This window comes from Tessaracoccus luoxuelianae, assembly GCF_054483915.1.
On the sequence record NZ_CM137013.1, the window covers coordinates 2,284,434 to 2,397,636 of the forward strand.

A 113,203-nucleotide genomic window follows, 5' to 3' on the forward strand; every position below is an offset into this window, starting at 1 on the left:
ACTTTGGACGAGGCCCGACGGGCGCTGGTGGCCGGGTCCGTGGCCAACGACGCCCAGCTCACGCACCTGGAGGGCTCGTGGCAGATCCAGGGCGACCCGACGGAGGCCGCGTTCCTCGTCGGCGCCCGGAAGCTCGACGGCGCCGCAGAGCTCATCTCGGGCCACGCGCGCGCCGGCGAGGTGCCCTTCACCTCCGAGCGCAAGATGATGTCGGTGCTCAGCACGCACCCCTCGCGGGGCCACGTGCTCTACGCCAAGGGGGCCCCGGACGTGCTGCTGGAACGCTGCACCGACGAACAGGTGGGGGACGACACCACCCCGCTCACGCCGGCCCGGCGCGACGAGCTGGCCCACACCATCGAGGAGCTCGGGGCCGAGGGCTATCGCACCCTGGGCGTGGCGTGGCGCGGCGCCACCGCCGCCGAGTCGCACACCTTCGGCGAGTCCGCCGAGCGCAACCTCACCTTCCTCGGCGTCGTCGCACTGCTGGACCCACCGCGCGAGGAGGCCGCCGCGGCCATCGCCGAGGCTCACCGGGCCGGCATCCGCACGGTGATGATCACCGGGGATCACCCCGTCACCGCGGCCCGGATCGCGGCGGACCTGGGCATCTCGGGCACCGACAGCCCCGTCGTGGTCACCGGTCGCCAGGTCGACGAATCCGACGACGAGGAGCTGGCCCGCGCCGCCGTCGACGCCCGCGTGTACGCGCGGGTGGCCCCCGAACACAAGTTGCGGGTGGTCGACGCGCTGCAGGCCGGACGGCACATCGTGGCGATGACCGGCGACGGCGTCAACGACGCGCCGGCGCTGAAGTCCGCGGACATCGGCGTGGCGATGGGCATCACCGGCACCGCCGTCACGAAGGAAGCCGGGCAGATGATCCTGGGCGACGACAACTACGCCACGATCGTGGCCGCGGTCCGCCAGGGACGGGTCATCTTCGACAACATCCGCAAGTTCATGCGCTACCTGCTGAGCTCCAACATGGGCGAGATCGCCACCGTGTTCCTGGGCGTGACGCTGGGTGGCGTCATCGGCCTGGCGGACCCGTCGGCACCCGGCGCCGCGGTAGTTCCTCTGCTGGCCACGCAGATCCTGTGGATCAACCTGGTCACGGACTCGGGTCCGGCGTTGGCGATGGGGGTGGATCCGGAGATCGACGACGTAATGGGCCGCCCGCCGCGGCGGTTCGACGAACGCATCATCGACCGCCACATGTGGCAGCGCATCCTCGTCATCGGTGCCCTCATGGGCCTGCTCAGCCTGGTGGCCTACGACCTCACCCTGCCCGGGGGGCTGATCGGCGGCCTCGAGCACCTGGCGCCCGCCGGAGGCGAGCTCGACCTGGCCCGGACCACCGTGTTCACGTCGTTGGTGGTGATGCAGCTGGCCAACGCGCTCAACAGCCGCTCGGACAAGGCGAGCATCGTCGATCACCTCTTCACCAACGCCTGGCTGTGGCTCTCGCTGGCCGGCGCGCTCCTGGCGCAGGTTGCGGTGGTCTACCTTCCGGTGCTGCAGAACGCCTTCGGCACGGCGTCGCTCGGTTGGGCGCACTGGGGTGTCGCGGCCGGGGCCGGGCTGGTGGTGATCCTCGTCGAGGAGGCGGTCAAGGCGGTGCGCAGGACGCGCGGCTGATCGACTCCGGCGGCGTGGCCTTCTAGTCTGGGGGTGTGACAGCCACCCCAGCCTCCACGTACAGACTCCAACTGAACGCGTCCTTCACGTTCGACGACGCCGCGGCGCAGGTGCCGTACCTGGCCTCACTGGGGGTGACCCACCTGTTCTGCTCCCCCATCCTGCAGGCGGCCCCCGGGTCGGTGCACGGCTACGACGTCGTCGACCACGCCCACGTCTCCACGGAGACCGGCGGCGAGGAGGGCTTCCGGCGCCTCGCCGCTGCCGCGCGCGAACACGGGTTGGGCATCGTCGTCGACGTGGTACCCAACCACATGGCGGTGCCCACCCCGCTGTGGCTGAACCGGGCGCTGTGGGACGTGCTGCGCACGGGGCCGGAGTCCGAGTTCGCCGGCTGGTTCGACATCGACGTGAGCCGCTCCCGGGCCATCCTGATGCCGATGCTGGGTCGCCGGATCGGCGACGAGCTGGCCGAGGGCACCATCGAGGTGGTGGAGCGGGAGATCGACGGCGGCACGGAGACCGTGGTGGCCTACCACGATCACGTCTTCCCCATCCGGCCCGGCACCGAGCATCTGCCCCTGGACGAGCTGCTGGATCAGCAGTGGTACCGGCTCGCGTACTGGAAGGTGGGCAACGAGGAGCTGAACTACCGACGCTTCTTCGACGTGGACACCCTGGCCGCCATCCGGGTGGAGGACCAGTCCGTCTTCGACGCCAGCCACGCCCTGCTGCTACGCCTCTACGACGAGGGCCTGATCGACGGCTTCCGGATCGACCACCCCGACGGGCTGGCCACGCCGCGCGGCTACCTGCAGAAGCTGCACCGCGCCACCGGCGGCTGCTGGGTGGTGGTGGAGAAGATCCTGGAGCCACACGAGACCCTGCCCGCCGGCTCCCGCTGCGCCGGCACCACGGGCTACGACGCGCTGCTGCGGGTGGACGGCCTGTTCCACGATCCGGCGCAGCTGCCCCGCCTCAACGACCTGTGGGAGCGGGTGGCCGGCAACGAGGGCTGGTTCGGGGCCATGCTGCTGCGCGCCAAGGACGAGGTGGTGCGCACCATGCTGTTCGCCGAGGTGAACCGGCTGGTCTCCATCGCGGTGGCCGTGTGCGAGGCCGACGTCCGGCTGCGCGACCACACCCGCCGCCAGCTGGACCGCGCCATCCGGGCGCTGCTGGTGTCGATGGACCGCTACCGGGCCTACGTGGAGCCGGGCCTCCCCGCGCCACCCGAGGAGCGTGCGGTCATCCTGGAGGCGGCGGACCGCGCCCGTCCCCAGCTCGACGACGACGAGCAGGCCACCCTGGACCTCATCGTCGCGCTGGCCTGCGGCGACACCAGGCCGGGCGTGCCGGGTGGCGCCGAGGACCTGCCCACCGTCGGCTCCGGGGCCGTGACCACGGAGCTGCCGGCCGAGGGGCACGGGGTCGCGGAGCTGCGCGCCGAGTTCATGGTCCGCTTCGCCCAGACCTGCGGGCCGGTGATGGCCAAGTCCAAGGAGGACACCGCCTTCTACCGCTGGAACCGGTTCGTCGGCGTCAACGAGGTGGGCAGCGAGCCCACGCTGGTGGGCGTCTCCGTCGACGCGTTCCACAGCTTCTGCGAGGACCTGAGCGGCACCTGGCCCTCCACCATGACCACCCTGTCCACCCACGACACCAAGCGGTCGGAGGACGTCCGCGCCCGCCTGGCCGCGCTCCTGGAGCACGCGAAGGAATGGGATGCGTGCGTCGCGGAGCTGCGGTCGGCCACCGAAACGCAGCGCTCGGGTGTCGACGGCGCCACCGAGCTGCTGCTCTGGCAGACCCTGGCCGCCACCTGGCGGCTGCCCGGCACCACCGCCGGCGCGGCGCCCATCACGGCCGAACGGCTCGATGGCTACCTCACCAAGGCGATGCGCGAGGCGAAGCTGCACACCACCTGGTCGTCCCCGGATCCCGCCTACGAGCAGGCGGTGCTCGGGCTGGCGCACGCCGTGCTCGCCGACGAGCGCTGCGGCGCCGCCCTGGATGCCTTCACCGCCACCGTCGCCGAGTCGGTGCGCTGCGTGGTGCTCGGTGCCAAGCTGATCCAGCTCGCCATGCCGGGCGTCCCGGACGTCTACCAGGGGTGCGAGGTCGTGGACCTCTCGCTCGTGGACCCGGACAACCGCCGCGCCGTGGACTACGTCGCGCGCGCAGACCTGCTCGCCGCCGTCGACGGCTCCGCGCAGCAGAGCCTCGACGCGGAGAAGCTGCTCGTCACAAGCCGGGCGCTGCGGCTGCGCCGGGACCTCCCGGACGCGTTCCGCGGCGAGTCCGCCACCTACTCGCCGGTGCCCAGCACCAGCGGCCACGCCGTCGCGTTCGCCCGGGGGGTGCGCGACGGTGGTGTCGCGGCGGTCGCGGTGGCCACGCGCCTCCCGGCGCTGCTGGCGGAGCGGGGCGGATGGGGCGAGCATCAGGTGATCCTGCCTGAGGCGCCGTTCGTGGATGCGCTGACCGGGCGCGAGTTCCCGGGCGGCTCCACCTCCCTGGCCGAGGTGCTGGCCACCCTCCCCGTCGCGCTGCTGGTGGCCCGATGAGGCCGGAGGTGTGGGCCCCGCTGGCCCGCGAGGTGGCGATGGTGACGACGTCCGGCGAGCACCAGATGGTGCGTCGCAGCGACGGCTGGTTCGCCGCGGAGGTCGATCTTGCCCCCGGGGAGCGCTACGCGTTCCGCCTCGACGGCGGCCCGCCGCTCCCGGACCCGCGGGCCCTGTGGCTGCCCGACGGCGTCCACGCCCCCTCAGCCGTGGTGGACCCGTCGCTGCTCCAGCGCGCCACGACGTGGACGGGGCTGGACCTGCGCGGCGCCGTGCTCTACGAGCTGCACGCGGGCACCTTCACCGAGGCCGGCACCTTCGACGCGGCGATCGAACGGCTTGATCACCTCGTGGGGCTGGGCATCGAGGCCGTGGAGCTGATGCCGGTGGCGGCGGCCCCCGGGGGTCGCGGCTGGGGCTACGACGGGGTGGCGTTGTACGCTGCCGACGAGAACTACGGCGGCCTCGCCGGGCTGGTGCGGCTGGTCGACGCCTGCCACGATCGCGGGCTCGGCGTGGTGTTGGACGTGGTGCACAACCACTTCGGCCCCGAGGGCAACTACCTCAGCCTCTTCGGGCCCTACTTCACGGACCGGCACACCACCCCCTGGGGCGACGCGGTCAACCTGGACGGGGAGGGCAGCGCGGAGGTCCGCCGGTTCCTCCTGGACTCGGCCCGGCACTGGCTGGTCGACGTCGGCGTGGACGGGCTGCGGCTGGACGCGGTGCACGCGCTGGAGGACAACTCCGAGGAGCACTTCCTCGCGGAGCTGTCCCTCAACGTGGCCAGGTGGGCGGATGAGACCGGTCGGCCGCTGAGCCTGATCGCCGAGTCGGACCTCAATCAGCCCTCCATGATGGCCCCTGCCGGGTCCGGTACCTGGGCGGCAGGCATGGACGCGCAGTGGGCAGATGACGTGCATCACGCGCTGCACAGCTTCTTCTCCGGCGAGCAGCAGGGCTACTACGTGGACTTCGGGTCCGCCCAGGTCCTCGCCAAGGCGCTCACCCGGGTCTTCGTCCACGACGGCGCCCTGTCCACCTACCGCGGCCAGGAGTGGGGCGCGCCGGTGGATCCGGACAGCCCCCACTACGACGGGCACTCCTTCGTGGTGTTCCTGCAGAACCACGACCAGGTGGGCAACCGGGCGGTGGGCGACCGATTCGCCCAGCACGCCTCGGCGGACCTGCAGGCGGCCGCCGCGGCCCTGTACCTCCTCGGACCGTTCACGCCGATGCTGTTCATGGGCGAGGAATGGGCCGCCTCCACCCCCTTCCCCTACTTCAGCCACCTCGGCCCGGAGCTGGGCCCCTTCGTGACGGAGGGCCGGGCCCGCGAGTTCGAGGCCACGGGGTGGTCGGTGCCCACGCCGGACCCGCAGGCCGAGGAGACCTGGCGCTCGGCGGTGCTCCGCTGGGATGAGCGGAGCGAGCCCGCGCACGCGAGGATGCGGCGCTGGTACCGGCGGCTCCTGCAGCTGCGCCGCACCGAGCCCGGCGTCGGCTCCCCGGACCTCAGCGCCACGCGGGTGGAGATCATCGACGACGACACCGTGGTCCTGCACCGCGGCGACGTGCGGGTGGCTGCCACCCGGGGCGCCGGCCGCGACGTGGAACTCGGCGGGCGCCTGCTCGCCTCGTGGGACGACGGCGCGGACCTGGGCGGGGGCCGGTACCGGCTGCGCGGACCTGGCGCGGTGATCGCCGTCAGTTGAACGAGGCCGGGTGTGCGGCCAAGATGGGGGCCATGACTGATGCCAACTTCTCGCGCCCCGGCGCCGTGGACCTCTCCGCCCTCTCCCAGCCCGCGCGCCCCAGCAGCAGCGGCGGCGGCTACGTCACCCAGGTGTCGGAGGCGGACTTCCAGGGCCTGGCGGCGATGTCGGCCCAGCATCCGGTCATCCTCGAGTTCCACTCCCCGCGAGACCCCAACGGCCAGGCGGTCTCCGCCGCGCTGGCAGAGCTGGTCAACGCCGCAGGCGGCCGATTCCTGCTGGGACGCGTGGACGTTGACGCCGAGCCTCGCCTGGCGCAGGCGCTGCAGATCCAGGCCGTGCCCACCGTCGTGGCGGTCATCGGCGGCCAGATGGCGCCCCTGTTCCAGGGCACCAAGTCCCGCGAGGAGATCTCGGCGGTGCTGGACCAGATCGCCCAGCTCGCCGTGGCCAACGGGATGACGGGACGCGCCCAGCCCGTGTCAGGTTCCCCCGTCGCCGAGGGTGCGCCGGCCGAGCCGGCCGCGAACCCGCGCTTCGCGAAGGCCGACGCCGCCCTGGAGGCCGGGGACTACGCGGCCGCCGTGCGCGAGTTCGACGTCCTGCTGAAGGAGACCCCGGGCGATGCCGAGGTGATCGCCGGGCGCGCCCAGTCCGCCCTGCTGGAGCGCAGCGCCTCGTTCGACCCGGCCGCCATCGTGGACCGCGCTAACGCCAACCCCGAGGACCTCGCCGCCCAACTCGACGCGGCCGATCTCGAGATCATCAGCGGCCGCTACGCGGAGGCCTTCGAGCGGCTGCTCGGGCTGGCCTCGCAGTCCGGCCCCGAGGACCGCGACACCATCCGCGTGCGGCTCCTGGAGCTCTTCGAGGTGGTGGGCCGCACCGATCCCGCCGTCCTCAAGGCGCGGCGCAGGCTGGCCACGGTCCTGTTCTGACCTGACTCAGCGCCAGGCGATGCCGGGCGAGCGGTGCCACGGCCAGCCCACCAGGACCCACCCCAGGGCAACCGCATGCAACCCGGCCTTCGGGGTGGAAGGATGGGCCCATGGCACATGAGCGAGCCGGCCAGCCGGCCCAGGAACAGGACCTCATCAACGTCGACGAGCTACTCGCCGCGTATTACGACCGCACCCCGGACCCCACCAACCCAGACCAGATGGTGGTCTTCGGCACCTCCGGGCACCGCGGATCGTCGCTGGACACCGCCTTCCAGGACCTCCACATCGCGGCCACCACGCAGGCCATCGTCGAATACCGCGCCGAACAGGGCACCACCGGCCCCCTGTTCATCGGGAAGGACACCCACGCCCTCTCACTGCCCGCGTGGAAGACGGCCATCGAGGTGCTTGGCGCCAACGGCGTCGAGATCTGCGCCGAGCGCGAGGACGAGTACACGCCCACGCCCGCGGTGTCGCGGGCGATCATCCGCTACAACCGCCTCAACTCGGCCAAGGCCGACGGCATCGTCGTCACCCCCTCGCACAACCCGCCTCGCGACGGCGGCTTCAAGTACAACCCGCCCACCGGGGGCCCCGCGGACTCGGACGCCACCTCGGTGATCGCCGCCCGCGCCAACGAGCTGATGGGCGATCCCTCCGGCATCCGCCGGGGAAGCTACGGGTCCACGGAGGTCAACCGGTACGACTACCGGACCCCCTACTGCCAGGAGTTGTCCACCGCCATCGACTTCGACGCCATCAAGGCCTCCGGGCTGGTGCACGGGGCAGACCCCATGGGCGGGGCGTCGGTGCAGTACTGGGAGCACCTCGCCGAGATGGGCCTGCCCATCACGGTGGTCAACCCGCGGGTGGATCCCCGGTGGAGCTTCATGACGCTGGACACCGACGGCAAGATCCGGATGGACTGCTCCTCCCCCAACGCGATGGCCTCGCTGGTGGCGCAGCGCGACTCGTTCAGCGTCGCCACGGGCAACGACGCGGACTCCGACCGCCACGGCATCGTCACCCCGGACCACGGACTGATGAACCCCAACGCCTTCCTGGCGGTGGCGATCAACTACCTGTTCGCACATCGCCCGGGGTGGGCGGCCGACGCCGGCATCGGCAAGACCCTGGTGTCGTCGTCGATCATCGACAAGGTGGCAGCCAAGCTCGGCCGCCGCCTCGTGGAAGTGCCGGTGGGCTTCAAGTGGTTCGTGCCCGGCCTGATGGACGGCTCGATCGGCTTCGGTGGCGAAGAGTCGGCCGGGGCGTCGTTCCTGGCCATGGACGGCTCCACGTGGACCACGGACAAGGACGGTCTGCTGCTGGCGTTGCTGGCCTCCGAAATCATCGCGGTCACCGGCAAGACCCCCTCGCAGCACTACGCCGAGCTGGAGGCCGAGTTCGGCCGCTCGTACTACGCCCGCGTGGACGCCGACGCCAGCCGCGAGCAGAAGGCGCGGCTGGGCCACCTCGGCGCTTCGGACGTCACGGTCACCGAGCTGGCCGGTGAGCAGATCACCGCGGTGCTCTCCCACGCACCGGGCAACGGCGCGGCCATCGGCGGCATCAAGGTGACCACGGACAGCGCCTGGTTCGCCGCGCGCCCGTCCGGCACGGAGGACAAGTACAAGATCTACGCCGAATCCCTCAAGAGCGCAGACCACCTGATCGAGGTCCAGCAGGCCGCCAAGGCGCTGGTGGACCAGGCTCTGGCAGGCTGAGACGGGCGGACCCGGTCAGACGCCGTCGGCCTCGTTGGGGCTGTCGAGGCTGACCGGGTCCATGTTCAGCACGGCGGTGTCCATCCGCATGGTCTGCCGCAGCCCCGAGCGCTGGATGACCCGCTGGATGGTGAGGTCGCGGCTGTCCGGGTCCCCCACATAGCGGATCTCGCGCAAGCCCTGGCCCTGGGCGGCGGACTCGAACACGAAGTGGCCGTAGCCGAGCAGCTGCCCCACCAGGGAGCGGTACATCGAGATGTCGAGGATGCGGGTCATCGGCATCGTGGCCAGGGACCTGTCGAACACGCCGTGCACTCGGAACACCCGCATGTTGGTGATGACGAATCGGTCCATGTGCGCCACATGCACCTTCCACAGCCCGGTGCTGAGGGTGCCCAACGCGAGTATCACTGGCACCCAGTAGAGGCTGCCGGCGCCGATCGCCGAGATGAACAACGGGATGCTGAGGCTGGCGAGCGCGTACCACCAGATCGTCGCGGCCCAGTGCTTGCGCACCTCGTCGATGATCACCTCTCCCTCGTCCACCAGAAGGTGGCCCTGGACGTCCGGCTCAACCAGGCTGCGGAAGAAGTTCACCTCATGCGGCCAGCGAGGTGAAGAAGACTCCGATCGCCTCGAATGCACCGAAGAACGACTTGACCGCCTCTGCGGCGGCCTCAGGGCGGGTGAACAGGTAGAACAGCACGAAGGCGGCCACCAATACCAACAGGGCCTTCTTCAGCCAACCAAGCACGGCGTCCTCCTCGCGTCGTCAGCTGCCAGTGTGCCGCACGCACCGAAGGGCCCCGTCGCGACGCGCCGAAGCAGCCGAGTCTTCCCCGACCCCCACCGCCCGCGGCGGCCGCCGGTGTGAAAAACTGGCGGCATGGACAACACTGACCTCTTCATCTGCATCGATCACGTCGGCCTGGCCGTCCCGGACCTCGACGAGGCCGTCAAGTTCCACACCGAGACCTTCGGGTGGCGCGAGCTGCACCGCGAGGTCAACGAGGAGCAGGGCGTGGCCGAGGCCATGATGGGCACCGGCGAGCAGGGCGAGGAGAACGGCAAGATCCAGCTGTTGGCCCCCCTCAACGAGAACTCGACCATCGCCAAGTACCTGGCCAAGAACGGCCCCGGCATGCAGCAGCTGGCCTACCGCGTGGCGGACCTGGACCACGTCTCCGAGGTTCTCAAGGAGCGCGGCATGCGCCTCCTGTTCCCGGAGGCCAAGCGCGGGACCGGCGGGTCGCGGATCAACTTCGTGCACCCCAAGGACGCCCGCGGGGTGCTGCTCGAGCTCGTCGAGCTGCCCAAGGAACCGGCCGCGCACTGAGTTCGCGCGGATTGAATGACGAGGGCCGGGTGAGCGCACCCGGCCCTCGCCCGTCTTCCGGAGCGACTAGGCTCGGACGTGACGATCCCCCGTCGAGGAGAGGAGTGCCGGTGTCCACACCGAGAAGCGACTTCGAGAGCGAAGAGACCGGTCTCAACCTGTTCGACGACCGGGCCACCGCGGCGGGGAGCTTCCCCCACTCGATGCTCGGCTACGACAAGCATGCGGTGGACACCTACGTGCGCGAAGTGGAGACCTCGGTCAGCCAGCTGAAGATGCAGGTGCGCGAACGCACCCGCGAAATCGCGTTCATCAAGGCTGAGCAGGGCACCACGGACTTCACCCGCCTCGGCGCGCACGCCACCGGGCTCCTGCGCTCGGCGGAGGCGCAGGCCGGAGACATCGTCAACTCCGCGCAGCAGGAGGCCGAACGGATCAAGACCGAGGCCCGCCGGACGGCCGCGGCGCTGCGCGAGTCAGCGCAGCAGGAGGCCGACGACGTGCGCCTCACCGGCCTGGCCGGACTCCGTGAACTGCGCCAGCAGCAGGCCGACGCCGGCAAGTCCACCTTGGAGATGGCGCGCCGCGACGCGGACATGATGATCGCCGACGCCCGGCTGAAGGCCAAGGCCATCCTCGACGCGGCCTCACTGCAGGCCGCCACACAGCTGGAAGCTGCCACCATCGAGGGCGCGCGCCGCGCCCAGGACGCCTCACGCGCCGCCACCGAAATCAAGCTGGCCGCCGAGAAGGCCGCCGAGGAGACCCTGGCGGCTGCGTCGCGCACCGCTCGCGAGGCCGAAGAGTCGGTCACGGACCGGCTCGCGCAGGCGGACGCGGAGACGGCAGCCGCGGACAACCGGGTGACCGAAGCACGCGAGGAGGCCCAGCGGATCCGCGCCGAGGCGGTCGCGTCGGCGGAGTCCATCCGCCTGGGTGCAACGCGGCAGAGCGAGGAGACGTTGGCCACCATGCGCGCCCGCGCTCTCGACGCCGAAACCGCCCTGGAGGAGAAGCTGGCCTGGCGCAAGGAGCAACTGGAGCGCGACATCGCCACCCTGGAAAGCCGCCGCGCCACCGCACTGGCCCAGCTCAGCAACCTGAGGGCGCTGGCGGAGGAGTCCGCCCGCTTCGACGATGAGCTCACCGCCGTGATCCAGAAGGACAGCCCACCCCAGTGACCGAACCACCCGCAGGCGGGGAGGAGCAGCCGATCGAGGTCGCCGCCCCGGCTCCCGCACCCGCGGCCAGACGGCGCAGCCTCCTGGGGCGAGGAGTGCGCCTCGTCGCGCGCGGCACCCGTACGCTGCTCACCCCAACCCCGGAGCCCGTGGTGGTCCCGGTCCCGCCGGCGCCCGTGGACCCGCTGGCCCGCTCCCCGTGGCCCTCGCCGTTCGTGTTCGGGTTCATGGGAGCCCTCGGCGTCCTCGTGGCGGTGGCACTGGCCCAAGCGGTCATCACCGTGCAGAGCGTCCTGATCCTCGTGGTGATGGCGCTCTTCCTGGCGCTCGGGCTGAGCCCCGCCGTCGAGTTCCTCACCAGGCGGCGGATCCCCAGACCCTTCGCGGTGACCATCGTGACCATCGCGCTGCTGGCCGTCATAGCGCTGGGCGTGACCGCCCTGGTTCCGGTGCTCACCCAGCAGACCGCCGCCCTGACGAGGAACCTGCCCACGCTGCTGCAGAACCTGGCCCGACACCCTCAGATCGCGCAGTGGGAGGAGCAGTACGACATCACCCAGACGATCACGGACTTCTTCTCCTCGGGTGCGCTCATCAACAACCTCTTCGGCGGGCTGTGGGGGGCGGGGCGGCTGGTGGCCAACCTCGTCTTCTCGGTCATCGTCACGCTGGTGCTGACCATCTACTTCCTCGCCTCCCTCCCCACCATCAAGGAGACGCTCTACACCTTCTCCCCGGGGAGCCGTCGCGCCCGCACCCGGTATCTCGCCGACGAGATCTTCAGGGGCGTCTCCGGCTACATCACGGGGATGTTCGTCATCGTCTCAGTGGCCTCCGTCTGCGCCTTTGTGTTCATGAACTTCGCCGGCCTCGGCAGCTACTCGCTGGCCCTCGCGTTCGTGGTGGCACTGTTCTGCTTCATCCCCCTGGTGGGCTCGTCGCTGGCGATGGCATCCGTGGCCATCGTGGCGTTCGCTGTGGACCCCACCATCGGCATCGCCACCATCATCTACTTCCTCATCTACCAGCAGTTCGACGCCTACGTCCTCTACCCCAACGTGCTGAAGCGCACCGTCCGGATTCCGGGCGCGCTGGTGGTCCTGTCCGCCATCATCGGCGGCATGCTGTTCGGGGTGATTGGGGCGGTGATCGCCATCCCGACCACGGCCGCGATGCTGCTGCTCTACCGCGAGATCGTGCAGCCGGCACTGGACGCTGCCTGAGTTCACGCTATGTTGGCCCCGTGCGTTTGGTGGTAGCGAAGTGTCAGGTGGACTACGTCGGAAGGTTGACGGCCCACCTCCCCATGGCGACCCGGCTGATCCTCGTCAAGGCGGACGGCTCGGTGTCGGTCCATGCAGATGACCGCGCCTACAAGCCCCTCAACTGGATGAGCCCACCCTGCACGCTCGTCGTCGATGAGCCGGACGTGGAGTCCGCGGCCTCGCTCGGCGTCACGCAGGTGTGGCAGGTCCGCGCCAAGGACGGAGACACCCTGCGCATCGCGCTCGCCGAGGTGTTCCACGACTCGGCCCACGAGCTCGGGATCGACCCAGGCCTGCAGAAGGACGGCGTCGAGGCACACCTGCAGGCGTTGCTGGCCGAGCATCCCGCCACCCTGGGGGACGGGCTGCAGCTCATCCAGCGGGAGTACCTCACCCCCATAGGCCCGGTGGACCTGCTGCTGCGCGACGAGCGGGGAGGCTACGTGGCGGTGGAGGTGAAGCGGCGCGGCGAGATCGACGGCGTCGAGCAGCTCACCCGCTACCTCGAGCTGATGAACCGGGACCCCCACCTCGCGCCGGTGCGCGGGATCTTCGCCGGGCAGCAGATCAAGCCGCAGGCGCGCACCCTGGCGGCGGACCGCAACATCGAGTGGCGCCTCATCGACTACGACGTGCTCCGCGGCCTGGACAACGCCGACGAGCGGCTGTTCTGATGGCCCGGCGCCCGTCGAAGCACCTCCGCGCGCCGCGGCCCCTGCTGTCGGGTGGCGCGCAGCGCCGCGAGCGACGACGTGGCACGGACTACATCGTCCGCGACGTGCCCGCGCACCGCGCGGGCAAGGAGTACCGCTGCCCCGGCTGTGAGCAGCGGATCCAGCCCAGCACGGCGCACGTGGTGGCCTGGCCGGACACCCCGCCACTGGGCGCAGATTCAGGGCTGGAGGTCCGTCGCCATTGGCACACGCACTGCTGGGGGCTGAACAGGTGACCCTGCACGAGATGGTCGTCGGCTCGGGGCCTGTGGAGGCCGTGTTCCTGCACGGCCTGTTCGGTCAGGGCAAGAACTTCGGCACCGTCGCCGCCCGGTTGGGCGACATCGCCACCTGCCACCTCGTCGATCTACCCAACCACGGGCGCTCCGCGTGGACCGAGGAGTTCACCCTGGACGGACAGGCCGAGGTGGTCGCGGACTGGCTGGCGCACCGGTTCGACGGCCCGGTGGCGCTGATCGGGCACTCCCTCGGCGGGAAGGTGGCGATGCGGCTGGCGCTGACCCGCGGCGAGCTGGTGGACCGCCTCATGGTGCTGGACATCTCGCCGGCCCGCAATGTCGCGGCGGCCACCTTCGTCAACCTGGTGGCAGCCCTGCGCACGCTGGACATGGACTCCCTGACCAGCCGCGCCCAGGCCGACGAGGAGCTGGCCGAACTCATCCCGGACGTCGTGGTGCGTCGATTCCTCCTGCAGAACCTGCGGCACAAGGGCGCGCACTGGTCGTGGCAGGCCAACCTGGACCTGCTGGGCGATTCCCTGCACACCGTGGGAGGGTGGCCGGCCATCGACGCCACGTTCGACGGCCCGGTGCTGTGGGTCAACGGAGGCCGCTCCCCCTACGTGCTGCCCGAGCACCTGGAACCGATGCGCCGCCTGTTCCCCCGCGTCCTGCAGCTCACGCTCAAGCGCGCCGGGCACTGGGTGCACTCGGACGACCCGGACGGCTTCGTGACGGTGGTGCGGCACTTCCTCACCGACTACGGTGACGCGGCCTCAGCCCAGCGTGACTGACTCGATCCTCGCCTCGGCGTTGGGCGAAGTCTGATCCGTGCCGTCGACGCCCTGCGCCGCGATCCCCGCCACCACGTCGAGGCCTTCCTGGTCCATGGTGCCGAAGACGGTGTACTCGGGCGGCAGCGGCGTGTCCGCCCACACCAGGAAGAACTGGGAGCCGCCGGTGTCCGGCGGCTGACGCTTGGCCATCGCGACGGTGCCCGCCGGATAGGTGGGCGCCGGGTCCAGCTCGTCCGGGATCGTGTAGCCCGGGCCGCCGGTGCCCGTGGCGGTGGGATCCCCGCACTGGAGGATGAAGATGCCGTAGTCGACGAGCCGATGACACTGGGTCTCGTCGAAGTAGCCCTGCTCTGCCAGCGACACGAACGAGTTGACGGTGCAGGGGGCCTTCGCGCGGTCCAGAGTCAGGTCCACGTCGCCGGCGGTGAGGTGCAGCGTGAGGCCGACGGTGCCCTGATCCGGGACGTTCTCACCTACCGGCGGATCGACGGGGCGCGCCGGCTCACCGTCCGAGGGGTACTCGCAGGTCACTCCGGTGGCTGCCTGCACTGATCCTGGGTTGGACTCGTTGGCGTTCTGGCAGGCGCTGAGAGACAGCAGCGCCGCAACGGTCAGCAGCGGGAGGGGTGGGATGCGCACGGATGACAGCTTGGCATAGATTGGGGGCATGGTCACCCTCTCGAAGATCTACACCCGCACCGGCGATGCCGGCACCACCCGACTCTCCGACAACTCCGAGGTGTCCAAGACGGACCTTCGCGTGGAGGCGTACGGACACGTCGACGAGGCCAACTCCGCCATCGGTGTCGCGGTGGCCACCGGCGGCCTGTCGGCGCGGCTCCAGGAGATGCTGGCGTTGATCAGCAACGAGCTGTTCGACGTGGGAGCGGACCTGTCGACGCCGCTCAACCCTGCCCCGGCCTGGCCTCCGCTGCGGATCGAGCAGTCCTCGGTGGACAGGCTGGAGGCGTTCTGCGACGAACTGCAGGAGGGCCTGCCCGTGCTGCGCAGCTTCATCCTCCCGGGCGGGAACCCGGCCGGCGCCCAACTGCACGTGGCCCGTACGGTGGCCAGGAGGGCCGAGCGCGCCGCCTGGCGGTGCGTGGAGCGCTACGGGATGGCCGCCGACGGCGGAGTGAACCTGCTGGCCATCACGTACCTCAACCGGCTCTCGGACCTGCTGTTCATCATGTCCCGCGCGGCCAACGGCACGGCCGGTGAGATCCTGTGGGTGCCCGGAACGGACCGCGTCAAGCCGGCAGACACAGCCAGCTAAAAGGGCGAATCCGCGCTCGCGGGGAAGTAGTGGCTCCCTGGCGGTGCGGACTCCAGCCAGCTCATCAGCGCGAGCACCTCGTCGCTGGCCATGGCCAGGGTGTGCACATGGGAGGAACTGCGGTCCTTCACCGTCACGATCACGGAGTTGTCGAACAGCGCGATCAGCTCGATACCCTCCGGTGTGCGCTGGTGCAGGTAGGCCGTGCCCGCGCGCTGGAGGACGAGCTTGGGGTGCAGGCTGAACGAGAAGGACCTGAACCACTCCAGGCTCTCGCCCCGGAAACGGGCCATCCCCAGCACCCAACCCACGCCGGGAGCATCGTCGCGGACCCGATGCGCACAGTCAAAGAGGCCGCCCTGGCCCGTGAGCCAGCGGCGGCGGAGGTAGAGCAGCACGAAGGGCAGCAGTACGACGGCCACGACGATCACAGTCGTCATGACGAACTGCCACACCATCGGTGCCTCCCTCTCCTCCCAGGTTCTGACCCCGGTATGCGCTCAGGGCAGCTCCCCTGGCGCGGAGAGCCGCCCTGAGCGGTTCGACTACGTGGGCTACGTGGTTGCCCTTTCACCGGCACGGATCTGCGCCTGCAGGATGCGCAGGTGATGCAGCTCGTCTTCGTCGGCTTCGCCCTGCATCGCCTTGGCCTCCAGGGTGGACGCCTCTCGGCGCGCCTCCTCCAGGCCCACCTCATGTCCGAGCCTCGCCATCTGGCTGAGCACCGAGACCCGGCCATTGGCGACGGAGATGAATCCGCCGTCGACGGCGAGCGACTCGCTCCTGCCGTCTGCCGTGACGATCTCCACCACGCATGGCACCAACACCGCCAGGAACGGCTCGTGGCCAGGCAGGATACCGACGTCACCCTCGACGGTGCGCGCGATGATGTTCACCGCCTCGCCGGACCAGACCAGGCGGTCGGCCGCGACGACCTCGACGTGGAGCGGGGGTCGGGACACGATCAGTCTTCCTTCTGCATCTTCGACCAGTTGGCCATGACGTCGTCCATGCCGCCGACGTTGAAGAACGCCTGCTCCGAGATGTGATCCACGTCGCCGCGGGTGATCATCTGGAACGCCTCGATGGTGTCGGCCAGCGGCACCGTGGAGCCTGGGATGTTGGTGAACTTCTCCGCCATGTAGGTGTTCTGCGAGAGGAACTGCTGGAGACGACGGGCGCGGTTCACCATGATCTTGTCCTCTTCGGACAGCTCGTCGATGCCGAGGATGGCGATGATGTCCTGGAGTTCCTTGTTGCGCTGCAGGATCTGCTTCACGCGCACCGCGGTGTCGTAGTGCTCCTGCCCGATGTACTGCGGGGAGAGGATGCGGCTCGACGAGGTCAGCGGGTCCACGGCCGGGTAGAGGCCGCGCGAGGCGATCTCACGCGACAGCTCCGTCGTGGCGTCAAGGTGCGCGAACGTGGTGGCGGGCGCCGGGTCGGTGTAGTCGTCCGCCGGCACGTAGATGGCCTGCATCGACGTGATGGAGTGCCCCTTCGTGGAGGTGATCCGCTCCTGGAGCTGACCCATCTCGTCTGCCAGGGTGGGCTGGTAGCCCACGGCGGACGGCATGCGGCCGAGCAGCGTGGAGACCTCGGAACCCGCCTGGGTGAACCGGAAGATGTTGTCGATGAACAACAGCACGTCCTGGTTCTGGACGTCACGGAAGTACTCGGCCATGGTCAGCGCCGAGAGGGCGACCCGGAGGCGGGTGCCCGGCGGCTCATCCATCTGGCCGAAGACGAGCGCGGTGTCCTTGAGGACGCCGGCCTCCTCCATCTCGTTGATGAGGTCGTTGCCCTCACGGGTGCGTTCGCCCACGCCCGCGAACACCGAGGTGCCGCCGAAGTTGTGGGCGATGCGGTAGATCATCTCCTGAATGAGGACCGTCTTGCCCACGCCGGCGCCGCCGAAGAGGCCGATCTTGCCGCCCTTCACATACGGGGTGAGGAGGTCCAGCACCTTGATGCCGGTCTCCAGCATCTCGGTGCGGGGCTCCAGCGCGTCGAACTTCGGGGCGGAGCGGTGGATGGGCCACCGCTCGGTGATCTCGATGGTCGACGGGTCCACGTTGAGCACGTCACCGGTCACGTTCCACACGTGCCCCTTGGTGACGTCCCCGACGGGGACCGTGATGGGAGCGCCCGTGTCACGCACCTCGGCGCCGCGCCGCATGCCGTCGGTGGGCTTCAGCGCGATGGCGCGCACCAGGTTGTCACCGATGTGCAGGGCGGTCTCCATGGTCATGGTGCGCTTCTCGCCCATGACCTCCGTCTCGACCAGCAGCGCGTTGCCGATCGGGGGGATCTGGTCGGCCGCGAACTCGACGTCCACGACGGGGCCGATGACGCGGGCAACTCGACCGACGCCACCTGTGGTGGCCGGCTGCGTCTCGCTAACAGTGGCAGTCATTAGTTCCTCATTCGTTCGGCTACTCGGACAGCGCCGAGGCGCCACCGACGATTTCAGTGATTTCTTGGGTGATCTCGGCCTGGCGGGCCTGGTTCGCCTCACGGGTCAACTGCTCGATGAGCGACTGGGCGTTGTCGGTCGCGGACTTCATCGCCCGCTGACGGCTTGCCAGCTCCGAGGCAGCGGACTGGAGAAGGGCGCTGTGGATGCGCTCGGCCACGAACAGCGGCAGCAAAGAGTCCAGCACGGTGGCGATGTCCGGCTCGAAGTGGAAGAACGGATTGAGCTCCTCCGGATCCGGGTCCGGATCCGTCGGGGCATCCTCGACGACGAGCGGCAGCAGCCTGCGGGCCACGGCGGTCTGGGTGAGCATGGACACGAACCGGGTGTTGACGACGTGGAGCTGGTCCACCCCGCCCTCCTCCGTGGGCTGCATGAACTTCTTCAGCAGCACCCCGGCGATCTCCCGAGCCTCGGCGTAGCTGGGGCGGTCGGAGAATCCGGTCCAACTCTGTTCGATGGAGCGGTGACGGAAGTCGTAGTACGCCACGCCCTTCTGGCCCGCGATGTACATCGCCACGTCCTGGCCCTCGCCCTTGAGCTTCGCGTACAGCTGCTCGGCCGCCTTGATGACGTTGGCCGAGTAGGCGCCGGCGAGGCCGCGATCAGAGGTGATCAGCAGGATGGCCGACCGCTGCGGCTGCTCGACGTCCACCAGGAGCGGATGCTCCAGGTCGTGGGCGCTGGCCAGGGCGGAGACGGCCCTGGTCAGCTCCCGCGCGTAGGGCAGGGCGGACCGGGCCGCGTTCTGCGCCTTGATGATGCGCGACGCGGCGATGAGCTCCATGGCACGGGTGATCTTCTTCGTCGTGCTCACCGACTTCCGGCGCTCGCGAAGCTCCCGCAGACTGCTAGCCATCGATCAGCTCCGCTTCTGACGGACGATCGTCTCCTGGCCGATCTCCTCGTCCTCGAGCGGCTTGTGCTCCTCGCGTCCGACGAGCAGCTTGCCCTCGGACGTGCGGAACACGCGCTTGAAATCGGCCAAGGCGGTGATCGTCGCAGCCTTCAGCTCGTCGCCGAACAGGAAGGTGTCCGCGATCGACTGCAGGACGGTGGTGTTGTGGCGGAGGTAGTCCAGGAACTCACCCTCGAAGCGCAGCACGTCGTCGACGGGCACGTCATCGAAGTGCCCCTCGATGCCGGACCACACCGACACGATCTGATCCTCGACCGGGTAGGGGGCGTACTGACCCTGCCGAAGGAGCTCGGTGAGGCGCTCGCCCCGGGCCAGCTGGCGGCGGCTCGCCGCGTCCAGATCGGAGGCGAACATGGCGAACGCCTGCATGTCGCGGTACTGCGCCAGATTGATCTTCAGCGAGCCCGATACCGCCTTCATCGCCTTGACCTGCGCGGCGCCACCCACGCGGGAGACGGACACGCCGACGTCGACCGCCGGGCGCTGGTTGGCGTTGAACAGGTCCGACTGCAGGAAGATCTGGCCGTCGGTGATGGAGATCACGTTGGTGGGGATGTAGGCCGACACGTCGTTGGCCTTGGTCTCGATGATCGGAAGGCCGGTCATCGAACCCCCGCCGAGCTCGTCGGAGAGCTTGGCGCAGCGCTCCAGCAGGCGGGAGTGGAGGTAGAAGACGTCTCCGGGGTAGGCCTCACGGCCCGGGGGCCGGCGAAGCAGCAGCGACATGGCGCGGTAGGCCTCGGCCTGCTTCGTGAGGTCGTCGAACACGATGAGGACGTGGTTGCCCTGGTACATCCAGTGCTGGCCGATGGCCGAGCCGGAGTAGGGGGCGATGTACTTGAAGCCGGCCGGGTCTGAGGCCGGCGAGTGCACGATGGTGGTGTACTCCAGGGCGCCCGCTGCCTCGAGGGTGCTGCGCACCTCGGCGATGGTCGAGCCCTTCTGGCCGATCGCCACGTAGATGCAGCGCACCTGCTTCTTCTTGTCGCCAGAGGCCCAGTTGGCCTTCTGATTGATGATCGTGTCCAGCGCGATGGCCGTCTTGCCGGTCTTGCGGTCGCCGATGATCAGCTGACGCTGGCCGCGGCCGATCGGGATCATGGCGTCGATGGCCTTCAGGCCCGTCTGCAGTGGCTCCCGGACCTCCTGCCGGTCCATCACACCGGCAGCCTGAAGCTCGAGCGCACGACGGCCGTCGATGCCGTCGATTTCGCCGAGTCCGTCGATGGGGTTGCCCATGGCGTCCACGACGCGTCCGAGGTAGCCGTCGCCAACGGGCACCGAGAGCACGTCGCCGGTGCCGTGCACGACGGAGCCCTCATCGATGCCCTCGGAGTCTCCGAGGACGACGACGCCGATCTCGCGTTCGTCGAGGTTCAGGGCGATGCCCAGGGTTCCGTTCTCGAACCGCAACAGCTCATTGGCCATCGCCGAGGGCAGGCCCTCGACCCGGGCGATGCCGTCGCCGGAGGTCACGACGGTGCCGACCTCGGTCCGGGACGCGGCCTGGGGCTGGTATGCCTGGACGAAGTCGTCCAGCGCGCTGCGGATCTCGTCCGGACTGATGGTGAGTTCAGCCATTGCGTTTCTACTTTCGTCTACAGAGTGGTGAGTTGCCGGTGGGCCTGGTCTAGCCGCGCAGCAACTGTTGATTCGATGACGTCATCGTCGATGGCCACGTTCATGCCACCGAGGACCGAGGGGTCCACCTCGATCTGGAGCGACACCGTGGTGCCCAGCTGGGCCTCCAACGCCGCCTTGAGGCGGGCGATGCGACCCTCGTCCAGCGGACGGGCCACTGTGACCCGGGCGATCTTCTCTCCGGACAGGTCCGCAGCCATCTCAAGGATGGCGGAGAAGATCTGCGCGATGTTGCGACGGCGGGCCTTGACCGCGCGAGCCGCCAGCGTGCGGGTGACGGGATGGACGCGACCCTCGATCAGCCCATCGACGAGAGCCTGCTTGGCCTCGACGGGATAGGTCTGGTTGCGCAGGGTGGCCGCCAACTCCGGGCTACCGACGATGGTGGAGGACAGAGCGTGCAGCTCGTCGGAGACCTGGTCGATCTGTCCGGCCCGATGGGCCGATGCCAGCGCCACGCGGATGCCCTGGCGCTCCAATCCGGACACCAGGTCCACGCCGCTGCCCCAGGACGCCCGGAGGGCCTCCGACAGGACGGACATCGTCGCGGCCGAGACGCGGCCGCCGAGAAGTCGCCTCGCCAGGCCCGCGCGGTCGTCGAAGGACGACGACGGGTCCGACAGCGAACGACGCAGCACCGGCTGGCCGTCGATCAGATCGACGACGGCGAACAGCTCGGAGGCCGTGGACGCATCGGTGAGGATGCCGTCGACGGACGCATCGAGTCCAGCGGGTGCGGCGCCGCGGGCCATCATCGGGCCTGACCCGCGGACTCGAGTTCGGCCAGGAACCGGTCAACGGTGCGCATGGCCAACTCGTCGTCGCTCAGCGACTCGCCCACGATCTTGCCGGCCAGGACGGTGGCCATGCCGCCGACCTCGCCTCGCAGGTCCTTGACCAGCTGTGCGCGCTCCGCTTGAAGCTGGACGCGTCCGGACTCCAGAATCCGCTGGGATTCCTTGGCCGCCTTGTCCCGGGCTTCGGCCACGATGGTGGCCGACTGGTTCTTGGCATCCTCACGGATCCGCGCGGCCTCCTCGCGGGCAGCCGTCAGCTGGTCGTTGTATTCGGCGAGTGCAGCCTCAGCCTTGGCTTCCGCCGCCGCCGCACGCTGCATGCCGCCCTCGATCTTGTTCGAGCGCTCCTCGTACATCTTCTCGAAGGCCGGTACAACGGCCTTACGCATCAGAGCGTAGATCAGCAGCATCAGGACGATGCCGACGACGATCTCCGAGAGATAGTGGGGCAACAGCGGCCCCAGATCGATCTCGAGAAGCGCCCCGGTGAAGGGGAACATGACGCTGCTCAGAGGACGAAGGCGAGAGCGATGGCGATGATGGCGAGCGCCTCAACCACGGCGAAGCCGATGAAGGCCGTGCCCATCATGGCGCCACGGGCCTCGGGCTGACGGGCGGTGCCGTTGATGACCGACGCGAAGATCCAGGCGACACCCAGGGCCGGGGCGATCGTGGCGATCGCGTAGCCGATCATGTTCAGCGAGCCGGTGATTTCGAGGAGGGACATTACTTTCCTTTCGGATGGCTTCTGAGAACGGGCTTGTTTCTCAGGAGTCGGATTGACTTTAGTGCGCCTCGGCGATCGAGGTGGACACGTACTGGGCGGTGAGAACCGTGAAGATGTAGGCCTGCAGCGCGCCGATGAACAGCTCGAGGCAGAGGATGAGCAGGCTGAACGCCAACGACACTCCGCCGGCGACGTTGAAGAACAGGTTGTCCTGCACCGTGAGGAGGTACCCGCCGCCCACCACGAACACGAGCACCACGAGGTGACCGGCGAACAGGTTGGCGAAGAGACGCAGGGCCAGCGTGATGGGGCGCGTGATGAAGGTGGCCAGGAACTCCAGCGGGATCACCAGTACGAGCAGGTAGCCCGGCACGCCGTCCGGGATCAGCGACTTCTTGAGGAACCCGCCGAACCCCCACTTCCTGAACCCGGCGCCCACGTAGATCAGCCACGACAGGATCGCCAGGCCGTAGGCGTAGCCGACGTTGGAGAACGTGGGGTACATGAAGAGGAAGAACTCGCCGAACCAGTTGTTGACCAGGATGAACGAGAACAGGCCCAACAGATAGGGAAGAAACTTCTTGAAGTCGTGGTGGAGGATGTCACGCGCGATGCCGTTGCGGACGAACTCGTAGACGTATTCGGCGAAGAACTGCGTCTTCGTGGGCTTGACCTTGAGGTTGCGGGAGGCCAGCCACCAGAGGATCATCACGATGGCCGCGCCGATGAGGGCCTGGAAGAACGGCCTGTTCATCCAGTCGGGCAGCACGCCCGGCCAGACCGAGTACCAGAGGAAATCGTCTGTGCCAGGAGGGTGGTATCCGCCTCCGTCGCCGGTCTCCATCGGAAGTAGCCCCAGTGTCACGTACCGCTCCCGTATCGCTTGATGATGAGGTAGATGCTGGTCACCAGGCCAAGAATGAGGCCCAGCGGCAGTAACCACGAGGTGTGCAACAGGTAGTCCCCGACCCACCCGAGTCCACCGTAGAAGATGATCCCGCTGAGCAGGTAGCTGAGCACGAGCATGCCGTCATCGGTGCGCGAAGGTCCTTCTGGCGCGTTCTCTGACGGTGAGTTGCCCATGTCGTGTGTGAGCCTAGCGGAAACGGGTCCGTGAATCATATTTCTCCCGGTCATTGATCGGACGGGGGCCGGTACTCGGTGTCGTAGACCGGAACCCTCTGCCGGGAGGCCACCAGAACCACCCCGGTCACCCACGCCAACACTGTGCCCACGACGCTCAGCAGCAGCCAGCCGTCGCGCACCTGCGGCGCCACCGCAGGATGCCCGAGGATGAACCACAGCCCGGCGGCGATCCCCACCACCCGCACCGCGTAGCTGACCAGCACCAGCGCCATGCCCTGCATGTCGCCGAACTCCGAGGCCACCACCTCCAGCGCCTGCCCGACGGAGTAGAAGATGACGACGGCGGCGAAGCCGAGCACGGTGGTGAGGACGGCGCCGGGACCTCCGACGAGAACGGCCAGCAGGAGGATGAGCACGCCGGCCGCGTGAGCACCGACCAGTCCCCCGATCATCATCTGCCGGGAGCGCCTGGTCGCGTCGGTGATCCGCGATTCAGCCACCCTCCACCTCCCGACTGGCAGGGCGCAGGGTGAGCACCAGCACCACCAGCAGCGCGAGAATGACCACCCAGACGGTGTGGGGCCACTGCGACAGGGCCACCACCACCAGACCCACCGACACCACAGCCGTCCACCCGTACATCAGCAGCACCGCTCCCCAATGCGAGTGTCCGTGCTCGAGCAGGCGATGGTGCAGGTGCTGCTTGTCGGCATGGAAGACGTGCTGCCCCTTCCAGGTGCGCCGCGCCCAGGCGAGGATCAGGTCGAGGATGGGGAGGGCGAGGGCCGCGAGCGGCAGCAGGATGGGCAGCAGCGCCGGGAGGAGGCTGCCGTCCTGCTCAGTGGCCCCCGGATCCAGTTGACCGGTGAACGAGATCGCGCTCATGGCCATCAGCAGACCGAGCAGCATGGCGCCGGAATCGCCCATGAACATTTTCGCGGGGTGGAAGTTGTGCAGGAGGAAGCCGATCGCGATCCCGCAGGTGGCCACCGTGATCAGGCTCGCCGTGGTGGCGCGAACGAGTTCCTGCTCGTAGGCCAGGACGTAGGTGTAGCTGAAGAAGGCACCGGAGCCGATGGCCACGACCCCGGCGGCCAGCCCGTCGAGCCCGTCGACAAAGTTGACCGCGTTGACGCACAGCGCGATGAAGAACACGGTGATCAGGATGCTGGTCGCGTCGTCGAGGGCCACGATCCGGTTGGGTAGCGGGATCCAGTAGATCCGCACCCCCTGCAGCACCGCGACCCCTGCAGCGAGCACCTGGCCACCCAGCTTGACCAGCGCCGGCATGTCGTACTTGTCGTCCAGCACCCCGATGACGGTGATGACCAGCCCGGCCCAGAGAACGGCCCACGCGTCGTGCTCGACGGTGGTGTAGCGGCCGAGGAACGGCATCTGGAGCGCGAGCAGGAACGCCACCGCGAGCCCGCCGAACATGGCCAACCCGCCGAAGTAGGGGATGGGCTGGGTGTGCACGTCGCGGCTGCGGACCGTGGCCAGCGCGCCGGTGCGCACCGCGAGGCTGCGGGCCAGCCCCGACAGCAGATAGGTGGTGCCGGCCGCTACCAGCAGCACAAGGAGGTACTCGCGCACAGGGGCCTAGCCCTGCGACTCGATGTCCGGGGCAACCTCGCGGAGCGCCTCGAGTGACAGCGCACCCGCCCTGAGCACCCGCCCCTCAGGAATCGAGGCGAAGTCCACGATGGTGGAGGCCACTCCCCCACTCACAGGTCCGCCGTCGAGGTACACCGCGACACTCTCGCCGAGCTGCTCCCTGGCCTCGTCACAGGTCAACGCCGCGGGCCGGCCCGAGAGGTTGGCCGAGCTGACGGCCAGGGGCCCGGTCCGGCGCAGCAGGGCGCGGGCGGCGTCGTGGTCCGGCACGCGCACCGCGACGGTGCCCTTGGTCTCCCCCAGCGACATGCCGGAACGGGTCTGGGCCTTGAGGATGAGCGTCAACGCGCCGGGCCAGAAGGCCTTGGCCAATGCCGTCGCACCGGCGGGGACCACGTCGGCGATGGCACGCAGCATCGACGGCTCGGCGATCAGCACCGGCGGCGGCATGTCGCGGCCGCGGCCCTTGGCATCCAGCAGCCCTTGGACCGCGGCGGCCTCGAACGCGTTGGCTCCGATGCCGTAGACGGTGTCGGTGGGTAGGACGATGCACCGTCCCTCGCGGACGGCCGCCACCGCCTCCGCGAGGCCCGTCTCGGGACCGGTGCTGAGGTCGAACACTGTGCTCACGGGGTCATCCTGCCATGTGCGGGAAGCCGCACGGCGGTGACGAACCGCGGGCGACCTGTCAGGTCCTGGTGGCTGAGCACCTCGCCGAACCCGGCCGCGGCCACCAGATCGACGACGGCGTCGGCGTGGCTGTCGTCGTGCTCGGTGGCCAGCAGCCCTCCGGGGCGGAGCAGCCGCTCGGCGACGGAGACCACGACGCGGAGGGCGTCCAGCCCGTCGGGGCCCGAGAAGAGGGCCATAACGGGGTCGTGGTCCACCACATCGGCGGGCAGGAGCCCCCGGTGGTTCTCCGGGATGTAGGGCGGGTTGGCGATGACGAGATCCACCGCGCCGTCCAGGTGCGGAAAGGCTTCGACCATGTCGCCGTGCACCACTTCGACGTCCAGCCCGGCAAGGTTCCGGCTCAGGTAGGCCATGGCCTCGGCGGACAGCTCGACGGCATGCAGGCGCACCCCTGGCAGCTCACGCGCGAGCGCGGACGCGATGGCGCCCGACCCCGCGCACAGTTCGACGACGCGACGCTCCTCGACGGGGCGGCCGTCCAGCTGCCGCAGCGCCCAGCCCACCATCTCCTCGGTCTCCGGCCTGGGGATGAACACCCCGGGACCCACCGCCAGCGTCTCGTAGCGGAAGTACGCCACGCCGGTGAGGTGCTGGAGCGGGACCCCGGCGGCGCGGCGCGTGACGAGCTCGTCGATGGCCGACCGCTGCTCGTCGGTGACGGCGTCGACGCGGACCAGCTGGGACGGCTCCACGCCCAGCACGTGGGCCACCAACAGCCGCGCCTCGGGCCCCGGGCTGGGCGAGCCGGCCTTGGAAAGCCGCTGGGCGACCCGGTGGGCGACCTCGGTCACCCACCCACTCCTGCGAGCCGCTCGGCGAGGTCCTGCTCCGCCAGCGCGTCGAGCAGCGGCGTCAGCGCCCCCTCCAGCACCTGGTCCAGGTTGTGGGCCTTGTAGCCGATCCGGTGATCCGTGATCCGGTTCTCCGGGTAGTTGTAGGTGCGGATGCGCTCCGACCTGTCGACGGTGCGCACCTGTGACTTCCTGACCGCCGACGCCGCTGTCGCGGCCTCCGCCTCGGCCAGGGCGATGAGCCGCGCGCGGAGGATCCGCATGGCGGACTCGCGGTTCTGCAACTGGGATCGTTCGTTCTGGCAGGACACCACGGTGCCGGTGGGCAGGTGGGTGATCCGCACCGCCGAGTCGGTGGTGTTGACGCCCTGGCCGCCCGGGCCCGAGGAGCGGTAGACGTCGATGCGTAGATCGTCGTCGTTGATCTCCACCTCGTCGGCCTCCACGTCCGGCGACACGAGCACGCCGGCAGCCGAGGTGTGGATGCGGCCCTGGGATTCGGTGACGGGAACGCGCTGGACGCGATGCACGCCGCCCTCGAACTTGAGCCGGCCGTAGGGCCCGAACTCGGTGCCGGTGCCCGCCTTGACCGCCACCGTGACCGACTTGTAGCCCCCGAGATCGGTCTCCTGGGAGTCCAGCACCTCGATCTTCCAGCCCACCTGTTCGGCGTACTTGGAGTACATCTTGAGCAGGTCGCCGGCGAACAGCGCGGACTCGTCTCCGCCCTCGCCGGACTTGATCTCCATCAGAGCGTCGGTGTCGTCGTTGGGGTCCCGCGGAGCGAGAAGCTTGGTGAGGCGCTGCGTGGCCACCTCCAGCTGGGCGTCCAGGTCCGCCACCTCGTCAGCGAAGGAGGCGTCGTCGGCGGCGAGCTCGGCCGCGGCGCCGCGGTCCTCCGAGAGCCTCCGGAACGCCTCGATTCCCTCGACGATGGGGCGCAGCGCCGCGTAGCGCCTGCCCACCTTGCGGGAGCGCGCCATGTCCGAGTGGAGTTCCGGCTCCCCGAGCTGCCGCTCCAGGTCTCGGAACTCGTCCACCAGGGGCTGGGCGTTGTCGAACATGACGGCTCCTTCCGGGGCGGCAAACGAAACGGGCGCCGGGCGGGTATTACCCTCCCGACGCCCGAGCGTGGAACTACTTCTTGGCGTAGCGCTTCTCGAAGCGGGCCACGCGGCCACCGGTGTCGAGGATCTTCTGCTTGCCGGTGTAGAACGGGTGGCACTCGGCGCACACGTCAGCGCTCAACGGCTTCTTGCTGGTGCTGCGCGTGGTGAACGCGTTACCGCAGGTGCAGTGAACCTGGGTCTCGACGTAGTCAGGGTGGATTCCCTGCTTCATGATGGACTCCTTGTTATCCGGTGGCCGGGTCGCTGGCCCGATGGGCCTGGAGGATGCGTGAACCGGCGCGACCCCCAATTGTGCCTCGCCGGTCCAGCATTTCCAAGTCGGCCGATCAGCCGTCGGCAGCGGGAGTGGTCTTGAGGACGCTCAGCAGGAACTCGTGGTTGCTGGCCGTCTTGATCATCCGGGACTTGAGGGTCTCCAGCGCCTGCTGATCGTCGAGGCCCGAGAGCGCCCGCCGCAGCTTCCAGATGATGTTGAGCTCGTCGCGGCCGAGGAGCAGGTCCTCGCGCCGTGTGCCGGAGGCGTCAACGTCGATGGCCGGGAAGATGCGCTTGTCCGCCAGTTCGCGGCGCAGCCGCAGCTCCATGTTGCCGGTGCCCTTGAACTCCTCGAAGATGACCTCGTCCATCCTGGAGCCAGTCTCGATGAGAGCGGTGGCGAGGATGGTGAGCGAGCCGCCGTTCTCGATGTTGCGGGCCGCGCCGAAGAACTTCTTCGGCGGGTACAGCGCCGCGGAGTCCACGCCACCGGACAGGATCCGACCAGAGGCCGGGGCCGCCAGGTTGTACGCGCGGCCAAGGCGGGTGATGCCGTCGAGGAGCACGACGACGTCGTGGCCCAGCTCGACGAGTCGCTTCGCCCGCTCGATGGCCAGCTCGGCGACCATGGTGTGGTCTTCCGCGGGCCTGTCGAACGTGGAGGCGATGACCTCGCCGGAGACTGTCCGCTGGAAGTCCGTGACCTCCTCGGGACGTTCGTCGACGAGAACCACCATGAGGTGGACCTCCGGGTTGTTGGCCGCGATCGCGTTGGCGATCGCCTGCATCACCATCGTCTTGCCGGCCTTGGGCGGCGAGACGATCAGCCCACGCTGGCCCTTGCCGATGGGGGCGATCAGGTCGATGATCCGCCCGGCGATGTTGGTCTGGACCGTCTCCAGGCGCAGCCGTTCCTGCGGGTAGAGGGGTGTCAGCTTGGCGAACTCGGGGCGGGCCTTGGCCTTCTCCGGGTCGTCGCCGTTGATGGTGTCCAGGCGCACGAGGGGATTGAACTTCTCCTTGCGTTCACCCTCGCGCGTGGTCTTGATGGCGCCGGTGATCACGTCACCGCGGCGCAGCCCGTAGCGTCGCAGGGTGGAGGTCGAGAGGTAGGCGTCGCTGGGTCCCGGCAGGTAGCCGGTGGTGCGGACGAAGGCGTAGTTGTCCAGGATGTCGACGATGCCGGAGATGTTGGCCAGGACGTCGCCCTCCCCCACCGTCGGCTCGGCCTCCATGCGCTCCATGCCCTGGGATCCGCGTGCGGGGCGGCGGTTGGTGGGGCGCTCGCGGTTGCGGCGACGGCGGCTGCTGCGGCGCGATCCGCCCTGATCCTCGTCGTAGCCACCTGGCTCGATGGTGACCGAGGTCGACGCAGGGGCCGGGGCCTGCTGCTGGGGCGCGGTGGCCGGCTTTCCGCCCCCCATGGCGGCCTCCAACAGCTCGCCCACCTCGTTGAGGGTCTCCTGCTGGGGCCCTCGTTCGCGGTTACGACGACGGCGGTTCCGTCCGCCCTCCTGCTGCTCGCCCTGCTGACTGGACGCCTCGACGGGCGCCTGGGTCTGGGCTTGGGGCTCGCGCTGCTGGGGCGCGGCCTCCGGCTGCTCGGCCGGCTTCTCGTTGCGGGGGCGACGTTGACTGGGCGCGGCTGGCGCGTCCGAGGGGGCGCCCTGGGCGGCGGGAGCACCCTGTCCGCCGGCGGTCTGGATGGCGTTGACAAGGTCCCCCTTCCGCATGGCGGAGACGCCCTTGATCCCCAGGCCTGCGGCGACGGATTTGAGCTCGACCAGCTTCAAAGCGGCAAGGTCATTGGATTCGCTCAACGAATGGTTCCTTCCATGGAGCCGTGGGGGCACCTGAGGAGGCGCGCCGACAGCGTCAAAGTGGTGGAGTACTGGGCGCCAACGAGCCGGTGTGAAAAGAAGTCCACGGCGGCGCCTTCGGGTAAACCGTTCCTCAGCCTAGCAACTGCGAGGGCCACAACCAAAGAAACCCGGGATCTGCGGCGTGCGGCCTCACCCGGTGGTGAGCTCGACGCCGCCCGCCGGCACCAGTCGACGAACCTCGAACCCGTCCGCCGCGACCCCCGTGATGCCCGCCAACTGTTCGGGCAGACCCACGGCGATGACGGTGGGCCCCGCCCCGGAGATGGCCGCCGGCACTCCGGCGGCGCGCAACCGGAGCATCAGCTCGTGGGCGGGGCGCATCAGATCGGCCCGGTACTGCTGATGCAACAGGTCCGCGGTGGCGTCCAGCAGCAGGTCCGGCCGGAGGGTGAGCGCCAGCGGCAGCGCCGCCGCCGCGATGGCCTGGGCGACGGCGTCCGCCCGGGCCACGGTCTCGGGCAGGACCCGGCGCGCGTCGTCGGTGCGGCACTCGAAGTCTGGCACGAAGGCCACCGCCTCGAACCCCTCCGGCAGCGGAAGCTGCACCAGCGACACCCGACCCTCCCGCGCCCAGGCCAGGATCGCCCCGCCCCACACGGCGGCCCCGGCGTTGTCCGGGTGCCCCTCCGCGAAGGTGGCCAGCCTGGTGATCGCCGCGCGGTCCACCGGCTCGCCCGGACGGGCGATCCCCCACGCCAGGGTGAGCCCGGCCACGATCGCAGCGGCGGAGGAACCGAGCCCGCGCGAATGGGGGATGGTGTTGCGGCAGGTCAGGCGCATCCCCGCGGGGCGCTCGACACCGAACTCCGCCAACCCGTCGAGCAGGGAGCTGATCACCAGGTGGCCGTCGTCCAGGGGCACGCCGTCGGCGCCCTCACCGGTGACGACCACCTCCAGGACCGGGCTCTCCACCAGGTCGAGCGTGAGCTCGTCGAACCAGTCGAAGGCCATGCCGACGCAGTCGAACCCCGAGCCGAGGTTCGCGGTGGTGGCCGGGACCCGGACGGTGAGCCGTGTCATGGATCAGAAGCCCTCGACGCGCATCACGCGCACGTCCGAGCCGACGAAGTCCGCCCTCCGCAGCTCGTCGGTGACGACGGCGAGGTCGCTCTCCCTGGTGAGGTGCGTCATCACCCCGAGGCTCGCCGCGAAGCCGGCCTCGTGGTCTCCCCCCTCGCGGTAGCTCTGCTGCACGATGCGCAGCGACACGTCGTGCTCGCCGAAGATGGCGGCGCACCGGGCGAGGACCCCGGGCCGGTCCACCACGTCGAAGCTGACGTAGAACTGTGCCTGGGACTCGCCGATCGGCGCGACGGGGCGGCGGGCGTACCTGGAGCCTCCGTGGGCGGCGGTGCCGCGGTGCCGGTTGCGGGCCGCGGTGACCACGTCGCCCATGACGGCGCTGGCGGTGGGGGCGCCGCCGGCGCCCTGGCCGAGGAACATCAACTCGCCCGCCTCGCGTGACTTGACGAAGATGGCGTTGTAGGCGCCGGACACGCTGGCGAGGGGGTGCTTGTTGGCCACCATCGCGGGATGGACCTTGACGATCACGCGATCGTCGTCGGTGAGCTTGGCGATGGCGAGCAGCTTGATGGTGCAGCCCATCTGCTCCGCTGCCGCGATGTCAGCCTCGGTGACGTCCGCGATCCCCTCGCAGAACACCTCGTCGCGCTTGACCTCCGTGTGGAAGGCGAGCCCGGCCAGGATCGCCGCTTTGGCCGCGGCGTCGTGGCCCTCCACGTCCGCCGTCGGGTCCGCCTCCGCGTATCCGAGCGCCTGGGCCTCCGCGAGCGCCGCCTCGAAGCTGCTGCCGTCGGTGACCATCTTGTCCAGGATGAAGTTGGTGGTGCCGTTGACGATCCCCATCACGGCCGTGATGTCGTCCCCCACGAGCGACTCACGCAGCGGCCGCACGATCGGGATGGCCCCGGCGACAGCGGCCTCGTAGTACAGGTCCACGCCCTTGGCCTCGGCCGCGCGGGAGAGCTCCCCCAGGTCGTCGGCGAGCAGCGCCTTGTTGGCCGAGACCACCGAGGCTCCGTTGGAGATCGCGGTCAGCAGCAGGGAGCGGGCGGGCTCGATCCCGCCGATCAACTCGATGACGATGTCGAGATCCGTGCGCGCAACCAGCGACTCGAGGTCTGTGGTGAGCAGCGCGGGGTCGATGCCGGGACGCTCCGCGTCCAGCCGCCGCACGCCGATGCCGACCAGTTCCAGCCGACGCCCGATCCGGGACTCCAACGTGGCGCCCTCGCTGAGGATGATGCGGGCCACCTGGGACCCCACCACGCCGGCGCCCAACAGCGCCACCTTGAGCGGCTTGCTCACTCTCCCACGTCCAATCTCATCAGGTCCTCAAGTGTCTCGCGACGCAGCATCACCCGGGTGACGCCGTCCAGTGCCGAGACGACGGGGGGCTTCGGGATCTGATTGTAGTTACTGGCCATGCTGCGCGCGTAGGCGCCCGAGCCCGGGACCGCGATGAGGTCGCCGATGGAGACATCTGAGGGAAGGAAGACGTCGCGGATCAGGATGTCGCCGCCCTCGCAGTGCTTCCCGACCACCCGGCTCAGCACCGGCCCCGCGCTGGAGGTGCGGTTGGCGATCGCCGCGGAGTATTCGGCCGCGTAGAGGGCCGGGCGGATGTTGTCGCTCATCCCGCCGTCGACGCTGACGTAGACGCGGGACCGGCCGCCCTCCAGATCCACCACCTTGACGGTGCCGACACGGTAGACCGCCACCCCTGCCGGGCCGCAGATCGCGCGCCCCGGCTCGATGGACAGGTGGGGGCGCTTCAGCCCGAACCCCCGGCATTCGAGGTCGATCATCTCTTCGAATCCGGCGGCGATGTCCGCCGTCGCCGCGGGGGTGTCGGCGGAGGTGTAGGCGATGCCGAACCCGCCACCCAGGTCCAGCTCGGCCAGTTCGACGCCGGTGGCGGTGCGGAACTGGGAGGCGAGCCGCATGGTGCGGCGGATCGCCACCTCGAAGCCGTGGGTGTCGAAGATCTGCGACCCGATGTGGCTGTGGATGCCGGCCAGATCCAGGTACTGCGAGCTGTGGCAGCGCACCAGCGCGGTGAGGGCCTGGCCCCCGGTGATCGAGAGGCCGAACTTCTGGTCCTCGTGGGCGGTGGCGATGTACTCGTGCGTGTGTGCCTCCACGCCCGTGGTGACCCGGACCATCACCTTCGCCCGGTGACCACCGTCGGCGCAGGCGCGTTCCAGGCGGGCGATCTCGTCGAAGGAGTCCACGATGATGCGGCCCACGCCTTGGGCGAGGGCGAACACGATCTCCTCGTCGGACTTGTTGTTGCCGTGCAGGCCCAGGCGGGCCGCCGGCATGCCGCCGGCCAGCGCGATGCGCATCTCGCCCATCGTCGTGACGTCCAGGTTGAGGCCCTCCTCGGCCGCCCAGCGCGCCACCGTGCGGGTGAGCAGGGCCTTGCCCGCGTAGTAGACGTCCCACCCTGGGAACGCGGTGCGGAAGTCCGCGGCGCGGGAGCGGAAGTCCGCCTCGTCGATGACGTAGACGGGCGTGCCGTGCTCCTCGGCCACCTCCGTCAGGGCCACGCCGGCGACGACGATGCGGCCCCGGTCGTCGCGGTGGGTCCCGCGCGGCCAGAGCTTGGTCTCCAACGCGTTGAGATCCGCGGGCACGTCGAGCCATTGCGGCCCCCCGTGCGCGGCGTCCGCGTGGATGGACCCGGCGATGTGCATGTGCGTCATGGCGCCAAGCCTGCCAGAGCGCCGCGCCCCGCCGCCATCCGCGCGCCTCAGGCCGTGACTGAGACGCTCGTGAGGCCGCGGAGCACCAGCTCCGCGGGGGCCTCCACCCGGCGACCGTCCGCGGTCACCATGAGGTCTCCGCACGCGGCGCCCAGGCACTCGTCGTCGAACCGCACCCCCCAGAGCGTGAAGAACTCCCCCAGCGTGATGTCGCGGTTGCCGTCGCCTTCGAGCCACACCTCGCCGCCGGGGTCGTGGGTGTGGACGGGCGCCTGGACCGCGCGCAGCCGGTCGGCTCCGATGAAGGCCGGGATGTCCACCGGCTCGCCGTCCACGGTGACCGTGAGGTCGAGCACCCACGGGTCTGTGTCAGTGCCCAACGGTTGTTCCGGGAGGCCGGCCGCACGGATGTAGGAGACGGCGTCACGCGGGGCGTCCCACGGCGGAGCCGTCTCCCGGAGCACCGCCGGGGCAGGGTCTGGGCGCGCCACGCACGCGGTCAGGATCAGGACCGTCAAGGATACGGAGAGGATCGTGCGCACCCGGCCACCGTAGCCGGAACTTACAGCCCCACTGAGGAGGTGCTAACCTTTCGTGGTCCAGCCCCCGTAGCTCAGGGGATAGAGCACCGCCCTCCGGAGGCGGGAGCCGAGGTTCGAATCCTCGCGGGGGCGCTCAGCGCCGGCTGGCAGGAGTTCCGAGATGACCCACACGCGGTCGCCGGCACCCGCCGGCCCGTTCACCAGGTGGCCGGTGGCCCTCGCGCTCATCGCGACGTTCATCCTCACCCGCTTCGTTTCACACCTCCTGCTGGGCCTGGACGCTGTTGCTTTCGTCGCCAACGACGTCTCCTACTACGGCTATCACCTCTTCCGCCTGGATGAGGGCGAGTCGGGGGTGATGACCGAGTACCCCGTGCCCGCGGTGTGGATACTGCAGGCCGTCTACCGCCTGGGCGGAGGGTGGCAGACCTGGACGGCGGTCTACGTGGGTGTGTTCGTCCTGCTGGACGCCGCCGTCGCGCTGACGCTGTACCGCCGCGACAACGCTGCCGGAGCGCTCTTCTGGATCCTGTTCACCGGCATCCAGGGACCCATCGTGTGGTTCCGTTTCGACCTGATCCCAGCGGCGCTGGTGGCCTGGGCGTGCGTCTTCGTGACCCGGTTCCCGAGGCTGGCCGGCGGCCTCGTGGGTCTGGGGGCGGCGATCAAGCTGTGGCCGGCGCTCCTCATCGGACCGATGCTGGCCCCGCACCCCTGGCGGTCGGCCCGGGCGCGCGGCAGGGTGGTCGGCTTCGCCGTCGTGGGCTTCGGGCTTGCGCTGGCGTCGTTGATCACCAGCGGGTGGGCCCGCTCCGCCTCCCCTGTCACGTGGCAGGGCGAGCGCGGTCTGCAGATCGAGTCGGTGCCCGCCTCGCCGCTGATGTTCCTCAGAACCTTCACCGACAACCCGTCGTGGAACATCTTCCTGTCCCCCTACAACGCCCTTGAGCTCCAGGGTCCATACGTGGGGGGCCTCCTCACCGTGTCCACGGTGTTGACCGCACTGTCGTTGATCCTCGCCGGCTACCTGAGCTACCGGTTGATGCGTCATATGCACGACGACGACGAGCGCCTGCATGAGGCCATCCTGCTGGCCATCCTCACCATCGTGCTCGCCACGATCGTGGCCAACAAGACGCTCTCTCCGCAGTACATCCTGTGGCTGGGCGGTCCGGTGGCCGCGCTCCTGGTGGCCCGGACGAGTCACTGGCTGCGTCGTCCCCTCATTGTGCTGGCCGTCTCGTTGGTGATCGTGGGCCTGCTCACCCAGCTGACGTACCCGTGGGGCGCCTACGGGATCATGGCGATCCCCCTGGGGTCAGGGCCGGAGACCTCCATCCTGCTGCTGCGCAACCTCGCCCTTGTGGTGTTGACCGGGTACTCGTTCGCCCTCACCATCATGGCCAGCCGGCCTGCTCCGGACGTCTCCGAAGCACCGGGCGCGTCCATCCTCCCCGCTGGTCAGAGATCCGCAACGCCCCTCTGATGTGGGTAAGCTGCCCGTAAGCAGCAGCCGCAGACGTCTGCGGCCACCAGGACTCACAGAGGGGATCGTGGCCACGGCCACTCACACATGTCAGCACCTGACTCACTGGACGCTTTCGGGGCAAATTCTTGGCTGATCGACGAGATGCGGGAGGCCTACGAGGCTGATCCCCACTCGGTGGCCGCCGAATGGCGCGAGCTCTTCGCCGCAGACGAGGCTCCCGCACCTCAGGCGCCCCCCTCAACACCGCCGGACCCCACCCCCAAGCCGGCCCCGGCCCCGGCACCGGCAACGACGCCCGCTCCCCCCGCTCCAGCGACGCCGGTCGCCGCCCCCGCGCCGTCGAAGTCCTCCAAGAGTCAGGTCGAACAGGTCCGCAAGGGCACCGGCTCCCCCGCGAATCCGGGTACCGGCTCCACGCTGTCTGCCAACGCGCCCAACCCGGCGCTGCGCCCGGCGCCGTCGGTGGTGGAGCCCAAGTACACGGTGCTGCGCGGGGCGCCCATGCGCACCGCCAAGAATATGGAGTCGTCGCTGGCCGTCCCCACGGCCACGTCGGTGCGTTCGGTGCCGATGAAGCTGGTCATCGACCAGCGCACCGTCATCAACAACTTCCTGCGCACCTCCAAGGGCGGGAAGGTCTCCTTCACCCATCTCGTCGGCTACGCCATGATCAAGGCCCTGCGCGCGCTGCCGGACATGAACAACGCCTACGACGTGGTCGACGGCAAGCCCACGCTGATCGAGAATCCCGGGATCAACCTGGGCATCGCCATCGACGTCAGGAAGGGCGAGACCCGCCAACTCCTGGTGCCCAACATCAAGGGCTGCGAGAACCTCAACTTCTTCCAGTTCTGGTCCGCCTACGAGCAGGTGGTGCAGAAGACCCGCGCCGGTGACCTTCAGGTCAGCGACTTCGCCGGGACCACCGCCTCCTTGACCAACCCCGGAGGCATCGGCACCAACCACTCCGTGCCGCGCCTGATGAGCGGGCAGGGCGTGATCCTGGGTGTCGGCAACATCGACTACCCGGCCGAGTTCCAGGGGATGAGCCCCTCCCGGCTGACGGACCTGGGCGTGTCCAAGGTGACCACCCTCACCAGCACCTACGACCACCGTGTCATCCAGGGCGCCACCTCGGGCGAGTTCCTCAAGAAGATGCACGAGCTGCTGCTGGGGCAGGACCGCTTCTACGACGAGATCTTCGAGGCCCTGCGCATCCCCTACGAGCCGCTGCGCTGGTCACCGGATGTGTCGGCGCACCGCGACTCTCAGGTCAGCAAGACCGCCCGCGTGCTGGAGCTGGTCAACGCCTACCGCACCTTCGGCCACCTCGTGGCAGACACCGACCCCCTGGAGTACCGGCAGCGCTCCCACGAGGACCTGCGTCTCGAGACCCACGGCCTCTCCATCTGGGACCTGGATCGGGAGTTCGCCGTCGGGGTGTTCGGCGGTCAGGACCGTGCGTACCTCCCGCTGCGCGACATCATCGGAATCCTGCAGGACTCCTACTGCCGCACGATCGGCGTGGAGTACATGCACATCGCCGATCCTCGCCAGCGGGCATGGTTCCAGCAACGCACCGAGCGGCCGCACACGCCGCTGGCGCACGAGGAGCACATGCACGCCCTGGACAAGCTGAACGAGGCCGAGGTCTTCGAGACGTTCCTCCAGACGAAGTTCGTGGGCCAGAAGCGCTTCTCGCTGGAGGGCGGCGAGTCGCTGATCGTGCTGCTCGACGAGATCGCCCAGCAGGCCGCCAACGACTCGCTGGACGAAGTCTGCATCGGCATGCCCCACCGCGGGCGGCTCAACGTGCTGGCCAACGTCGTGGGCAAGAAGTACGCGTCGATCTTCAAGGAGTTCGACGGCCAGGTGGACCGCAGCGGCACGGGCGACGTGAAGTACCACCTAGGCGCCGAGGGCACGTTCGTCGCGGCCAACGGCGCCACCATCAAGGCCTCCGTCGCCGCCAACCCGTCTCACCTGGAGGCGGTCAATCCCGTGCTGCAGGGCATCGCCCGCGCGAAGCAGGACACCCTGGACGCCGACGACTACCCGGTGCTCCCGTTGACCCTGCACGGCGACGCGTCGTTCGCGGGCCAAGGGGTGGTGTTCGAGACCCTGCAGATGAGCCAGCTGCGCGGCTACAAGACCGGCGGCACCATTCACGTGGTGGTCAACAACCAGGTCGGGTTCACCACCGCACCCACGGAATCCCGCAGCTCCACGTACTGCACGGATGTCGCCAAGTCCATCTCGGCGCCCGTGCTGCACGTCAACGGCGACGATCCGGACTCCTGTATCCGGGCTGCCCGGGTGGCGTTCGACTATCGCCAGAAGTTCCACCGTGACGTGGTCATCGACCTCGTGTCCTACCGTCGGCGCGGCCACAACGAGGGCGACGACCCCAGCTTCACGCAGCCCAACATGTACGACCTGATCGAGCAGAAGCGCTCCACCAGGCGCCTCTACACCGAGTCGCTGATCGGCCGTGGCGACATCTCGCTCGCCGACGCCGAGGACGTCATGAACCGGTTCCGCTCCCGGTTGGAGAACGTGTTCCGCGAGGTGCGCGAGAGCACCGAGACCGACGACGACTACCGCAAGGTGCCCTACTACCCCACCAAGCCCGATGCCCGGCTCACGGAGATCACCGCCGAGATGCTGCGGACCATCGCCGACGTGCACACCCAGTTCCCGGACGGGTTCATGGTGCACCCGAAGGTGATGCCCCAGCTGGAGCGGAGGGCGCAGGCCATCCTGGAGGGCCCCATCGACTGGGCCACCGCGGAGATGATCGCCATCGGCTCGCTCCTGATGGAGCGCCGACCCGTTCGGTTGGCTGGCCAGGACTCGCGGCGTGGCACGTTCTCGCAGCGGTTCGCCGCCATCGTGGACCGGGTCACCAACGAGGCATGGGTGCCCCTGAAGCACCTCACCGGGGACCAGGGCACCTTCGATGTGTTCGATTCCCTGCTCAGCGAGTACGCCGCGCTCGGTTTCGAGTACGGCTATTCGGTGGCGCGCCCGGATGCGCTGGTCCTGTGGGAGGCGCAGTTCGGTGATTTCGTCAACGGCGCGCAGATCATCTCGGACGAGTTCGTCGCCTCCGGCAACGCGAAGTGGACCCAGAAGTCCGGCGTCGTGCTCCTGCTCCCCCACGGCTTCGAGGGCCAGGGACCGGATCACAGCTCGGCGCGGCTCGAGAGGTGGCTCCAGCTCTGCGCCGAGAACGCGCTTGCCGTGTGTCAGCCGTCGACGCCCGCCAGCTACTTCCATCTGCTGCGCCAGCACGCCTACGTCAACTTCCACCGGCCCGTGGTGATCGCCACGCCGAAGTCCATGCTGCGCAGCAAGCTGGCCACCTCGATGCCGGAGGACTTCACCTCGGGGGCCTGGCACCCGGTCCTCGACGACCCCACCGTCGAGGATCCCGCCGGCGTGGAACGCGTCGTCCTCTGCTCCGGCAAGGTCCGCTGGGACCTCGTGGCTCGTCGCGACAAGATGGGCCTCCAGGGGAAGGTGGCCATCGTCGCGCTGGAGCGGCTCTACCCGCTGCCCAGCGAAGAGCTGGCGGCCGTGCTGCAGCGCTACCGGCATGTGGAGGACGTCCGCTTCGTGCAGGACGAGCCGGAGAACCAGGGCGGCTGGCCGTTCCTGTCCGCGCACCTCCCGAGGGGCGTCAAACGGCACCTGCCGGACTACGAGCTGCGGATGCAGCTGGTGTCGCGGGAGTGGTCATCGGCACCGTCGGTGGGGTCGCTGAAGGTCCACAAGGCCCAGGAGGAAATACTCCTGGACGCGGCGCTAGGCTGATCCGGTGTACTTCACCGACCGCGGGCTCGAGGAGCTCGCTCATCGGCGCGGCCACGAGGAGTTCACCTTCGAGTGGCTCGCGGACCAGCTGCGCACATTCGTGGATCTGAACCCGGAGTTCGAGACTCCGGTTGAGCGCCTGGCCTCCTGGCTGGCAAGGCTGGACGACGAGGAGGACGACTGATGTTGAACCTGGAAGCGCTCATCGCGCGCTACCGCACCGTGGCCGGGGCGGATCCCGAGGGCCTGTGGTTCGCCCCGGGCAGGGTGAACCTGATCGGCGAGCACACCGACTACAACGACGGATTCGTGCTGCCGTTCGCCCTGGAGCGCAAAGCCGTCATCGCCGGCGGACGCCGCGACGACGACCGCCTGGTGATGGTCTCCCTCGAGCTCGACGACGAGGTGGGTGTCGCGCTCGCTGACCTGGCCCCCGGCACCGAAGGGTGGGCCTCCTACCTGGCCGGCGTGGCGTGGGCCCTTCGCGAGGCGGGCCACGACGTGGGCGGGGCCACCCTGGTGATGACCTCGGACGTGCCCCTGGGTGCGGGCCTCTCCAGCTCTGCCGCCATCGAGTGCGCCACCGTCGCCACCCTGGCGGACCTGTACGGGCTCGACATCCCCAAGATGGACCGGGCCAAGCTCGCCCGGGTGGCGGAGAACGCCTACGTCGGCGCCCCCACCGGCCTGCTGGATCAGGCGGCCAGCACCTTGTGCGAGGCGGATTCCGGCCTGTTCCTGGACTGCCGGACGCTGGAGACCCAGCACGTTCCACTGCCGATGGCAGAGCAGGGCTACGAGATCCTCGTGTTGGACACCAAGACCCCGCACAGCCACGTCGACGGCGAGTACGGGTCCCGTCGTGCCTCCTGCGAGGAGGCCTCGGCCATCCTCGGGGTCCCCGCCCTGCGGGACGTGACGGACCTTGAGGAGGCCCTGTCCCAGCTGGAGGACGAGACGCTGCGCAAGCGCGTCCGCCACGTCGTCACGGAGAACGAGCGGGTGCTGCAGGCCTTCGAGCTGGCCAAGCGCGGAGACCTGCCCGGCCTCGCGCCCCTCCTGGACGCCTCCCACGCCTCGATGCGCGACGACTACGAGATCACGGTGCCCACCGTCGACCTCGCCGTGGAGGCGGCACGGGCCGCCGGCGCCCTCGGAGCCCGGATGACCGGTGGCGGCTTCGGTGGCTGCATCATCGCCCTGACGCACGCGGGCGAGGCCGATGGGATCGGCAGGGCTGTCGCGGGGGCCTTCGCCGAGGCCGGCTACGGGACCCCGGAGTGGTTCTCAGCCACCCCGGCGCCCGGAGCCGGGCGGCTCCCGGGCCACTGACAGGGGCCTCACACCAGGTCAGGGGCGCCGTTCAAGCTCTCGACGGCCCACGGCGAGCACCGCTGTGACGGCCGTCGCGAGCACGAGCGGGGCCACGATCAGGCTGCCGACGAACTGGGCCCGGTCCGCGGTGGTGAGGAAGCTGCCCACCACCATCAGGTGCAGCAGCGACGAGGCCACGATCAGTCCGAGCGCCCACGGAACACGCTTGACCACCAGCCAGGCGATCAGCAGCAGCCCCGCCCCGTAGGCGATCAGCACCGCCGCGATCCCGACGCCGAACAGCCTCGCGTTGGCCGCCACGGTGGCCACCCCGATGCCGATGGTGGCCACCCCCGCAGCGGCGGTCAGGATCACGCAGATCGCGAGCAGGGGGCTTCGGAAGACGGAGTTCACGCCCCGAGCCTGCCCGACGCGGTCGAAATACCACAAGTTGCCCGGCCATTGGGTGTGGATCACCGCGTGGCCAGCAGCTATTGCCTATCGTAGGTCGCGGGGGTAGCCTGCTTGAGCTTGACGGCTATCCTTGCCCTCGATCATCCCCAACACGAAGGAGCCCCCACTATGGATTGGCGCCACAAGGCCGCCTGCCTCACGGAGGATCCGGAGTTGTTCTTTCCCGTCGGAAACACGGGCCCGGCGCTCCAGCAGATCGAGGAAGCCAAGAAGATCTGCATGCGTTGCGTCGTCCGGGAACAGTGCCTCTCATGGGCGCTGGAGGCGGGTCAGGATCACGGGGTGTGGGGCGGTCTGAGCGAGGACGAGCGTCGAGCCATCAAGCGGCGCGCCGCACGCTCGCGGTTGCGCAACTCCTGAGCCGTCGCTGCGCGGCACACTTGTGGGATGACCGACAGGCTTCAGAAAGCCTTCGACGCAGCCCCTCGGAGGCAGTTCCTCCCTGCGGATCAGCGCCACCTCAGTGACCTCGACGCCCCGCTGGCCATCGGCCACGGAGCCACCAACTCGCAGCCGTCCACAGTGCGCTTCATGCTCGAACTCCTGGACGCGCAGCCCGGGCAACGCGTGCTTGACGTCGGCAGCGGTTCCGGGTGGACCACCGCGCTGCTCGCGGAGCTCGTGGGCGCCGATGGGCTGGTGATCGGCGTCGACATTACCCCTGAGCTGGTGTCGATGGGCCGCACGAACCTGGGCGGCGGGCGGCCGTGGGCCCGCGTCGAGCTGGCGCAACCAAGTGTGCTGGGGTGGCCCGCTGAGGCGCCGTTCGACCGGATCCTGGTGTCGGCCGATGGGGGCCGGGTCCCCGCCGAACTCGAGGACCAGCTCGCGCCCGGCGGGCGCATGGTCCTCCCGGCGGACCGGGAGATGGTGGTGGTGCACAGGCGCCCCGACGGGGCCGTCCGTCGGCGTCGGGCCAAGGGCCTGTTCAGCTTCGTTCCTCTGCGCTGACCGGTCAGGCGACGACGGCGGGCACCTGAAGGGCGATCGTGGCCACCGCCCCCTGCGTGTCGTGCCGGTTCTCGATGGTCAGCGTGCCGTGCAGGTCCTTGATCAGGGTGGAGATGATCGCCAACCCGAGCGACGTCTGATTGCCCAGGATGAAGCCCTCAGGCAGTCCATGGCCCGCATCGACGATCCGGATCGTCAGAGCACCACCGACCCGCTCGGGGAGCACCTCGACGTAACCGGAAGCGCCGTCCAGGCCGTGCTCGACGGCATTCTGGCAGAGCTCGGTCACCACCATGGACAGCGAGGTGGCCATCTCCGCCGGGATCACCCCGAACGATCCACGCCGCACGGCCTTGACGATGCCGTGGGAGGCCGCCAGGTCCCCCACCATGTCCAGGATCTTGTCGCACACCTCGTCGAAGGCCACCGCCTCGCCCAGGCTGTAGCTCAGCGTCTCGTGCACCATCGCGATGGAGGAGACCCTCCGCATCGCGTCGCGCAGCGCCTCCTTGCCCTCAGGTGACGACAGCCGGCGCGACTGCATTCGCAGCAGCGCGGCCACAGTCTGCAGGTTGTTCTTCACGCGGTGGTGGATCTCGCGGATGGTGGCGTCCTTGGTGACCAGCATCCGGTCGCGACGGCGGAGGTCTGTCGTGTCACGGCAGAGCACCAGCATGCCGGCGGAGGTGTATTCGAGCCACAGCGGGAGCAGCACGAAGCGCATCGAGGCGCCCCGCGACTCGACGTCGAACTCCAGCGTGAGCCGGCCGTCGAGGTCGGCGTCCACGGTCTGCCCCATCGATTCGACGCGGTCGCGCAGCTGGCGCGTCAGGTCGCGGAAGTGCTCACCCTCGATGTCGCCGACGGCACCGAGGCGACGGAAGCCGGTCACGGCGTTGGGGCTGGCGTACGAGATCACGCCGTCCGGCATCACCCTGAGGACGCCGTCGGCGGCGCGCGGCGCCAACGCCTTGTCCGACGGCGTGACCAGCGGGAACTCGCCGCGCATCAGCATCTGGGTGAGGATCTCGGCCGCCTCGATGAAGTTCTCCTCCAGGGCGCCGGTGGCGCGCATCCCCATCTGGTTGGTGTGGCGTTCGATGACCGCGATGGGGCGGTCGTGCCGCAGCACGGGGATGGCCCACACGTCCACCGGGATCCCGGCGCCCAGCTCGTTGTCGCTGGTCTCGGCGATGGCGTGCGTCATGAACGCGACCGTGACCTGATGATCGGGCTCGAACTCGATCGTCTCCCCGACGATGTCCTCCTCCAGGGCGGTCGGCCCGGTCACCGGCCGCACCTGCGCGGTGCACGAGAACACGTCGCCCTCCTCGGTGAGGGGCTTCCACAGCACCAGGTCCGAGAAACTGAGGTCTGCCAGCAGATGCCACTGGGAGACGAAGGCGTCCAGCCACTCGTCGTCGGTCAACTGTCCCAGGTCTCGCATCACGGACCCAGCTTGCCATGGATGAGCTTTAGCATGCGCGGGGGTCGATCTGGCACAATGTGGTGTCCTACAGCTACTGAAATACAAGGAGACTCTCATGGGTAAGACCGGACGCAAGCGTCGCGCTCGCCGCAAGAACAAGGCCAACCACGGCAAGCGTCCCAACACCTGAGCCGAGGCCCGAAAAACCAATAAGCCCCCGCGGATCCCTGCGGGGGCTGTTGCGTTGTCCCTGCCGTCAGTGGCTGCGGGTCACTACTCGCATCGTCTGGATCCGCGCACTCAGCGTGGCCGGCGCCTTGGCCGCCAGCTGACTGCGCTGGATCATCTCGGTGATCGTGGATTCGATCTCGAAGTTCTCCATACATCGCTCACAGGCGTGCAGGTGCAGCCGGATCAGGTCTGCGTCACCCTCGAGGAGTTCGTTGCGCAGGAACGAATGGACCTGCGAGAGCGCCTGCACGCACTCGTCCATCTCGTCGTGCTCGTGCGAGTACATGTCCGGATCCGCCATCACCGTCCCCCGCTCCTGCGCCCGATGCCGTTGTCGCGCGCGTAATCTGCCAGCAGATCCCGCAGCTGTGAGCGACCCCTGTTGAGCCTGCTCATCACCGTGCCGATGGGTGTGCCCATGATCTCGGCGATCTCCTTGTAGGAGAAGCCCTCCACATCGCTGAGCAGCACCGCCATCCGGAAGTTCTCAGGCAGCTGTGCGATGGCCTCGGCCACGGCCCCGTCCGGGGTTTGATCCAGGGCCTCCATCTCGGCGCTGCGCAGTCCGGCCGAATCATGCGAGGCTGCGCGGGCGAGCTGCCAGTCCGAGACCGCCTCGTCGCTGCTGGATTGTGGGGAGCGCTGCGCCTTGCGGTAGGCGTTGATGTAGGTGTTGGTCAGGATCCTGTACAGCCAGGCCTTGAGGTTGGTGCCCGGCGTGAAGGTGCGGCGCGACGCGAACGCCTTGGCGTAGGTCTCCTGGACGATGTCCTCGGCGTCGGCAGGGTTGCGGGTCATCCGCATCGCGGCGGCGTAGAGCCGGTCAACATGGCTCAGCGCTTCCTCCTCGAACGCCTCTGCTTCGGCGTCGAGGGTGTCTGCGTCCCCGGGGGCCGCGGCGAGCTCGCTGTCCATCAGAAGAGAGAATAGCGCCCCCGCGACAATCGCCTCCGCCTCAGCCACCGCAATGGCCCCCGCTGCGGGCCGGGCGCGCAGGGGCACCAGGGGCTTGACGTTCATGTAGCACCACAACGCACACCCCCGGGGGTCTATTCCCGGCGGTGCCAATCAGGTCAGTCGGGCAGTGGCTCGATCAGCTGCGGGCCGTCGGTACCCACCGTGTTGACCGCCCGCGACACCTTCAGATGGGCCAGCGACGTCGGCGCCCGCAACAGCGACACCGCCGCCCGCGCGTCCGTCAGCCCTGGATCCAACCAGTGCTCCCAGGCCTCGCGAGGAACCGTCATGGGCATCCGGTCGTGCACCCAGCCGAGCTCGTCGGTGGCCTCCGTCGTGAGGATGGTGGTGGAGGTCAGCCATCCGTCGGGCCCCCTCCAGAACTCATAGAGGCCGGCCATCACCAGAAGGCCGGACGACGGACGCAGGAAGTATGGCTGCTTGACCGGCTTGGCTGCGCCCTCGGGCGTCTCAGAGCGCCACTCGTAGTAGCCGACGGCGGGCAGCAGGCAGCGGCGGGCCGCCGCCGCCTTGCGGTAGGCCGGCTTCTCGGTGACGGTCTCCACGCGGGCGTTGATCATGGTGGAGCCCGGAGCCTTGGCCCAGCTGGGCACCAGCCCCCATCGGAGCGGCACCAGCTTGCGCGTCACCTGCCCGTCGGAGGCCCGGTCCAGGACGCCCGGCACCAGGTCCGTGGGGGCGATGTTGTAGCGGGGGGCGCACACCTCCGCCATCTCATCGGCCACGAAGGAGATCTCGAACTCCTCGACCAGCTCGTCGGGATTCGCGGTGGCCGCGTAACGTCCGCACATGCTCGAAGCCTAGTAGTAGTGTGGCCGCATGAGTCTGCTGCGATTTGTTGCCCGGAGTCTGTTCGCCAGCTACTTCATCGCCGAGGGGGTGAAGGCTGTCACCAGGCCCGCTGAGCTCGCGCCGGACGCCGAACGCTTCACCTCCGCCGTCTCGCCGCTCCTCCAGCGTGTGGTGCCGGCAGACGTCGCCTCGTACGTGCCCGAGAAGGCTGAGACGTGGGTGCGCCTCGCGGGCGTGGCTCAGATCGCCGGCGGCGCGATGTACGCCACTGGGATCGGTCGCCGTCTGGGGGCGCTGCTTCTGGCCAAGGCATCGGTGCTCAATCTCGCCATCGCCCTGCCGGACAAGGACGCCACGAAGGTGGCCAAGGACGCCGCCCGGCCGGAGGTGCTGCGCAACGCTGCACTCCTGGGCGCCGCTGTGCTCGCCGCACAGGACACCGAGGGCAAGCCCAGCCTGTCGTGGCGGGCTGATCACGCCGCGAAGGTCACCGAGAAGAAAGCCGCCGCCCTCGGCGGTGACGTGAGCCGGTCCGCCCAGAAGGCCGCCGATCGCGCAGAGAAGCGGGCGAAGCAGCTCGCGAAGCGGGCCCGCAGGTCGGCCAAGGCGTTCAGCAAGAAGATCGAGGCCACCGTCAGCTGATGACGTACCCGCTCCCCCGTGCCCTGACCCCCGTCGAGGGGGAGGTGCTCGTGCCCGGCTCGAAGTCGGAGACCAACCGGGCCCTCGTGCTGGCCGCCCTCGCGGACGGGCCCAGCACCCTCACCGGCGCGTTGGAGTCGCGGGACTCCGCGCTGATGATCGGGGCGCTCCGGGCGCTGGGCGTGCGCGTCGAGGACCGTGGGGAGACGTTGGTCGTCTCACCTCCTCAGCGGTTCAAGGGCGCAGCGATCATCGACTGCGGGCTCGCCGGCACTGTGATGAGATTCGTGCCGCCGTTGGCCCTGCTGGCAGAGGGCCCGTCATCCTTCGTCGGTGACCCGCACGCCAGCCAGCGCCCCATGGGCCCGCTCCTGGACGGGCTGCGGCAGTTGGGCGCGGTGATCTCCGGCGATGCCCTTCCCTTCACCCTCAGCCCCCCCGTTGAGCCGCGTTCGACGGCCAACATCGACGCCTCAGGTTCCAGCCAGTTCATCTCCGGTCTGCTGCTCGTCGGCGCCCGGCTTCCCCGCGGCCTGACGCTGAGACACACGGGAGACCGGTTGCCGTCGCGGCCGCACATCGAGATGACGGCCAGCATGCTGCGCGACGTCGGGGTGCAGGTCGTGGAGCAGGACGACCGGACCTGGCAGGTGTTCCCCGGCAGGATCGCGGCCCGCAGTCGCACCATCGAGCCGGATCTCACCAATGCCGCGGTGTTCCTCGCGGCCGCTGCGGTCACCGGAGGAAGGGTCACCGTCCCCGGCTGGCCGAGGCGCAGCCTGCAGCCGGGTGCCGTGTTCCTCGACGTGATCACGGCGATGGGTGCGACGGTCGAACGCTCCGCGGGCACCGCGACGGTCGCCGGGACGGGTCGGCTCACGGGCATCGACGTGGACCTCACCACCGCCTCCGAGCTCACCCCCGTGGTGGCGGCGCTGGGGGCGCTCGCCGAGGGCACCACCACCATCCGCGGGGTCGCCCACATCCGTGGGCACGAGACGGACCGGCTCGCGGCCCTGGTCACCGAGCTGCGCCGGTTGGGCGCCCAGGCTGAGGAGACCGAGGACGGGCTCAGGATCGTCGGCGGCGGTGAGCTTCGGCCGGCCGTGCTGCACACCTACGCCGACCATAGGATGGCGCACTTCGCCGCGCTCCTGGCCCTCACGGTGCGCGGGATCGAGGTCACGGACATCGAGTGCGTCTCCAAGACGATGCCGCACTTCGCGCGGGACTGGAACGGGCTGGTCCACGCGTGAGGCAGCGGTGAAGTCCCTGCGGGAGGACGACCACAGCGGCTTCGACCGGCCCCGCCGTCGCTCGAGGCCCCGTACCAAGGAACGGCCTGACTACTCGGAGCTCCCCGTGGCCCGCGTCATCTCCGTGGACCGCGGCCGCTACCGCTGCACCCTCAACGGCAACGACGTCACGGCGGTGCGTGGACGGCTGATCGACCGCAAGGGCGGCGTGCTCGTCGGAGACAACGTCCGGCTGGACGGGGACTCCACCGGCGAGGAGGGCACGCTGTCGCGCATCGTGGAGGTGCTGGAGCGCACCACGGTACTTCGCCGCTCGGCAGACGACGCCGACACCTTCGAACGGCCCATCGTCGCCAACGCGGATCAACTGTTCATCGTGACGGCCCTCGCGGACCCTCCCCCACGGATGGGCATGATCGACCGGATCCTGGTGGCGGCCTTCGACGCCCGCATCGCGCCTGTGCTGTGCCTCACCAAAGCGGACCTGGCCAGCCCCGTCGAGCTGCGGCACGCCTACGAGCCGTTGGGGGTCCCCATCCTGGTGACCGACCCGGAGGCAGACCTGAGCGCCGTGAGGGAGGCGCTCAAGGACCGGGTGACGGTGTTCGTCGGTCACTCCGGGGTGGGCAAGTCCACGCTGGTCAACCGCCTGATCCCCGGGGCGGGGCGGGCAACAGCGGAGGTGAGCGAGCTGACCGGCAAGGGTCGGCACACCTCCACGTCGGCCATCGCGATGGAGCTTCCAGGCGGCGGCTGGATCATCGACACCCCCGGGGTGCGCTCGTTCGGGATCAGCCACGTGCAGACCACCTCGATCCTGGGCGCCTTCCCGGACCTGGCGGAGTTCGCCGAGGACTGCCCCCGTGGCTGCAGCCACCTCACCGGCGTGATCGAGTGCGCCCTCGACGACGCGGTCGCGGCGGGGACGCTGGCCCCCGAGCGGCTCGCCTCGTTCCGCAGGATGGGCCGGGCGTTCACCTGAATCAAGCGCCCGACGCGCTAGGTTTGGCGCATGGCTGTCTCGAAGGACCTCACGGACGATCTGCGCCTGGCGCACCTCATGGCAGACGACGCGGATTCGCTGTCGATGAGCAAGTTCAAGGCTCAGGATCTGAGGTTCACCAGCAAGCCGGACAACACCCCGGTGACGGAGGCCGACACCGCCGTCGAGGAGTCCATCCGCCGCACCCTTGCCCGCACCCGCCCCCGCGATGCGGTCCACGGCGAGGAGTTCAGCGACACCGGAAAGTCGTCGCGGCGCTGGATCATCGACCCCATCGACGGCACCAAGAACTATCTGAGGGGCGTGCCGGTCTGGGCCACGCTGATCGCCCTGGAGGTGGATGGTGAGATCGCCGCCTCCGTGGTGTCGGCCCCCGCGCTGAACAGGCGGTGGTGGGCGAGCACCGGCGGCGGCGCCTACACGGGACGCTCCCTGCTCAGCTCAACCGAGCTTCGGGTGAGCCGCGTCGAAACCATCGGTGACGCGTCGCTGTCCTACTCGGACATCGCTGAATGGGTGGACACCGGCCGCGGCCAGGGCTTCATCGACCTGATGCGCAGCTCGTGGCGGACGCGGGCCTACGGAGACTTCTGGAGCTACATGCTGGTGGCCGAAGGCTCCGTGGACGTGGCGTGCGAGCCGGACCTGGAGTTGTACGACATGGCTGCGCTCGAGGTCATCGTCCGCGAGGCGGGCGGCCGGTTCAGCAACCTCGACGGCGTCGACGGCGTGGGCGGCCCGGGGGCTCTGGCCACCAACGGTCTGCTCCACCACGCCGCCATGGAGTTCCTGCGCGCTCCCGTCGCTTAGTCCACCGACTCCTGAGGGCCCACGTCGCGAAGCGACCCCTCGGCCCCTCCCCCTCGCTCCCTGAGGAGGCCCACGTCGCGAAGCGACCGTCGGCCGTCTCGAAGGGTGGAATCGCAACCTGACAAGCGACCCCACCCAAGGGCCAGATACAACCCTTCGAGACGAGCCCCGCCGCTCCGCGGACGGCTCTCCTCAGGGAACGAAAGGCACGAGCCCCGCCGCTCCGCGGACGTGTCGGCGGACACGGAAAAATGCCCAGTGACGGTCATGTAGTTGCCCGCTGGCGGTCATGAAATCTGCCCGGTGGTGGCCATGGGATCTGCCCGACACGACATCCGTTGCCTGGCCGCGTCCGCGGTCGGCGTCCCTTCCTCGAGTGCGATGAGTGGTGCTGAAGCACTGTTCGTCACCCGGGGAAGGGACATCTTGAAGTCTGCCGAGGAAATCATGGAAATCTTGGATGCTTACGATCTGACTGGGTCGTTGCGTGATTCTGCCGAGTTGGTGGGGTGTTCTCATCACACGGTGAAACGCTATGTGGAGGCCCGCGACAAGCTGGGTGGCCCGCCGTCGGGGACGGCCCGCCGGCCTCAGTTGATCGACGACTACCTGGACAAGGTCGAGGAGTGGGTCGAGCGGTCGAAGGGGAAGGTCCGCGCCGACAGGGTCCACCAGAAGCTGGAGTGGCTGGGCTACACCGGCTCGGAGCGCACCACCCGCCGCGCGGTCGCGGCCGCGAAGACCGCGTTCCGGGTCGGGAACCGCAGGGTCCATCGGCCGTGGGTGACCGAGCCGGGGATGTGGTTGCAGTACGACTACGGCGACGGGCCGTTGATCGACGGGGTCAAGACGGTCCTGTTCGTCGCCTGGGTCGCGTGGTCGAGATTCCGGGTGGTGCTGCCGCTGCGGGACAAGACCCTGCCCTCGGTGTTCGCCGCCTTGGATGTCACGTTCCGCCGGATCGGGGGCGTCCCGACGTATGTGTTGACCGACAACGAGAAGACCGTCACCAGCGAGCACATCGCCGGGATCCCGGTCCGGAATCAGCAGCTGGTCGCCTTCGCTTCCCATTACGCGGTGACCGTTCATACGTGTCGGCCGGCCGATCCCGCGTCGAAGGGTGGCACCGAATCATCGGTGAAGCTCGCGAAGGCCGACCTGGTGCCCACCGACGCGAACCTGCGCGACGCCTACGACACGTTCGCCGACCTCGAAGCCGCCTGCGAAGCGTTTGGTGAGATGGTCAACGCCCGCCCGCATCGGGTCACCCGACGGGCCCCGGTCGAGATGCTGGCCGAGGAACGCCCACGGTTGCATCCTGTCGCGGCGGCGCCGTTCACGGTCGCGTTCGGGACCACGAGGGTGGTGCCGGACAACACGCCGATGGTGAACTTCGAACACGGCCAGTACTCCGTCCCTCACCGGCTCTGCGGGGCCACGGTCTGGGTCCGCGTCCACGGCCGCGGCGCGGATGAGCAGATCGTGATCACCCACCTCGACGCCGCGGGCCCGGTCGAGGTCGCCCGCCACCGACGCGCGACCCCCGGCACGCCGATGCTCGACGACACGCACTTCCCGCCCGCACCAGCCGGCGCCCTGGAACGGACCCCCACACCCAAGTCGGTGGCTGACAGCGAGTTCCTCGCCCTGGGTGAAGGGGCGCGGATCTGGCTGGTCGAGGCCGCCGCCGCGGGCACCGGGAAGATGCGAGTCAAGATGGCCGCCGCGGTCCAGCTGGCACGCCTGTTCAACCCCGCCGACGTCGACTGGGCATTGGGACATGCCGCCGTCCACGGCCGCTTCGCCGAGGCCGACCTCGCCTCCATCCTCGACCACCACCGCAGCAGACCGAACCCGACACAGCTGCAGGCCAGCGAGGACCAGTCCCTGACCCAAGGCACCCGCGGCTGGGCCACCTACGGCACCACCAACCCCGAGGAGATCGCCTCATGACCGGCCAGAGCGCCCCGGTGGCTGGGGTTCCGGTCGCCCCGCCGCTACCGGCCGACCTGGAAGCGTTGCTGCGCCGGATGCGGTTGCCCTACATGCGCACCGCAGCACCTGACATCCTCGCCACCGCCCGAGCGCAACGCTGGGACCCCGCCGAAGTCGTCAAAGCCCTCCTCGTCGAGGAGGTCACCGGAAGGGAACGCTCCGCGCTGGCCACCCGCCGGACCGCCGCCGGGTTCCCCACCGGCAAAACCTTCGACGCCTGGCAGGACACAGCATCCTCGATCCCGGCCCCCACCCAACAAGCACTGCGGACCCTGGAATGGGTCGGCCGGCGGGAGAACCTCGTCGTCTGCGGCCCCTCCGGCACCGGGAAGACGTTCTTCCTCGAAGCACTCGGCCACCTGGCTGTCGAACAAGGACTCCGCGTCGCCTGGTTCACCCTCGAAGACCTCGGCCTGCTGCTACGCCGGCACCGCGCCGACGACACCGTGTCGAAAGCCATCGCCCGGATCCTGCGCGCCGACCTGGTCGTCGTCGACGACATCGGCCTGCTACCCGTGTCCCACGACGCCGCCGAGGGCCTCTACCGCTTGGTCGACGCCGCCTACGAGAAACGCTCCGTCGCGATCAGCTCCAACCTGCACCCCGCCGGCTTCGACGAACTCATGCCCAAAACCCTGGCCACCGCCACCGTCGACCGGCTCCTCCACCACGCCCACGTCTGCCAAACCAGCGGCGACAGCGTCCGACTCACCCAAGCCCTCGCCGGCCGGGGGGTGACCCCCTTGCACTAACCCAGCCTCGACCGAGGTGGATGGCCAACAACCCCCCAGGGGCAGATCCCATGGCCACCACCGGGCACATCTCGTGACCGTCACCGGGCAGGTTTCATGTCCGCCTCCGGGCAGAAACCAGTGGCCCTTGACACGGACGGCTCTCCTCAGGGAACGAAAGGCACGAGCCCCGTGAGAAATGTCAGCTCGCAGTTGTTCCGGCGGGGCCACTGTCGGCCGGACCTCCTCGACGCGCCAGCCGCGGCAGATCCTCGAATCGCCCGTCGATCAGCGCCTGCTTCTTCGCTCGACTCCAGCCGTGGAGCCTACGTTCCATGTCATAGGCCTCACCGATGTTCTCGAACTCCTGCGCCCACACCATCTTCACCGGTAGCCGCTTCGATGTGAATCGGGACCCGCCGAAGCCGTGCTCCCAGGCGCGCTGTTCGATGTTGCGCGTCGACCCGACGTAGAAGAACCCGTCGGCGCACTCGAGGATGTATGTCCATGCCATGTAGCCATCAGACCAGCGGCCCCGCGAGTCTTCAAGGGGTCAACGGGTGGCTGTGGATAACCCATGCGCTCCGCTGGACGGTCGCGTCACAACCCTTCGAGACGAGCCCCGCCGCTCCGCGGGCGGCTCTCCTCGGGAACGAAGGCACGAGCCCCGCAGCTCAGTCCACCGATCCCTGAGGAGGCCTACGTCGCGAAGCGACCGTCGGCCGTCTCGAAGGGTCGAATCGCAACCTGACAAGCGACCCAGAGGCGTCAGAGGACGCGGACGCGCACCGTCTCGTCGAGCGCCTCAAGGTCCGCCAGCAGCCCGTCGTACTTCTCGCCCTGCACGTCGGTGACCACGTAGCCCAACTGGCCGCGGGTGGCCAGCGTCTGGGAGCCGATGTTCATGTTGTGCGTGGCGAACAGCTGGTTCAGCCGCGCCAGGACGCCGGGCACGTTGTGGTGCAGGTGCACCACGCGCGCCGTCGACGTGGGGCCGGCCGGCACCTCGGGGAGGTTGACGCTCATCGACGTCGATCCGAGGGTCTCGTAGTCGTTGAGCTTGCCTGCGACGAAGCGTCCGATATCCACCTGGGCCTCCTGCGTCGAGCCTCCCACGTGAGGGGTGAGGATCACGTTGCTGAGTCCCTGCAGCTTGGAGACGAACGGCTCGTCCTTGGCCTTCGGCTCCGAGGGGAACACGTCGATCGCGGCGCCGGCGACGTGGCCGGAGACGAGGTTGTCGTAGAGCGCGTCAAGGTCCACCACGGCCCCGCGACACAGGTTGAGGAAGAGCGACCGTGGCCGCATGGCGGCGAACTGCTCGGCGCCGAACATGTCCTTGTTCTCCGGGCGACCGTCCACGTGCAGAGACACCGTCTCCGCCTCTCCGAGCAGCTCCTCGAGGGTATCGACGCGGCGCGCATTGCCGAGCGCCAGACGGTCCACCAGGTCGTAGAAGATCACGCGCATCCCCAGCGACTCCGCCACCACAGACAGCTGGGAGCCGATGTTGCCGTACCCGATGATGCCGAGGGTACGGCCGCGCACCTCGTGCGAGCCGACTGCGGACTTGTCCCAGATCCCTGCGTGCATATCGCGGTTGCGGTCCGTGAGCCGGCGGGCCATGGAGATGATCTCGGCGATGGCCAGCTCCACGACGGAGCGCGTGTTGGAGTAGGGCGCGTTGAACACCGCGACACCATGGTCCGTGGCCGCCTCCAGGTCGATCTGGTTGGTGCCGATGCAGAAGGCGCCGATGGCGCTGAGCTGCGGCGCCGACTCGAGGGCGGCGCGCGTGACGTAGGTGCGCGATCGGATGCCGAGGTAGTCCACCCCCTTGAGGGCGGCCATCAGGTCCCGCTCGGCCAGCGCCCCGGGCCGGGAGTCGACCTCGTAGCCCTTGGCCTGGAGAGCCTTGACGGCGTCGGCGTGGATGTTCTCAAGTAGCAGTGCCTTCACGCTGGGCATTCTAGGCCCGCGCGCCCCGGTGCCCCGAACCCGTCCGCTCGCGGCGTAGGGAAGCACTGGTCAATGCTGTTCTCGGCGAGGACGTGCCGGGCGGGATGAGGTGGCACCACTCCGGCTGGTGCGTGTACTTGACGTCCATATCCAGGTGGAGGGGCGCCAGATCGCCCGATCCGGTGCGCCGCAGCCAGGACATGATTGATCAGTGGTTCCCTGAAGTCAGAGGGTCAGGGTGGCGTCCACCAGGGCCGCGGTGTAGGGGTGCCTGGGCGCGCCCAGCACATCGGCGACGGTGCCCTGCTCGACGATCCGTCCAGCGTTGACCACCACCACCCGCTCGCACAGGTGCCGCACGATCGACAGATCGTGGGAGACGAGCACCAAAGTGAGCGAGCGCTCCTGGACCTCCGCGGTGAGCAGGTTCAGCACCTGCGCCCGGACCGAGACGTCGAGCGCCGAGACCGGCTCGTCGGCCACCAGGAGTGACGGGTCGCTGATCAATGCCCGCGCGATGGCCACCCGCTGCCGCTGCCCGCCGGAGAGCTGGTGTGGGAAACGGTCCATCATCTCCTCCGTCAGCCCCACGCCGAGCAGCGCCCCAGCGACGACGTCCCGGGTGGGCTCCGGCACGTCGCCGCGACCGCGGAGGACGGGAGACCGCAGCGGTTCGGCCACGATGTCGCCCAGGCGCATCCTCGGGTTCAGGGAGGAGTTCGGGTCCTGGAACACCATCGACGCCGCCGACCGCAGGAAGCCACGGTCCCTCTCCTTCAACCCGACGATGGATCGGCCGTCGAACAGAACGTCGCCGTGCGACGGCGGCTGCAACCCCAGCATCAGGCGCGCCATTGTCGTCTTGCCCGATCCGGAGCCGCCGACGATGCCGATGCGCTCCCCCCGACCGACCTCGAGGTCGATGCCGTGGAGCGCGACGAACGGCCTGCCCGCCCTGCGGTAGGTGACCTCGGCGTCACGCAGCTCCACCAGGCTCATGAGGTGACTCCAGGGTAGTAGTCCTCGACGCTGGGCAGCGGCTGCCCCGGCTGCACCCGGTCTATCCTCGCCGACGCGATGAGCCCCTGCGTGTAGGGGTGACGGGGCTGGGCGATGACCTCGTCGATGGTGCCCTGCTCCACGATCTCGCCCTGCAGCATTACCGCCACCCGTTGGCACACCTGCCGCACCACAGCCAGGTCGTGCGAGACGAACACTGCGGCCCGGTCCGCGAGCTGCTCGGCGAGGAGGAGCAGGATCTGGCGCTGCACCAGCACGTCGAGGGCTGTGGTGGGCTCGTCGCAGAGCACCAGGCCGGGCTGGTTGGCCAGCGCCATCGCGATCAGCGCCCGTTGCCGCTGCCCTCCGGAGAGCTCGTGAGGATAGGAGTCGGCGATGCGGTCGGGCTCGGTGATGCCGACGCGGCCCAGCCAGGTGAGCACCTCGTCGTGGATGGCGCCGCGCCGTTCGCCGTGGTGCAGCGCCACCACCTCTCCCACCTGACGACCCACCTTCATGGTGGGGTCCAGCGCCGTCATCGGTTCCTGGAAGATCATGGAGATCTCGTCGCCGCGCAGCTTCTGGAGCTCGCGCTCGGGGAGGCCCACGAGCTCGCGCCCGTCGAGCTTGATGCTGCCGGTGATCCGGGCGTGGGCTGGCAGCAGGCCCATGATGGCGAGCGCCGTCACGGACTTCCCGGAACCCGACTGGCCGATGATGCCCAGCCGCTCACGCTCGTCGACGGCGAAGCTGATCCCACGCAGCGCCGGCTGCCGGCTTCCGCCGAATTCGACGCGGAGGTCTGTGACCTCGAGGTAGCTCATCGGATCTCCCTCAGCCTCGGGTCCAGCAGGTCCCGCAGCCCGTCTCCAAGCAGGTTGAACCCCATGGTGGCCACCGCGATGGCCAGCCCTGGCCACAGCGCCAGCAGTGGGGCGTTGAAGATGTAGCCCTGCGCCTCCCGCAGCATCCGCCCCCAGGTGGGGGCCTCGGGACCTGAGCCGAGGCCGAGGTAGGACAGGCCCGCCTCGGCGAGGATCGCGATGCCGATGCTCACCGAGACCTGCACGCCGACGATGGGGGCGATGTTGGGCAGCACGTGCCGCCACGCGACGGCGAGGTGCGGGGTGCCGCTGAGCCTGGCCGCCTCCACGTAGCCCTGGCTCATCACCTGCAGCGTGGCCGCCCGCGCGATGCGCACGAATGCGGGGACGGAGGCGAGCGCGATGGCCATCATCGCGGTCCAGGTGGAGCCCCCCAGCGCCGCGGCGAAGAGGATGGCCAGCAGCAGTGCGGGGAACCCGTACAGGATGTCGGCGAGGCGCGCGGGGATCTCTCCCTGCCAGCCGCGGACCATGCCGGAGACGATGCCCAACGGCACGCCGATCCCGGCCGCCACCGCCACAGAGACGATGCCGACGAGCAGGCATATCTTGGCGCCGCTGAGGAGCCGGGAGAAGATGTCCCCACCCAGGCCGTCGGTGCCCAGCAGGTACGGCCAGCCGGGGGGCTGCAGCCCCGTGGACACCACCGCGTCGGGTGGGAACGGGGTCCAGACCAGACCGACGGCGGCCATCACGACCACGATCCCGATGAGCATGGCCCCCAGGTAGAGCGTGCCGCGCTTCATCGGGCGTCACCGCTTCGCCGCAGCCGCGGGTCGATGATCTGGTAGGCGATGTCGACGAGGAAGTTGATCACCAGTACCGCCCAGACCAGCAGCAGGACGATTGCCTGAACCACGCCGAGGTCGCGCTGCGAGACCGCCAGCAGGAGGGAGGATCCAAGCCCGGGCAGCGCGAACACCTGCTCGATGATGATCGCTCCCACCAGGAGTGTCGCGAGTTGCAGCCCGATGACGGTCAGTAGCGAGATGGCCGCGTTGCGCAGCCCGTGGCGCCACAGCGCTCCGGTGTATGACCACCCGACGGCGCGGGCCGTGCGGAAGTAGTCCTCATGGATCACCTCCAGGACCGAGCTGCGGACGTAGCGGGAGATGACGCTGGCCTGCACGATGGCCAGGGATGTGACGGGCAGGATCAGGTGCCGGATCCACTCCCCCACCGAATCCCAGTAGGAGACGTATCCGCCGGCCGGGAGCCAGCGGAGTTGTACCGCGAAGAGGACCACGAGCCAGATACCGGCCCAGAAGGCGGGCACCGCGAGACCCACCTGGGAGAGGGCCGAGACCACCACCCCGTCGGCGTGGCGGCGACGGACGGCGGCATAGGCGCCCACGGGGAGCGCGATGAGGATGGCCGCCAGCATGCCGAAGAGGATCAGCCACGCCGACACCTCCAGTCGCGACGCGATCAGCGGTGCAATGGGTCGGCGGCTGAAGTAGGACACCCCGAAGTCGAACCGCACCGCCCCCCAGAGCCACTCGAGATACCTGGTGAGGAAGGGGCGGTCGAGGCCCAACTCGGCCCGCAGCCGCTCCGCCTCGCCGGGTGAGGCGTTGGTGCCGAGGATCACCTGGGCGATGTCGCCGGGCAGCGCGTTGGTGGCGGCGAAGATCAGCAGGGAGGCGAGCAGGAGGCTCGCGAGCAGCCACGCCACCCGCGTGGCCGCCCGGCGAAGGGCCATGGGCTAGCTCCTGGCGGCAATCGTGGTGAGATCGAAGGCGAGGCTGATCTGGTTGGCCTGGATGCCGGAGATCTCGGGGGTGGTGATGATGAGGTTCGGCAGCAGGAACAGCCAGCTTGCCGCCGCGTCGTCGGCGAGAATCCGGGCGGCCTGCCTGAGCTTGGCCACCTGCTCCTCGGGTGTGCCGGCGTCCGCCTCGGTGACGAGTTCCTGGAACTCAGGGTTGTCGTAGCCCCAGTAGTACTCGGGGTTGGCGAAGGCGCCGATGTCGCGGGGTTCGACATGGGCCACGATGGTCATGTCGTAGTCGTGCGCGGTGTAGACCAGATCCAGCCAGCGGGCGGGGAACTCCAGCTCGTCGAGCTCGACGGTGATCCCCACCTCCTGCAGCTTGGCCGCGATGTAGCGGCCGGCCGGGGGCCCGTAGGGAAGGTTCGGCACCCGCAGCCGCAGGGTGAGGCCGGTGGCGTAGCCCGCCTCTGCGAGGAGCTCGCGCGCCTTGGCCTGGTCGAAGGGGTAGGTGTCGGACAGGTCCTCGAACCAGGGGTCCGTGGGCGGCACCATGGAGCCGATCAGGGTGCCCTTGCCGCCCCATGCGGCGTCGATGAGGGCCTCACGGTCGATGGCGTGGTTGATGGCCTGGCGCACCTTGAGGTCCTGCAGCGCGGGGGTGCGGTGGTTGAACCCGAGCACCACCTCGCCGTCGGTGGTGCCCTCGTGGACGGTGAAGCGCTCCTCGTCGTCGAACTGGCCGATGGCCTGGGGCACCGTCAGGTTGGAGATGATGTCCAGCTGCCCGGCGAGCATCGCGGTGTTCATGGCATTGGGGTCTGCGTAGTAGCGGAAGATGACCGATCCGAACCTGCTGGGTGTGGCCCAGTAGCTGGGGTTGGCCTTGAGCTCCACAGAGGATCCCTCCTCCCACGCCACGAACTGGAACGGGCCGGAGCCGGCGGGGGTGGTGTCCAGGTTGGCGGCGCCGGTGGGGTCCGTGACGATCCCGGCCGGGCCGGTCATCTCGTAGAGCCACTGGTTCGACGGCTGGTTGAGCGTGACCTCGACGGTGTCCTCGTCGAGGGCTTCGATGGTGTCCACTGCGGCCCACTTGCCCTTGATCTGGTCGGTGGCCGCGGCGCCCCGGTTTCGTTCGAAGCTCTCGACGACCGCCTCAGCGGTGACGTCCGTGCCGGAGGCGAAGCGGGCGCCCGAGTCGATGGTGAAGGTGTAGACCGTGTTGTCCTCGGAGGTGAGCCACTCTGAGGCGAGCAGCGGCCGGATCGTTCCCTCGCCGTCGAGCTTCACCAGGGTCTCGTAGACGTTGTAGAGGAGCACGAAGGGCGTGCCCGCGCCCGAGACGGTGATCATGTCCAGACCGGCGGGCTCACCGGTGGCCCCGATGGTGAGGGTGCGCGCCTCCTCCTCTTCCTCGATGGGCGGGCGGGTGCAGGCCCCCAGTGCCGTCGACAGCAGAAGGACCATGACGATCCCCAGGGTGCGGGCTCGGCGCATTTCTTGGGTTCCCTTCCGGCAACGGTCAACGGCTGGTTCAGTCTACCCACCGGGCACCTCTCACACCCGCGACGCTCTCCACGGGCGCAAACATGGCCGAGACGGCAGGATAGGCGCCATGGCGGAGGAGCAGGGGCACGGGTTCTCGTGGCATGACACGGGGCGCGCGCTGCAACGGGCCTCGATCAGGGCCTTCGACGTGTCGGAGCGCACCGCCAGGCGGGGGTGGCGCTCTCAGCAGCGGCGCGTGGGACGGTGGCGGTCGCGGCTGTTCATGATCCTGCAGATCTCGCTGGCGGCCGGAGCATCGTGGTGGATCGCCCGGCGTCTTCTGGGCCATGAGGAACCGTTCCTCGCCACGGTGGCCGCCATCATCTGTCTGGGTTTCTCCTTCGGCCAGCGTCTGGGCCGCGTGGTCGAGGTGGCCGTTGGGGTCACCATCGGGGTGTTCGTGGGCGACGTGTTCGTGCACTACTTCGGCACCGGCGTCTGGCAGATCATCCTGGTGGTAGCCGTAGCGATGTCCATCACCACCTGGCTGGGGGCGCGCACCCTGATGGTGACGCAGTCGGCGGTCCAGGCGGCGGCGGTCCTCACGGTGCTCCCCGGCGTCGACGCCGGCATCTCCCGGTGGCAGGACGCTCTGGTGGGATGCGCCGTGGCGCTCCTGTTCGCCACGGTGGCGCCCACCTCACCGATCGATCGTCCGAGGATGATCGCGGCCAAGGTGCTCCACGAGGCGGCCATCACGGTGCGCGCGATGGTGGGCGCCCTGCAGAGGCACGACGTCGACGCGGCGGAGCAGCTTCTGACCCGGGCACGCGCCACGGAGGGTGAGCTGTCCGCGCTGCTTGCCGCGTCGTCGGAGGGCATGGCCGTGGTCCGCACCTCACCCTTCCTTCGGCGGCATCGTGACGCCGCGCTGCAGGTGGCGGACCTCGTCGTCCCGCTGGACCGGTTCATCCGCAACCTGCGGGTGCTGGCGCGCCGGTGTGCGGTGGCCGCGCACCGGGGTGAGACCGTGCCGGAGGAATACCTGGAGCTCTTGGCCGAGTTCGCGCAGGTGATCGACGAGTGCGCGGCAGAGCTGTTCGCCCGCAGGCTCCCCACAGCCAAGCTGGACGCGCTGCGCGCGCTGGCCGAGCGGTCGGCCCACGTGCCGATCCTGCCGAAGCTCTCCTCCACCGTGGTGCTGGCCCAGGTCCGCTCGATGCTGGTGGACCTCTTGGAGTTGTGTGGGGAGGACTACACCGACGCCAGGGACGCCGTCCCTGACATGGATTGACGCAACCCTCGGCTCAGTTCCCGCGGGCCTCCAGGACCGGCTTGACCAACACGCCGCCCGCCTCCTCGTCGACTCCTGTCATCTGCACCAAGGCCTTCTCGAAGACCAGCCGGGCCAGTTCGTCCACCGGCTGCCTGAGGCTGGGGATTCCGATGGCCCGCGCCACCGGGCTGTCGTCGAAGCCCACCACATGCGTCCGAGTCACGCCCTGGTTCGCGAGGAAGGCCCCCAGCGCCAGCGCGTCTGAGGCGCAGACGGCGGCCGTCGCGCCGCGGGTCAGCAGCTCGGCCATGCCCGCGCCGCCCGCGTCCACCGAATCCTCGCCCTCGACGGTGAGCCGACGGGCGTCGTCGTCACCCAGCGCCATGGCAGCCTGCCAGCCCGCGCGGCGATCGGCCCCCACGGGTGAACCGTCGGACCAGCCGATGAACCCGATCTGCTCGTGCCCGCGGGCCTGCAGGAAGCGCACGGCCTCACAAGCCCCGGCGCGACCATCGACGTCCACCCACTGGCCGTGGTCCTCTGCGCCCCACGGCCGCCCGAACGCCACGAAGGCCACACCCGCTTCGGCCAGGCAGGCGGGGCGATCGTCGCCGGTCCAGGTGTCGGTGAGGATCCCCCCGTCGATCGCGAGGGTGGCGCGCAACTCCACAAGCCGCTCCACCTCCTCGTCCCGCGAATCGGCCGGAAACACGACGACGCGGTATCCGCGCTCGTCCGCGACCGTGACGAGCTCGCGCAGGAAGTCGTCCATGAAGGCGCCGGAGATGCCGTTGCGAGGCGGGCTGAGCCGGATGCCCACCGCCATGGCGCGCTGGTTGCGAAGCGCTCGCGCCGCGGCGGAGGGCCGATAGCCGGAGTTGTCGATCGCGGCCTGGACCCGGGCCCTGGTCTCGGCCCTGACTCTGTCAGGGAAGTTGATGACGTTCGAGATGGTCTGGCGTGAGACCCTCAGCTCCGCGGCCAGGCTGGCGAGCGTCGGCTTCTTCATTGGGCCTCCGTTGATCGTTCAAGGTGCCGCCATGCTCCAACCCCCGCCGCTCGGGTGTCAACGACAACGGCCGAATCGTTACCGTTCTGACACCCACCGACGATGCCATCAGGCACCTGGTCCTGCCACCCCAACTCGCAGTGACCGTCACGATCCTCTGGCCGAGAAGGTGGCGATCAACCATTGGCTGAGGTGCCGCGAAGGAACTGGAACCCTTCCCGTTGGCTGAGGAGCCGCGCAGCGGGCTCGAGCCCTCCCCGACGGCTGAGGTGCCGCGAAGCGGGCTCGAGCCCTCCCCGACGGCTGAGGTGCCGCGAAGCGGGCTGGAGCCCTTCCCGCTGGCTGAGGAGCCGCCGATCGGCGGCGAGGGCATTCACCGTTGGCCGAGGTGCCGCGCAGCGGCCTCGAAGCCTAAGAAACGCTAGCTGGCAAGCCAACTCACCCGACGCATCGAGGCCTCGACACCGTCGCCGCCCCCCCCAGCAACCACCAGAAAAACTTCTCAAAGAATTTCTGCCCGGCGCCCCTGCTGGGAGCCAAAAATGTCAGTGGTCGGACATAGCGTGGAACCCATGAAGGACAAGGCACACGAGATCGCGGAGCAGTTACGCTCCGCCGACGAGCTGCGCCGCTTCGCCGAAGCCCAGACACTCACCCTCCTGTGTGACCTCGCCGAACACTACGACGTGGACTACGACCAGGTCCTTGAAGTCCTGGCTGAGCGCAAGGTCGTGGTCGGGGGCATCGGGACCCCGGCGGTCTCCGAGTTCATCGGCTTGGAACTGGCCGGGTTGCTGCGCTGCCCACCGATTGTGGCCGCCTCCAAACTCGCCGACGCCCTGAGCCTGAAGCACCGCCACCCCCGCCTCTACGCGGCGATGCAGGAGGGACGGATCGAGGCCGGGCGTGCCTGCAAGGCCGCCGACCTGTGCCGCGAGCTACCCGCCGAGGCGGCCGACGCCGTCACCTCAGGCAACTGGAGAGGGGACGGCCCTCGCCCGCGTCGCGAAGGAACCGCAGGACGTCTCCAAGGGTCGAGAACCCGCGGCCGAACGCAAGGGTGAGGGACGGCAGGGCGGCACCGCGCCGCGGTGCCCAACCCGACGATCACCCCGCTGGCATCCCGCTCAAGCAGACCCAACCCCAACGCCGCCCTGCTGGCACGCACCCCGGACCTGGCAACGCCACAGGAGGACGAGTGCGGGGAGACGGGAGGCGATGCCCGGTCGGCCTCACCCACTCGACCACAGAATGACCAGCAGCAAGCAACCAGACGCTGGATCACGGCCGACCTGGCATCGAGTCCCGGCTCACCGCACCCGACCACCAGATCTCCTGAAGGTGGTAGTCACGACCCTTCGAGACAGGCCACGCCGCTCCGCGGGCGGGCCTCCTCAGGGAGCGGGAAAGGACCGGCCACTAGAAAAGCTGGCTCGCCGTCCACGTCCACACCGACGCCCTCGGCCACCTCACCGGCACCGCCCGCACCTGGCGCGCCGACCAACCCAGACCAAGCCAGCTCCACTGGTCCAGCCCCTTGGGCTACCGCTACGAAGTCACCCCCACCGGCACCCGCATGCTCGCCGAACGGCGGGACGCGCACGGCCACAAGCAGCCACACGGCGACGGAGACAACCCGTCGCCCTCCCTCACACGCCCAGAAGCAGCCAGGTGGCGGTGGTGGCCAGGATCATGACCACCGGGACCATCGGCCACCACGCCCCTAGACCTCTCCAGGCCACAAGCGCAGGGACCCCAAGGCTGCCGACGAGTCCCGTGGCCAGGAGGAGCAGGTATGCGAGCCGCGGCGCGGTGTCCCTCGGTCGGCCGAGCCCGGTCAGCTCAAGCCTGATGGCCAGGAGGCATGCCGCCGCGGTTGCCACGCCCAGCAGAGCTGAGCCGATTGCTGCCACAGCCCACGCGTGAGATCGTGCAGTCGCCATCACCGCTGAATCGCCTTTCCTGCTCTCACAAGTCAGTAGCCTACGCACTGGGTCAGCGCCTACCTCGGTTCGAGGCACGAGACGATGGGCTCCCCCCCGAGATGGCCTCGCGGCCCAGAAGCGCCCCCACGCGAGATGCAGGGCGGGTGGTAGCTGCCCATTCCGCTTCGGGTGGGCGTCGCCCAGCCGCTAGCGTTGAGCCATGACCGGAACCGACCCAGTAGAAGCCGAGTTTCGCCGCCGATTCGAGTAGGCGGTCTCGGGAACCGAGCTGGCCGACCTACGACGGCTCGCCACGGTCCTGACCAGCGATCTCGCCACGCCTGTGCGCCCGGAACTCCGGCGGCCGCGGCTCGCGGGGCCAATGATCTATCACGTCCGCGCCGAGCTTCGCGATTCGAACCCGCCGATCTGGCGAACCCTCGCGCTCCGCTCAGATCTGCCTCTTGAGATGGTCCATCACACGCTGCAGATGGCGTTTGTGTGGAGTGGCGCCCACCTGTATCGGTTCTCGCTCGGCGGCGATCCTTTCGATCGCTCGGCCCAGATCTTCCTGTGCGAGTTCGACGTCGAGGAGGAGGATCCGGCCGACGGCGAATCCGCGGCCGCCGCCGACGTCAGGTTGGACGAGGTCCTCCAGCAGCCGGGCGACGTCCTGAACTACGTGTACGACTACGGCGACCACTGGGACATCACCCTCCGCCTGGAGCAGGTTCTGCCGATGCTGCCGGGCGATGCCCCCGCGCTGGTGGTCGACGGTGCGCGAGCAGCCCCGCCCGAGGACTGCGGCGGGCTGCGCGACGCTGAGGCGCTGGCCGAGGTTCTCTACGACCTCGAACTCTTCGACGCCGCCGAACTCAACGCCTGGCTGCTCGATCCGGGGTTCAGGGCCACGATGACTTCGCTGCCGCACCGATTGGTGATCATGCTGATGAGCTTGTCGCACGACGAGGCGGCGCTTCAATTGCTCGAACGCCTCATCGATTTGCCGGAGATGGACGACGACCCGGTCCCGGTCGAGGCGTTGGCCCCGATCCAGTGGTTCCTCGACGCCGCGGCGGGCAACGGGTTGGAGATGACGAGCGCCGGCTACCTGAAGCCGGCGCGCGTCTCGGAGGCCGCGGCCATGCTTCCCGGCATGAGTGGATGGATCGGTGCGGTGAACCGGGAGGGATCGGCCCTCCCCTTGTTGCGCTTCCGTCTCACGCTGCAGCGCCTGGGGCTGCTGAGGGTGTACAACGGCAGGCTGAAGTCCACGAGGCTGGGGAAGAAGCTTCAGAAGGATCCGGCCGCACTGTGGGCGGGCCTGGCGGGACTGGTCATCCCGTCGGCCGAGGGCTTCGAACGCGACGCGGCCCTCCTCATGTTGGCCTACGCGGCCACCGATGAGATGGGCGCCGTCCCCGTCGACGAGGTCGCCTCGATGCTGACCCGGCTGGGCTGGCAGCTCGGTGACCATGGACCCATCCTGGGTCACCACCTCTACCAGGAGCTCTCACCGGTGCTGCTGAACTTGGGTGACTCCCCCACGCTCCGTCAGCGCATTTCGGGCCTGGCGACGGGACCCTCAGGTTCCCGGCTCGCCAGGGCGGCCCTCATGGCCGACGGGCGCGAGGAGTGACCCGCCGGGCTCAGTAGCGCAGGATCGCAGCCAACTCGCTGTCGGCCACCACCTCCTGCGACGTGGCGTGGACCATGCCCCCGTACGCGAGCGTGTGCCTGGCCGCGGACTCCACCTCCTCGCACACGGCGAAGCGGTCGTCGGTCCCGAGACGGACGACGGGAGGGTCGCCGCCGTCCTCGACCCGCTCCCAGCACCACGGATCCGAGCGGATGAACAGCGTCTCGACGCGGCCCTGCTCCGCAGCGTCGCTCACGGCATCCACATCGCTGGACACCTGGCCGCCGGTGCCCTGCAGGTCGTGGAAGCGCGAAATGAGCCGGGTCCGGTCGGCTCGAAGTCGGCCCTCGACCAGTGGCCACGCCACCTGGTGCAGCTCGTCGACCGACAGCTCGTCGGGACTGCGGAGCACGGCCTCGTCAAGCACCTCGGCATAGGTGTTGAGTTCCCGGTAGGCCGACACGTTCTGCTCCAGGCCCACGAGCACCAGCGGGGCCGTCTGGCCGGCGAGCACCTCGCGGAGACCGGCCTCCACCTCGCGGAAGAACCGGATCACGTCGTCCTTCTTCGCCTCGTCCGCGCCGACGCCGTGGCCGTAGAAGACAGCCCTGCCGCCGCGCCCGGCGGTCAAGGACCGGGCCATGGAGTCTGAGCGTCCGCTGGGCTCTACGACGTCTGCCAGGCTCGTGGGCACGTCGTCGAGCTCGATCTGACGCACGGTATGACGGCTGCCATCCATGAGCCTCACGGAGCCCTGGCTGATGGCCAGCAGCAGGAAGTGCGCGTCGCCCGAGAGCAGCCGCATGAGCGGACCGGTCACGAAATGCTCACCGACTGCGGCGAGGGTGGGCAGGGATGCGGGGATGCGGACCATCTGGGAACCGGCCGGGGTGAGGAACATCGCCAGGCCGTCGCTCATGTACTGCCAAGGCAGATTGTTGTTGAGCAGTTCGCGCGCTGGGGCCAGGAGCGCCTCCACATCCGGCCGACGCATCTCCTGGAGCAGCACGGACTCTGCCCCCTGCACGAGGTTCTTCCACTGCAGCTGATCGGCCTGGATTCCACTGCCGAAGCGGTGGGTGGGCAGCATCAACGACACGTGGATTCCGTCGGCCTCGGATGCGGCGAGCGACTGGATGTCCGAGCGGTTGAGTAGGTCCATGGATCCTCCTGAAGTCGGGATTCTTCCAGCCTACGACCATCGCCGAGGCTCCGTTCCGCCCTTGCCAAGTTCACCAGCGTGGGCCCGCGGACGCCCTCCATCCGTCCTCGCGAGCCCCACCCTCGCACCCGTGCGATGGGCGCACCGGATTGTCTCCCTTCGTCAGCCCACCGACCCGAGTGCGAGCGGAAGCACGGCACGGGCCCCTGCCCTGCGAAGGAGTCGTCCGGCCACGGTCAGGGTCCAGCGCGAGTTGACGAGGTCGTCCACGAGGAGGATCGGGCCGTCGAGACTCTCGAGGCGCTCCGACATGGCCGGCGGCACGACGAAGCGGTCCCATACATCGCGGACGCGGTACGCGCTGTTGGTGGAACCCCGAACCCGCTGGGCCCCGGGGCTGAGCCCGAGCGGACCGAGGACCTCCAGACGCCCGGCTGCGGCGATGCCCGTGGCGACCGACTCAACCAGACGGGGACGCCCGAGGCTCGGCACCCAGGCCACCGCGACCGGACGCGCGTCCCACGCCCACTCCTTGAGGACGCGGAGACATGCCCTGCCCAACTCGGGCGGCACCTCGGCGTCCACGGGGTTCCCGTCACGGTCGGAGGCAAACAGCTCACGCAGCGGCCCACCCCAGCCCAGGTCGGAGAGACGCGCGACGGCCCGCCCCACCGCGAGCTGCTCCTCGGGAGGGATCTTGCCCTTGACGGGACGACCGTCGATCCGGACGCTCAGCCTGTCGAGCCCCGTGGGCCACAACACTCGGGGCGCCAGCGGGACACCGACCCGATCCAGTGCCGTCTGGGCGCCCTGGCTGGCGGTCAGCGTCACCCCGGTCGGGTACCACGGGCCGGAACAGGAATCGCAGCGACCGCAGGCTGCGGCGTGCGGGTCGTCCAGCTCCGCGGTCAGGAACGCCATGCGGCACTCGTCGAGATGCTCGTAGGCCAGCATGGCGCGCTGTTCCTGCTGACGGGCGGCGGCGATGCGCCCGTAGCGGTCGGCATCGTAGGTCCACGGGGCCCCCGTCGAGACCCACCCGCCCTTGACCGATTCCACCGCACCGTCGACCGCCAGCACCTTGAGCAGCAGCTCGAGCGGACCCCGCTTGATGTCCACGCGGGCCTCCAGTGCAGCCACTGACAGCGGGCGGTCAGCGTCGGCGAGGGCTGCCAGTGCCGCGTCGGCCTTGCGCTGGGTTGGCATCGCGTTCGTCGCGAAGTAGTGCCAGATCGCCTGATCCTCGGCGCCAGGCAGCAGCAGCACGTCAGCGCTCTCGGTGGCGCGGCCGGCCCGGCCGACCTGTTGGTAGTACGCCACAGGCGAGCTCGGAGCGCCGAGGTGGACGACGAAGCCGAGATCAGGCTTGTCGAAGCCCATCCCGAGGGCCGAGGTGGCGATCAGCGCCTTGACCTCGTTGCGCTTCAACGCCTCCTCGGCAACCAGTCGCTCAGCCGGATCCGTCCGACCGGTGTAGGCGAGGACGCGGTGGCCTGCCTTCGCGAGCAGCGCGGCCGTGTCCTCGGCGGCAGCGACGGTGAGGCAGTACACGATCCCGCTCCCCGGGAGCGCCGCGAGATGCTCGCTGAGCCAGGCCAGGCGGCGCCAGGGCGTGCCGAGATCGAGGACGCCGAGCCGCAGCGAGTCGCGGCCCAGCGCGCCACGGAGGGTGAACACCTCCCGCCCACCGGCGGCCATCTGCTCGGCCACATCGTCGACAACCCGGGCGTTGGCTGTCGCGGTGGTGGCCAGGACGGGGACGCCATCGGGCAGGTCGGCGATGAGGTCGCGGATGCGCCGGTAGTCCGGCCTGAAGTCGTGACCCCAGTCGCTGATGCAGTGTGCCTCGTCGATCACCAGAAGGCCACAGGTCGCGACGAGCCGGGGCAGCTGTTCCGCCCGGAAAATCGGGTTGACGAGGCGCTCGGGTGAGACGAAGAGCACGTCGATCGAGTCTGCGGCCAGCAACTCCTCGATGTCGCGCCACTCGGTCACGTTGGCCGAGTTGATCGCCGAGGCTCGGACGCCGGCCCGTTCAGCGGCCGCGACCTGGTCACGCATCAGCGCCAGGAGGGGAGACACGATCAGCGCCGGCCCCGACCCGGCCCTGCGCTGCAGCAGGGCGGAGATGAAGTAGACCGCCGACTTGCCCCATCCCGTGCGCTGGACCACTAAGGCCCGACGGTGATCCGCCACCAGGGCTTCGATCGCCTCGTACTGCCCGGGGTGGAAATCGGCCTCCGCGCTCCCGGTGAGGGCCTTCAGGATCTGCAGAGCCTCGTCACGAAGACCGGCCGCCGATCGTTGCACCGCCCGGGCGGGCTCCCTGCGTCCCGCGTCAGGCCGCCGTCGGGCGGGCGCCACGGGCTCACGCGCCCACGCCTCGTCGAGGTCGTCCGGCGGGAGGGTCTCCGGGTCTGGTGGTGGCTCGTCCAACCATGCGGGCGGCTGCGTCATGCCACCACCCTCCCATCCTGCGCCGACACTTTGCACATGGCTGCTCCCGCAGTGGAGGACGCTCGCCGAGGGGTCAGCCCTACGCGTCGACCCTGGCCGCGCGCCGCGCGGCGATCTCGCCGACGATCTCGAGGTACTTCTTCTCCGTCAACGGATAGAAGAACATCGCGAGCTGGGTCAGGAGGGTGGAGCCGATCAGGAAGACCGCGGCCCACATGCGGATGTTGCCGGCCACCTCGTCGGAGACCTCGCCACCCGCCGCGACCTCGGCTGCGACGAAGCCCGCCCACCCGAGCGCCCAGCCGCCGACGAATCCACCCAGCGCCTGGCCCATCTTGCGGGTGAATGAGAACACCGCGTAGGTGGTGCCCTCGGTGCGCTGCCCGATCTTCCACTCGCCGAACTCCACACAGTCCGCCTCGAGAGCCCACATGAGCGTGTTGACGCCGAACATGGCGATGCCCATAACGAAGAACGCCACCGACCCGAGCCACGGGTAGGTACCGAGGGGGGCGAGCCACAGGATGAGGGCGCCGATGTACATGAAGGACGCGAGGACGACGTAGCCCAGGCGCTTGCCCATGGTGCGGACGAGCACCGGGATGATGGGGCCGACAAGGAACAGCGCCGCCACCTGGGCCGTCTGGTTGATGGCGATGTAGTTGGCGTCGTTCTGCACGTAGATCGCGATGTAGGCGCCCAGGGTGCCCATCACGGTGGTCCCGAGCAGGAAGAAGACCGCGGCGACGGAGAGGACCTGCAGCGGACGGTTGACGGCGAGGGAGCCGAAGCTCTCCTTCATCGTCACCGGACGCGGGTCGCGGGCGACCTGCTCCTTCGTCCCCCACACCGTGAACAGGTACAGCCCGGCGCCGATGATCGACAGGATGCCGACGGAGATCGCGATCGAGTTCTGCAGCGCGTCGGCGTTGCCCACGTTCGCCCGGATCTGCGGTGCGATGACCCAGGACAGCGCCAGGATCATGAGGGCCGCGCCGTACATCCGGAAGCTGGCCAGCTTCGCCCGCTCCGTGGGGACCTGCGTCAACGAGGGGGCCATGGAGCCGTACGCGATGTTGACGGCGGTATAGAACACCGAACCCATCAGGATGTAGAAGGCGTACATGTAGATGGTGTAGGCCGTGGTGCTCGCGTCGGGCATGATCCACTTCGCGGCGTAGAGCATCCAGCTCGAGACAAGCAGCGGGACCGAGAACCACAGGATGATCGGACGGAACTTGCCGAGTCTGCCGGGCTTCTTCATGTCGATGATGCGGCCCATGAAGACATCCGTGATGGCGTCGATGAAGCGCAGCACCAGGAACATGGTGCCGATGACGCCACCCTCGATACCGACCACGTTGGTGTAGTAGAGGATGAGGAACATGCCCGCCATGGTGAAAGACACGTTGTTGGCCGCGTCACCCGCCGCGTAGGCGAGGTAGTTCTTCATGCTGAGGGGCTGGGCCGTGACAGCCGGCGCCGAGACTGAGCTTGCAGACATGGTGTCGATTCCGTTCTGTTCAGGCGCCGGTCAGGCGGTCTGGTGCTGGATCGCGTCGACGATGGCGTTCACTGCTGCATCGACGGAGACACGGCTGGTGTTGAGCAGCATGTCGTAGCGGTCTGGGAGCGCAGGGTCCCAGCCGTACAGGGTCCTTGACATCTGCCGACGAAGGTCCTCCTCGTGGGCTCGGCGCTTCGCTGACTCGGCCTCCGAGATGCCCAGGCTCTGGGCAGCCCGCTTGACCCGGTCCGCGACGTCGCCGGTGAGCAGGACGTGCAGGGTATTGGGACGGTCGGCCAGGATCACGGTGGCGTTGCGACCCACGATGACTCCGCCCTCCTGGGCGAACTGCTTCACGTTCCGGGTGTTGTCCTCGATGAGCGAGTACTTGTCACCTTGGGTGCGCACGATCTCGCGGTCCTCCAGCGCACTGTAGGCACCCCCGAGGAGGGCGAGCACATTCGCGAGCACCGCACGGTTCTCCTCGTCGTCGCCGGTTGCCTGTCCGGCGATCGCACCGGAGGTGAACGCCTGCCCGTGGAACGGCAGGCCGAGTCTCTGGGAGACCCTCTCGCCGATCGTGACGGCGCCCGCGCCGTACAACTCGAACATCGTGACGACGGGCGGGTATTCGCTGGCCCTGTTGCTGGCCTCTGACATGAAGTCACCTCTGCTTCTTTGCTGAGATTGTTTCCGCACCTTGCGGGGAGCGTAGCCCTGCCCGACGAGGCATGGAGCGATGGCGCGAGGAAGGAGAAGCCGTGTCCGGTTGCCGCTACTGGCCTTGCCGCCGTCGGCACGCTCACGCCCGGACTCCAGGTCCGTGCCAGCCGGAGGGCGTCTTCGCGTCGCCGGTGGGGAACAAGTAAGGAACAAGCCTGGAAAAGCCAGTGGCCCTGACAGCATTTCTGCTTGTCAGGGCCACTTTTCGTAGCGGGGACAGGATTTGAACCTGTGACCTCTGGGTTATGAGCCCAGCGAGCTACCGAGCTGCTCCACCCCGCGTCGCTCTGATAACTATAGGGATTGTCCGCGGACAATCCAAATCGACGAGCGACGCGGGGGGGATCAGGGGCGCCCCTCCGGCACGGTGGTCTTCGCGGGATCGCGCTCGACGATGCCCTCAAGCGCCTCGTCGATGCGCGCCATCAGCTCATCGGGGATCTCCACCCCGCTGGCCTTGACGTTCTCGGCGATCTGCTCCGGGCGCGAGGCCCCGATGATGGCCGCCGCGACATTGTCGTTCTGCAGCACCCACGCCACAGCCAGTTGCGCCATGGTGAGGCCCAGCTCGTCGGCGATCGGGCTCAGGTTCTGCACCTTGGTCAGCACGTCGTCGCGCATCCAGCGGCTGATCATGCCCTGGCCGCCCTTGGTGTCGGTGGCCCGCGACCCCTCCGGCGCCGGCTGCCCCGGCAGGTACTTGCCGGTGAGCACGCCCTGCGCGACGGGCGACCACACGATCTGCGAGACGCCCACCTCCTCGGATGCGGGCACCACCTGGTCCTCGATCACCCGCCACAGCATGGAGTACTGCGGCTGGTTGGACACGAACGGGATCCTGAGCTCCTTGGCGTAGCGCGCAGCCTCGCGGATCTTGTCAGCCGGCCACTCCGACACGCCGATGTAGAGGGCCTTGCCCTGCCGGACGACGTCGGCGAAGGCCACCATCGTCTCCTCCAGCGGCGTCTCGACGTCGTAGCGATGGGCCTGGTACAGGTCCACGTAGTCCGTCTGCAGCCGTTGCAGCGAGCCGTTGATGCCCTCCATGATGTGCTTGCGTGAGAGCCCGACGTCGTTGGCGCCCTTGGGCCCGACCGGCCAGTAGACCTTGGTGAAGATTTCCAAGGATTCCCGACGCTCACCCTTGAGAGCCTCCCCCAGCACCACCTCGGCGGCGGTGTTGGCGTAGACGTCAGCCGTGTCGAACGACGTGATGCCGTGGTCCAGCGCCGCGCGCACGCAGGCTGTCGCGGTGTCGGCCTCCACCTGCGAGCCGTGGGTCAGCCAGTTCCCGTAGGTGAGTTCGGTGATCTTGAGTCCAGAATTGCCCAGATAGCGATACTTCATACAACAAAACCTACTCCGGTCGGCCAGCCCACCGATAGCGTCATCGCCATGGACACCTTGCCACTGCCGTGGACCTCCGGCACCTGGACCACCCAACCCGTCGACGTCCACGAGGACGGACCCGATCTCGTGGTCACCGCCGAGGAGGGCTCGGATGCGTGGCGTGTCACGTCCTACGGCTTCACCCACGACACGGAGCACGCTCTCGTCGCCCCCTTCCCGACGGACAGCGCCATGGAGGTGGTGTTCACCGCCGGATACTCCGAGCAGTTCGATCAGGCCGGCCTGTTCGTCGTGTCCGCGGCCGACTGCTGGGTCAAGGCGGGCGTCGAGTTCGCCGACGGCCATCCGCAGCTGGGTGCGGTGGTGACCAACCCGCTCTCCGACTGGTCATCCGCCCCCGTCGACGCCTGGCACGGACGCCGGGTCCGGGTGCGCGTCTCGCGCTCCGGCGACGCGCTCACCATCCGCGCCGGCCTCGACGGCGACCCCCTCAGCCTCGTCCGCCTCGCCCCGTTCCCCCGCGACGCACGCGCCGCCGCAGGGCCGTTCACCTGCGCCCCCACGCGTTCCGGGCTTGTCGTCCGATTCCACGAATGGACCACGGGACCAGCCGATTCCACGCTGCACTGACCCCTCGACGGCGTCGGCTACCCTTGCGCGCATGACCGAGGCCCTCCAGTACGAGCTCACCCAAGCGCGCCTCGACAACGGCCTCCAAGTGGTGGTGGCGCCTGATCCGGACGCGCCGGGTGTCGCGGTGAACCTGTGGGTGGAGGTGGGATCGGCCGACGAGGCCCCCGGCCGGACCGGGTTCGCGCACCTCTTCGAACACCTCATGTTCCAGGGCTCGGCCCACCTGGCCAGCGGCGAGCACATGGCCACCGTCGAGTCCCTCGGCGGCACCGTGAACGCCACGACCTCCACGGACCGCACCAACTACTTCGAGACGGTCCCCCGCGGCGCGCTGGAGCTCGCGCTCTGGATGGAAGCGGACCGGTTCTCGTCCCTGGCCATCACCCCGGAGAACTTCGAGGCTCAGCGCCAGGTGGTGAAGGAGGAGAAGCGCCAGCGCTACGACAATCAGCCCTACGGCGACCTCCTGCAGCTGCTGACTGCGCAGCACTTCCCGGAGACCCACCCCTACGGGCACCTCGCCATCGGGTCGATGGCGGACCTGGATGCCGCCTCACTGCAGGACGTGTCCGAGTTCTTCGACGCCTGGTACCGGGCGTGCAACCTGCGCCTGGTGGTGTGTGGCCCGGTCGGCCCGGACGAGGCGCTCGATCTCGCCGGGCGCTACTTCGCAGACCTTCCCGCCCTCCCCAAGCCGGAGCGCCTGCCCATGACGGAGCGCCCCGTCGCGCAGGCCTCGACTGTCGCGGTGAGCCGGCAGGTCCCCCACTCCCTTGCCTACCTCTCCTGGCCCACTCCCCCCGCCTCACACGCGGATCAGCCCGCCATCGACCTGGCCCTGTCGATCCTCGCCGACGGCCACTCCTCCCGGCTGCACCGCGCCCTGGTCAAACACGCCGACGTGGCCAACGAGGTGCACAGCGCCTCGCTCACCCACCGCTCGGCGGCGTCGATCGCCGCCATCCTGGGCCGCCCCGCCGACGGAATCTCGCTCGAGGCAATGTCGGCGGCCATCCTCGAGGGCGTGGGCCGTCTCGCCGCCGATGGCCCCACCGATGCAGAGTTGGCCCGCGCCGTCGCCCAGTACGAGAGCGACTGGCTCTGGGAACTGGCCACCACCAGCGGCCGGGCCGACGCCATCAACGAGGCCTGGCTGATGCACGGATCGCCGCACCAGATCAACACCCACCTCGCGGACGTGCTGGCGCTCACCCCGGAACACATCGCCACCGCCGCCGGACGTTGGCTGGCACCATCGTCGGCCCACCAGCTCCACTACGCAGCCGAGGAAACCCGATGAACCGCCCCGACGTCACCCTCGGCATTCCCTGGCACTTCCCCACCCCCACCGTCAGCACGCTCGGCTCGGGGCTCACGATGTGGCACTTCGAGCTCCCCTGGCAGCACATCGCCACCTTCGAGGTGATGATTCCTGCACCGCTGGCCGCGGAACCCGCCGATCGGGAGGGCGTGGGCACCGTGGCGCTGCACGCCATCGACGAGGGCACCCGCACCCATCCGGACGGCGCCATCGGCGAGCTGCTCGAGGACCAGGGCGCCACCCTGCACGGCACCGCCCGCCAGCGCTACACCACCCTCGGCGGGCAGGCACCATCCCGTCGGCTCCCCCAGGTGCTGCCCCTCTTCACGGAGGTGCTCAGCGAGCCCACCTTCGACGATCGCGACGTGGCCCACCACGTCGAGGCGCAGGTGGCCGGCTACGAGTCCACGCTCGCCTCCCCCTCCTCCGCGGTGAGGATGGCGCTTCGCCGCGAGCTGTTCGGGACCGGGGATCGCGGTGGGCGCCCCGCCGCAGGCACCCCGGCCACCCTCGCCGCCGTGACACCGGCAGATGCCCACGGCTGGCACCGGGCGCACTTCTCCCCCCAAGGGGCGACCCTGGTGGTCGCGGGGAACCTCACGGTGACGCAGGCCGAGGCCGCGCTTGGACCCTGGACGGCTCCGCCACCTCAGCCCACCCTGCTGGCGGCAGCCCCGGCGCGGGAGCCCCGGATCGTCGTGGTGGACCAGCCGGGGGCAGTTCAGGCGACGGTGGTGGTGGGCCGACGGACCGTCACCCGATCCGACCCGCGCTGGGCCTCCCTGCGGCTGGCCGGCCACGCGGTCGCGGGGGCCTTCGCGAGCAGGCTCAATCTCGAACTCCGGGAGCGCCTCGGCTACAGCTACGGCATCGGTGGCGGCTTCTCCCCCGGCCCGGACGAGGGACTCTTCACCGTCGGCGGCAGCGTCCGCACCGAGGTCGCGGCCGACGCCGTCGCCCGACTGCTGGAGGGCGTTGCGCTGCCAGAGGCGTTCGGCGACGACGAGATCGACGACGCGCGGAGGTACCTGATCGGCGTGGCACCCCTTGCCACCGAAACCTCCGCCGACATCGTCGCGCAGGCCTCCGCCCTGGCCGCGGCGGGTCTGGACCCCGGCTACATGAACCGCCACTTCTCAGACCTGGCGGCGGTCACTCCCGCCGACGCGACGGCCGCCTTCAGGACGCTGGTGTCGCCGCGGAACGTGACTGTCGCGGTGATGGGAGACGCCTCCGCGTTGCTTCCGGCCCTTGCCGCCGTCGGGTTGGTCGCGGAGGTTGTAGACCTGCGCCGCTGAGGCGCCGGCTCAGCCGAGCGCCTCCGCGGCCTCCGCGATCTTCGCCTCCGCGGCCTTGACCTGGGCCTGATAGTCGGCGAGGTCGCCGTCGCGGAGCGCCTGCTCCGCCGCCTCGAACAGGGACTGAGCCTCATCCAGCATATTCCGGGCGCGCTGTTGAACGTCCGCGGGAACCGTCGGCTGTGACGGATCGACGGTGGGTTGCTCCTCCGTGGGCTGTTCACCGGTGTCCGCACCGGCGTCTCCTTGGAAGACCTGATCAAGCGCCGACTGCAACGTCTCGCCGATACCGATCTGCTCACCGAAGCGCACCACGATGAATCGCAGCGCCGGGTAGGCGCCGGTGGTTCCGGTGGTCTGGGTGAAGATGGGCTGCACGTACAGCAGCCCGCCGCCCAGTGGCAGGGTCAGCAGATTGCCGTAAATGGCGGCGGCCGAGGCTCCCTGACGGTTGAAGGGCAACAGCTTGTCCGCGACCAACGGGTTGGTGGCGATGAAGTTGTACGTCTGTCCGGGGCCGGCGATCTGTTCGGCGTCCGAGAGCTTCAGCACCCTCATCCGGCCGTAATCCTCGGTCGTGGCGTCCGCGTTGACCGACATGTAAACGCTGAGGTTCTCGCGGTCCTTCGGCACGAACACGGTGGTGTTGGCGAAGTGGGGTGATTCGTCGCCGGGCCAACGGATCGTGAGGAAGTACGGCGGCTCCTTGAGGCCCTGCTGCCCGGCACGGACCGGGTCGTTGGGCACCTGCCAGATGTCGGTCTGCCGGTACCACGTGTCTGGGCTGATGGTGTGGTAGCGCCCCAGGATCTCGCGCTGCGCCTTGAACAGGTCCTGAGGATAGCGGAGGTGTTCAAGGAGCTCCTGCGAGATCTCCGACTTCGGCGTGACCACACCCGGGTAGACCTTCTCCCAGGTCTTCAGGATGGGATCTGTCTCGTCCCACTCGTACAACGTGACGGTGCCGTCGTAGGCGTCCACGGTGGCCTTGATCGAGTTGCGCACGTAGTTGACCTGCTGACCCATCAGCAGCCTGTCGGCCGAGGTGCGCGAGTCGGAGATGGACTGGGTCCAGTCGCTGCGCATCGAGTTGGGGAAGTTGTCCGTGGTGGTGTAGGCGTCGATGATCCAGACCACCCGCCCGTCGACCACGCTGGGGAAGGGATCCGAGTCCACCGTCAGCCACGGCGCAGCCTCCTGGACGCGCTGCACCGGCAGGCGGTCGTAGAGGATCTTCGACTCCTCGTTGACCCGGTCCGAGAGCATGAGGTTGATGTCGCCGAACCGCAGCGCGTAGGCAGCGCGCACCGCGATGTTGCCGATGCCCACGCCTCCGTCGCCGGTGTAGGTGTAGAGCGATTCCGTGCGGCCCTCACCGCCCGACGGGGTGTCCAGCTCAACGGGGTCCATGCCCTCCGGCGCTCCGACCACGACGTAGTAGTCGGTCTTCTCGCCGAAGTAGATGCGGGGCTCGTGCTCCGGCAGCGTCCCCACGGTGGGGATCCCGCCGGAGAAGAACACCGGCTCGCCGTTGGCCTCGCGCTGGTTGCCGTACGCCGCCACCATGCCGTAGCCGTGGGTGTAAACGGTGCGACGGTTGTTCCACGTGTCGCCGGACTCGACGGAGTCGAGGTCCAGTTCCCGGACGGCCACCACCGAGTCCGTTGCCTTGCCGTCGATGACGTAGCGGTCGATATCCAGGGTGTCGGGGAAGGTGTAGTAGCCGCGCACCTGCTGGAGCTGCTCGAACGCTGCCGGCACCACCGCGGGGTCGATGAGGCGGATGGCGGGCAGCGCCTCGGCGTCCTGCCGCAGCTGCCCCGCGCCGGCCGTGGTGGTGGCCTCGTAGTCCTCGATCTCCACGTCCTCGATGCCGTAGGCGTACCTGGTGGCCGCGAGGTTGTTGGCGATGTAGGGGCGCTCCTTCTCCTGCTCGTCCGGGATCACCTCGAAGCTCTGCACGATCCACGGGTACAGCATGGAGAGCAGAAGAGTGGACACCACCAGCAGCGCGATTGAGGCGCCAGGAACACTCCACCTGACCTTCCAGGCGTTGATGAACGCCAGGATCGCCGTGATCACGCAGATGGCGGCGATGATGGCGGCCACAGGCACGCGCGTGGTCACGTCGGTGTAGGAGAGCCCGGTGAAGATCCTGTTGGCGGTGATGCTCAGCGCGTAGCGGTCCAGCAGTGTGCTGGCGGCGATGAGCAGCATGACGATGCCCAGGAGGATGGACAGGTGCCGCTGGGCGCCCAGCCCGGCGGCGGTGTTGCCCCGGCCCCTCAGGGCCGACGAGGTCAGCGCCCCGGTCATGAAGTGCACGGCGGCCGCCGCGACCATCCCGACGATCATGGTGAACAGGAGGAACCCGACCACGAACCCCAGCCAGGGCAGCGTGAAGACGTAGAAGCTGGCGTCCAGATCGAAGTAGGGATCGGCCCATCCGAACGGGGTCGCGTTCCACCAGGCGAGGAACACCTCGATCACGCCGGCGGCCGCCATCCCACCGAGGAGCCCGAGCACCACGGAGGGCACGGCCATGAGGACCTTCGACCTGCGGTCCAACGCGTCCCTCAACTGGATGAGGAACTCCGAGTCCAGGTTCGCCCGCCGCACCTTGGGGCGCAGCCGGTAGGCGATCACCATGTTGAAGAAGACCACCGAGAACATCAGCAGCCCGAACACGGCGAACAAACCGGCCCGCGCCGCAAGTTGGGTGGTGAAAACCGTCTGGAAGTTGATGCTGCGGAACCACAGATAGTCGGTGACGGCCCGGGAGGCGATGACGGCCACCAGCAGTAGGCCGCCCACGATCATGACGGTCCACAGGATGGGCCCGCGCCCGGCCGGGGCCTCGGGGTTGGCGGTGGTGGCGCTCACAACTCACTCCTGAAGGTATTGACGAGGGCGTCTGCCAGGCCTGGGACGAGGTCCTCGGCTCCCAGCAGATCATCGGGGTTGCTCACCAGCCGGGCCAGGCCGTGGCGGGTGCCATCGCGGAGGACCCCGACGACGATGCGTACATCAGTCTTCTCCGGATGGGCGGCCACGAACTCGGCAGCAGCCTCAGGCTCCTGAGGCAGCTCGGCCTCGTGCTCGGGGGGAAGGAAGGCGCGTTCCATCGCCAGCGCGCAGCCCTCGACCGTGTCCGGCCAGAAGATGCCGGCCAGGCGCTCGACGACGTTCTCCGTGGCGTGGAACTCGTCCTGCTCGATGGCGGTGAGCGCGTCTGGGCTGCTCTCCGGCACCCGGCCGCGCAGCTGCGGCTCGACATCGAGCAGCGTGCGGGTGGTGACCAGGGCAAACAGGCGGGCCGGCTGGTCCCACCCTGAGGATGAGACGTGTCGCTCCACGTCCATGAGGGCGGCGATGAGCTTCGACGAGTCAGCCACAGGTGGGCACCTCCGCAGTCTTTCCTTCGTTGATGAGCTGGAGCGCCGCAATGGAGTCCTTCAGGGTGCCTACCCTGACCAGCATGACGTCTGTGGCCAGGTTGCCGACGTCCGAGCAGTTGTCCTCGGGCACGAGGAAGATGGTGGCTCCGTCGCGCTCCGCCCCCTTGATCTTTTCCCGCACGGCCCCGATCCTCGAGACCCGCCCATCGGGATCGATCTCTCCGGTGCCGGCCACCACCCCGTCGGCGATCAGGTGTCCTTCGGTGATCCGGTCATAGAGGCCCAACGCGAACACCAGCCCCGCACTGGGGCCGGTGACGCCCTGGTCCACGCCGAAGTCCACCTGGGGCGCGTACTGGAAGCCCGTGTCCAGGGAGATCCCCACCACTGGACGGCGGGCGTCGGTGTTGCTGGCGCTGGAGGTGACGCTCTCTGTGAGTTCCTGCCCGTCGCGGAGCAGCGTGAAGACGATCACGTCGCCGACGGCGTGAGTGGCCACCTGGGCGATCACATTCTCGCGGGTCTTCATCTCGATGTCGTCAACGGCGGTGATCAGATCCCCGGGCTGAAGACGGTCGACACTGGGGCCCGAGAGCACCACGCTTTCCACCCGGGGCAGTTCGGTCACGGCTACGCCGGCCGCCCGCAGTGCCGCGACGGTGGCGTTGATGCGCGACTTGTCCATCATCGCCACCGCCTCGTCCTGCACCTGCGACGACGACTTGCCAGGCGGGTAGATGACCTCCCTGGGCATCGCGTCCGAATCGTTGGCTGTGAAAACGAAGACAACCTCGGGAAGGCTGAGAGTGGAGTCCACCCGGGTGGTGGACACGGTGGTCATGAGCAGTTGACCGGCGGTGTCGAACGTGGGAAGGCCGGAGATCTCGATGACGGCGCCACCCTCCTCGGTGGTCTCCAGGACGTCGACGGTCTGCCCCGGGCGCCACGCCACATAGGGGACCGGAATCACGACCAGAGCCGCCGCCAGCATCACGAAAAGCAGGGAGGAAACGATCGCCATTGCGTTGCGCGACACCGAGACTCCCTTCATCGTCTTCCGCTTCACCCTAGCAACCGGCGGCAAGCCGTCGCGCGGCGCTTGCACGATGGGGAAGAATGGGCATCAAGGAGGTCTCCTGATGTCAAACCCTGACCCGTTCGGAGCGTTCGACTTCGAGCAACTACGCAAAATGCTGGAGTCGATGGGATTCGCCGACGCAGACCAGCTGAACCTTGAGGAGTTGCTCGCCCACGTCCAGCGGATGCAGCAGTCGGGATCCGGAATGTTCGGGATGACCAACGCCGATCTGGACCCGGACGCCGCGTGGCGCACCACGTTGACCGCGGCCAAGCAACTCGCGTCGGCCGCCGGCGCTGATCCGCTGCTCAAGCCGGAGGAGAAGGCCGCCATCGTCGATGCCGAGCGGCTCGCCCAGGCGTGGCTCACCCCGCAGACAGCCTTCCCCGAGACCGGTCGGCCTGCGCGTGCCATCACCCGCGGAGCATGGCTCGACGAGACGGGGGACGGCTGGCGAGCGGTGATCGAACCGATCATCGACGGCCTGGCGGAGGCACTCAAGCGCGGCACCGTCGACGACTCGGGCGGTGAGCTGGAACCGATGGGCAAGTTCCTTGCGCCGATGATGAAGCAGTCGGCGTCGCTGATCTACCGGGACCGGCTCAAGCGTGAACTGTCCAAGGTGGCCGGTGACATCCTCACCGGGACCGAGATCGGATTCAACCTGCTGGGCTCGGCTGACGTGGTGATGATTCCCGCCAATGTGGCGCACTTCACCGAGGATCTGGCCGCCGGCGACCGCGATGTGACCCTGTTCCTCCTCCTGCGCGAGGCGGCCAGGCAGCGGCTCTTCCATCACGTCGCCTGGCTCTCTCCCCAGCTCAGCGCACTGCTCGGCCACTTCGCCCGCGAGATCACCATCGACTTCGACGCCATCGCGAGCCAGTTTCAGCCCGAGAACCTGCAGAACCTGTCCATCGAGCAGGTGGTGGCGGTCGGCGAGACGGTGCGGGGCTCGTTCTTCCAGCCTGCGAGCACCCCCACCCAGGTGGAGATCCTGCAGCGCCTTGAGGTCCTGCTTGCCCTGGTGGAAGGGTGGGTGGACCACGTGGTCGGTCGGGCCACGGCCCCATGGATGCCCAACTCCCCTCAGTTGGAGGAGGTCATCCACCGCCGCCGCGCCTCCGCCACTCCGGTCACCAGCGTCTTCGCGGAGCTGCTCGGCCTCGACCTGCGGCCCCGGCTCGTGCGAGACGCGAAGAATCTGTGGGCCGCCGTCGAGCACCACCGCGGGATTGACGGCCGCGACGAGGTCTGGGGCCACCCGGACCTGCTTCCCACTCGGGCGCACCTGGCGGATCCCCTCTCGTTCGCCGCCGGAGTCTCGCCCGCGGAGCCAGTTGAGGACGCCCTTGACGCTGAGCTGCGCAAGCTCCTCGGAGGCTCAGGGGCCTGAGTGTCTCGCCCAACCTTGACGTGGCGGATCCGGTGACGCTTAACTTGCCGGGAGAGTCCCGGTAGCTCGTTACGCAGGGGAAGGCGGATCGAGCTGCCGGGCTCCACCACGTCCGGACGGTGTGTCTCATTGTGAGCGCTCCGGGCGGCGCCTAGAGTGAACGGGGTTGCTGACCGCAGCAACCACCCAAAACAAGGAGGAAAAAAATGACGGCGGAGATCTGGGAAGGCTCTTTCTACTGCGTCAAGTGCAAGGAAAAGCGCGACGCCAAGGGCGAGGTTGTGGTCAACGCCAAGGGCACCAAGATGGCTAAGGGCAAGTGCCCCGAGTGCGGCACCAACCTCAACCGCATCCTCGGTAAGGCCTGAGCAAGGCCGGATCGAGCCCGATGCGGGCACTCAATGGGGCGGCAGCCGTCGGCACCGCCCCATTGTGCTGCCCTCACACCTCCGGGCCCAGGCCCTCCCGAGGTGTTGTCCCGAACGGCCGCGGTGTTGTCCGGAACCGGCCCGGTGTTGTCCGACTCAGACGATGTGTTGTCCGTCCCCCGCGGTGCCTGCTGCTGAGAAGCCGCGACGGCGAGGCTTGGCCCATGCACACCCAGCAGATCGCCGTCGTGGGGATCCCCACCGCCACCCGTCCACTGGAGGCCGCCCTGCGTCGGGCGCAGCTCCGGAGTATCCCCGTCGAGCCTGCGGCCGCTCTCCGCTCCCCCGGATTGATCTCCGGCTGCGCGCTCACGGTCTTCTGCTCCCCGCCCGGAACGCAGCCCACCCTTGAGGCGGAGGTCTACGCCGCGGAGGTCGGCGCGCTGCATGTCGCCTGGGATGCCTCTGACGCGCTCGTCGGGCCGTTCGTCGCCCCCGGCCACGGCCCATGCCCGAGCTGCCTGGCCCAGGCCGGCTCACCGGCGGGCGGTGGAACACACCGGGCGCTGGTGAGCTGGGCCAGCTCCCTGGCCGCGCTCCAGGTCCGTGACGTACTCCGCGGCAGCACGGACCTGGTGGGGGTCGGCTGGGTCTGGCGGCTCGAGCACCCGGGGCTGAGCCTCACCGCGTGGACCAGGAAGGCGGGGTGCCCGACGGTGGGCTGCGCTCAGCCCTGATGGCTGCGCACCACCTGCAGCGCGCCGCCCCCGTAGCGCTCAACCTTCACCCGCCCGATGCCGGGAAGACGCAGCAGATCCGCCTCCGTGGCGGGGGCGGCCTCGGCGATGGCTTGCAGTGTGGCGTCGGTGAACACCACGAAAGCCGGCACGGACGCTTCGTCCGCGGCCGCCTTGCGCCAGGCCCGCAGCGCCTCGAACAGACCCTCGTCGTAGCTGACCTCACAGTCCGGGTGCCGGCTCAGCTTCCGTTCCGCGGCGGTATGGAGGTGGAGGCCGCAGACCCGACAGGTCCGGGAGCGGGCCGAGGTGGCCTTCTCCTTGGGCTTCCGGGCGATGGTGGAGGGTCCCGAGACCTGATCGGCGATGAATCGCGATCGGGTGGCGCTTCCCTTCCCGGCGGCCCAGCTGACCCGCAGCTCGCGCTTCGCCCGCGTGAAGCCGACGTAGAGCAACCTTCGTTCCTCGGAGAGGCTCGGCTCCTCCTGGCTCAACACGAACGGGATCATGCCCTCGCGCACGCCGACGATGGCCACACCGTCCCACTCGAGTCCCTTGGCGGCGTGCAGGGTGGCCAACGTCACCGCCTCGGCCACCGGGCCGGCCTGCCAGGCGGAGCGCTCGCGCAGCCACTCCGCAGCCTCCGAGGCGGGCCATGTGCCCCTGGCGGCGGCCTCGTCGACGACCATGCCCCTCAGGGCGGACAGCGACTCCCAGCGCTCGCGCTGCCGGCCCTGGCCGGCCGGCGCCTCGGGACGCCACCCCAGCGAGCCGAGCACGGCCTCCAGCACGTCGGGAGCCGCGGTCTCGCCCCCACGCTCGACGGCCCTGCCGAACTCCAGCAGCGCCTGGCGCACCTCCGCCCGGTCGTAGAACTTCTCCGTGCCGCGCACCGAGTAGGGAATGGCCCTCTCACTCAGGGCGGCCTCGAGCGCCGGGGACTGCGCGTTGATCCGGTAGAGCACGGCGAGCTCGGACCAGGAGGTGCCGGCCGCGTGCCGCTGCTTGAGCCAGTCCGCCACTGCCGCTGCCTCAGACGCCTCGTCCGGGTGTCCGCTGAAGGTGGGCTTCGGTCCGGAGGCGCGCGTCGGGGTCAGCGCGCCCGGGCCGCCGGGCCGCACGCGCAGCACCTTGTTGGCGGAGGAGATGACCTCAGGCGTGGAGCGGTAGTTACGGAACAGCCGGAGCGTCTCGGCGCCCTCGATGCCCGCCGCGAACCCGAGGAGGTACGAGGCATCCGCGCCGGCGAAGGAGTGGATGGCCTGGTTGGGATCCCCCACCACACACACGTCCTGCCTGCCGTCGACCCAGAGCGTGATGAGGCGGTGTTGCAGGGCGGAGACGTCCTGGTACTCGTCGACGACGAAGTGGCGGTAGGTCTGGCGGATGGTGGCGCCGATCTCCTCGTGCTCGGTCAGCAGGACCGCGTTGCACATGAGGATGTCGTTGAAGTCGACGCTGCCCTCCGCAACCTTCTGCTTCTCGTAGAGAGCCATGACGGCGGACACCTGGGCGGCGGAGGCGCCCGCCACCGAGCGCCTCTGCGCCACGTCCGGGTACCGGGACGCCGAGACGTTGCTGGTCTTGGCCCAGGAGATTTCGCTGTCCAGGTCCCTGACCAGTGGCGTGTCCGACTTGCCGAGCACCTGATGGGCGGCGCGTGCCACGAGACCGAACGTGTTCTCCGCCACGCGGGGGAACTCCACCCCGTACGCCTGGGGCCAGAAGAACTGGCATTGGCGCAGCGCCGCCGAGTGGATGGTGCGGGCCTGGGCCCCGCGGACCCCCAGCGAGGCGAGCCTGGCTCGCATCTCGCCCGCGGCGCGCGTGGTGAAGGTCACCGCCAGGGTGGCGGAGGGCTGGTAGCGGCCCTGGCTGACGGCGTGCGCGATCCGGTGCGTGATGGCGCGGGTCTTCCCGGTGCCCGCGCCTGCGAGTACCACCACAGGAGCGTCGAGGAGGGTGGCCACGCGGCGCTGCTCCGGGTCCAGGGCTTCGAGGATATGGTCGCGCATCCCCCCATTCTGGCGGGCGCCGCCGACAAACCGCACTTCATCGATGGCGTCGAGGCACCGATCCGGTCTTGTCGGTGGGGCCAGCTAAGGTGACTGGCGAGGTGGATGAGGGGGACTTCAGGATGTCGGTGACGGCGGTGCTGGGCACGCGGTGGGGTGCGCTGATGGACCATCTCGTCGAGACGCTGCACAGTCTGGCGCTCGGCCCGTTCGACGCCGCGCGCGTCCTCGTGGCCACCCATGAGACGGGCCGCCTCGTCGGCCAGGATGTGGCGGCCCGAGTGGGCATCTCCGCGGGCATCGACTACCTGACGCCAGCGGATCTCACCCGGCAGCTGGCCGACGCCGCGGGGGTTCACCGCGAACGCGGGAGGTGGCTCGGCACGCCGCTTGACCTGGCGGTCCAGAAGGCCCTCGACGAAGTGGCTGACGGGTATCCGCTGCTGCGTGGGGCCCTCGAGGCAGACGCCCGGCGCCCCGGCCGGCGGCGCGCCACCGCCATCCGCCTCGCACGGCTGCTGCGCAGCTACGTCGAGCTGGCGCCGGAGCTCGTCGCCTCGTGGCTCGACGGCGGTGCCACGGGTCCGGGCGGAGCCGAGCTGCCTGAGGTGGCCGCATGGCAGCCTGAGCTGATGCGGGCGGCTGTGGCCCGGCTGGAGCTGGATCCCCTCGCGGTGCTGGCGGCAGTCGGGGACGCGGCGGGTCGCGACACCACGCCCACGATGCTGGTGGGCATCGACCACGTGAGCGCCTCCGAGCTGCGCGTCATCGAATCCCTGGCCTCGCGGCGGGAGGTGCGGCTCATCCAGAAGGCCGGTACCCCCGGGGCTCACTGGGCCGCCTCGCTTGCCACCCGCACGCTGCAACTCCCCGGTGACGAAGCCCCTGCGCCTCTGGTTGCGCTCCACGATTCCCACGGCGAGGCCCGTCAGGTGGAAGTGCTGCGCGACGAGCTCACCCGGTTGTTCGCCGCGGATCCCACGCTGGAGCCTCGGGACGTGGTGGTGGTGTGTCCACAGCCGGAGCGTTTCGCCCCGCTGCTGGATGCCGCCTTCGCGCCCGGCGTGCGGGGCGCGTCCCATCCCGGACGGTCACTGCGCGTCCACTCCGTCGGCCTCACCCCACCCAATCCCCTGGTCCTGCTCCTGGTGGACCTCATGCGGTTGGGGGGCTCGCGCGCCACCGCCAACGGGCTGGTCGAGCTGCTGCTCCGCCCGCCCATCGCCCATCGCTGGCGGCTGACAGACCGGGCCACGATGGTCGAGCTGATCGGCGGCGCCGGCGTCCGGTGGGGTATGGACGCGGCGCACCGCGCGCAGTTCGGGCTCGGCGACGTCAGCCAGAACACGTGGATCCGCGGCCTGGACCGCCTGCTCGTCGGGCTCGCCGTGGCGCCCGGAGAGGACGCCGGCGTGGGTCTCAGCGGCACGGAGGTGGTCACCGCCTCAGACATGGACACGGTGGGGTCCCTCTGCGAGATCGTGTCGCGCCTCCGTCTCCTCGTCGCAGGCACCACAGCTCCGGCCACCATCCCCGGCTGGGTGGCGCGTTGCCGGGCCGCTTTGGACTCGTTGGTGGGCCTCCCGCGCACCGAGGAGTGGCAGCTGACCGCCGCCGCGCGGGCGCTGACGAGGCTGGAAACCAACCACGCGGCAGATGACACCACCTTGACGCGCCACGAATTCTCGCTCCTGCTGGCGGACGCCGCGGCCGGCTACCGGCGGCGTCCGGCGGCCGGGAACGGGTCACTGGCGGTGGTGCCGCTCGGGGAGTTGCCACACGTCGAGTTCAGGGTGGTGGCGCTGCTCGGCGTCACCGACGACGCCGTCCCCGGCCGGGCGGGCGCCCCGGCGGACTGCCTGGACCTCGCGGAGGACATGCCTGATCCGCGGGCACAGCGACGCGAGCAACTGCTCAGCCACGCCCGGTCCGCCGAACGCCTCCTCATCGTTCGCCAGGCCCGGTCGGAGCGCACGAACGGCCCGTCCGCCCTGCCGGTGGCCGTCGACTGGCTGCTGGAGCGGGTGGGAACCACCCCGGAGCCGCGGCAGCACCCGCCCACCGCCACCTCGGCCGGCAACTTCGTCACCGAGCCCAGCTTCGACTCAGCCGCCTACGCCGGGGCGTTGGCCCGGCGCCGCCGCCAGCCGCTGCCCCGGCGCCATGAGCGACGGCGAGCTGAGGCCCGCAGCCGGCCCGTCGGCGCCATCCCGGCCCAAGTGAGCCTGACCCAGCTCGCCCGTTTCCTCGCCGACCCGGCGCGTGCCTTCCTCCAGTCGGCGGCGGGGATCAACTTCCGGCAGCCGCCGGAGCTGACCGACGACATCCCGCTGGAGACGCGCGGCCTGGACCGGTGGGGCATCGTCAACAACCTCCTCGACGCCTGGAAGTCCGGCCTCAGCGGGGAGGCCGTGGAAGTGGAGCTCAGGCAGCGGGAGCTACACCCGCCGCTGGAGGTCGGTCGCCTCGCGTTCGAAGCGGCCCGGACCGATGCCGCCGCGCTGTGGGCCTGCGCGCAGCAGGACTGGGACGCCGAGCTCACCGAACACGCCATCTCCCTGTCGGTGGACGCCCCCGGTCTGGGCACGCTGCGTCTGGTCGACGAGGTCCGCACCCGCGGCGGGACCGCGGTCACGGTCAGCGCGAGCACCGGCGAGGAACAGGTCATCCGGCCCTGGCTGGAGTCGCTCGCCCTCGCTGCAGCCGGACACACCGCCCCCGCGCGGCTGCACCGCTTGGAGCGAGACTTCGGGCAGCTGAAGCCGCGGTCGCAGGACTTCGCGCCGACGGGTCCGGAGGAGGCCCTCGCCCATCTCGGCGTGATCACCGGTGCCTACATCCTCGGTCAGCAGCGGCTCCTGGCGGTGCCGGCCGCCGCCGCGCTCGCCTACGCCCGGGACGTCCACCAGGGCGCGCTCAAAGACGCCGAATGGGCCGGGCCGTTCCGCAGCTACCACAAGAAGTGGAGCTGGCCGGGGCCGTCCTGGACCCTCTTCTTCGACTCAGACGTGTCCGAGCTGTTCAAGGACCCCCCGCTGCCCCAGGATCCCGGCACGCACCCCTCGGCCTTCGCCTCATGGGCGCTCGCCCTCTACACCCCTCTCGTGAGGACACAGTCATGAGCGGATCACCCTTCGACCTCACCGGGCCGCTCCCCCGGCGCACCACCTTGCTGGAGGCCAGCGCGGGGACCGGCAAGACCTACGCCATCGCCGCTCTCGCGGCGCGCTACCTCGCTGAGGACGGACTCGACGCGGGGCAGCTGCTCCTCATCACGTTCGGCCGGCACGCCACCGGCGAGCTGCGCTCCCGCGTGTTCGAACGCCTCACCGGCACCGTGCGGGCCCTCGATGAGGTCCTCGCTGGCGGCCGGCTCCCAGACCCGATGGACGCCGTCGCCGCGCACCTGGCCTCCTGGGATGTCGCGCTGCACCGCTCCCGTCTCGCGGATGCAGTCGCGCGGTTCAACGAACTGACCATCCTCACCACCCACTCCTTCTGTCAGGCGATGCTGCACGAGCTCGGCATACTCGGGGACTGGGACCCGGCCGAAGAGGTGGGCGCAGACCCGATGGACCTCGTGCGACAGTGCGCGGCAGACACTTACCTGCGGCTGCATCGCACAGATCCGCAGCCCCCGCTGCTCCCCCAGGCTGCGCTGCGGATCGGTGAGGCAGCCTGCACCACCACTCTGGACCTGCTCCCCCCCGAGGGCCCCCACCACCACTTCGCCCAGGCCGTCCGCGGGCTGTACGACGAGCGCAAGACCGCCGAGGGCGTGTGCACCTACAACGACGTCATCACCCGTCTTCTGCGGCTGACCCGCGCGGAGGGCAGCGGGCAGGCCGTCGTCGCGGAGTTGAGGCGCAGGTTCAGCGTGGTGCTGATCGACGAGTTCCAGGACACGGATCCAGAGCAGTGGGCCATCGTCGAGCAGGCGTTCGTCAGCGATGGCCGCGCCACCATCCTCATCGGGGACCCCAAACAGTCCATCTACGCCTTCCGCGGTGCCGACCTGCAGAGCTATCTCGATGCCAAGGAGGCGGCGGACGTGCACAGCCTGGCGGTCAACCGCCGCAGCGACAAGGCGCTCGTCGACGGCGTCCTCGAGCTGTTCGAAGGGGTCAGCCTGGGTCATGAGTCGGTCGCCGTCGGCCTCGTGAGCGCGCATGAGACCCAACCCCGGCTCCAGGTGCCCGGACCGCACCGCCTCTGGCTACGCACCGCCACCCCGCGGCAACTCGAGACGCACTCCCCCGGGGCAGCCATCGACCAGGATCTGGTCGTCACGGTGCGGAACCTGATCTCCCGAGCGGAGTTCACGAGGCGGGCGGAGCCCCGGGTCAGGTACTCCGACATAGCCATCCTCGTGCGCCGCGGGGCACGCGCCCGCGAACTTCGCGCCGTGCTGGAGAATGCCGGGATCCCGGCCGTGTTGACCGGGAGCCAGTCAGTCTGGACCCAGCCCGCGGCCCGCGACTGGGCAGCACTCCTCACCGCCATGTCGGATCCGGCCCAGGCCACGATCCGGCTGGCTGCCCTGACCGCGCTCATCGGCTCGCGCCTGGGTGCGCTGCTGGACCCGGCTTCCTCAGAGCCGGCCCGCGTCTCCACCCTGGTGCGCACGCTCGGCCTACGGTTCGCCGAGGGTGGCATCTCGTCGGTGCTGGGCCACCTGCGCACAGCGGAGGGTCTCGACGGGCGTCTCCTGGCCGAGCCGGACGGCGAACGCGAGTTGACTGACCTGCTCCACGTGGCCGAACTACTCGATGCGGAGGGCGCGACGTCGCTCAGTGGCCTCCTGGCGGTATTGGACGAGCGGGCCGCCGATGAGGACTCGGGGGACGCGATTCGGGTGGCCTCCGATGAGGAAGCCGTGCGTGTGATGACCATCCACGCCGCGAAGGGCCTCGAGTTCCCCATCGTTCTCCTGCCGGAGACCGACGGGGTGAAGGCGAGCCGGTCCAAGCCGTTCACGCTCGTGCACGAGGGCCGCCGTCATCTCTACGTCGGCCCGGTGCCCCGCTTCGACGACCCCCTGGCGCGGACCCTGGACGACCAGAGCCTGACGGAGGAGCTACGACTCCTCTACGTCGGCTTCACCAGGGCGCAGCACTTCTGCGTCGCCTGGCATGTCGAGACCTCCGGGAAACAGCGGGGCGGGCCCCTGGGCACTCTGCTGCGGGCCTGGGAACGACGGCGCCGCGGGGCAGTGACGGGCACCGCGGTGTCCCGCACCGACATGGATCTACTGCCGGAGACGCCCCGGTCATCCCCGCCGGCACCGCGCTCTGCGCCTCCCTTGGAGCTTGCGGTGCTCGAGCGCGACATCGACACCACCTGGCGGCGCACGTCCTACTCGGGGCTGACCCAGGGGCTCCACGAGCAGGCGGCGGCGCACGTCCTGATGGATGAGGCTGCTGTGGTCGATGTCGCGCTGCCCACCCCCGCGGGGCAGACGCTCGCCGCCCCCTCGCCCATGAACGGGCTCCCAGCTGGTGCCGCGTTCGGCACTCTGACGCACGAGGCCCTGGAACGCCTGGACTGGGGGCCGGAGTCCCTGGAGTCCTCTGCCGCCGCCGTCGTGGCGGAGCTCGGCCCGCAGCACGCCCTGGACCCGGGGCTGCAGAACACGCTCAGCGCCGCTTTGGTGGCGGTGTGCCGCACCCCGCTCCTGCCGCTGAGCGCCGCAGCGCTGGCAAACATCCCCACCGATCAACGGCTCCCCGAGCTGGACTTCGATCTTCCGCTGGCAGACCGGGGCGCGCCCGCCACGCTGCGCATGCTCGCGGACCTCATGGCGGTCCATCTTCCGAACGCGGACCCCCTGGCGGAGTATCCGCAGCGCCTGCGCTCATCAGACGCCGCGGACTCCGTGCTCAACGGGTTCCTCACCGGCTCCATCGACGCCGTCCTCCAGCTCGCCGACGGCCGTTTCCTGGTGGTTGACTACAAGACCAACAGACTCGCCCCCGCCGGCGAGGCCGAGGTGACGGTGGGCCACTACGTGGCCCCGGCGATGGCGGAGGCGATGATGCAGGCCCACTACCCGCTGCAGGCCATCCTCTACTGCGTGGCGTTGCACCGCTACCTGTCCACCCGCCTTCCGGGCTACACCCCTGAGCGACACCTGGGCGGCGTCGGCTACCTGTTCGTACGTGGCATGGCCGGCCCGACCACCCCTGTGGTGGACGGCACGGCCTGCGGCGTGATGGCGTGGCGACCGTCGGCGGACCTGGTGGTGGCCGCCTCGGAGCTGCTGGGAGGCACTCATGCATGAGGTTCCCGTCGCGGCCACCGGCCTGCTCGCCAGCTTCTGCGCCGCCGGCATGCTCAAACCCATCGACTTCCATCTGGCGCGCCGGCTCGCGACGCTGGCCGGCGAGACCGACCCCGAGGTGCAGCTGGCCTTCGCGATGGCCGCGCGCGAGCTGCGGCTGGGGTCGGTGTGCGTGGATCTGTCCACGGCATCGCTCGCCCTGCTCCCCGAGGCAGACCTCGACGGTCAGGCCACCCCTGGGGATCTCCCCGTGCTGGCCTGGCCCGAACCGGGCGGGTGGGTCACCCGCGTGGCGGCCTCCCCCGCCGTCGGGGTCCCGGAAGCCGAGACGCGCCCGTTCCGGCTGGACGGCTCCCTCCTCTACCTGGACCGGTACTGGAAGCAGGAGCGTCGATTGTCGCGGGCGCTGAGGCTGCGGAGCTCGACGGAGGCCCCCGCGGTCCCCTGTGCCGCAGTTGCGGCGGCGGCCGGCGAAACCCCCGATGAGTACCAGGAGGCGGCCGTCGCGGCCGCCCTCTCCCACGGCACCACTGTGATCACCGGCGGGCCCGGCACCGGCAAGACCAGCATCGTGGCCAGGATCCTGGACTCGCTCGCCCCCTCAGATCCGCGGGTGGCCCTGGCAGCCCCCACCGGCAAGGCTGCGGCCAGGCTGCAGTCGGCCGTCGCGGAGCGGCTCACGGGCAGCCTGCGCCTCTGGGGCGGCACACTGCACAAACTCCTCGGGGCGCGGCCCCGCTCCATGCATCTCGAGTACGGGCCGGCCAGCCCACTGCCGTTCGACGTGGTGGTGGTCGACGAGACCTCGATGGTGTCGCTGGAGCTGATGGGGCACCTGGTGGCGGCACTGGCCCCCGAGACGCGCCTGATCCTGCTGGGGGATCCGCACCAGCTGCGCTCGGTTGAGGCCGGGGCTGTCCTGGCAGACATCGAACAGGCCGGCACGCTGGTGACAGAGCCCGGCGGCCACATCGCCCGCCTGCGCACGAATTTCCGCTCCAACCAGGAGATCAACCGCCTCGCGGAGGCCATTCTCGCCGGCGACCCCGCGGCTGCCCGTCAGGTGATCCAGGAGTCCCACAGCATCGAGCTGATCGGCTTCGACGGCACGGCGGACCCCGTCTCCCTGCCCACCGTGCGCGAGGACGTGCTGGCCACCGCCTCCGGTGTGGTGGCCGCGGCCGTCCGAGGCGAGGCGGTGGGCGCACTCACGGCGCTCGGCACCCACCGGGTCCTGTGTGGACATCGCGAGGGCCCGTTCGGCGTGGGGCACTGGGCGCGCTCCGCCCGGGCGTGGCTCGCCACCCAGCTGCCGGACTACGGCTTCGACGGCAGGCCCTACGGGGGGCAACCGTTGCTCATCCAGCGCAACACGGACCTCTACCACAACGGCGACACGGCGGTGGTGCTCCAGGGAGCCGACGGCGACCTCGTGGCCGTGGTGGACCGGCCGGACGGGCCGCTGTGGGTGGCGCCGGCCCTGCTGGACGACGCGGCGGACCTGCACGCGATGACCATCCACAAGTCTCAGGGCAGCCAGTTCGGCACGGTGTCGGTGGTGATCCCGCCGTCGGGCTCCGCCCTGCTGACCCGCGAGCTGCTCTACACGGCGGTCACCAGGGCGCGGGGACGGGTCCGCCTCTACGGCAGTTGGGAACGCCTCGAGGAGGCGATCGCCACCCCGGTGCGGCGGGCCAGCGGGCTGGCCCGACTCTGACCCGCCTGGACCGATCAGCGCCCGGAGGTGCGCACCGCCGCGATGGCGTCGGCAACGTAGGCGAGGTTGCCGTCGTTGAGCGCGGCCACGCACATGCGCCCGGCGTCGGTGCCGTAGATCCCGTACTCGGAGCGCAGGGCAACCATCTGGGGCTTGGTCAGGCCCGAGTAGCTGAACATGCCGAGCTGGGCCGCGATGAACCCCATGTCGTTGACGCCGCGCGCCTCGAGCGCGCCCACCAGTCCGCGCCGCAGTTGCTTGATGCGGTCCCGCATCCCGGCCAGCTCGTGCTCCCACCCGCGCCGCAGCTCCGGATCCTCCAGCACGGTGGTGACCAACGCGGCGCCGTGGGTGGCCGGGTTGGAGTAGTTGGTGCGGATGCAGATCTTCAGCTGGGACAGGACCCTTCGGGCCGTGTCCGGCGAGGACGTGATCACCGACAGCGATCCGATCCGCTCTCCGTACAGGCTGAACGACTTCGAGAAGGACGTGGCGAGGAAGAACTCCAACCCCGAGGCCACGAACTTGGCGACGACGGCGCCGTCCTCCTCGATGCCGAAGCCGAAGCCCTGGTACGCCATGTCCAGGAAGGGCATCAGGTTTCGCTCGCGCAGCACCTCGATGACCTGGTCCCACTGCTCCGCTGAGAGGTCGTATCCGGTGGGGTTGTGGCAGCACGCGTGGAGCAACACGACGGTGCCGGGGTCCGCCAGGCGCAGATCGTTCAGCATGCCGTCGAAGTCGATGCCGTGCAGGGCCTCCTCGTAGTAGCGGTAGGAGTCCACCCTGAACCCGGCGCGCGTGAAGAGGGCGCGATGGTTCTCCCAGCTGGGGTTGGAGATCAGGACGGTGGCCGACGGCTCGATCTGCTTGAGGAGATCCGCGCCCACCTTCAACGCGCCCGTCCCGCCCAGGGTCTGCGCGGTGGCGATGCGCCCCTCAGCCACGGCCTCAGCCCCTGGGCCGAACACCAGCGACCTGACGGCCTCGCGGTACGCGGGCATCCCGTCGATCCCCAGGTACCCCTTCGGCTTGGACTCTGCCGCGATCCGCTGCTCGGCTGTGCGCACGCACTCCAGTAGCGGAATCTTGCCCGTCTCGTCGAGGTAGACACCCACCCCGAGGTTGACCTTCTCCGGGCGCTGATCGGCGACGAAGGCCTCGGTGAGTCCGAGAATGGGGTCAGCGGGGGCAAGTTCGACACGATCGAACAGCTTCATGGTGGGCACCTCTTTCCTCGGTGGCCAGCCTAATGCAACTGGCCTGCTGTCCAGATCCCCGCACACCGCCCGCCGCGAGGGGGCCCGAGGTGTCAGACTTGGGGCTCTGACTGTCGCTGCAACCAGCGCCTGCAGCGAGGAGGGGCTCAATGAGGATCAAGTTCGGGCAGTCCAAGCAGTCGACGATCGGCATCGAATGGGAGCTCGCCGTCGTCGACGCGCACACGATGGAGCAGGTGCCGGCCGCTGATGTGGTGCTGTCCAAGGTCGAGGACGCGGTCGACGGGCCGATCCGCTCCGAGTACCTCACGAGCATGATCGAGCTGGTCTCGGGAGTGCACGAGACCGTGCCCTCAGCGGTGCGTGAGATGCGCCAGCACCTGGACTTCGCGCTGGAGCTGCTGGAGCCGAAGGGGCTGACGCTCCTGGGCGCGGGTGCGCATCCGTTCGGCGATCCCACTCGACAGCTGCCCGGAGACAAGGCCCAGTACCGGCGGGTGACCGAGCGCAACGCGTGGTGGGGCCGGCAGATGGCCATCAACGGGCTCCACATCCACACCGGCATCGACCAGCGGGCCAAGGCGCTGCCCATCGTCTACGGCATGGCACGGTTCGCACCCTACTTCATCGCGCTGTCCGCCTCGTCGCCGTTCTGGATCGGCGAGGACACCAGGTTCGCGTCCCAGCGCACGATGGTCTTCCAGCAGCTGCCCACCAACGGCCTTCCTTACCACATGAGCGACTGGGAGGAGTTGGAGCGGTACGCCTCGCAGCTCGAGGGTGTGGGCCTCATCCAGAACCCCTCTGAAATCAGGTGGGACGTGCGGCCCTCCACCTGGGGCACTGTCGAGAACCGCACGATGGACTCGGTGCCCACCCTGATGGAGCTCGGCGCGCTGACCGCCTTCAACCAGTGCCTGGTGGAGCGCATGTCCCGGGCCATAGCCTCGGGCGAGCCCATCGACCGCCTGCCGTTCTGGTTCATGCGCGAGAACAAGTGGCGCGCGGCCCGGTACGGCCTTGCGGCAGACATCATCACGCCCCGCAAGGATGAATACCTCATCCACATCAGCGACGGCATCCTGCGCTGGGTGGAGGAGCTGACCCCGATCGCGGACCAGCTGGGTTGCGCCGAGAACCTCGCCCACGTGGCTGACCTGGTCCGTCTCGGCCCGAGCTACCTGCGCCAGCGCCGGGTCGCCGCGGCCAACGGCGGCGACCCTGTGGCCGTGACCCGGGCGGTCATAGAGGAGCTACGCGCCGGCGCTCCCTCATTCAAGGAGCCCACATGAAGCCCTTCCTGCTGCTCAGCACCCGCCCGGAGGACGACGCCGCCCTGGGCGAGTGGGAGGCCATCGCTCGCCTCGCCGGCCTCCGGGATGACCAACTGCTCCAGATCCGCGTGGAGGAAGCCCCGATGGCGCCGCCGCGGCTGGACGAGTTCTCGGGGGTGTTCCTCGGCGGTGGACCCTACAACGCCAGCGACACCGACAAGTCACCGCTGCAGCAGCGCGTCGAAGCAGACCTCAGCCGCGTCATTGCCGAGGTGGTGGAGCGGGACTTCCCGTTCCTCGGCCTCTGCTACGGCGTCGGGGCGATCACCGCGCAGCTGGGCGGCGTGGTGGACCGCAGCGTCGGCGAGGACGTGGGCGTGGTCACCGCGACACTCACCGCCCACGGCCGCGAGGATCCCCTCTTCGAGGGCGTCCCCCACTCCTTTCATGCGTTCACCGCGCACAAGGAGGGTTGCCGGGTCCCGGCTGCGGGATCCACCGTGCTCGCCACTGGCGCGGCGTGCCCGATCCAGGCGTTCCGGATCGGGCGGCGGGTCTATGCCACCCAGTTCCATCCGGAGCTGGATTCGGCCGGCCTTGCCGCCCGGATCCGCATCTACCGCGACGCGGGGTACTTCGACCCGGCCGACACCGAGCAGTTGGTGGCGTTCGCCGAGTCCTCGACGATCACCCACGCCGTGCACGGCATGCTGCGCAACTTCGTGGAGCTGGCGGCTCAGTCCAGGTAGTCGCGGAGGACCTGCGAGCGCGACGGGTGGCGCAGCTTCGACATGGTCTTGGATTCGATCTGGCGGATGCGCTCGCGCGTGACGCCGTAGACCTTGCCGATCTCGTCGAGGGTCTTCGGCTGACCGTCGGTCAGCCCGAAGCGCATCGAGACCACCCCGGCTTCCCGCTCGCTGAGCGTGTCCAGCACGTCGTTGAGCTGCTCCTGGAGCAGCGTGAAGTTGACCGCGTCTGCGGGCACCACGGCCTCGGAGTCCTCGATGAGGTCGCCGAACTCCGAGTCCCCGTCCTCGCCCAGGGGCGTGTGCAGCGAGATGGGTTCGCGGCCGTACTTCTGCACCTCGACGACCTTCTCGGGCGTCATGTCCAGCTCGACGGCGAGCTCTTCGGGGGTGGGTTCGCGGCCGAGGTCCTGCAGCATCTGCCGCTGCACGCGCGCCAGCTTGTTGATGACCTCAACCATGTGCACCGGGATGCGGATGGTGCGGGCCTGGTCCGCCATGGCGCGGGTGATGGCCTGCTTGATCCACCAGGTGGCGTAGGTGGAGAACTTGTAGCCCTTGGTGTAATCGAACTTCTCGACCGCACGGATGAGGCCGAGGTTGCCCTCCTGGATGAGATCCAGGAACAGCATCCCGCGGCCGGTGTAGCGCTTGGCGAGGGAGACGACGAGGCGGAGGTTGGCCTCGAGGAGGTGATTCTTGGCGCGGCGCCCGTCTTCGGCGATCCATTCCAGGTCTTCGACGTCTCCGGGGCTGACCTTCGTCTCGGCGGAGTGCAGACGCTCGTCGGCGAAGAGGCCGGCCTCGATGCGCTTGGCGAGCTCCACCTCCTCGACGGCGTTGAGGAGCGCCACCTTGCCGATCTGCTTGAGGTAGTCCTTGACGGGGTCAGCCGTGGCGCCCGCGGACACGACCTGCTGTTCGGGCTCGTCGGCGTCGTCGGAATCAGAGAGCGCGAAGCCCTCCTCCTCGACGAGTTCCTTGACGAGCGGCGCCTCGCTGGCTTCGTTGAACGACGAGTCGTCCACCTCGTCGAGGGAACGCTTCTTGCCGCCGACCGTGAGAACCACGTCCTCCCCCTCGCGCTTGAACTGGACCTCGACCTCACCAGTGGAGGCCTGGGCGATGGTGGGCTCCTCGGCCTTCGCGGTTCTCCCGCGGCGAGTAGCGGTCTTGGGTGCGGCCTGGCCCGCGGTGGCCGGCTTGGCAGCGGCCCGTGTGCGACGAGGGGTGGCCGGAACTGCGGACGTCGCGCTTTCGGCGGGCCTGCGTGTGCGGGTAGGCTTGCCGGTTCCTTCAGCGTCCTGGGTCACATTGGTCCTCTCGCGGGCCACTAGGGATTTCAGCGCGTGCGTCGCCCCGCTTTGGTCAAGGGTGACGCGCTCCATTCTTGCACGCGAAAACCGGCCACTCAAACGGATCGACCAGGGAAACCCCCGTCCCTGGTCAGGGTCCGGGCCCCCGCGGGTCAGACCCAGGTCGCAGTTCTTCGTTCGACTACCCGGCGCGGGAACCCTCGGGGCCTCTCGCGCGTTGTTCCGGGTGACGACTGTGCGAAAGGTAACCAGAGATATGATCACGACTGCGCGTACACGAACCAACGACGGCATCGACGGCAAGGATGCGGTGGGCCTCTACCTCGACGCCATCGCCAAGACCCCCCTGCTCAACGCCCTCGAGGAAGTAGAGCTGGCCCGCGAGATCGAGGCGGGGCTCTACGCCCAGCAGATCCTCGACGGCTTCGCCGCCTCCGAGGTGGAGGCCACCGACGACGAGCTCCAGGAGCTCGCCGTGCTCGGCGAGCGCGCCATGCAGCGCTTCATCCAGGCCAACCTGCGGCTCGTGGTCTCCGTCGCCCGCAAGTACGGGCGCTCCCAGATGCCCATGCTGGATCTTGTCCAGGAGGGGAACACCGGCCTGATCCGGGCGGTGGAGAAGTTCGACTACGCCAAGGGCTTCAAGTTCTCCACCTACGCCACGTGGTGGGTGCGCCAAGCCATTTCGCGGGGCATCGCCCAGCAGGGCCGTATCGTGCGGCTTCCCGTCCATGTGGCCGAGCAGGTCAACCAGGTCTCCGCGGTGCGCCGCAACCTGGAGCGCCAGTTGGGCCGCGAGCCGGAACTGGCCGAGATCGCCGACGAGCTGGGTCTCGAGGAGTCCAAGATCGTGGACCTGATCCGCTACTCGCGGGATCACGTCTCCCTCGACGCCCCCGTCGAGGCCGACGGCGACACGGCTCTGGGAGATCTGATCGCCCGCGAGACCTCGCCAGGCCCGGACGAGATGGTCTTGGACGCCGAGGACCGGGCGCGGCTCGAGGGCATGCTCTCCAGCCTCGACGAGCGGTCCCAGGACGTGGTGCGCCGCCGCTACGGGCTCCTCGACGGCCGCCAGGCCAAGCTCGCCGACATCGGCGTCCACTGGGGCATCACCGCCGAGCGGGTCCGCCAGATCGAGCGGCAGGCGCTGGCCACCCTGCGCGCAGGCCAGGGACTCGCTGCCTGACCCTGCCCACCTGGTTCCTCCAGACGCCGTGGCCCGTGCCCCCTCCCCCGGGGTGCGGGCCACGGTTCGTCCGGGCTCAGGAGAGGACCCGGATGAGCCCTTCCTGGGCGCAGGACGCCACCGCCTGGCCGTCCTGGAACAACCGCCCCATCGCGAAGCCGCGTGCGTGGGACGCCGACGGAGAGGTCATGTCGTAGAGGAGCCACTCGTCGACCCGCACCGGGCGGTGGAACCACATCGCGTGGTCGATCGAGGCGGCCTGCATCGAGGGTGACAGGAACTCCACGGCGTGCGGCACCGTCGACACGCTCAGGAGCGTGATGTCGGACAGGTAGGCCAGAACGGCCGCGTGCAGGAGCGGGTCATCAGGCATCGGCTCCTTCGTCCGGATCCACGCCTTCATGTTGCCTCCCCCCTCCACAAGGTCCGGCCTGGCCGCGAGCCGCACGTCGAGGGCGTCCCACTCGGAGACCAGCCGCACGCTGGCACCGAACCGCCGCTCCAGCACCTCGTGCAGCGAGGGGCAGGACTCCGGAACGCCGACGTCGCCTGGCGGGGACGCCGAATGGCTGAGGCCCTCCTCGGGCTTCTGGAACGAGGCCGTCATCTGGAAGATCACCGAATCCCCCTGGCGTGTCACCACGCGCCGGTTGCTGAAGGTGCTGCCGTCGCGCATCACCTCCACCTCGAAGTCCAGGGGCTGGTCGATGGCCCCTGGGCGTAGGAAGTAGGCGTTCAGGGAGTGCACGAGCCGGTCCGGCGGCACGGTGTGCGCGGCAGCCACCAGCGTCTGCCCCAGCACCTGCCCGCCGAAGAGCCGTTGCAGCAACGTGGTGGGGTGCGGCCCGCGGAACCGGTTCTCGCCGGTGGTCTGCAGGTCGAACAACGCGATGAGTTCGGCAACGTCCTTAGGCACGGTCACCATCGTGCCACCCGGAGTAGGGTGCAACTGCCCAATACACACGAGGCGTGCCTACGCAGGAGTGCCCCACCATGGTCGATGACAGCAGAGCAAAGCAGCCGGGCTCCGCGCCACAACGTGCCCGTCACCTCGTGATCGCCGAGCTTGTGATCAAGCACGGATCGGTCACGATTGACGACATCGTCAAACACACCGGGGTCAGCACGATGACCGCCTATCGCGACGTTCGGGCCCTCGAGGAGGCCGGGTTGTTGCAGCTGCATCGAGGCCAGGTCTCGGCGGCCGCCAGCGGGCTGCAGGAGGCCAGCGCCGTGTTCAGGCTCGACCAGGAGCCGGAGAGCAAGGCGAAGATTGCCCGACGCGTCGCGGAGCTCATCCCCACTGGCAGTTCGGTGGCACTCGATGACTCAACCAGCGGGGTCTATGTGATCCGGGAGTTGGCCAGGTCCGCCCCGATGACGGTGATCACCAACTCGCTGTTGGTGGCCCGCGAGGCCGCTCAGACCCAGGACCTGCACCTCTTCGTCACAGGCGGCACATACGAGGGCTGGGCGGACGCACTCCTGGGCCCAACAGCGATCTCCACCCTTGCGGGTCTCGACGTCGACTTCTGCGTGCTGTCCGCCTCCGGGATATCCGACGGCCGATGCTTCCATCCCTACGAGTCAGTCGTCCAGGTGAAGAAGGCGATGATGCGGTCGGCCCGGACGAAAGTGTTGGCGCTCGACCACACCAAGCTGCAGCGAAAGGCGCTGCACACGTTCGCGCGCCTGGACGAGTTCGACCACGTGATCGTGGACCCCGGAATCGAGCCCACCGACCTTCAACGGCTTACGGAGTGGGGGGCTCAGGTCACGATCGCGAGCCCATAGGCGGGCTGAACCCACACTTCACACCACTTGTGAAAGTTTTACCACGCGAGGTGGTATTTCTATCATCTTTGGTGATACTCTTCTCAAAGACGCGGCAGAGCAGCTGCGGGATTGAGGAGCTGGATTATGGGACTGCGAGTGGTGCTGGCCGCCGACCAGGCGGGCGTCTCCTACAAGGACGCCATCAAAGACATGTTGCACAACGACCCGCGCGTCGATGAGGTCATCGACGTAGGCGTGAATGCCGATACCGACCCGACGGCGTACCCCCATCTCGGCGTGGCCGGGGCGAGGAAGATCGCCAATGGTGAAGCCGACCGGGGCATCTTCGTCTGCGGGACCGGCATGGGTGTCGCCATGGCTGCCAACAAGGTTCCCGGGGTGCGCGCCAGTACTGCGCACGATTCATTCTCTGTGGAGCGTCTAGTGCTCTCCAACAACGGGCAGGTCCTCTGCCTGGGGCAACGCGTCATCGGCGAGCAGCTGGCGCTGCGGCTGGCGAACGAATTCCTCGGCTACCAGTTCGACCCCACATCGGCCTCTGCCGACAAGGTCGACGCCCTGTGCTCCTACGAGCCGCCCGCCCCCTGACCCTCGTCCACCACGTCACTTCAGGTCTTCTAGGAGAACAACGATGTTCACTGCAACTCTGGGGGTCTTCCTCCTCGGACTGGTGGTCGCCCTCGCCGGAGGTTTCGCCGGCGCGGCCATCGGGGCCAACTACGCGTTCGCCGTTACTGGTATCTGCGTCTTCGTCGCATGGGGCCTGTTCGCCGCCACGGGTTCTGGCGCAGGCTTTGACTTCCTCGCCTTCGGGCCATTCATGGGTCCGCACATCGCATTTGCCGGTGGCGTCGCCGCAGCGGCCTTCGCGCACAAGCGCGGATACGCCAACGGCCGGGACGTCTCCGAACCGCTTGCCCGCCTGGGTCGACCCAGCGTGCTCCTGGTGGGGGCGGCCTTCGGCCTTCTGGGCTACCTCACCCAGATCGGCATCTCCAAGCTGCCATGGTTCGGCACCCACACGGACTCGGTCGCATTGACCGTCGTCGTGTCGGCCGTCACGGCTCGTCTCATCTTCGGCGGCGGCAGCCTGGTGAACCCCGAAGGCATGAACCGGACCGCGTCCGGCCTGTGGGGAAGGATCGCCTCCAACGACGAGCACTTCTGGCTGAAATGGCAGCAGCGTCCCTCGCAGTACCTGACGATCGGAGCCTTCTTCGGCATCCTGGGCGGGGGCTCGTCCATCGCCCTGGCCACGTTCTTCCCCGGCGCAGAGGCATGGGCCCACACCTTCGCCTTCGGATTCTCGGCAGTGGTGATCCTGTTTCTGATCCTGGGACACGAGATGCCGGTACAGCACCACATCACCATCATCGGTGGCCTCGCCGCAGTGAGGTTCATGCCCATCCTCGCCGGTGCCGGATTCGAGTGGGGTGAGTGGGGCGAGAGCCTCAGCTGGATTGCCGTGGCCGCACTGCTTGTCGCAGCGCTGTTCGGCATGCTGTCGGCGTTTCTCGCCGAGTTCCAATCCAATCTCGTGCACGTCCGTGGCACGACCCACATTGACCCTCCCGCCATGGCGATCTGGGTCTCCACGACGATCGTGCTGACGCTCGCCAGCATCTTCAGCTGAGCGGAACGGGGAAAGAGTCATGGCCGAAGTGCCAACAGGTGTCACCACTCCGACGACATTGAAGGGTGCCTACATCTTCGATCTCGACGGGACCATCTATCTCGGCGATCACCTGCTGCCAGGTGCCGCACGGATGATCCGTGAGCTACGTCGACGAAGCATCCCGGTTCGTTTCCTCTCGAACAATCCGACGAAGGACCCGACGCAATACCAGCGCAAGCTTGCCCGGCTCGGGCTCCAGACACCCCTCGAGGATATCGCCAACACGGTGATCACCACGGTCCGCTGGTTGACCGAGAACCATCCCTTCGCCGTTCTCTTCTGTATCGGTGAGGAGCCGCTGAGGGCAGCGCTGTTGGAGGCGGGATTTCGGCTGAGTGAAGACCCAGCCGAGATCGACATCGTGATCGCCTCCTACGATCGATCGTTCGACTACCGCAAGCTCCAGATCGCGTTCGACGCCATCTGGTACCACAAACGCGCCTTCCTCATCCAGACAAACCCCGATCGGTACTGTCCGTTTCCCGAGGGACGCGGGGAGCCCGATTGCGCCGCGATCACGGCGGCCATCGAGGCCTGCACCGGGGTGACATGCGCCGTCAGCCTCGGCAAGCCGTCGCCCATCATGCTGCACGAGGCGATGGCCGGGCTGCGAGTCGACCTGTCCGACGCCGTGATGGTGGGCGACCGACTCGGCACCGACATCCAGATGGCCCTTGATGCCGGCATGCCCTCAGCCCTTGTACTGACGGGAGAGGCCACGGCCGACGATGTCGCGGCACTCCCCTTGACGACACGACCCACCTACGTCCTGGACCGCATCGACCGACTCATTCCAGCCCAACTCTGGGATGAGCTCGGGTGGACTGAGGACAACGACCACAACTGACCCTGAACACTCAACGAGGAAGGTTCTTGACCATGAGCACTGACGGCCCCTACCTGATGGGTATCGACTTCGGCACCGAAAGCTGCCGGGTCGCCATCTTCGACCTGGCGGGGCGGCCCGTGACGTTCGCCGCGACCGCCTACCGAACCCACCATCCCCGCCCGGGATGGGCTGAGCAGCACCCCGATGTCTGGTGGGAGGCCCTTCAGGCATCCTCCCGAAAGGCGCTCGCCAACTCCGGGATCCCGGCCGCATCCATCGCGGGCATCTCCTGTGACGCCACCACCATGACCGTGGTGGCGATAGACGCCCGCGGAGATGCGCTGCGGCCCGCGATCATGTGGATGGACGTCCGCGCTACTGAGCAGGCAGCCCGCGCAGAGTTGTCCGACTCCGTGGCCCGTCTATACAACGGGGCGGGCACAGCCCCGGCCACCGCAGAGTGGTACCCGTTCAAGGCAGCCTGGATCAAGGAGAACGAGCCGGAGATCTACCGGGCGGCCCACCGCTTGGTAGACGCACCCGATTGGGTCACGCACAAGTTGACAGGCGAGTGGAGCGTCAACATCAACTCCGCAGCCCTGCGCATGTACCACAACCGCGCTCACAACGGATGGCCTGAGGACTTCTACGACACCATCGGATGCGGGGATGTCTTCGACAAGATTCCGGATCGCGTGCTTGACCTCGGCACTCCGGTCGGAGGCCTCACCCCCGCAGCCGCCTCGGCGCTCGGCCTCGTGCCCGGGATCCCCGTCGCGCAAGGTCCGGCGGACGCCTGGGCCGGCCAGATCGGCTTGGGCGTGGTGACGCCGGGCAAGATGGCGCTGATCACCGGATCGTCCCATGTGCTGACCGGCCAGACAGACACCGAGATCCACGGGGCCGGCTTCTTCGGCGCCTACACCGATGGGGTCATCAAGGGCCAATACACGGTCGAAGGAGGTCAGGTCTCCACCGGCTCTGTGTTGAAGTGGTTCAAGGACAACTTCGCAAAGGACGTGGTCGCCGCCGCGGAGACCAGCGGTCTCAACGCCTACGACATCCTCAACCGCAAGTCCCGCGACATCCCTATTGGCTCTGACGGGCTCATCATCAATGAGTACTTCCAGGGCAACCGCACCCCGTACACGGACTCGAAGGCACGCGGGATCGTGTGGGGACTCTCCCTGCACCACACACCGGCCCACTTCTACCACGCCATCCAGGAGTCGGTGTGTTACGGCACGGCGCACAACCTTCGGGCCATGAAGAGCCAGGGATTCGAGGTGTCGGAGATCGTCGCGTGCGGCGGGGCCACGAACTCGCGGGAGTGGATGCAGATGCACGCGGACGTGACCGGCGTGCCGGTCACCCTCACGGAGGTCGGCGACGCTGTGGTCCTTGGCACGTGCATGCTGGCCGCCGTCGGCGCTGGGATCTACCGCGACATCCAGGACGCGTCCGATCACATGGTGCACGAGGTCGAACGGTTGGAGCCGGACCTTGAGCGTCACGAGGAGTACCAGTTCTACGTCGACCGGTATTGCGAGTCGTACCCCCAACTGGCCGACCTCACCCACCAGGTCGTCGACCACGAAGCTTCGAAGTAGAGGAGAAACACATGTCCGATCTGATCCAGGCTGCCCTCGCTGACGCTGACGACACCAAGCGTGTCGTTCTGGGCGCGAACGCAATCGACCGCGTGGCGGAGGTCTTCACCGACCTCTTCCCCGGACGTGCGGCCGTCATCATCGCAGACGAGCGGACAATGTCTGTGGCCGGCGAAGCCGTCGCTCGCGTGCTCGCCAAATCCGGGATCGACTGCCGTGAACCCCACGTGTTCCCCGGTGAGCCCGAGCTCTATGCCCAGTATGAGAACATCGCCGCCCTGCGTGGCCGTCTTGCCGAGGTCGATGCGGTTCCGATCGCGGTGGGTGCAGGAACCCTCAACGACATCGTGAAGCGGGCCACTTTCGAGCTCCAGCGTGGCTACATCATCGTCGGCACCGCGGCGTCGATGGACGGGTACACGGCCTTCGGCGCGTCGATCGCCGTCGACGGGTTCAAGCAGACCCTGGCCTGCCCCGCGCCCCAAGCGTGCATCGCCGATCTGGACGTCATGGCGGCGGCGCCCCGCGTCATGACGGCCTCTGGCTACGGCGACCTGCTGGGAAAGGTGACCTCGGGAGCAGACTGGATTCTGGCCGACGCCCTCGAGGTTGAGCAGATTGATCCCGCTGTCTGGGAGAAGGTCCAGGGCAGCCTCCGAACAGCCGTCGCCCAACCGGCGGCGCTGGCCATGGGTGAACCGGACGCCGTTGGCCGCCTGGCTGAGGGGCTGATCATGTCCGGGCTTGCGATGCAGGCGCACCAGTCCTCACGGCCGGCCTCCGGCGCCGAACACCAGTTCAGCCATCTGTGGGAGATGGAGGGGCACGGCGTCGACCAGGTGCCGCGGCTGTCGCACGGCTTCAAGGTCGGCCTGGGAACCGTGGCGATCGCGGCCCTCTACGAGGAGCTGCTCAGATTCGACATGTCACAGTTCGATGTGGACTCGGCGGTGGCGGCGTGGCGTTCGCACGGTGACCTCGAAGAGTACGTGCGGACCTTGAACCCGAACCCGAAACTGGTCGACGAAACGGTGGAACAGACGCTCTCCAAGTGGATCTCACCGGTCGAGTTGAGGGCCCGGCTGATCAAGCTGGTCGAGAGCTGGGACCGGATCGTGCCACGGCTGCGCGAGCAACTTCTGCCAGCTGACGAGTTGCAGCGTCGGCTCAGGGCAGCCGGAGCGCCGGCTCATCCTGCAGACATCGGTCTGGACTGGGATCGCTTTCGCCAGACGTACCTTCGCGCCCAGACCATTCGGAAGCGCTACACGGTCCTGGATGTGGTCTTCGAGGCCGGTCTTCTCGACGCAATAGTGGAAGGCCTGTTCTCAAGTGAGGGATTCTGGGGCCGCCAGGAGTCGTGAGTGCCACTCATCGGGCCTGGCGGATGGCCTGTCTGATGCGTTTGGCGGAGACGGGCACCGCGGTGCGCAGCTGCTGCGCGAACAGGCTCACCCGGAACTCCTCCAGGAGGAAGGCGATCTCCTCGACGGCCGGGGGCAGCGGGCCGCTGGGCAGGGAGTCGGTCAGCTCGGCGTAGGCGTCCTCCACCTCGTCGATCTCCGCCTGGAGCCGGGCGTCGCGCTCCGGTTGCTCGGCCGCCGCGCGTAGCCTGGCGACCGCGGCCTGCGCGTAGCGGGGAAGGTGGGCAAACCATGGGTCCGGTGTGGCTGAGATGAAGCGGTTGAACAGGAGGTTGTCCAGCTGCGCGGCGACATCGCGGCGCACCGGGGCCTGCTCAGGGAAACCTGGCAGCAGCAGCCGGGCCTGCGTGGCCGCAGCCAAGGCCTGCGCTGCGGTGGAGACCACCTGGCGGGTGCGCCCGGGGCACTCCTGACGCACAGCCAAGGCGACCCGCGCGTAGTCCGCCTCGGTCCGGACCTCGACGATGGGGCCCTGCTCCGCGGCGAGCTGTTCCCCCGCCTTCAACCAGGCGTCGGCGAGAAGCTCGGGCACCGTCGGGTAGGCCGAGTCCGCCAGGGACAGCTTCTCCTGCCTGCCCAGGTGTCCCACCACCCACTTCGTGGGGTCAGGATTGGTGAGGGTGAGGAGCCGGCGGACGCCCAGCGTGTGCGAGCGTGCGGCCTTCTGCGGGGAGTCCAGGACCTGCAGCCCCACGGTGGTGCCCTCATCGACGAGGGCCGGGTACCCCACCACCCCCCTCCCCACGGCGGTCTCCTTGGAGATGGCCCCGAAGGTCCAGGCCCGCTGGCCGGTGCTGGCCCGCTCCCCCGCGGAGGCGGTCAGCTTGGCCGTGACCTTCGGTGCCAGCCGGGCCGCCAACGCGTCCAGGTCGTCGCCGCGGGCGACCTCGCGGCCGTTGTCGATCACCACGAACGTGGGGCGCAGGTGGCTGCCGAGCAGCTCCGGGTGGAAGTTCGCGCCGTCGACGACGGTGCCCGTGAGGGCGGTGAGGGCCCGCCCGAGCGCGTCGGTGAAGCTCCCCTGTCCGACCTCCTCGCGCCCGGCGAGCCAGGCCAGCGCCTTGGCCGCGAAGTCCGGGGCGGGCACGAAACTGGTCCGCAGCGCCTTGGGCAGGGAGCGGATCAGCTCGGTGGCCAGCTCCCTCCTCAGTCCGGAGACCTGCCAGCTGAAGCGGGCGCCGTCGAGCTGGTTGAGGAGCTCCAGCCGCACGGTGATGGTGACGCCGTCGCCGCCTGCTCCCGGATCGAAGACGTACTGGATGGGTAGCTTGTGCTGACCGACGGTCCACCTGTCCGGGAAGTCCGATGGCCGAAGCTGGGTGGCGTCCACCACCGCGTCGTCGATCATGAGGGTGGGCCACTGCTCGCGCGGGATCCCGCGCAGCCACTTGTCCAGCGTGGCGCCCGAGACCACCTCTGGCGGGATGCGGGCGTCGTAGAACTCGTAGAGCGCCTCGTCGGAGATGAGGAGGTCCGGGCGCCGCATCCTGTCGGTCATCTTCGTGGCCTCGTCCAGGACTGCCCTGTTGGCCGCCACCAGCGGCTGGCGCGTCTCCCAGTCCCCCTCGACCAGGGCGCTGCGCAGGAAGATCTCACGCGCCTCGACCGGGTGCTCGGAGGCGTAGTCCGCGCGACGGCCCGCGACGATCGGCACCCCGAACAGCGTCACCCGCTCGCTGGCCACCACGCTCGCGGAGCGAGAGGACCATCGGGGCTCGGACAGCGTTCGGGTGAGCACGTGCCCGCCCACCTCCTCGATCCACTCCGGCCGCACCTCCGCCACCGTGCGCGCCCAGAGCTGAGACGTCTCCACCAACTCGAAGGCCATCACCAGCGGCGGGGTGGAGCGGGCCAGCGACGAGCCGGGCTGGATGGCGAACCGCGCCCCCCGTGCGCCCTGATACAGCGTGAGCGGGCGGCGCTTGCCCGGCTGCGGCTTGGCCTTCTCCTGCTCCACCAGCCCCACGTTGGACAACAGCCCGGTCAGCAGGCAGGTGAGCACGTCCGGCATCGGGCCCCGGCCTGAGGCGTCCAGGTCCAGCTCCTTGACGGCCTCCCGCAGCTGCGAGACCAGATCCTCCCATTCGCGGAACCGGATGAAGCTGAGGTACTCCTCGCGGCACATCCGCCGGAACGCGTTGCCGGAGAGCTCGTGGCGACGCTTCCTCAAATAGGTCCAGATGTTGAGCAGCACCTCGAAGTCGCCGCCCTCCAGGGTGGGCTTGGCGGGGCTGTCCTTGCGGGTGCCGCTGTGGGCAGTGTGGCGCAGGGGCGCGCCGTCCGTGGCCGGCTGGGCGGCGTCCTCGACGCCCCAGAAACGACGGTGGGACTGGTCCGCCTGCGCCTGGAAGGCCGCGGGACGCTCACGGACGTCCGGGACCGTCAGACCGGCCACCACCACGAGGACCGTGCCGAGGGTGTGGCGCCTGGACCCCTCGATCAGCATCCTGCCCAGGCGCGGGTCCACCGGCAGCCGGGCCAGCATGCGTCCGGTGCGGGTGAGCCGGACGTGGTCGTGACGTTTGCGGGGATGGAGCGCGCCCAGTTCGGTGAGCACCCGAACACCGTCGTTGATCTGGGAGACCACCGGCGCCTCGACGAAGGGGAACGACTCGACATCGCCCAGACCGGCCTGCGCCATGAGGAGGATGACGGTGGCGAGGTTGGTGCGCAGGATCTCGGGTTCCGAGTACAGCGGCCTCGACTCGTAGTCCTCCTCGCTGTAGAGCCTGATCGCGATGCCCGGGCCGAGGCGTCCGCAGCGGCCGGCGCGCTGGTTGGCGGAGGCCTGCGAGACCGGCTCGATGGGCAGCCGCTGCACCTTCGTGCGCGCGGAGTAGCGCGAGATGCGGGCCGTGCCGACGTCGACCACGTAGCGGATCCCGGGCACCGTGATAGAGGTCTCGGCCACATTGGTGGCGAGCACCACCCGCCGGCCGCTGTGCGGCTGGAACACGCGCTGCTGCTCGGCGGACGAGAGCCGGGCGTACAGCGGCAACACGTCGAGGCCGGTGCCCAGCTTGTCGATGGCCTCGGCGGTGTCGCGGATCTCCCGCTCCCCACTGAGGAAGACGAGGATGTCGCCCACCGCGGACTCGGTGACGATCTCCTCCACAGCGGAGGCGATCGCGTCGATCTCGTCCTGGTCCTCCTCGAGCGGCCGGTAGCGCGTCTCGACAGGGAAGGTGCGCCCCGACACCTCGACCACGGGCGCGCCGTCGAAATGCTCCGAGAAGCGGGCCGTGTCGATGGTGGCCGAGGTCACGATGATCCTCAGCTCGGGCCGCCGCGGCAGCAGCTGCTTGAGGTAGCCGAGCAGGAAGTCGATGTTGAGGCTGCGCTCGTGGGCCTCGTCGATGATGATCGTGTCGTAGCGACTGAGGAGGCGGTCGTGGGTGAGCTCGGAGAGCAGGATGCCGTCGGTCATCACCTTGACCCTGGTCTGCGCCGTCACCTTCCGGGTGAAACGCACCTGGTAGCCGACGAAATCGCCCAGCTCGACGCCGCACTCCACCGCGATCCGCTGCGCCACGGTGCGGGCCGCGATCCGCCTCGGCTGGGTGTGGGCGATCCGCTCCCTCCCCGCCAGGAGGCAGATCTTGGGCAGCTGAGTGGTCTTGCCGGAGCCGGTCTCCCCGGCCACCACCACCACCTGATGGTCGCGGATGAGCCCCGCGATGCGTTCGGCCTCCGCCGCGATCGGCAGCGACGCGACGACTTCGATGACGGGCTGGTCCGTGGGTGGCGGCAGCGTCATCGAGTGATGAAGAGCGGGCATTCAGCGTGGGCCATCAGCCCTCGCATCAGCCCACCGAGGCTGAAGCCCGGAATGTGGGACTCCCCCACCCCGAGCACCAGCAGGTCGTAGCCGGCGCTGCGGCTGACGAGCTCGTTGATGGGGCTGTCCGCCGCCACGAGTACCTCGTAGGCGACGCCGGGGTGCTTCTCCGCGACAGTCTTGGCGATGGCCTCGATGCCGCCCTTCGCGAAGCGCACCTGCTCGTCGAGCTGGTTGGGGCTCAGTTTGCGGGCGAACAGGCCGACGGGGGGCTGGACGGCGTGCACGATCTCCAGCTTCGCGCCGAGCCGCTCGGCCTGAAGGAAGCCTGCCTCGAGGATCGTCTCCGAGCCGGGATCCGTCTGCAGGCCCACGCCCACGACTCCCTTACCGCCCACCGGATTCGGGTGGGCCGCTGCCGAGATGACAACGACCGGGCATGCCGCGTTGGCCACCACGGCCACGGAGGTGGAGCCCACGAACATGCGCTCCAGGCCGGTGGCGGCCCGGCGGCCCACCACGACGAGGTCCGCGACCTCGCTCAGCCGCGACATCACGCCGCCCGGCGAGCCCATCACCACCTCGGTCTTGATCTTGTCCTCGGCGAGGCCCATCTCCAGGGCGACATCCTTGGCCTGTTCGTTGGCGGTGGCGCCGGCGGACTGCAGGATCTCCGGGTCGTAGACCACGCCCCAGGCGCCTGCCATCAGGGTGTCGTCGACAGCGTTGACGAGCAGGAGTTCCCCGCCGTAACGCAGCACGGTGCCGGTGCCGAACCGGACGGCGCGCAGACCGTCGTCGCTTCCGTCGACTCCGACCACCACCAGCGGTGAGGTGCGTTCAGTCATGGTGGACTCCTAACTCTTGAAGGTTCCCGAGACGACGCGGCCGGCGATCGTGCTTGCCGTGATGGCCAGCCCTACGGTCAGGCCGCCCTCGAGCCAGCTGATGCTGGAGACCGCGGCGTCCGCCGGCCCGCTGATCCCGCGCACGAGCACGGACCATCCCGTTGCGGTCTCCTGGTCGATCTCGTCGACCTGGAAGGCCACCTCCGTGGGCGCCGCCAGGCCCGCAAGGAACGACTCGTGCGTGGTGTGGAAGACGATGACGCCCTCGACGACGCGGAAGTTGACCGGCACCACGGAGATCCCCTCCGGGGAGCTCCACGCGACGCGCCCGACCACCGCGTCCGAGACCAGCGCCCAGCACTCATCGGCGTCGAGCCGGGAGAAGTAGGTCACTGCCTGGGGGTCCGTCGTCATGACTCCACTCTAGTGCTCACCAGAGGCGGCTGCGGCCGTCAGAACGTGGTGCGGCCACCCAGCTTGGTGGCCAGTTCGTCGTCGATGCCGTCGGCGATCTGACTCAGGGCGGAGAGGGCCTGGTGGAGATGAGCCGGCACGAAGGGTTGGGCCGCCACCGACAGCTGGACGAAGACCCGGTCCCGGTGCAGCGCGAACCGCCCGTACCGGGACTCGACGTTGAGGTCGTTGAGCACCTCGCAGGCCCTCGACCGGCCCGTGACGTCGTGGACCAGCGCCGAGAAGAGGACCAGCTCGGCGCCGTCGGGGGTGGAGCGCAGGAACACCATGGTGGAGCCCACGCGGATGGCCACGTCGCCCAGCTCGTTGCGCAGCGTGGGGTGCCGGTAGGTCCGACGGAGCTCCTCGTCGACCAGCGAGTCCAACTCCGCCCGCGACCCCGGCATGACGGCGGTCTCCTCCCGCGACAGCTTCCGTGGGGACAGCGGCGCCCATGCGGTGTTGCCCTGAAGGATCTCGGCGAGTTGGTCCGGTTCGAGGAAGACGGGGTGCAGCACCCCGAACACCCCCGTGAGCGTCTGGGTGGCCAGTTCCGCGAGGGTGGAGGACGACTCCTGGTCCGCCTCCGTGTGGTAGCTGTCCGAGCTCTCATCCGGCGCGCCCCAGCCCAGCTCCCGCAGGGCGGCGGCCTCCGCCGGAGAGGGCGCACCGTCGTCTGCGCCGATCACGTAAGCAGTCACCACCAGGGGCGAGGTCATCGAAAAACGCAGGCCGGGGCGCAGCGCGGCGGCGTCGGTGTTGGCCACGGAGATGGTGAGGTCTGCGCTGGCGTCCATCACCGAGAGCACCTCGTCGAGGCGGAGGGTGAACTCCGCCCAGGCATGCCTCTGGGTGACGTCGAAATCGAAGTCCTGATAGTCGGCCATGGTGGTCACTCCACCTCCTCCTGCGTCAACCTAGCAAACACCAGCGTCCGCGCTGGTGCCTAGGCTGAGCGGCATGTGGGCAGCGCTCGAGGGATTCAGCACGATCGGCCTGGTGATGGCCGTGGGGTTCGTGCTGGCGCGCGCCCGCCTGGTGGGACGCTCGGCCCAGCGGGCCCTGGGGGACGTGGCATTCTTCGTGGGCCAGCCCGCCCTGGTGCTGGTCGCGGTCGCGGAGGCTGACCTGGAGCTCCTGTTCGGATGGCACGTGGTGGCGTTCGGCGGGGCCTGCATCGCCACCGGGCTCACGTTCGCGCTTGTCATGGCCCGACGGTGGCGCACGGGCCGCGCCGAAGCCACCATGGGGTACCTCGCCACCAGCTACGTCAACGCGGGCAATCTCGGCATCCCCATCGCCGCCTTCGTCCTGGGCGACCCGGCGTGGGCGGCGCCCGCCATGCTGCTCCAGGTGTTGGTGCTGCAGCCGACCGCCGTGGCCGTGCTGGAGTCGTCCCCCTCAGGGCGGGGACGCTCCGTGGTGCGCAGCTTCGTCACCCATCCACTGGTCCTCGGCGGCTTAGGCGGGCTGGCCCTCAACCTCAGCGGCCTGCAGCCTCCCGCCATGGTGTGGGCGCCCGTGGGCCTGTTGGCCGATCTCGGCATCCCGGCGATGCTGTTGGCGTTCGGCATGTCGCTGCATTCGAGCCCGCTGCCGCGTCAGCTGTCACGCAGAGCGGTGGCGGCGATCCTCACCAAGTCCTTCGTCGTCCCCGCCGTGGCGTTGCTGCTCGGACTCGCCCTCGGGCTGTCGGGCACCCCGCTGCGTGCCGCCGTCGTGTTGGCGGCGCTCCCCACGGCACAGGTGGTCTTCGTGCACGCCGTGCGCTACCGGGTGGGCGTGCGGCTTGTGCAGGCCACGACGCTCTGGTCCATGCTGCTCAGCGTGCCCGTGATCGTCGCGGCCGGGGCCCTCTTGCGGTGAGCCGGTAGACTGGCGGCTCCGCCGGCCATTCTTCTGGGAGCACCATGTTCGATCCCACCACATGGGACGCACCGTTCGCCGTCGTGGTGCTCGCGCTCTTCGTGATCGTGATGCTGCGCGCCAACGGCACCTACTGGTTGGGGCGGGCGCTGGCGGCCGGGGCCCGGCGCAGCCGGTGGGAGAGGCTCCTCGAATCGAGGCACTACGCCACCGGGGCACGGTGGCTCAACAGGTGGGGCGCGCCAGCGGTGTCGCTGTCGTTCCTCACCATCGGCATCCAGACCATGGTCAATCTCGCCGCCGGGGTGGCGCGGATGCCGCTGCGGCGCTACCTTCCCGCCGTCACCGTCGGCTGCATGATGTGGGCCTTCATGTACGGCACCGTGGGGTTCATCGGCTGGCTGGCCGTCGAGGCGCTGTGGGGCCGCTCCCCGGCACTGACGCTCGCGGTGGTGGCCTTGGCCGCTGCCGGCATCGTCTGGGCGGTGTCCCGGCGCGACCGCGTCCCGGCTGCGGTGCCCGCAGAGTAGTCTCACCCCGTCGAACCACTGCGGCAGGAGGCGTCATGGCGGACCAGGGTCGCACGGACCGGCTGCTGCGCTCGCTGCGCCTGCGGCCCACCGTCCCGTCCCCCGCGGGACCCGCCCCGGAGCCCGTCGCCGTCGACACTGTGCCCCGCACGGCGGCCAGCTGCATCGTCGACGCGGGGATCTACGTGGCGGGTCGGCGGATCGCCACGCCGGGCACGTTCGAGGAGGCGTTCCGGCTGCTCGACGAACATCCCGAGGGATTCGCCTGGATGGGGCTCTACCGCCCGCGACACTCGGACATGTCGCTGCTGGCCGAGGAGTTCCGGCTCAGCCCCCTGGCCGTGGAAGACACCATCACCGCGCATCAGCGGCCCAAGTTCGAGCGCTACGAGGACGTGCTGTTCCTGGTCCTGAGAGCCGCGCAGTACATCGACCGCAGCGAGACGGTGGACTTCGGTGAGGTCCACGCCTTCGTCGGCGACCGGTTCGTGGTCACGGTGCGGCACTCGGAGACCCCGGACCTCACCCGCGTCCGTCAGGAACTGGAGGGCACGCCGTCGGTGCTGGCCAAAGGTCCCAGCGTGGTGCTGCTCCGGCTGCTGGACGGGATCGTCGACGACTACACCCCCGTCGCGATGGGCATCGAGAACGACATCGACGAGATCGAGACGCAGGTGTTCACGGGCAGCTCGCGGGTGTCGCGGCGCATCTATCAGCTCTC

General features: G+C 69.2%; 102 protein-coding genes, 2 tRNA genes and 1 pseudogene (2 of these 105 only partly in view). 50 read left to right on the top strand and 55 right to left on the bottom strand.

Annotation, left to right across the window (positions count from 1 at the left end):
• From ACX1D1_RS10330 to pgm, 5 genes are all read left to right on the top strand, one after another.
• A protein-coding gene (locus ACX1D1_RS10330) for a cation-translocating P-type ATPase (protein WP_459054511.1) crosses the window boundary here: on the top strand, positions 1–1,641 show its 3' portion. 1,155 nt of this gene lie to the left of the window's left edge; 1,641 of the gene's 2,796 nt are visible here — the last part of the coding sequence; its start codon lies beyond the left edge, outside the window; the stop codon is at positions 1,639–1,641.
• Positions 1,642–1,676: 35 nt separating this feature from the next.
• A complete protein-coding gene (treY, locus tag ACX1D1_RS10335) occupies positions 1,677–4,208 on the top strand; it encodes a malto-oligosyltrehalose synthase (protein ID WP_459054512.1) in 2,532 nt (843 codons plus the stop codon).
• Complete coding sequence (gene treZ / locus ACX1D1_RS10340; protein ID WP_459054513.1) at positions 4,205–5,923, top strand: malto-oligosyltrehalose trehalohydrolase; 1,719 nt, start codon at positions 4,205–4,207, stop codon at positions 5,921–5,923. The genes treY and treZ overlap by 4 nt, the downstream gene beginning before the upstream one ends.
• Before the next feature lie 32 nt (positions 5,924–5,955).
• A complete protein-coding gene (locus ACX1D1_RS10345; protein ID WP_459054514.1) occupies positions 5,956–6,861 on the top strand; it encodes a tetratricopeptide repeat protein in 906 nt (301 codons plus the stop codon).
• Positions 6,862–6,971: 110 nt separating this feature from the next.
• Positions 6,972–8,591, top strand: a complete 1,620-nt coding sequence (pgm, locus tag ACX1D1_RS10350; RefSeq protein WP_182799856.1) for a phosphoglucomutase (alpha-D-glucose-1,6-bisphosphate-dependent) — start codon at positions 6,972–6,974, stop codon at positions 8,589–8,591.
• 15 nt (positions 8,592–8,606) lie between these two features.
• Here pgm and ACX1D1_RS10355 read toward each other — a convergent pair whose 3' ends face one another.
• Both ACX1D1_RS10355 and ACX1D1_RS10360 read right to left on the bottom strand, forming a co-directional pair.
• A complete protein-coding gene (locus ACX1D1_RS10355; protein ID WP_182799855.1) occupies positions 8,607–9,188 on the bottom strand; it encodes a PH domain-containing protein in 582 nt (193 codons plus the stop codon).
• A 1-nt stretch (position 9,189) separates the two neighbouring features.
• Complete coding sequence (locus tag ACX1D1_RS10360; RefSeq protein ID WP_182784089.1) at positions 9,190–9,345, bottom strand: hypothetical protein; 156 nt, start codon at positions 9,343–9,345, stop codon at positions 9,190–9,192.
• A gap of 132 nt (positions 9,346–9,477) precedes the next feature.
• Here ACX1D1_RS10360 and mce point away from each other — a divergent pair, with 132 nt between their 5' ends.
• The 6 genes from mce to ACX1D1_RS10390 all read left to right on the top strand — a co-directional run bounded on the left by mce (position 9,478) and on the right by ACX1D1_RS10390 (position 14,119).
• The gene (mce, locus tag ACX1D1_RS10365; protein ID WP_182784091.1) at positions 9,478–9,927 is read left to right on the top strand and encodes a methylmalonyl-CoA epimerase; all 450 of its coding nucleotides are present in this window, start codon (positions 9,478–9,480) and stop codon (positions 9,925–9,927) included.
• 110 nt (positions 9,928–10,037) lie between these two features.
• Positions 10,038–11,108, top strand: a complete 1,071-nt coding sequence (locus tag ACX1D1_RS10370) for a DivIVA domain-containing protein (RefSeq protein WP_459054515.1) — start codon at positions 10,038–10,040, stop codon at positions 11,106–11,108.
• Entirely contained in the window at positions 11,105–12,331 is a 1,227-nt protein-coding gene (locus tag ACX1D1_RS10375) for an AI-2E family transporter (protein ID WP_459054516.1), read from the top strand. The genes ACX1D1_RS10370 and ACX1D1_RS10375 overlap by 4 nt, the downstream gene beginning before the upstream one ends.
• Positions 12,332–12,351: 20 nt before the next feature.
• Positions 12,352–13,047 carry an endonuclease NucS gene (nucS, locus tag ACX1D1_RS10380; protein WP_182799852.1) on the top strand — a complete coding sequence of 232 codons (696 nt, stop codon included), beginning with the start codon at positions 12,352–12,354 and terminating at the stop codon, positions 13,045–13,047.
• Entirely contained in the window at positions 13,047–13,322 is a 276-nt protein-coding gene (locus tag ACX1D1_RS10385) for an Rv1322 family protein (protein WP_182784098.1), read from the top strand. Before nucS ends, ACX1D1_RS10385 begins: the two co-directional genes overlap by 1 nt.
• On the top strand, positions 13,319–14,119 hold the full coding sequence (locus ACX1D1_RS10390; protein WP_370585800.1) for an alpha/beta fold hydrolase: 801 nt from the start codon (positions 13,319–13,321) through the stop codon (positions 14,117–14,119). The genes ACX1D1_RS10385 and ACX1D1_RS10390 overlap by 4 nt, the downstream gene beginning before the upstream one ends.
• Here ACX1D1_RS10390 and ACX1D1_RS10395 read toward each other — a convergent pair.
• Entirely contained in the window at positions 14,102–14,791 is a 690-nt protein-coding gene (locus ACX1D1_RS10395; RefSeq protein WP_459054517.1) for a peptidylprolyl isomerase, read from the bottom strand. The two genes, ACX1D1_RS10390 and ACX1D1_RS10395, sit on opposite strands and share 18 nt — an antisense overlap.
• Between ACX1D1_RS10395 and ACX1D1_RS10400 the strand changes: the two genes are divergently transcribed.
• On the top strand, positions 14,790–15,398 hold the full coding sequence (locus ACX1D1_RS10400; RefSeq protein ID WP_459054518.1) for a cob(I)yrinic acid a,c-diamide adenosyltransferase: 609 nt from the start codon (positions 14,790–14,792) through the stop codon (positions 15,396–15,398). The genes ACX1D1_RS10395 and ACX1D1_RS10400 overlap by 2 nt on opposite strands.
• On the opposite strand, the gene ACX1D1_RS10405 is transcribed toward ACX1D1_RS10400, so the two are convergent.
• From ACX1D1_RS10405 to ACX1D1_RS10505, 21 genes and pseudogenes are all read right to left on the bottom strand, one after another.
• Entirely contained in the window at positions 15,395–15,856 is a 462-nt protein-coding gene (locus ACX1D1_RS10405; protein WP_459054519.1) for a DUF2550 domain-containing protein, read from the bottom strand. The genes ACX1D1_RS10400 and ACX1D1_RS10405 overlap by 4 nt on opposite strands.
• Positions 15,857–15,952: 96 nt before the next feature.
• The gene (locus ACX1D1_RS10410; protein ID WP_182784106.1) at positions 15,953–16,360 is read right to left on the bottom strand and encodes a F0F1 ATP synthase subunit epsilon; all 408 of its coding nucleotides are present in this window, start codon (positions 16,358–16,360) and stop codon (positions 15,953–15,955) included.
• Between the two features lie 2 nt (positions 16,361–16,362).
• On the bottom strand, positions 16,363–17,814 hold the full coding sequence (gene atpD / locus ACX1D1_RS10415; protein ID WP_182784108.1) for a F0F1 ATP synthase subunit beta: 1,452 nt from the start codon (positions 17,812–17,814) through the stop codon (positions 16,363–16,365).
• Between the two features lie 19 nt (positions 17,815–17,833).
• Positions 17,834–18,733 (bottom strand): F0F1 ATP synthase subunit gamma, encoded by a 900-nt coding sequence (locus ACX1D1_RS10420; protein ID WP_459054520.1) that lies wholly within the window; start codon positions 18,731–18,733, stop codon positions 17,834–17,836.
• 3 nt (positions 18,734–18,736) lie between these two features.
• Positions 18,737–20,374, bottom strand: a complete 1,638-nt coding sequence (atpA, locus tag ACX1D1_RS10425) for a F0F1 ATP synthase subunit alpha (RefSeq protein ID WP_182784111.1) — start codon at positions 20,372–20,374, stop codon at positions 18,737–18,739.
• A gap of 17 nt (positions 20,375–20,391) precedes the next feature.
• Positions 20,392–21,189, bottom strand: coding sequence for a F0F1 ATP synthase subunit delta (locus tag ACX1D1_RS10430; RefSeq protein ID WP_459054521.1), 798 nt, complete (start codon positions 21,187–21,189; stop codon positions 20,392–20,394).
• Positions 21,186–21,731 carry a F0F1 ATP synthase subunit B gene (locus tag ACX1D1_RS10435; RefSeq protein ID WP_182784115.1) on the bottom strand — a complete coding sequence of 182 codons (546 nt, stop codon included), beginning with the start codon at positions 21,729–21,731 and terminating at the stop codon, positions 21,186–21,188. Before ACX1D1_RS10435 ends, ACX1D1_RS10430 begins: the two co-directional genes overlap by 4 nt.
• Before the next feature lie 8 nt (positions 21,732–21,739).
• Positions 21,740–21,958, bottom strand: coding sequence for an ATP synthase F0 subunit c (locus ACX1D1_RS10440; RefSeq protein ID WP_182784116.1), 219 nt, complete (start codon positions 21,956–21,958; stop codon positions 21,740–21,742).
• A gap of 58 nt (positions 21,959–22,016) precedes the next feature.
• On the bottom strand, positions 22,017–22,802 hold the full coding sequence (atpB, locus tag ACX1D1_RS10445) for a F0F1 ATP synthase subunit A (RefSeq protein WP_459056579.1): 786 nt from the start codon (positions 22,800–22,802) through the stop codon (positions 22,017–22,019).
• A 17-nt stretch (positions 22,803–22,819) separates the two neighbouring features.
• Positions 22,820–23,041 carry a hypothetical protein gene (locus ACX1D1_RS10450; protein ID WP_182784396.1) on the bottom strand — a complete coding sequence of 74 codons (222 nt, stop codon included), beginning with the start codon at positions 23,039–23,041 and terminating at the stop codon, positions 22,820–22,822.
• A 50-nt stretch (positions 23,042–23,091) separates the two neighbouring features.
• Positions 23,092–23,544 carry a hypothetical protein gene (locus tag ACX1D1_RS10455; RefSeq protein WP_459054522.1) on the bottom strand — a complete coding sequence of 151 codons (453 nt, stop codon included), beginning with the start codon at positions 23,542–23,544 and terminating at the stop codon, positions 23,092–23,094.
• Positions 23,537–24,637, bottom strand: coding sequence for an MraY family glycosyltransferase (locus tag ACX1D1_RS10460; protein WP_459054523.1), 1,101 nt, complete (start codon positions 24,635–24,637; stop codon positions 23,537–23,539). The genes ACX1D1_RS10455 and ACX1D1_RS10460 overlap by 8 nt, the downstream gene beginning before the upstream one ends.
• Before the next feature lie 21 nt (positions 24,638–24,658).
• A pseudogene (locus ACX1D1_RS10465) lies at positions 24,659–25,255 on the bottom strand (L-threonylcarbamoyladenylate synthase); the annotation flags it as partial.
• 29 nt (positions 25,256–25,284) lie between these two features.
• Positions 25,285–26,142: a peptide chain release factor N(5)-glutamine methyltransferase gene (gene prmC, locus ACX1D1_RS10470; RefSeq protein ID WP_459054524.1), complete on the bottom strand. Its 858-nt coding sequence runs from the start codon at positions 26,140–26,142 to the stop codon at positions 25,285–25,287.
• Positions 26,139–27,206, bottom strand: a complete 1,068-nt coding sequence (gene prfA, locus ACX1D1_RS10475) for a peptide chain release factor 1 (RefSeq protein WP_182784128.1) — start codon at positions 27,204–27,206, stop codon at positions 26,139–26,141. Before prfA ends, prmC begins: the two co-directional genes overlap by 4 nt.
• Positions 27,207–27,279: 73 nt before the next feature.
• A complete protein-coding gene (gene rpmE / locus ACX1D1_RS10480; protein ID WP_182784131.1) occupies positions 27,280–27,483 on the bottom strand; it encodes a 50S ribosomal protein L31 in 204 nt (67 codons plus the stop codon).
• A gap of 115 nt (positions 27,484–27,598) precedes the next feature.
• Positions 27,599–29,347: a transcription termination factor Rho gene (gene rho / locus ACX1D1_RS10485; RefSeq protein ID WP_459054525.1), complete on the bottom strand. Its 1,749-nt coding sequence runs from the start codon at positions 29,345–29,347 to the stop codon at positions 27,599–27,601.
• A gap of 192 nt (positions 29,348–29,539) precedes the next feature.
• Entirely contained in the window at positions 29,540–30,430 is an 891-nt protein-coding gene (gene thrB, locus ACX1D1_RS10490) for a homoserine kinase (protein WP_459054526.1), read from the bottom strand.
• Positions 30,431–30,433: 3 nt separating this feature from the next.
• Positions 30,434–31,738, bottom strand: a complete 1,305-nt coding sequence (locus tag ACX1D1_RS10495; RefSeq protein ID WP_182799840.1) for a homoserine dehydrogenase — start codon at positions 31,736–31,738, stop codon at positions 30,434–30,436.
• Positions 31,735–33,138 carry a diaminopimelate decarboxylase gene (lysA, locus tag ACX1D1_RS10500; RefSeq protein WP_182784139.1) on the bottom strand — a complete coding sequence of 468 codons (1,404 nt, stop codon included), beginning with the start codon at positions 33,136–33,138 and terminating at the stop codon, positions 31,735–31,737. The genes ACX1D1_RS10495 and lysA overlap by 4 nt, the downstream gene beginning before the upstream one ends.
• Positions 33,139–33,185: 47 nt before the next feature.
• Positions 33,186–33,680 carry a hypothetical protein gene (locus tag ACX1D1_RS10505; protein ID WP_182784141.1) on the bottom strand — a complete coding sequence of 165 codons (495 nt, stop codon included), beginning with the start codon at positions 33,678–33,680 and terminating at the stop codon, positions 33,186–33,188.
• Positions 33,681–33,740: 60 nt separating this feature from the next.
• On the opposite strand from ACX1D1_RS10505, the gene ACX1D1_RS10510 reads away from it, so the two are divergent.
• From ACX1D1_RS10510 to galK, 5 genes are all read left to right on the top strand, one after another.
• A tRNA-Arg gene (locus ACX1D1_RS10510) sits at positions 33,741–33,812 on the top strand.
• A 28-nt stretch (positions 33,813–33,840) separates the two neighbouring features.
• Positions 33,841–35,166: a glycosyltransferase 87 family protein gene (locus ACX1D1_RS10515; protein ID WP_182799837.1), complete on the top strand. Its 1,326-nt coding sequence runs from the start codon at positions 33,841–33,843 to the stop codon at positions 35,164–35,166.
• 87 nt (positions 35,167–35,253) lie between these two features.
• A complete protein-coding gene (locus ACX1D1_RS10520) occupies positions 35,254–38,985 on the top strand; it encodes a multifunctional oxoglutarate decarboxylase/oxoglutarate dehydrogenase thiamine pyrophosphate-binding subunit/dihydrolipoyllysine-residue succinyltransferase subunit (protein ID WP_459054527.1) in 3,732 nt (1,243 codons plus the stop codon).
• A gap of 4 nt (positions 38,986–38,989) precedes the next feature.
• Positions 38,990–39,169 (top strand): DUF6104 family protein, encoded by a 180-nt coding sequence (locus ACX1D1_RS10525; protein ID WP_182784147.1) that lies wholly within the window; start codon positions 38,990–38,992, stop codon positions 39,167–39,169.
• Entirely contained in the window at positions 39,169–40,317 is a 1,149-nt protein-coding gene (gene galK / locus ACX1D1_RS10530; protein WP_182784149.1) for a galactokinase, read from the top strand. The genes ACX1D1_RS10525 and galK overlap by 1 nt, the downstream gene beginning before the upstream one ends.
• Positions 40,318–40,335: 18 nt before the next feature.
• Here the strand turns inward: galK and ACX1D1_RS10535 are convergent, their stop codons facing one another.
• Positions 40,336–40,713: a hypothetical protein gene (locus tag ACX1D1_RS10535; protein ID WP_459054528.1), complete on the bottom strand. Its 378-nt coding sequence runs from the start codon at positions 40,711–40,713 to the stop codon at positions 40,336–40,338.
• Between the two features lie 168 nt (positions 40,714–40,881).
• On the opposite strand from ACX1D1_RS10535, the gene ACX1D1_RS10540 reads away from it, so the two are divergent.
• Positions 40,882–41,133, top strand: a complete 252-nt coding sequence (locus tag ACX1D1_RS10540) for a WhiB family transcriptional regulator (RefSeq protein WP_182784153.1) — start codon at positions 40,882–40,884, stop codon at positions 41,131–41,133.
• A gap of 27 nt (positions 41,134–41,160) precedes the next feature.
• Positions 41,161–41,724, top strand: a complete 564-nt coding sequence (locus ACX1D1_RS10545; protein ID WP_459054529.1) for a protein-L-isoaspartate O-methyltransferase family protein — start codon at positions 41,161–41,163, stop codon at positions 41,722–41,724.
• Positions 41,725–41,728: 4 nt separating this feature from the next.
• Here the strand turns inward: ACX1D1_RS10545 and ACX1D1_RS10550 are convergent, their stop codons facing one another.
• Positions 41,729–43,171, bottom strand: coding sequence for a sensor histidine kinase (locus ACX1D1_RS10550; protein ID WP_459056580.1), 1,443 nt, complete (start codon positions 43,169–43,171; stop codon positions 41,729–41,731).
• A gap of 97 nt (positions 43,172–43,268) precedes the next feature.
• Between ACX1D1_RS10550 and ACX1D1_RS10555 the strand changes: the two genes are divergently transcribed.
• The gene (locus tag ACX1D1_RS10555) at positions 43,269–43,343 is read left to right on the top strand and encodes a 50S ribosomal protein bL37 (protein ID WP_370585812.1); all 75 of its coding nucleotides are present in this window, start codon (positions 43,269–43,271) and stop codon (positions 43,341–43,343) included.
• Positions 43,344–43,409: 66 nt separating this feature from the next.
• Here ACX1D1_RS10555 and ACX1D1_RS10560 read toward each other — a convergent pair whose 3' ends face one another.
• The 3 genes from ACX1D1_RS10560 to ACX1D1_RS10570 form a co-directional block, all read right to left on the bottom strand.
• Positions 43,410–43,670: a mycothiol system anti-sigma-R factor gene (locus ACX1D1_RS10560; protein ID WP_459054530.1), complete on the bottom strand. Its 261-nt coding sequence runs from the start codon at positions 43,668–43,670 to the stop codon at positions 43,410–43,412.
• Between the two features lie 14 nt (positions 43,671–43,684).
• Positions 43,685–44,299, bottom strand: coding sequence for a sigma-70 family RNA polymerase sigma factor (locus ACX1D1_RS10565; protein ID WP_182784363.1), 615 nt, complete (start codon positions 44,297–44,299; stop codon positions 43,685–43,687).
• Between the two features lie 158 nt (positions 44,300–44,457).
• The gene (locus tag ACX1D1_RS10570) at positions 44,458–45,153 is read right to left on the bottom strand and encodes an SOS response-associated peptidase (RefSeq protein ID WP_459054531.1); all 696 of its coding nucleotides are present in this window, start codon (positions 45,151–45,153) and stop codon (positions 44,458–44,460) included.
• Between the two features lie 28 nt (positions 45,154–45,181).
• Here ACX1D1_RS10570 and ACX1D1_RS10575 point away from each other — a divergent pair, with 28 nt between their 5' ends.
• From ACX1D1_RS10575 to istB, 6 genes are all read left to right on the top strand, one after another.
• Positions 45,182–45,796 (top strand): DoxX family membrane protein, encoded by a 615-nt coding sequence (locus ACX1D1_RS10575; protein WP_182799832.1) that lies wholly within the window; start codon positions 45,182–45,184, stop codon positions 45,794–45,796.
• Entirely contained in the window at positions 45,796–47,052 is a 1,257-nt protein-coding gene (gene aroA, locus ACX1D1_RS10580; RefSeq protein WP_459054532.1) for a 3-phosphoshikimate 1-carboxyvinyltransferase, read from the top strand. The genes ACX1D1_RS10575 and aroA overlap by 1 nt, the downstream gene beginning before the upstream one ends.
• 7 nt (positions 47,053–47,059) lie before the next feature.
• Positions 47,060–48,034, top strand: coding sequence for a ribosome small subunit-dependent GTPase A (gene rsgA / locus ACX1D1_RS10585; RefSeq protein WP_182799830.1), 975 nt, complete (start codon positions 47,060–47,062; stop codon positions 48,032–48,034).
• Positions 48,035–48,064: 30 nt separating this feature from the next.
• Positions 48,065–48,865: an inositol monophosphatase family protein gene (locus ACX1D1_RS10590; protein WP_182799829.1), complete on the top strand. Its 801-nt coding sequence runs from the start codon at positions 48,065–48,067 to the stop codon at positions 48,863–48,865.
• Between the two features lie 426 nt (positions 48,866–49,291).
• A complete protein-coding gene (istA, locus tag ACX1D1_RS10595; protein ID WP_459054235.1) occupies positions 49,292–50,818 on the top strand; it encodes an IS21 family transposase in 1,527 nt (508 codons plus the stop codon).
• The gene (gene istB / locus ACX1D1_RS10600; RefSeq protein WP_291918600.1) at positions 50,815–51,612 is read left to right on the top strand and encodes an IS21-like element helper ATPase IstB; all 798 of its coding nucleotides are present in this window, start codon (positions 50,815–50,817) and stop codon (positions 51,610–51,612) included. The genes istA and istB overlap by 4 nt, the downstream gene beginning before the upstream one ends.
• A 181-nt stretch (positions 51,613–51,793) precedes the next feature.
• Here istB and ACX1D1_RS10605 read toward each other — a convergent pair whose 3' ends face one another.
• From ACX1D1_RS10605 to ACX1D1_RS10635, 7 genes are all read right to left on the bottom strand, one after another.
• On the bottom strand, positions 51,794–52,105 hold the full coding sequence (locus ACX1D1_RS10605) for a GIY-YIG nuclease family protein (RefSeq protein ID WP_182784169.1): 312 nt from the start codon (positions 52,103–52,105) through the stop codon (positions 51,794–51,796).
• Positions 52,106–52,359: 254 nt separating this feature from the next.
• Positions 52,360–53,550, bottom strand: coding sequence for a phosphoglycerate dehydrogenase (serA, locus tag ACX1D1_RS10610; protein ID WP_459054533.1), 1,191 nt, complete (start codon positions 53,548–53,550; stop codon positions 52,360–52,362).
• Positions 53,551–53,775: 225 nt separating this feature from the next.
• Positions 53,776–54,549 carry an ABC transporter ATP-binding protein gene (locus ACX1D1_RS10615; protein ID WP_182784173.1) on the bottom strand — a complete coding sequence of 258 codons (774 nt, stop codon included), beginning with the start codon at positions 54,547–54,549 and terminating at the stop codon, positions 53,776–53,778.
• Positions 54,546–55,373 carry an ABC transporter ATP-binding protein gene (locus ACX1D1_RS10620; protein WP_182799826.1) on the bottom strand — a complete coding sequence of 276 codons (828 nt, stop codon included), beginning with the start codon at positions 55,371–55,373 and terminating at the stop codon, positions 54,546–54,548. Before ACX1D1_RS10620 ends, ACX1D1_RS10615 begins: the two co-directional genes overlap by 4 nt.
• Entirely contained in the window at positions 55,370–56,179 is an 810-nt protein-coding gene (locus ACX1D1_RS10625) for an ABC transporter permease (protein WP_459054534.1), read from the bottom strand. Before ACX1D1_RS10625 ends, ACX1D1_RS10620 begins: the two co-directional genes overlap by 4 nt.
• The gene (locus ACX1D1_RS10630; protein WP_459054535.1) at positions 56,176–57,135 is read right to left on the bottom strand and encodes an ABC transporter permease; all 960 of its coding nucleotides are present in this window, start codon (positions 57,133–57,135) and stop codon (positions 56,176–56,178) included. The genes ACX1D1_RS10625 and ACX1D1_RS10630 overlap by 4 nt, the downstream gene beginning before the upstream one ends.
• A gap of 3 nt (positions 57,136–57,138) precedes the next feature.
• Entirely contained in the window at positions 57,139–58,644 is a 1,506-nt protein-coding gene (locus ACX1D1_RS10635; RefSeq protein WP_459054536.1) for an ABC transporter substrate-binding protein, read from the bottom strand.
• 118 nt (positions 58,645–58,762) lie between these two features.
• On the opposite strand from ACX1D1_RS10635, the gene ACX1D1_RS10640 reads away from it, so the two are divergent.
• Positions 58,763–59,929 (top strand): FUSC family protein, encoded by a 1,167-nt coding sequence (locus tag ACX1D1_RS10640; RefSeq protein WP_182784180.1) that lies wholly within the window; start codon positions 58,763–58,765, stop codon positions 59,927–59,929.
• 13 nt (positions 59,930–59,942) lie between these two features.
• Here the strand turns inward: ACX1D1_RS10640 and ACX1D1_RS10645 are convergent, their stop codons facing one another.
• Complete coding sequence (locus ACX1D1_RS10645) at positions 59,943–60,920, bottom strand: LacI family DNA-binding transcriptional regulator (protein ID WP_182784182.1); 978 nt, start codon at positions 60,918–60,920, stop codon at positions 59,943–59,945.
• Positions 60,921–61,492: 572 nt separating this feature from the next.
• Here ACX1D1_RS10645 and ACX1D1_RS10650 point away from each other — a divergent pair.
• Entirely contained in the window at positions 61,493–61,984 is a 492-nt protein-coding gene (locus tag ACX1D1_RS10650) for a hypothetical protein (protein WP_459054537.1), read from the top strand.
• A gap of 585 nt (positions 61,985–62,569) precedes the next feature.
• Here the strand turns inward: ACX1D1_RS10650 and ACX1D1_RS10655 are convergent.
• Positions 62,570–62,833, bottom strand: a complete 264-nt coding sequence (locus tag ACX1D1_RS10655) for a hypothetical protein (protein ID WP_459054538.1) — start codon at positions 62,831–62,833, stop codon at positions 62,570–62,572.
• 394 nt (positions 62,834–63,227) lie between these two features.
• Between ACX1D1_RS10655 and ACX1D1_RS10660 the strand changes: the two genes are divergently transcribed.
• Positions 63,228–64,484 carry a plasmid pRiA4b ORF-3 family protein gene (locus tag ACX1D1_RS10660; protein WP_459054539.1) on the top strand — a complete coding sequence of 419 codons (1,257 nt, stop codon included), beginning with the start codon at positions 63,228–63,230 and terminating at the stop codon, positions 64,482–64,484.
• A gap of 10 nt (positions 64,485–64,494) precedes the next feature.
• Here the strand turns inward: ACX1D1_RS10660 and ACX1D1_RS10665 are convergent, their stop codons facing one another.
• The 6 genes from ACX1D1_RS10665 to ACX1D1_RS10690 form a co-directional block, all read right to left on the bottom strand.
• Positions 64,495–65,646: a baeRF3 domain-containing protein gene (locus ACX1D1_RS10665; RefSeq protein ID WP_459054540.1), complete on the bottom strand. Its 1,152-nt coding sequence runs from the start codon at positions 65,644–65,646 to the stop codon at positions 64,495–64,497.
• A 162-nt stretch (positions 65,647–65,808) separates the two neighbouring features.
• On the bottom strand, positions 65,809–68,103 hold the full coding sequence (locus ACX1D1_RS10670) for a RecQ family ATP-dependent DNA helicase (RefSeq protein ID WP_459054541.1): 2,295 nt from the start codon (positions 68,101–68,103) through the stop codon (positions 65,809–65,811).
• A gap of 79 nt (positions 68,104–68,182) precedes the next feature.
• Positions 68,183–69,556 (bottom strand): glycoside-pentoside-hexuronide (GPH):cation symporter, encoded by a 1,374-nt coding sequence (locus ACX1D1_RS10675; RefSeq protein WP_459054542.1) that lies wholly within the window; start codon positions 69,554–69,556, stop codon positions 68,183–68,185.
• Positions 69,557–69,637: 81 nt separating this feature from the next.
• Positions 69,638–70,270 (bottom strand): cytidylate kinase-like family protein, encoded by a 633-nt coding sequence (locus ACX1D1_RS10680; protein ID WP_459054543.1) that lies wholly within the window; start codon positions 70,268–70,270, stop codon positions 69,638–69,640.
• 271 nt (positions 70,271–70,541) lie between these two features.
• A tRNA-Met gene (locus tag ACX1D1_RS10685) sits at positions 70,542–70,615 on the bottom strand.
• A gap of 63 nt (positions 70,616–70,678) precedes the next feature.
• On the bottom strand, positions 70,679–71,680 hold the full coding sequence (locus tag ACX1D1_RS10690; RefSeq protein WP_182799813.1) for an aldo/keto reductase family protein: 1,002 nt from the start codon (positions 71,678–71,680) through the stop codon (positions 70,679–70,681).
• Between the two features lie 48 nt (positions 71,681–71,728).
• Here ACX1D1_RS10690 and ACX1D1_RS10695 point away from each other — a divergent pair, with 48 nt between their 5' ends.
• From ACX1D1_RS10695 to ACX1D1_RS10705, 3 genes are read left to right on the top strand one after another with little or no spacing between them, the layout of a single operon-like run.
• Positions 71,729–72,313 carry a DUF1349 domain-containing protein gene (locus ACX1D1_RS10695; protein WP_182799812.1) on the top strand — a complete coding sequence of 195 codons (585 nt, stop codon included), beginning with the start codon at positions 71,729–71,731 and terminating at the stop codon, positions 72,311–72,313.
• A gap of 31 nt (positions 72,314–72,344) precedes the next feature.
• The gene (locus ACX1D1_RS10700; RefSeq protein ID WP_459054544.1) at positions 72,345–73,616 is read left to right on the top strand and encodes a M16 family metallopeptidase; all 1,272 of its coding nucleotides are present in this window, start codon (positions 72,345–72,347) and stop codon (positions 73,614–73,616) included.
• The gene (locus tag ACX1D1_RS10705; RefSeq protein ID WP_459054545.1) at positions 73,613–74,935 is read left to right on the top strand and encodes a M16 family metallopeptidase; all 1,323 of its coding nucleotides are present in this window, start codon (positions 73,613–73,615) and stop codon (positions 74,933–74,935) included. Before ACX1D1_RS10700 ends, ACX1D1_RS10705 begins: the two co-directional genes overlap by 4 nt.
• A gap of 9 nt (positions 74,936–74,944) precedes the next feature.
• Here ACX1D1_RS10705 and ACX1D1_RS10710 read toward each other — a convergent pair whose 3' ends face one another.
• Genes ACX1D1_RS10710 through ACX1D1_RS10720 form a run of 3 tightly spaced genes read right to left on the bottom strand, consistent with a single transcriptional unit; the run spans position 74,945 to position 79,369 of the window.
• A complete protein-coding gene (locus ACX1D1_RS10710; protein ID WP_370586102.1) occupies positions 74,945–77,818 on the bottom strand; it encodes a UPF0182 family membrane protein in 2,874 nt (957 codons plus the stop codon).
• Positions 77,815–78,330, bottom strand: coding sequence for a PPA1309 family protein (locus ACX1D1_RS10715; RefSeq protein WP_370585802.1), 516 nt, complete (start codon positions 78,328–78,330; stop codon positions 77,815–77,817). Before ACX1D1_RS10715 ends, ACX1D1_RS10710 begins: the two co-directional genes overlap by 4 nt.
• Positions 78,323–79,369 (bottom strand): YlbL family protein, encoded by a 1,047-nt coding sequence (locus ACX1D1_RS10720; protein WP_182784200.1) that lies wholly within the window; start codon positions 79,367–79,369, stop codon positions 78,323–78,325. The genes ACX1D1_RS10715 and ACX1D1_RS10720 overlap by 8 nt, the downstream gene beginning before the upstream one ends.
• A gap of 103 nt (positions 79,370–79,472) precedes the next feature.
• Between ACX1D1_RS10720 and ACX1D1_RS10725 the strand changes: the two genes are divergently transcribed.
• The 3 genes from ACX1D1_RS10725 (at position 79,473) to ACX1D1_RS10735 (ending at position 81,912) form a co-directional block, all read left to right on the top strand.
• A complete protein-coding gene (locus ACX1D1_RS10725) occupies positions 79,473–80,807 on the top strand; it encodes a zinc-dependent metalloprotease (RefSeq protein ID WP_182799808.1) in 1,335 nt (444 codons plus the stop codon).
• A gap of 206 nt (positions 80,808–81,013) precedes the next feature.
• Positions 81,014–81,175 carry a DUF5679 domain-containing protein gene (locus ACX1D1_RS10730; RefSeq protein ID WP_182784204.1) on the top strand — a complete coding sequence of 54 codons (162 nt, stop codon included), beginning with the start codon at positions 81,014–81,016 and terminating at the stop codon, positions 81,173–81,175.
• 224 nt (positions 81,176–81,399) lie between these two features.
• Positions 81,400–81,912, top strand: a complete 513-nt coding sequence (locus tag ACX1D1_RS10735) for a hypothetical protein (protein WP_459054546.1) — start codon at positions 81,400–81,402, stop codon at positions 81,910–81,912.
• On the opposite strand, the gene ACX1D1_RS10740 is transcribed toward ACX1D1_RS10735, so the two are convergent.
• A complete protein-coding gene (locus tag ACX1D1_RS10740) occupies positions 81,903–83,927 on the bottom strand; it encodes an ATP-dependent DNA helicase UvrD2 (protein WP_459054547.1) in 2,025 nt (674 codons plus the stop codon). The genes ACX1D1_RS10735 and ACX1D1_RS10740 overlap by 10 nt on opposite strands.
• A gap of 101 nt (positions 83,928–84,028) precedes the next feature.
• Between ACX1D1_RS10740 and ACX1D1_RS10745 the strand changes: the two genes are divergently transcribed.
• From ACX1D1_RS10745 to recD, 3 genes are read left to right on the top strand one after another with little or no spacing between them, the layout of a single operon-like run.
• Entirely contained in the window at positions 84,029–87,049 is a 3,021-nt protein-coding gene (locus tag ACX1D1_RS10745; RefSeq protein WP_459054548.1) for an exodeoxyribonuclease V subunit gamma, read from the top strand.
• Complete coding sequence (locus ACX1D1_RS10750; RefSeq protein WP_459054549.1) at positions 87,046–90,207, top strand: UvrD-helicase domain-containing protein; 3,162 nt, start codon at positions 87,046–87,048, stop codon at positions 90,205–90,207. The genes ACX1D1_RS10745 and ACX1D1_RS10750 overlap by 4 nt, the downstream gene beginning before the upstream one ends.
• Positions 90,200–91,924, top strand: a complete 1,725-nt coding sequence (gene recD, locus ACX1D1_RS10755) for an exodeoxyribonuclease V subunit alpha (protein WP_459054550.1) — start codon at positions 90,200–90,202, stop codon at positions 91,922–91,924. Before ACX1D1_RS10750 ends, recD begins: the two co-directional genes overlap by 8 nt.
• Before the next feature lie 14 nt (positions 91,925–91,938).
• On the opposite strand, the gene ACX1D1_RS10760 is transcribed toward recD, so the two are convergent.
• A complete protein-coding gene (locus ACX1D1_RS10760) occupies positions 91,939–93,144 on the bottom strand; it encodes an amino acid aminotransferase (protein ID WP_459054551.1) in 1,206 nt (401 codons plus the stop codon).
• Between the two features lie 149 nt (positions 93,145–93,293).
• On the opposite strand from ACX1D1_RS10760, the gene ACX1D1_RS10765 reads away from it, so the two are divergent.
• Together ACX1D1_RS10765 and ACX1D1_RS10770 are read left to right on the top strand one after the other, a co-directional pair.
• A complete protein-coding gene (locus ACX1D1_RS10765) occupies positions 93,294–94,436 on the top strand; it encodes a carboxylate-amine ligase (protein ID WP_182784218.1) in 1,143 nt (380 codons plus the stop codon).
• Positions 94,433–95,167 carry a glutamine amidotransferase gene (locus ACX1D1_RS10770; protein WP_182799801.1) on the top strand — a complete coding sequence of 245 codons (735 nt, stop codon included), beginning with the start codon at positions 94,433–94,435 and terminating at the stop codon, positions 95,165–95,167. Before ACX1D1_RS10765 ends, ACX1D1_RS10770 begins: the two co-directional genes overlap by 4 nt.
• Here the strand turns inward: ACX1D1_RS10770 and ACX1D1_RS10775 are convergent.
• Positions 95,155–96,555, bottom strand: coding sequence for an RNA polymerase sigma factor (locus ACX1D1_RS10775; RefSeq protein WP_459054552.1), 1,401 nt, complete (start codon positions 96,553–96,555; stop codon positions 95,155–95,157). The two genes, ACX1D1_RS10770 and ACX1D1_RS10775, sit on opposite strands and share 13 nt — an antisense overlap.
• Before the next feature lie 184 nt (positions 96,556–96,739).
• Here ACX1D1_RS10775 and ACX1D1_RS10780 point away from each other — a divergent pair, with 184 nt between their 5' ends.
• Entirely contained in the window at positions 96,740–97,672 is a 933-nt protein-coding gene (locus ACX1D1_RS10780) for a sigma-70 family RNA polymerase sigma factor (protein ID WP_459054553.1), read from the top strand.
• Between the two features lie 76 nt (positions 97,673–97,748).
• Here ACX1D1_RS10780 and ACX1D1_RS10785 read toward each other — a convergent pair whose 3' ends face one another.
• A complete protein-coding gene (locus ACX1D1_RS10785) occupies positions 97,749–98,597 on the bottom strand; it encodes an acyl-CoA thioesterase (protein ID WP_459054554.1) in 849 nt (282 codons plus the stop codon).
• 68 nt (positions 98,598–98,665) lie between these two features.
• On the opposite strand from ACX1D1_RS10785, the gene ACX1D1_RS10790 reads away from it, so the two are divergent.
• The 6 genes from ACX1D1_RS10790 to ACX1D1_RS10815 all read left to right on the top strand — a co-directional run bounded on the left by ACX1D1_RS10790 (position 98,666) and on the right by ACX1D1_RS10815 (position 104,947).
• Positions 98,666–99,466, top strand: coding sequence for a DeoR/GlpR family DNA-binding transcription regulator (locus ACX1D1_RS10790; RefSeq protein ID WP_459056581.1), 801 nt, complete (start codon positions 98,666–98,668; stop codon positions 99,464–99,466).
• Positions 99,467–99,592: 126 nt separating this feature from the next.
• Positions 99,593–100,057: a ribose-5-phosphate isomerase gene (locus tag ACX1D1_RS10795; RefSeq protein ID WP_459054555.1), complete on the top strand. Its 465-nt coding sequence runs from the start codon at positions 99,593–99,595 to the stop codon at positions 100,055–100,057.
• A gap of 43 nt (positions 100,058–100,100) precedes the next feature.
• A complete protein-coding gene (locus tag ACX1D1_RS10800; protein WP_459054556.1) occupies positions 100,101–101,102 on the top strand; it encodes a DUF7973 family transport facilitator in 1,002 nt (333 codons plus the stop codon).
• Between the two features lie 19 nt (positions 101,103–101,121).
• Complete coding sequence (locus tag ACX1D1_RS10805; protein ID WP_459054557.1) at positions 101,122–101,991, top strand: HAD-IIA family hydrolase; 870 nt, start codon at positions 101,122–101,124, stop codon at positions 101,989–101,991.
• 32 nt (positions 101,992–102,023) lie between these two features.
• Positions 102,024–103,583 carry an FGGY-family carbohydrate kinase gene (locus tag ACX1D1_RS10810; RefSeq protein ID WP_459054558.1) on the top strand — a complete coding sequence of 520 codons (1,560 nt, stop codon included), beginning with the start codon at positions 102,024–102,026 and terminating at the stop codon, positions 103,581–103,583.
• An 11-nt stretch (positions 103,584–103,594) separates the two neighbouring features.
• Entirely contained in the window at positions 103,595–104,947 is a 1,353-nt protein-coding gene (locus tag ACX1D1_RS10815; protein WP_459054559.1) for a sn-glycerol-1-phosphate dehydrogenase, read from the top strand.
• Between the two features lie 7 nt (positions 104,948–104,954).
• Here ACX1D1_RS10815 and hrpA read toward each other — a convergent pair whose 3' ends face one another.
• The 4 genes from hrpA to ACX1D1_RS10835 are packed head-to-tail and all read right to left on the bottom strand — an operon-like array spanning position 104,955 to position 110,973.
• A complete protein-coding gene (gene hrpA / locus ACX1D1_RS10820; RefSeq protein WP_459054560.1) occupies positions 104,955–108,764 on the bottom strand; it encodes an ATP-dependent RNA helicase HrpA in 3,810 nt (1,269 codons plus the stop codon).
• Complete coding sequence (locus ACX1D1_RS10825) at positions 108,761–109,633, bottom strand: universal stress protein (protein WP_459054561.1); 873 nt, start codon at positions 109,631–109,633, stop codon at positions 108,761–108,763. Before ACX1D1_RS10825 ends, hrpA begins: the two co-directional genes overlap by 4 nt.
• Before the next feature lie 9 nt (positions 109,634–109,642).
• Positions 109,643–110,047, bottom strand: a complete 405-nt coding sequence (locus ACX1D1_RS10830; RefSeq protein WP_182784232.1) for a pyridoxamine 5'-phosphate oxidase family protein — start codon at positions 110,045–110,047, stop codon at positions 109,643–109,645.
• Between the two features lie 38 nt (positions 110,048–110,085).
• Entirely contained in the window at positions 110,086–110,973 is an 888-nt protein-coding gene (locus tag ACX1D1_RS10835; RefSeq protein ID WP_182784371.1) for a T3SS (YopN, CesT) and YbjN peptide-binding chaperone 1, read from the bottom strand.
• A 73-nt stretch (positions 110,974–111,046) separates the two neighbouring features.
• Here ACX1D1_RS10835 and ACX1D1_RS10840 point away from each other — a divergent pair, with 73 nt between their 5' ends.
• The 3 genes in view from ACX1D1_RS10840 to ACX1D1_RS10850 are tightly spaced (at most 44 nt apart) and all read left to right on the top strand, a layout consistent with a single transcriptional unit that may run on beyond the window.
• Entirely contained in the window at positions 111,047–111,952 is a 906-nt protein-coding gene (locus ACX1D1_RS10840; protein WP_459054562.1) for an AEC family transporter, read from the top strand.
• 44 nt (positions 111,953–111,996) lie between these two features.
• Positions 111,997–112,482, top strand: a complete 486-nt coding sequence (locus tag ACX1D1_RS10845) for a DedA family protein (protein ID WP_459054563.1) — start codon at positions 111,997–111,999, stop codon at positions 112,480–112,482.
• A gap of 35 nt (positions 112,483–112,517) precedes the next feature.
• A protein-coding gene (locus ACX1D1_RS10850; RefSeq protein WP_459054564.1) for a magnesium and cobalt transport protein CorA crosses the window boundary here: on the top strand, positions 112,518–113,203 show its 5' portion. Its footprint extends 457 nt past the window's final position; only the first 686 of its 1,143 coding nucleotides appear in the window; its start codon is at positions 112,518–112,520; its stop codon lies beyond the right edge, outside the window.

Excerpts from the sequence above, each read along its gene's own strand:
- ACX1D1_RS10645 (WP_182784182.1), bottom strand. The coding sequence starts at position 60,920 with ATGAAGAAGCCGACGCTCGCCAGCCTGGCCGCGGAGCTGAGGGTCTCA.
- istB (WP_291918600.1), top strand. The coding sequence starts at position 50,815 with ATGACCGGCCAGAGCGCCCCGGTGGCTGGGGTTCCGGTCGCCCCGCCG.
- ACX1D1_RS10705 (WP_459054545.1), top strand. The coding sequence starts at position 73,613 with ATGAACCGCCCCGACGTCACCCTCGGCATTCCCTGGCACTTCCCCACC.
- ACX1D1_RS10560 (WP_459054530.1), bottom strand. The coding sequence starts at position 43,670 with ATGTACTCGCACGAGCACGACGAGATGGACGAGTGCGTGCAGGCGCTC.
- ACX1D1_RS10840 (WP_459054562.1), top strand. The coding sequence starts at position 111,047 with ATGTGGGCAGCGCTCGAGGGATTCAGCACGATCGGCCTGGTGATGGCC.
- rpmE (WP_182784131.1), bottom strand. The coding sequence starts at position 27,483 with ATGAAGCAGGGAATCCACCCTGACTACGTCGAGACCCAGGTTCACTGC.
- ACX1D1_RS10665 (WP_459054540.1), bottom strand. The coding sequence starts at position 65,646 with ATGGACCTACTCAACCGCTCGGACATCCAGTCGCTCGCCGCATCCGAG.
- ACX1D1_RS10760 (WP_459054551.1), bottom strand. The coding sequence starts at position 93,144 with ATGAAGCTGTTCGATCGTGTCGAACTTGCCCCCGCTGACCCCATTCTC.
- ACX1D1_RS10515 (WP_182799837.1), top strand. The coding sequence starts at position 33,841 with ATGACCCACACGCGGTCGCCGGCACCCGCCGGCCCGTTCACCAGGTGG.
- ACX1D1_RS10660 (WP_459054539.1), top strand. The coding sequence starts at position 63,228 with ATGATCTATCACGTCCGCGCCGAGCTTCGCGATTCGAACCCGCCGATC.
- ACX1D1_RS10690 (WP_182799813.1), bottom strand. The coding sequence starts at position 71,680 with ATGAAGTATCGCTATCTGGGCAATTCTGGACTCAAGATCACCGAACTC.
- treZ (WP_459054513.1), top strand. The coding sequence starts at position 4,205 with ATGAGGCCGGAGGTGTGGGCCCCGCTGGCCCGCGAGGTGGCGATGGTG.
- ACX1D1_RS10635 (WP_459054536.1), bottom strand. The coding sequence starts at position 58,644 with ATGCGCCGAGCCCGCACCCTGGGGATCGTCATGGTCCTTCTGCTGTCG.
- ACX1D1_RS10420 (WP_459054520.1), bottom strand. The coding sequence starts at position 18,733 with ATGGCTAGCAGTCTGCGGGAGCTTCGCGAGCGCCGGAAGTCGGTGAGC.
- hrpA (WP_459054560.1), bottom strand. The coding sequence starts at position 108,764 with ATGACGCTGCCGCCACCCACGGACCAGCCCGTCATCGAAGTCGTCGCG.
- ACX1D1_RS10845 (WP_459054563.1), top strand. The coding sequence starts at position 111,997 with ATGTTCGATCCCACCACATGGGACGCACCGTTCGCCGTCGTGGTGCTC.
- ACX1D1_RS10615 (WP_182784173.1), bottom strand. The coding sequence starts at position 54,549 with ATGAGCCTGGTGGAGCTGCGTGACGCCGAGGTCACCTACCGCAGGGCG.
- ACX1D1_RS10605 (WP_182784169.1), bottom strand. The coding sequence starts at position 52,105 with ATGGCATGGACATACATCCTCGAGTGCGCCGACGGGTTCTTCTACGTC.
- ACX1D1_RS10680 (WP_459054543.1), bottom strand. The coding sequence starts at position 70,270 with ATGTCAGAGGCCAGCAACAGGGCCAGCGAATACCCGCCCGTCGTCACG.
- ACX1D1_RS10650 (WP_459054537.1), top strand. The coding sequence starts at position 61,493 with ATGAAGGACAAGGCACACGAGATCGCGGAGCAGTTACGCTCCGCCGAC.
- thrB (WP_459054526.1), bottom strand. The coding sequence starts at position 30,430 with ATGACACGGCTCACCGTCCGGGTCCCGGCCACCACCGCGAACCTCGGC.
- ACX1D1_RS10575 (WP_182799832.1), top strand. The coding sequence starts at position 45,182 with ATGAGTCTGCTGCGATTTGTTGCCCGGAGTCTGTTCGCCAGCTACTTC.
- galK (WP_182784149.1), top strand. The coding sequence starts at position 39,169 with ATGTTGAACCTGGAAGCGCTCATCGCGCGCTACCGCACCGTGGCCGGG.
- ACX1D1_RS10775 (WP_459054552.1), bottom strand. The coding sequence starts at position 96,555 with ATGGAGCGCGTCACCCTTGACCAAAGCGGGGCGACGCACGCGCTGAAA.
- ACX1D1_RS10345 (WP_459054514.1), top strand. The coding sequence starts at position 5,956 with ATGACTGATGCCAACTTCTCGCGCCCCGGCGCCGTGGACCTCTCCGCC.
- ACX1D1_RS10725 (WP_182799808.1), top strand. The coding sequence starts at position 79,473 with ATGTCAAACCCTGACCCGTTCGGAGCGTTCGACTTCGAGCAACTACGC.
- ACX1D1_RS10695 (WP_182799812.1), top strand. The coding sequence starts at position 71,729 with ATGGACACCTTGCCACTGCCGTGGACCTCCGGCACCTGGACCACCCAA.
- ACX1D1_RS10800 (WP_459054556.1), top strand. The coding sequence starts at position 100,101 with ATGTTCACTGCAACTCTGGGGGTCTTCCTCCTCGGACTGGTGGTCGCC.
- atpD (WP_182784108.1), bottom strand. The coding sequence starts at position 17,814 with ATGACTGCCACTGTTAGCGAGACGCAGCCGGCCACCACAGGTGGCGTC.
- ACX1D1_RS10805 (WP_459054557.1), top strand. The coding sequence starts at position 101,122 with ATGGCCGAAGTGCCAACAGGTGTCACCACTCCGACGACATTGAAGGGT.
- ACX1D1_RS10590 (WP_182799829.1), top strand. The coding sequence starts at position 48,065 with ATGGCTGTCTCGAAGGACCTCACGGACGATCTGCGCCTGGCGCACCTC.
- ACX1D1_RS10780 (WP_459054553.1), top strand. The coding sequence starts at position 96,740 with ATGATCACGACTGCGCGTACACGAACCAACGACGGCATCGACGGCAAG.
- ACX1D1_RS10625 (WP_459054534.1), bottom strand. The coding sequence starts at position 56,179 with ATGAAGCGCGGCACGCTCTACCTGGGGGCCATGCTCATCGGGATCGTG.
- ACX1D1_RS10450 (WP_182784396.1), bottom strand. The coding sequence starts at position 23,041 with ATGGGCAACTCACCGTCAGAGAACGCGCCAGAAGGACCTTCGCGCACC.
- ACX1D1_RS10700 (WP_459054544.1), top strand. The coding sequence starts at position 72,345 with ATGACCGAGGCCCTCCAGTACGAGCTCACCCAAGCGCGCCTCGACAAC.
- ACX1D1_RS10835 (WP_182784371.1), bottom strand. The coding sequence starts at position 110,973 with ATGGCCGACTATCAGGACTTCGATTTCGACGTCACCCAGAGGCATGCC.
- mce (WP_182784091.1), top strand. The coding sequence starts at position 9,478 with ATGGACAACACTGACCTCTTCATCTGCATCGATCACGTCGGCCTGGCC.
- ACX1D1_RS10815 (WP_459054559.1), top strand. The coding sequence starts at position 103,595 with ATGTCCGATCTGATCCAGGCTGCCCTCGCTGACGCTGACGACACCAAG.
- ACX1D1_RS10740 (WP_459054547.1), bottom strand. The coding sequence starts at position 83,927 with ATGCGCGACCATATCCTCGAAGCCCTGGACCCGGAGCAGCGCCGCGTG.
- ACX1D1_RS10395 (WP_459054517.1), bottom strand. The coding sequence starts at position 14,791 with ATGCCCCCAATCTATGCCAAGCTGTCATCCGTGCGCATCCCACCCCTC.
- ACX1D1_RS10550 (WP_459056580.1), bottom strand. The coding sequence starts at position 43,171 with ATGCGAGACCTGGGACAGTTGACCGACGACGAGTGGCTGGACGCCTTC.
- ACX1D1_RS10565 (WP_182784363.1), bottom strand. The coding sequence starts at position 44,299 with ATGGACAGCGAGCTCGCCGCGGCCCCCGGGGACGCAGACACCCTCGAC.
- ACX1D1_RS10440 (WP_182784116.1), bottom strand. The coding sequence starts at position 21,958 with ATGTCCCTCCTCGAAATCACCGGCTCGCTGAACATGATCGGCTACGCG.
- ACX1D1_RS10385 (WP_182784098.1), top strand. The coding sequence starts at position 13,047 with ATGGCCCGGCGCCCGTCGAAGCACCTCCGCGCGCCGCGGCCCCTGCTG.
- ACX1D1_RS10765 (WP_182784218.1), top strand. The coding sequence starts at position 93,294 with ATGAGGATCAAGTTCGGGCAGTCCAAGCAGTCGACGATCGGCATCGAA.
- ACX1D1_RS10570 (WP_459054531.1), bottom strand. The coding sequence starts at position 45,153 with ATGTGCGGACGTTACGCGGCCACCGCGAATCCCGACGAGCTGGTCGAG.
- ACX1D1_RS10735 (WP_459054546.1), top strand. The coding sequence starts at position 81,400 with ATGCACACCCAGCAGATCGCCGTCGTGGGGATCCCCACCGCCACCCGT.
- ACX1D1_RS10785 (WP_459054554.1), bottom strand. The coding sequence starts at position 98,597 with ATGGTGACCGTGCCTAAGGACGTTGCCGAACTCATCGCGTTGTTCGAC.
- ACX1D1_RS10825 (WP_459054561.1), bottom strand. The coding sequence starts at position 109,633 with ATGACTGAACGCACCTCACCGCTGGTGGTGGTCGGAGTCGACGGAAGC.
- ACX1D1_RS10520 (WP_459054527.1), top strand. The coding sequence starts at position 35,254 with ATGTCAGCACCTGACTCACTGGACGCTTTCGGGGCAAATTCTTGGCTG.
- ACX1D1_RS10795 (WP_459054555.1), top strand. The coding sequence starts at position 99,593 with ATGGGACTGCGAGTGGTGCTGGCCGCCGACCAGGCGGGCGTCTCCTAC.
- pgm (WP_182799856.1), top strand. The coding sequence starts at position 6,972 with ATGGCACATGAGCGAGCCGGCCAGCCGGCCCAGGAACAGGACCTCATC.
- ACX1D1_RS10405 (WP_459054519.1), bottom strand. The coding sequence starts at position 15,856 with ATGGTGTGGCAGTTCGTCATGACGACTGTGATCGTCGTGGCCGTCGTA.
- recD (WP_459054550.1), top strand. The coding sequence starts at position 90,200 with ATGCATGAGGTTCCCGTCGCGGCCACCGGCCTGCTCGCCAGCTTCTGC.
- ACX1D1_RS10545 (WP_459054529.1), top strand. The coding sequence starts at position 41,161 with ATGACCGACAGGCTTCAGAAAGCCTTCGACGCAGCCCCTCGGAGGCAG.
- ACX1D1_RS10400 (WP_459054518.1), top strand. The coding sequence starts at position 14,790 with ATGGTCACCCTCTCGAAGATCTACACCCGCACCGGCGATGCCGGCACC.
- ACX1D1_RS10810 (WP_459054558.1), top strand. The coding sequence starts at position 102,024 with ATGAGCACTGACGGCCCCTACCTGATGGGTATCGACTTCGGCACCGAA.
- atpB (WP_459056579.1), bottom strand. The coding sequence starts at position 22,802 with ATGGAGACCGGCGACGGAGGCGGATACCACCCTCCTGGCACAGACGAT.
- ACX1D1_RS10750 (WP_459054549.1), top strand. The coding sequence starts at position 87,046 with ATGAGCGGATCACCCTTCGACCTCACCGGGCCGCTCCCCCGGCGCACC.
- ACX1D1_RS10770 (WP_182799801.1), top strand. The coding sequence starts at position 94,433 with ATGAAGCCCTTCCTGCTGCTCAGCACCCGCCCGGAGGACGACGCCGCC.
- aroA (WP_459054532.1), top strand. The coding sequence starts at position 45,796 with ATGACGTACCCGCTCCCCCGTGCCCTGACCCCCGTCGAGGGGGAGGTG.
- lysA (WP_182784139.1), bottom strand. The coding sequence starts at position 33,138 with ATGACGCACATGCACATCGCCGGGTCCATCCACGCGGACGCCGCGCAC.
- ACX1D1_RS10830 (WP_182784232.1), bottom strand. The coding sequence starts at position 110,047 with ATGACGACGGACCCCCAGGCAGTGACCTACTTCTCCCGGCTCGACGCC.
- ACX1D1_RS10675 (WP_459054542.1), bottom strand. The coding sequence starts at position 69,556 with ATGAAGAACTACCTCGCCTACGCGGCGGGTGACGCGGCCAACAACGTG.
- prfA (WP_182784128.1), bottom strand. The coding sequence starts at position 27,206 with ATGTTCGACAACGCCCAGCCCCTGGTGGACGAGTTCCGAGACCTGGAG.
- ACX1D1_RS10670 (WP_459054541.1), bottom strand. The coding sequence starts at position 68,103 with ATGACGCAGCCGCCCGCATGGTTGGACGAGCCACCACCAGACCCGGAG.
- ACX1D1_RS10640 (WP_182784180.1), top strand. The coding sequence starts at position 58,763 with ATGGCGGAGGAGCAGGGGCACGGGTTCTCGTGGCATGACACGGGGCGC.
- ACX1D1_RS10540 (WP_182784153.1), top strand. The coding sequence starts at position 40,882 with ATGGATTGGCGCCACAAGGCCGCCTGCCTCACGGAGGATCCGGAGTTG.
- ACX1D1_RS10430 (WP_459054521.1), bottom strand. The coding sequence starts at position 21,189 with ATGATGGCCCGCGGCGCCGCACCCGCTGGACTCGATGCGTCCGTCGAC.
- ACX1D1_RS10790 (WP_459056581.1), top strand. The coding sequence starts at position 98,666 with ATGGTCGATGACAGCAGAGCAAAGCAGCCGGGCTCCGCGCCACAACGT.
- ACX1D1_RS10620 (WP_182799826.1), bottom strand. The coding sequence starts at position 55,373 with ATGAGCTACCTCGAGGTCACAGACCTCCGCGTCGAATTCGGCGGAAGC.
- atpA (WP_182784111.1), bottom strand. The coding sequence starts at position 20,374 with ATGGCTGAACTCACCATCAGTCCGGACGAGATCCGCAGCGCGCTGGAC.
- ACX1D1_RS10435 (WP_182784115.1), bottom strand. The coding sequence starts at position 21,731 with ATGTTCCCCTTCACCGGGGCGCTTCTCGAGATCGATCTGGGGCCGCTG.
- ACX1D1_RS10730 (WP_182784204.1), top strand. The coding sequence starts at position 81,014 with ATGACGGCGGAGATCTGGGAAGGCTCTTTCTACTGCGTCAAGTGCAAG.
- ACX1D1_RS10630 (WP_459054535.1), bottom strand. The coding sequence starts at position 57,135 with ATGGCCCTTCGCCGGGCGGCCACGCGGGTGGCGTGGCTGCTCGCGAGC.